The organism is Leucothrix arctica (assembly GCF_003172895.1).
GTDB classification, from domain to species: domain Bacteria; phylum Pseudomonadota; class Gammaproteobacteria; order Thiotrichales; family Thiotrichaceae; genus Leucothrix; species Leucothrix arctica.
The window spans coordinates 229,784-345,126 of sequence record NZ_QGKL01000042.1 but is presented as its reverse complement, the minus strand read 5'-3'; the positions used below and the strand labels follow the sequence as shown (position 1 = coordinate 345,126).

Below are 115,343 nucleotides of genomic sequence, written 5' to 3'. Positions count from 1 at the left end.
CTAACTTCCACTCTGGCTGGCCTCACCCAAGTTTTACGGGTGACATACCGCCGACTCAAACAGATGTTGCCGCTAACGGTTTTGATGCGACATGGCAAATTCCTAATATTGCGCGTAACCACCCTCAAACGTGGTTGCTGGGTAAAGAAAAGCATGACTTGTATGCGCTAAAATCTGGAGTGAAGTTATTCAGTCCAGTGTCGTTATACGCAAAGATTGAGCGAGCGGTTAAGTACGGCGCACTCTTTATTGGTCTGACTTTTTTAACGTTCTTCATATTTGAGATTACCCAGAAAACACGCTTCCATGTCATTCAATATGGTTTGATTGGTCTTGCGTTAAGTATGTTCTACATCATTCTGCTATCACTGGCTGAACAAATAGCCTTTCACATGGCGTACCTTTACGCTGCGACGGCGACCGTCAGTGTCATCACGCTCTATACCATATCCATACTCAAAAGCTTTGGTCGCGTCATGCTGATCTTATTTTTCTTGAGTGGTTTATATGCACTGCTGTATTTGATTTTGCAGATGGAAGATTATGCAATGCTTGCGGGCGCTGGGACGATGATGATTGTGGTTATGGTGTTGATGTTTGCTACTCGTAATTTGGAAAGTGACACATAAAAAGTAGCTGCAATTTAACTTTAGTTTTCTATAAGTACTTTCGCTGTATTGACTGACAATATTGAAGGCAACTAATGCTATAAAAAGGCGTGACTAGTAAGGAATTACTAATCACGCCTTTTTTATGATTCAGCGCGCTTAATCACTGCCGGTACGATGTTTTTATGCATGGGGTTAATAAATAACATATAGATCTTACCCAGCATGTTATGAACATCGACAACAGTCGTTATGGTGACACGTTGACTATCAGCTTGTTCTTTATAGATCGACACTTTTACATCTAGGTGTTTATCAGAGCCTTCCATCACTACTTCAGTATGGCTTACTGACAAGATGGAAAATATTCCTACCCTGTCGCCCACTCGATAAGTATTGGCAGGTTTTTCAAAGTCCACATCACCTAATCCACCTAAGTCTTTGATTCCAATGAAAGACATTATCTTATTTCTGACTGCCATGAGGCTGTTAATCCAAGCAGGTGTTGACGCCATATGTGATAGCCAAATATCGAGCGCAGACTTTTCTGTATTTTTAGTTTAGAAACTGTATGAGTGAAAGTAGTTAGCACCATTGAGTAAATTGGCGATATCACTACCGGAGGGCACGTCAGATCTAGTTATTTGAGGATTCATATTTGTCTTAGATACTTTAACTGTGTTGTTTGAAGTGTACTGCTTCAAATATATTTCAGGTATCGAATGCCGTTGTACTCTTCATAACCTAAAGATTCATAAAAACGGTGCGCTTCGCTAGATCGGTGTCCACCGCTAGTTAATTCAATCTTGTCACAGCTATTTTCCTTCGCTAAATCTACCGCTTTATCCATCAGTATCCGGCCCAACCCTTGTCGTTTGAATTTTGTATCCACAACAATAGAGGTGACTCTCATTAATGAGCCTTTACAGTGAAAATATTGCATTATGTGGTATGACGCGCAAGCAACGGGAGTGCCGTCGACTTCAACAACATAACACCAATAACTGTCGCTAGTTGTATAGGTGTTTATTGTTTCGAGAAGTTCTGACTCAACAGGGTCATAGCCTAGCTCAGCCATTAGTCTAACCAGTGTTTTTGAGTCTTTCGGACTTACTGTGCGTACTAACATTATATTTCATAACCATATTTTTTAAAATAACTGCGCATGAGACGTTTAATCTTTTTACTCATTCTCCAGATTGGGATTCCATATGTTTTTTCATCGTTATTGGTTGAAGTTGACTAAAGGGTTACTTCAAGCCATTAGTTTATACGGTTTAACTAACCCATATAAGTCATAACGCTAACTAAATTGGCCACACACTGCTGTTAATGACTATATTATTGGTGTTTATTAATAATTTAGGTGTTTGTAAAAGTACAATAAACCCTCGCTATCATAATTAATATCCAGCTTTACAGTGTTTAATCTCTGGTGCAAACTGCGATTTAATTCAGAGCAGCTACCTACTAATTAAAACCAACTAGCAGCCGCTTTTGTCACTTTAAAATACGGATAATTTAAAGGTTGAATACTAATGTCAGACAGCACTAATACCTCGGTAACACACCCACTGTTAACAGCCGCAGGTCAACAACAACTCGACGCATTAGTTCACACGCCAATGCACCACGGTAACCAAGTAAAACTATTAGCCAGTGGTGCGGAATCTTATAAGCACCGCTGGGATCTGCTTGAGAACGCAAAAACGACTATTCACATCGTTGCCTTTTCAATGATGAAAGACAAAACCAGTTATAAGCTGCGTGATATTTTATTAAAAAAATTAAAGCAAGGCGTCGAAGTAAAAATGATCTTTGACGATGCGGTCATGTGGTCTACGTTTAGTGGCGGGATTGTCACTGAGCTTGAACAGGCGGGTGCGCAGGCAATTCGTTATCACAAGCTGTTTTATAAAGTGCTACCTGACATGACTAAGGGTCACCCTTTCAAGCAAGCCATTAGTATCTTTAAGCATAAACTTAAGCGACGCTTCCACGAAAAGTACATGATTATAGATGGTGATAAAGTCATTCTTGGTGGAATTAACTGGGGCGATAAATACGCATTTGGTGGTATCGAGCCTAAAGCGTGGCGTGACTCAGATGCGTTGATTAGCGGCCCTGTAGTTGCTGATATACAGCAGCAATTCCATAAAGATTTTGAACGCTATAGTGTGATGAATAACTACATAGTTGATGACCTTGGTCACGCCTTGCCACAACAAGAAGCAACACCCACAGCAGTTGTTACTGCTGCTACTGGTACAGAGCAAGTCCGTTATGTCGCGCATAAGCCTTATGACGATAACGAACTGGTAATGACTAATGCTTACCTTCATGTGATCAAGCAAGCTCAGAATTACATCTATTGGGGTTGCCATGGTATTCGACCGCCTAATGTCATCGTAGATGCGCTCGCTGAAGCGGTTGAACGTGGTGTGGATGTTCGTTTATACACCAACTCTCAGACCTCTTCGCAAACATTAATGATGCGTGGTTTGATGGGTTGGATGTATAAGGAAAGTCACCGACATTTTCATGGTTTATTAGACAAAGGCATTCGCATTTTTGAGTGGCAAAAGCCCGGTGCATTTCATTCTAAAAACATGGCGGTAGATGATGTGTTCGCCTCTGTGGGTTCTTACAATATCGCTCGTGGTTCAGTGCTTCACCATACTGAAAGTAATATCTTCGTGACTGATGGCGAGTTCCCTGTTGAAGTGCGAAAGCAGTTTGATATTGACGAGCAAGACTGCAAAGAGATCTTACTTAAAGATACTAGCGCACCTACTGATAGTGAGAATCCGTATTTGCGAAAGCTCAACTACCGCAATAGCATGATAAATGAAGACCTACTGCCTGAAGTAGTTAAGAAAGATATTCAAGCCATCAATAAACAAGGATTGTAAAAATGGCCGCATCGAAAGTTACTGAGATTATCGATACTATTCAAAGTGGTTTTTTGCGTAGATTCGGTAATGTAAAATATTATCCATGGCCGCTATTCTTCGTCTATGACCCAAAGGGATATCAGGTTAAGGGCGATGAAGTACGTGAGATCATCGATATGATTCAACCGGGTGATATTCTGCTGAGAGGTTATGATAAATACCTCAGTGGCGTGTTTATCCCTGGGTACTTTAGTCATTCTGGTATCTATGTGGGTGAAGTTAAGCCTGAAGATAAGGAAATCTTTGACACGAGTGATGATGTCGAGCGTGAGGATTACTTTAAGCCCGGCAAGCAAATGGTGATTCATGCTATGGCGCAAGGTGTGTTTATGGAAGACATTATCAATTTCTGCCGCTGCGACCGTATGGCTATTTTGCGTTTCCCGAAAGAATTTAGAGCCTACGATGAAACTGATGATGCTGAGCCGATGGAGAAGCTATTTTCGGTTAAGGAATACAATTTATTTCGTGATCTAAAAGCAGGGAAAACTATTCGTTTTGAAGATATTTTCCCAATGATTTATGAAACTGCCTTGAAGCAAGTTGGGAAGCCGTACGACTACAAGTTTAACTTTGATAACTACAATGATTTGTCGTGTACTGAGTATGTGCAGTCATGTATCAAAGCAATGGCGCCGTATCATGGTATTGAAGCGATTGAAAAACACTATTTTGGCCTGTTGAAGAAGTCTATTATTGAGCCAGACGCTTTCTATAAAGACTGCTTTGATATGGTTTGGAAGAGTCGTTCGACTGACCTGACTAAAGTAAAAAGATAATAGCTTAGCTGGCGATCACAGGGACATGAACACTTACCATTGTCCCCACGCCTTCCTTGCTATTTATCGTCAACTGCCCTTTGTGAGCTTCTACTATTCGCTTGACCAAATACAGACCTAAACCCACACCACCCGTTTTACGTTGCCGCGATACATCCACTCGATAAAACGCTTCCGTCAAATGAGGGATATGCTGCTGAGCTATCCCCACACCATGATCCTGTACTTGTAACAACGTTGTCTCGCCGAGTGCTTGGGTAGATAGCTGAACCGCTTCGGCCTCTTCTGGCTGATGTTTTAGTGCATTTTCCAGAATATTACGTACGACTAAGCGCATTCGTATTGGGTCCATATTTTGATCAGGTAACTCCTCCGCCAAATCTATTTCCAAATCCGCTTCTGGGAAGTAATCATCAACTACCGACATCACAATTTCATTCAAACTCACACTGACTTTTTGTAACTGCTGATGCGGGCCATTAAGACGCTCGGCCTCAATCAACTCACTAATCAGATTTTCCATTTCACGCAAGTCACGGGCGATATTGGCTTGGTTTGGAGAGTTATCTAATAGTGCGGTGGACACCTTTGCACGAGTCAGTGGGCTACGTAGCTCATGACTGATTGCAAGTAATAACTCTCGCTTAGCTTCCAGCATTCGTTCAATATCATCCGCCATCAGATTGATGCTCCCTGATAACTCACCCAACTCATCATTTCGTAAGGTAGGAATACGGGCACTCAAATCCCCTGCTCCAATCTGTCGAACGCTTTTCTGTATGGTCTGTATCGGGCGAAATAGACGACGTATAAACCAATATAAGATAGCTAAAATTAAGAGTAGAAAAAATATACCTGCCAGAAACCCTTTACCGTGTTTTCCATTTTTTTCATGAGGGCTAGTCCAAAGGGTGGCTGTAGTGTCTCCCTCTGTTATTTGCACTTTAGTTTGGCCACGATCGAAGCCAAGTTTCACTTCTTGGTCGCTCACTTCATTCCCTTGGTAAACATACAAGTCATCCAACGTTGGCAACGTATCGCTTGATGACCATGATTCCGTCGCCGTTGTTATCTGGATATTAATAGGTAGCTCAGTAACCAGTTGTTTGGCATTTTCTATACTCGGTGGAGAGCCTAAGTTTTGTTGTAGATAATGAAGGTATTGATTTAGGTGGGGAGCGCCTTTTTCTTTCATGTGACTGGAAATCGCGTAGCCCATCATTACTTGAAAACCAACACACAATACAATCGCTGCGGCTACAAACAGCAGTAATAGGCGTAATGATAAGGAGTGGCGGATTTTATTCAGTAATTTCATTAGGCTTCTGCCTCTACAAAACGGTAGCCACTCCCCCAAACCGTTTGAATACATTTCAACGGCTTGAGTTTTTGGCGTAAACGACTGATCAGAATATCCACCGAGCGTGTATATAAGTCAGCCTCTATTCCGCGCAATTCATTAAGGATGTCATCCCGCGAAAATTCCTTTCCTGGTGACTTCGCCAGTAGATGCAACAAACGATATTCGCTGGTGGTGAGTTCTAATACTTTGCTATCTAATGTTGCGCGATGGCTTTCATCATTCAACCCTAGATGGCGATATTTTATGTCATCGCTAATGGGGGCTAGCTCGTGAGTTTTTGGCTGTGTGCGGCGAAAGATATTGTGAATTCTGGCCACCAACTCACGAGGCTCGAAAGGTTTAGCCAGATAATCATCGGCCCCTAGTTCTAGACCAATCACTCGGTCCATGACTTCACCGCGAGCGGTGAGAATCAGTACTGGTAAGTCTTTGAATTGCTCATCACGACGAATCGTTCGGCATACTTCAAAGCCATCCATGTCTGGCATCATGACATCCAGAATCACTAATGAGATAAGGTCTGCGCCGCCTTGCTTAAGACGTTGCAGGCCTTTCTCAGGGTGAGTTTCATTGATCAAGTTCAAATCATAGCGCGCAAAGTACTCACGTAGTGGCCCAGCTAGCTGCTCATCGTCATCGATCAATAAAACTGTTTGCATCAAAAAATCACCCTATGATTGCATTAGTGCTTATGCATTCTACCCGAAAAGCTTTCAATCATTTCTACTAGCTCCGAGCGTTGCTCTGTATCTAAGCTATCAGTAAAGCCTGCGATTTGACCGAGTAACTCAGGCGCACTGTCGCGCATGGTTTGCATTTTTTCGTCTAGCATCGATAAAACCTGTGCTTGATCTAATTGTGGCTCACTAAGCATTGCCACTAATTTTATTTTACAGTCGGCATGATCATGACTGTCATGCTTAGCTTTCATATAGCTGCGAATACCTTCTAGACGGTCAACCTGCTCACTACTAAGGTCCAATTCCTTTTCTAATTTATAGATCAAGAACTCACCCTTCATGCCACTTGCGAATTTCTTGCCTGCATAAGCACCTGCGCCAACAACAAGACTAGCGGTAGCAACAACGGTAATAGCAATCTTAGTAAACGTATTCATTCTGTATCTCCTAATAATAGTAAATGTCTTGTTTGCGACATGGGTGAATCATAGGAGCTAACACAGTTACAGAGGTCTCAAAGGTGTAACAGTTTGTAACAACCGCTACGTTATAATTTTATTTAGATCAAGAGTCCCAGCTTCTATGGCTTGCTGAGAGACGATAAGATAATTAGCTGCTTTGTTGTTTTTTATATCGCCCATGAAAAAGGCGCTTAACATTACGTTAGCGCCTTTGAAGTTTGGACAAGTAAACTCAGAAAATAAGCCACATCATTGTCATAGATACGATCAAAAATAAGATAGTCATCACACTACCCGCTTTAATGAAGTCAGGGACACGATACCCACCCGGTCCCATTATCAAAGCATTCACCTGATGTGTCGGTATCAAAAATGAGTTCGAAGTCGCAATCGCAACCGTCAGGGCATAGATTGCAGGGTCAGCACCTACACCATTCGCAATGTTAACCGCTAGTGGCACCAATAACACGGTTGCACCTACGTTAGACATTACCAATGTAAAGAACGTCGCTAGTATGGCGATAGACGTCTGAATCACGATAGGTGGCATATCACCGACCACTTGCAAGGTCAGTTGAGCAATCCAAGCGGCAGTTCCTGAGCTTTCGACCGCCATTCCTAGTGGAATCAGACTGGCTAATAAAAATACGGTCTTCCAAGAAACGGCTTGGTAAGCCTCATCCATCCGCAATACGCCACTAAGCACCATGCCTAGCGCACCCGTTAATAGTGCAATCGATAAACGAATATCTGAGAACAGCACCAAAGCCAGTGCAATAGAGAAAAAGATACCTGCCCAAATTATCTTTTGAGGACGAAACTCTTCGTGTGGGAACTCTGTTGAAACAACAACAAAGTTTGGATCTTTCTCTAAACGTGCCAGTGTTGACCATGTCGAATGAACAACCAGAGTGTCGCCAGACTGTAGCGGCATGCTTCGTATATCTTCGCCTTCACGCAATGTTTTTCCCGCTCGGTGTAAGCCAACCATAGCGATACCGTAGACTTTACGCATCCACACATCTCGAGCGCTCTTTCCAACGAGTGTAGAGCCCGGTGGAATAACAATCTCAGCCATTCCAGACTTAGCCGCAGACAAAGCCTCAGAGAAGACTTTGATCTCTTTATGCTTCCATAGGTTGTATTTTTCGGCGAAGGCGTCCAAATCTTCAGGTGCTGCAACAATACCTAACACCATATTGCCTTCAAAATCAGTCTCACGATCCAAAGCACCCGGGCCAATTTTAACTTGATTACCTACTTTAGAAGCAACGATACGAATACGATAGTCTGTTTCAACATCGTCGAGGTGTTGATTGACCAAGTTACAATCAGGCGGTAAAACGACTTCAAAGATGTTGTAGTTGATACCGTAGACATCTTCGAAATATTGCTGCGTACCATGACCGGAGTTATCAATCTTCTCTTGCTTAGTGACCGGAAGTACATAACGTCCTGCGATTACAAAGTATAAGATACCGGTAAGTACTAACGCCAAGCCAATAGGCGTCACATCAAATAAACCAAAGGCTTCCATCTGTTTATCAGGTGATAGTGTTTGGTTAGATGTTTCTAATAAGTCATTCAAGAGTATCAATGGTGAAGAGCCCACCATTGTCACCGTACCACCCAAGATGGCACAGAAGCCCATCGGCATAAGCAGACGAGATATTGGTAAGCCAGAACGAGCGGAGATGCGTGAGACAACGGGTAAGAATAGAGCTGCAGCGCCCACGTTTTGCATAAACGATGAAATAACACCGACAGTGCTGGAGATAATTGGAATAATACGTTTTTCGTTTGTGCCGCCCGCTTGTAATATAAGCGTAGCAACCTTCCCCATTACCCCTGTTTTATCAAGACCCGCACCAATAATCATGACAGCTATGATCGACATGACGGCGTTACTAGAGAAACCATTAAACAATTTTGAACTATCAACCAAGCCTTCCTCTAGACCCATCACAGGCGCGAGTAATGTCGACAAGCCGAGTAGCACCATAATTAAAATAGCGGCAACATCAACGTCAACGATTTCAAAGACAAAAAGGTAAATAGTGAAGAGGAGAATGATAACGACCCAACTGATGGCAATACTGGGTGTTTGAGTGGCAATATAAGCGCCCGCTATCATGAAGAGTAGCGCAGCAATAATGGTTTTCATCGAGAGCTTATCGGCAATATCTTGCCATACTTTTGCCATGAGAAAGTCCTATTCCAAATTTGTTTCTGCGGGTGCGAAAGAAATTCATACCCAGATGGTGCATCATGTTTTAGCAAGACTACCAGCAAAGGATGTCTTTTGAAATGACTGACAAGTAACTAGTTCCAGTAGTCAGATCTGATGCGACCTGACAGCTGGAATAATTTGGTTTAGTTTTGAGTGGTGTTATCTATTTCTAATTCGGTTTTAGTATTATCAGTATTCTCGGAATTATTAATGGCTGCTTCATCACGGATTCTGTCGTAAATCTCTTCGCGATGAACCGCTACATCTTTAGGTGCATCAATACCGATTCGTACTTGATTTCCCTTAACCCCCAATACCGTCACACTCACATCATCCCCTATCATGAGTGTTTCCCCGACCCTACGCGTTAGAATCAACATCCCTAATTCTCCGTTTAATTTTGTTTTACTGCCCTGTTGCCTTTCGGCTTCAATCCCGACTATTCACCCATGGTCTAAATTATTTTATATTGTTGTATAGATACAACATGGGCAAAGTCGTTATGAAGTTCTCATAATTTAGCTGAACTCACACTTAATTAATTCTTTTTATTAGCGAGATATTAAACAGCTTTACTTCCTAAACCAAACGCTTCATGAAGTGTTCTAACAGCTAATTCAAGGTACTTCTCATCCACAACAACAGAGATTTTGATTTCTGAGGTAGAGATCATACGTAAGTTGATGCCTTCTTTAGACAGTGCCTTAAACATTTCAGTCGCAACTCCCGCATGTGAACGCATACCAGCACCTACAATAGATACTTTAGCGATACGGTCATCACCTTTGCACTCAGATGCGCCTAAGGTCTTGCCAGTCGCCTTCAGGATAGACATCGCTTCAGAGTAATCTGCACGGTTGATTGTAAACGTGAAGTCAGTTGTGCCATCGGTCCCGATGTTTTGAAGAATCATATCCACTTCAATATTTGCGTCAGAAATTGGGCCTAATATTTCAAACGCGACACCCGGTGTGTCAGGTACACCTTTGATGGTGAGTTGAGCCTCATCACGGTTAAATGCCACACCACGAACCATTACCTGTTCCATTATATCTTCCTCACGCGTTACTAGCGTACTCTTACCATTGTCACCGTCGTCGAAGCTCGAAAGCACGCGAATCGGCATATCATATTTATAAGCAAACTCAACCGCGCGAATCTGCAAAACTTTAGAACCCTGACTTGCCATTTCTAGCATTTCTTCCAAGGCCAATTTTGGGATATGCGTTGCATCAGCAACCACACGAGGGTCTGTAGTATAGACACCGTCAACATCCGTATAAATTTGGCATTCGTCAGCTTTTAGTGCGACCGCTAGTGCAACTGCTGTCGTATCAGAACCACCACGACCTAGTGTCGTAATATTACCTTCGCCATCAACACCCTGGAAACCAGCCACGATAATGACTTTACCTTCAGACAAGTCTTTACGAATCGGTGCTTCATCAATACTTTCAATACGCGCTTTACTGTGCGCACTGTTAGTAATAATGCCTGCTTGACGACCCGTGTAAGACTTCGCTGGGCAGTCAATCGACTCAAGCGCCAGTGATAAAAGTCCCATCGTCACTTGCTCACCGGTCGACAACACAACGTCTTTCTCACGAGATGAGCCATTTGTGTTTAGGTCGTTAATCAACCCGACTAAGCGGTTAGTCTCACCTGACATCGCAGATACAACCACTACAATATCGTCACCGCGCTCGCGCCAGCGTTTTACACGCTTAGCCACTTCCTTGATGCGATCAGGACTTCCAACAGAAGTCCCTCCATATTTTTGAACTATAAGAGCCATTTACGTGCGTTCCTTAACCCAATTTACAACAGAATCCAGCGCCTCAGGCAATGCTGCTGGATTATTACCGCCACCTTGTGCCATGTCAGGACGACCGCCACCTTTACCATCGATTTGCTTAGCCACATGCGCTAGTAACTCGCCTGCTTTGATGGTGCCAGTTTCAGCCTTGGTTACACCTGCAACCAAACTCACTTTGTCGCCCTGAACCGTTGCAATAATGACGGCGGCTTTACCTAGTTTATTCTTTAACTGATCAACCGTATCGCGGAGTGACTTAGGATCAGCGCCTTCTAAATTGGCAGCAAGGACTTTAATACCATTGATCTCTATTGCGCTAGAAGCCAAATCGTTACCTGCTTGAGAAGCCAGTTTTGCTTTAAGCTGGTCCAGTTCTTTTTCTAGTTGCTTAGACTTATCAAATAACTGAGCCACTTTTTCAGAAGCATCTTGAGGGCTAGACTTAACCGTTGCAGCAACCCTTAACAGCTGTGCTTCCCGATCATCTAACCATGCCAGTGCGTTAGCACCTGTCACTGCTTCAATACGACGAACACCCGCTGCCACACCACCTTCACTAATAACTTTTAGCAAGCCGATATCACCAGAGCGTTGTACGTGTACACCACCGCAGAGTTCCGTTGAGAAACCGATAGTTAGCACGCGAACTTCATCACCATACTTCTCACCAAACAGGGCCATAGCACCCTTTTCTTTAGCGCGATCCATATTAGTGATTTCAGACTCTGTTGATGAGTTTTTACGAATCTCATCATTAACGAGTGTTTCGATCTGAGCGATTTGTCCAGCCGTTACTGCTTCGCCATGAGCAAAGTCAAAACGCAAACGATCTTCCGTTACCAGTGATCCTTTCTGCTGTACATGCTCACCCAACACTTCGCGTAATGCTTCGTGCAGTAAGTGAGTGCCCGAGTGATTCAAAACGATCGCTTGGCGACGCTCTTCGTTTACTTCAGTCTCAACGGTATCACCAATCGCTAAGGTGCCTTGTGCAAGCTCACCTTGGTGAATGAAAACATCACCTTGCTTTTGCGTGTCTTTTACAACAAACGCAATATCTGCTGCGAGGAGCTGACCGTTATCACCAATTTGACCACCTGACTCAGCGTAGAATGGCGTTGTATCTAGCACAACACTAGCTGTTTGGCCTTCAGTAATTGACTCAACCGCTTCGCCTTCAACGAATAATCCAATTACTTTACTGCCTTGGCCCGTTACGGAGTCATAGCCTGTAAAGTCAGTCTCACCGTCAACATCCAATTTAGCGGTGTAGTCTGTACCAAACTTACCTGCTGCACGGGCTGTTTCTTTCTGCTTTTCCATTGCTGCTTCAAAACCAGCATCATCAATGCTCAAGCCTTTTTCGCGAGCGATGTCTGCGGTTAGGTCGAATGGAAAACCAAAGGTGTCGTAAAGCTTAAAGATTACCTCACCTGATAAGACGCCGCCTTCAGCAACTTCATCCATCTCAGCGCTCAGTAGCTTCATGCCTTTATCAAGTGTCTCACCGAAGCGAATCTCTTCTTTCTTCAGGATTGTCTCAATGTTTTTCTGTTCTGCTGCTAGGTCTGGGTAAGCCTCACCCATTTGATCAACCAATGATTGAACCAACTTGTAGAAGAACGCACCTTCTAAACCAAGTTTATGCCCGTGACGTGCTGCACGACGAATAATACGACGTAGCACATAACCACGACCTTCATTCGAAGGTACAACACCATCCAAAATCAAGAATGAACAAGCACGTATATGATCTGCAATCACTTTTAGCGATGCATTCTCAAGATCAGTAACTCCAGTCATCTCAGCAACTTTTTTGATGATGTACTGGAACAAATCAATATCGTAGTTACTGTGACCGTTCTGCAAAATCGCGCACAAACGCTCTAAACCCATACCCGTATCAATCGACGGGTTAGGTAATGGCTTTATTTCGCCATCAGGGAAACGTTCGTATTGCATGAATACGATGTTCCAGATTTCAATGTAGCGATCGCCATCTTCTTCAGGAGAACCTGGAGGGCCGCCCCAAATGTGTTCTCCATGATCATAGAAGATTTCAGAACATGGGCCACAAGGGCCTGTGTCACCCATCGCCCAAAAGTTATCACTCTCGTAGCGCTTGCCCGGCTTATCACCGATGCGAATAATGCGGTCAGCTGGAACACCAATTTCTTCTGCCCAAATCTTAGCTGCTTCGTCATCTTCTGCGTAAACAGTCACAAGTAACTTTTCAGCAGGTAGCTTAAGCACTTGAGTCAAAAACTCCCAGCCGTAATGGATTGCTTCTGTTTTGAAGTAATCACCGAAGCTGAAGTTACCTAGCATTTCGAAGAAGGTGTGGTGACGTGCGGTATACCCTACATTCTCAAGGTCATTGTGCTTTCCACCTGCGCGCAAGCAGCGCTGTGAGCTTACGGCTCGCGTGTAGCTACGTTTTTCTTCACCAAGAAATAAATCTTTAAATTGCACCATACCCGCATTGGTAAACAACAACGTTTTGTCGTTACCCGGAATTAAGGAACTTGAAGGTACGATTTCATGCCCTTTTTGAGCATAAAAATCTAAAAACTGCTGCCGTACTTCGGCAGTGCTATTGCGTTGCATGTGGTGACCTCTAAGACGACGTTTATATACGAGAGAAAAATCGCACAATCGAACTTACCATTGTCGCTACTTAACAAAAAAGATTCAAGCATATAGCCCTTAAATAATTGATTAGTCAGTCAAAGAGTGACTAAATATCAGACATGCTAGCCTCTTGGTACATAATAATGTTATTTTTGAACGGTGCTTTTAACCGCTACCGCATCTGAATAAACAAAAACAGCGTATAGCCGTACGGCACCTTCACATTATTAATAGTGGTTATAATAAACCAATTTAAATAACGTCCTGAGTATGGAATCATTTATGAAAAAACGCTTAATAAGCGCTGCCGCACTGTTGGTAGTTAGTAATACTTTCTCTCCTGCCGCTTTTGCAGACGATGACTGGAAAGCTTTAACGGAAAAGGCCAAAGGCCAAACTGTCTACTTCAACGCATGGGGCGGCAGTGAAAACATCAACAGTTACATCGAATGGGCTGGTGACAAAGTTAAAGACCAGTATGGCGTCAATGTTGAACTCGTTAAAATCACAGATGCAGGCGCAGTCGTTAAGCGCATTAAAACTGAAAAAGAAGCAGGACGCACTGAAGGTGGCTCTGTTGACCTTATGTGGGTTAATGGTGAGAACTTTCGTGCACTAAAAGCGGGTGGTTTGTTACACGGCCCTTGGGCTGAATCTGTACCAAACTGGAGTTTTATTGATACCAACATGCCAGTACGTAAAGACTTCTCAGAAACAACTGATGGCTTAGAAGCTCCTTGGGGTCGCGCACAGCTAACTTTCATAGCAGATAAGAATGTAGTCGCCGAGCCACCACGCTCTGCTGTTGAACTGTTGGAGTTTGCGACTAAAAACCCTGGGCGTGTCAGCTATCCTAAGCCGCCAAACTTTCACGGGACAACATTCCTTAAGCAAGTCTTGAGCGAGTTGATCGAAGATAAAGCGGTACTTGCTGTACCTGTAGACAAAGATACCTTTGCAGTAGCTAGTCAGCCACTTTGGGACTACTTAGATAAATTACACCCGGTAGCATGGCGTAAAGGTAAAGCCTTCCCTGCTAGTAATACTGAGATGAATCAAAAGCTTGCTGATGGCGAATTAAAGCTATCACTAACGTTCAACCCGAACGAAGCGGCTAACCTAATTGTTAAAGAGCAGTTGCCACCAAGCGTGTACAGCTTTGGTTTTACTAAAGGCACAATCGGCAATATTCACTTTGTAGCAATACCGTTCAACGCGAATGCTAAAGAAGGTGCAACCGTGTTTGCTAACTTCCTTATGTCACCAGAAGCCCAGGTACGCAAAGCAGATATCACTAAATGGGGTGACCCTTCTGTGTTAGACGTGACAAAATTAAGTGTTGAGCAGCAAGCCGTATTTAAAAAGCGTGCGCCAGGCAGCTTGAATGAAGTTGTTCCGACACTACCTGAGCCAAATGCAACGTGGGTTGAAGCACTGGAAGCAGAATGGCTGACACGATACGGCAGTTAATCACTGCTATGCCAAGCTATAGTCGTTCAAACAAAGCAAGCGAGAGACCGTTTTCTCTCGCTTCTTTGTTGGCGCTTCTCGGTATTTGCTTAACGCTCGTACCCATTATTCCCGGTTTACTTTGGGTATTATGGCCTGCGCTTGATCTCGCGGTTTGGCAGTCGCTTCTGACTGATAACCAATTTACAAAAGCGACGGCAACGACGATTAGTTCAGCCGTTGGCTCGACGCTACTAGCGCTAATTGCTGCTAGTTTGGTCGCAATGAAGTTATACCCGAGTCGAAGCTGGTCTCTGGTACAACGACAATTACCCGTATTCTTAGCTTTTCCGCACATTGCCTTTGCGATTGGTATCGCGTTCTTAATTGCACCTTCGGGTTGGTTAGCACGTGGTTTAGCAAACGCTTTAGAATGGGGAAGCCCGCCTGCTTGGGTGAGTATTCGTGACCCATACGCGATTGCCCTAACACTAACCATGGCAATTAAAGAAACATGGTTTTTGCTCTGGATAATGGCGACATTGCTCGGTGAACAAGTCATCTCACGACAAATTACACTGGCAAACAGCTTAGGTTACTCACGACGACAAGTATGGCTAACCGTATTACTCCCACAGCTACTCCCTAGAATGGGTTGGCCATTAGTCGCAGTACTAGCGTACAGCTTGTCCGTAGTGGATATGGCAGTGATATTAGGGCCATCAACGCCACCTACGCTAGCGGTACTTAGCTGGGAGTGGTTAAGTGACCCAGACATGATGGCGCAAGCCAAAGGTAGCGCAGCAGCAATTTGTCTAATGCTCCTGCTGGGTATGCTAATCATGCTTGGACGCATGCTTTGGTGCGCCACTAAAATGTTATATCGAAACCCAAGTGGTATTCGTAAAGCTGGTAGAGCACACAGCACTTTTACTCTGTCAGGAATTGTTGCATTTATTCCCGGTTGGCTAGCCTTAGCAATTCTTGCTTTATGGTCTTTTGCGGGTGGTTGGTTTTTCCCAAAATTATGGCCAGCAAGCATTAGTTTAAAAAGCTGGATGGCTGCTGACTTTGAGCCAATGTTTACCGCACTTTGGATTGGCGGCTGTACCGTAATGATTGCTCTACCGCTGACGCTTGCATGGTTAGAATGGGGTTCGAGAAGACATCACGGATGGCTGTATGCCCCACTAATTTTGCCATCCTTACCCATCGCAGCCGCGCAGTATCATGTGCTGCTACAGCTCAACTTAGACAGTACTGCGGTTGGTGTGGTTTGGAGTCATTTAACGTGGACATTTCCGTACATGATTTTGGTGTTAGTAGGACCATACTACAGCTTCGATAATAGATACATGACCACCGCTAAAGCATTGGGGCATAACCATTTTTGTGCCTGTATGCAGGTCAAGTGGCCGATGCTAATACGCCCTATTTTGTCTGCGATGGCGATTGGCTTTGCGGTTAGTGTGGCACAGTATCTACCGACCTTATTTGCAGGTGGTGGACGTTTCGAAACAGTGACGACAGAAGCAGTAGCACTCAGTGCTGGCGGTAATCGCCGCGTGTTAGCTGTACAAAGCTTACTGCAAGCGGTGTTACCTCTTTGCGCATTTATGACTGCTACTTTACTCACCGCTTGGTATGCGAGAAGCCGCCGAGGGCTTAAATAATAATGAATACTCTTTCCGTTAAGAACCTTTCAATCAGTCACTTAAAGACTAAAGATGATGTTAACTCTAGGCTAGTTGGACCGCTTAATTTTGATATTAAGTCAGGTCAGATCCTAACATTGATGGGGGCATCAGGCGTTGGGAAGTCTACCGTTTTAAACTGGCTTATTGGTGCTGCACAACCGACATTTAACATCGAAGGCGAAGCCATTTTAGGTGATGTTCGTATTGATTTATTACCGACAGAAAAACGTCGCGTTGGTATCCTGTTTCAAGAAGATTTGTTATTTCCACACTTCAATGTTGGTGAAAATCTCGCTTATGCATTACCAGCCGAAGTGCGTGGTAAAAGCGCACGCAGAGCTGCCATAGAAACTATCTTAGATGAATCTGGATTAGGTGGGTTTTGTGATAGAGATCCAAGTACTTTGTCTGGTGGTCAACGAGCTCGTATTAGTCTTTTACGTACGCTGGTGGCTGAGCCTCAAGCGCTGCTAATGGATGAGCCGTTTTCAAAACTCGATACTGCACTTCGCCAACAATTTCGACAGTTCGTTTACGAGCGAGTCCAAGCACGAGAAATTCCGACATTACTCGTAACTCATGACGCAGAAGATATTCCTGACGGTGGCGAAGTTTTAGAATTATTAGGGTCGATTGAAAAACATGTTTGATAAACGTATTTTAGACAAGTCACGTAATTTACAAAATAAACTGGCGAAGAAATTACTCGCTAGAGGCGTCGGTGCAAACCAAGTAACCGTCGTAGGATTCGTCATTGGCATGCTGGCTCTGCCATTATTAGCGATAAATCAGCCTATTTCTGCATTATTTTGCATTTTATTAAACCGCCTACTCGACGGCTTAGATGGCACCCTCGCAAGACTCACAAAACCGACCGATAAAGGCGGTTTTTTGGACATCGTTTTGGACTTTTTATTCTACTCTTCGATCCCTTTAGGTTTCGCTTTTATGAATGTTGAAGAAAACGCCTTAGCAGCGGCTGTTTTGATCTACGCCTTTGTGGGGACTGGCTGTAGCTTCCTTGCGTTTGCAGTTATTGCCGCAAAACGAAAGATGGATAGTACGGATTATCCGAATAAAAGTTTCTATTATTTGGGCGGACTTACCGAAGCCAGCGAAACCATCTTTGTTTTTGCCCTAATGTGCATTTTTCCACTTTGGTTTACCTCTCTTGCTTATACGTTCGCTGTGCTTTGCATAATCACCACTGTGCTTCGGATACGCGCTGGCATGGAACTATTTTAGGATTGTTTAAACATCTTTGATCATCTACTATACCGCTCAGAACACTTCAAAAACCTAACAATTCTAATAAGATAATGCGCCTTAGCCAGCGCGATGGAGACATTTAAGACTAATGCCTTACCGTTATCTGTTGATTATCGGACTCACCCTTTTCTGGTTACTCCTGTCTGGATACTGGACCAACCCCCTCATACTCGCCCTTGGCGCAGCCTCCGTGGCTTTAGCGACTTGGATTGCGATGCGAATTGAGAGTAAATATGCATTCAAAGACAAAGGCGTTTCTATACTCCTTCGTCAGCATACATTTTGGCCGTGGTTATCACTTGAAATCGTCAAGTCTAATATTGCTGTCCTCAAGTGTATTTGGATGCCTAAGACCTACCCAATTTCGCCCATTATCCGTCAGCTCAAAATGGAGCCTGAATCGCGCATCGCTAGAACGTTATATGCAAACGCCATTACGCTAACACCGGGTACGGTGACTATCGAAGTTCGCGACACCGACATACTCATTTATGCGCTACTCGAAGATGCAATGGAAGATTTAGAGGAAGGCGAAATGGGCCGTCGAGTTCACAAGCTAGAGGGAAATAAATAATGTTTGCTGTTACGTGTTTAGCGATCTTAGTGGTTATGGGAATCGCCCTTGCGCGCGCCTTTATCGGCCCAACCGTCTACGACCGTATTTTAGCGGTGAATATGTTTGGCACGAAGACCGTACTGTTTATCGCAGTGTATGGCTTCATGACCGAACGACCAGAGTTCATGGATATCGCGTTGGTATATGCCTTAATCAACTTTGTTGGCGTTATTGCCGTACTCAAGTTTGTTGAGCGCTTTCCTCCACCTTCCGCCAGCAACGACGAGTAATCACTATGACTTTTATTATTGATGCACTTAGTTGGGTATGCCTGATGATGGGTTGCTTCTTGGGAATAAGTGGTGCTGTAGGTATCTTCAAGTTTGACGAGTTTTACAGCCGCGTTCACGCAGCCAGTGTTACTGACACCTTATGCGTCTTCTTCATTATGGCCGGGCTCGTGTTACAGTCAGGCTTTACGCTGGTGTCAGTAAAGTTGATCTTTGCAGTTGTGCTGTTATGGCTCACTAGCCCCGTTGCTAGCCACGCGTTAATTCGCTCTGCTTACCATACTGGTCTTAAACCAAAACTAAAAACTAGTCGTAAAGAGTCAGCTAAGCGAGGTCAGTCATGAGCAGTATAAATCTCCTGATCGATATCGTTTTACTCACTATGCTGGTGTTTACTACGATAGCAATCGTACGTTCACGAAGTTTGTTTGCGATTGTTATGCTTTCGGGTATTTACAGTCTTCTTTCTGCGAATATCTTCATCATCCTTGATGCGGTCGATGTAGCGTTTACCGAAGCAGCAGTGGGAGCAGGTATTTCAACTGTACTGATGCTCGCAACCATCGGTATAACGGGTTACGAACAAAAGAAGCGACGCACCATTAGTTGGATTGCACCGATGGTTGTAGTTGTGATTACGGGTGCTGTTTTGGTTTACGGCACGCTAGATATGCCCGCCTTTACTGATCCTAGTGCGCCTATTCATCAACATGTTGCACCTCGTTATATCAACGACTCACCGACTGAAGTTGGTATTCCAAACATGGTGACGTCGGTACTGGCGAGTTATCGTGGTTACGACACCATGGGTGAAGTGATTGTGGTCTTTGCCGCGATGATTGGTGTGTTTTCGCTCATTGGTATTCGTGAGAAAAAGTCTGAACCAATCCACGCTGAACCGCCTGCACGCCCTATTTTGCAGGTTATGGCGAAGTTTATGATTCCATTCATAATCTTGTTTGCACTTTACGTGCAATTTCATGGCGACTTTGGCCCCGGTGGAGGCTTCCAAGCGGGTGTTATTTTTTCTGTAGCCATCATTCTCTACACGCTAACCTTTAGCCAACAGGATGCAATGAAATTAGTACCACCGTGGGTCCTGAAACGACTGGCGTCAATAGGTGTTCTCATCTATGGCGGTACGGGAGTTGTTTCAATGCTGAAAGGCGGTAACTTCCTCGATTACAGCGTACTGGCTCATGACCCTATTCATGGACAGCATTACGGTATTTTGATCATTGAGTTTGGTGTTGGTTTAACCGTTGCCTGCGCAATGATGTTGATCTTCTTTGCCTTTATCAGCCGTGGAGATAAAAACCCATGATTTCATTAGAGCTTTATAACTATTGGGTCGTTATCTTTTTGATGATGGCAGGATTTTACACGCTAATCGTGAGTAACCACCTGATCAAAAAGATCGTTGGTTTAAACATATTCCAAACGTCAGTGTTCATGCTGTACATCTCGATGGGTAAAGTGGCCGGTGGTACTGCACCGATTGCTGCGGAAGGCATAGAAACCTACTCAAACCCATTGCCACATGTATTGATCCTGACAGCGATTGTTGTTGGTATCGCCACGACGTCACTGGCACTCGCATTAGTCATTCGCATTAAAGAGTCTTATGGCACCGTACAGGAAAATGAAATTCTTGAACTTGATCACATTTCTGACACAGGGCCGCAAGCATGATCTCTGAACACATACCTGCTCTCCAGGTCGTCGTTCCGCTACTCGCAGCACCGATTTGTTTCATGATTTTAAACAACCGCATGGCGTGGTTGTTTGCAACATTAGTCAGCTGGTTAAGTTTTGCCATGGCGATTATGTTGGTGATGGAAGTTAAAGACGGCACTGTTTTGCGTTACGAATTTGGCGGCTGGGCTCCACCTTGGGGTATTGAGTACAGCGTTGATATTCTCAATGCTTATGTACTGCTTATCGTCAGTGGTATTGCGGCTGTAGTATTTCCGTACAGCTGGAAAAGCATTCAGAAAGAAATTCCTGAAAGCCACTACCGCATCTACTTTACTGCGATGTTGTTATGCCTAGCGGGTTTGTTAGGAATGACGATCACAGGTGATGCGTTTAACCTATTCGTATTACTAGAAATCTCATCGTTATCAAGTTACACGCTTATCAGTTTAGGTCGTGACCGTCGTGCATTGACTGCATCATTCCAGTACCTAATCATGGGAACGATTGGAGCAACCTTTATCCTTATCGGTATAGGTTTACTGTATGCGCTAACGGGTACGTTGAATATGGCCGACTTAGCCGTACGTATTCCACCACTGGAAGGCTCACGAACTCTGGAAGCTGCATTCGCATTCCTGATCGTTGGTTTTGGTTTGAAACTAGCAATGTTCCCGCTGCATCTTTGGCTCCCGAATGCTTATGCGTTTGCACCATCGGCGGTATCAGCATTCATTGGTTCTACAGCGACTAAAGTGGCGATTTATGCGCTGCTACGTTTCTTGTTCACCATATTCGGTACTAAGTTTAGTTTCGACTATATGCAAGTCCACTGGTTACTGATGCCATTAGCTGTTGTTTCAATCATGTTTGCCTCAATCGTTGCGGTGTTCCAAGATGGTATCAAACGACTGCTGGCTTACTCGTCAGTGGCTCAGATTGGTTATATGCTGCTGGGTATTTCGTTAGTCAATGTGACTGGATTAACCGGTACGTTATTACACCTATTCAACCATGCCTTAATGAAAGGTGGACTGTTCCTAACCTTAGGCGCAGTGGCTTATCAAATTGGTAATACGCGCGTTAAGAGTGTTGCAGGTTTAGGTCAGGCTATGCCCTTTACCATGGGTGCGTTTGTGGTCGGTGCCTTGAGTTTGATCGGTGTTCCACTAACGGTTGGATTCATCTCTAAGTGGTATTTGATACTGGCAACGTTAGAGAAAGGCTATTGGCCGTTAACGGTATTGATCCTTATATCTTCACTAATCGCAGTGGTTTACACATGGCGCATTATTGAAACGGCTTACTTCCAAGATAGACCTGCAGATGCTCCACCTGTTAGTGAGGCACCTTTGAGCTTACTTATTCCTGCATGGACTCTGATTGCCGCTAACTTATACTTTGGTATCAACTCTAGTTTAAGTACTGAGCTAGCTAGCAGCGCTGCAACCATGTTATTTGGAGGAAACCTATAATGGGACTGATGCCAGATGATCTAATCTTACTTGCACTGTGCATACCGTTATTTACTGCTGCAGCTATTGGTCTTGCCTCACCTTGGCCAAACATCCGTGAAGGTGTGACGTTAGTGGGCTCGGTACTGTTATTTATAACGGTAGTGGCCTTAGTACCGCATATCCTTGCAGGTGAGCGCCCTATTTTAGCGCTTGCAGAAATATTACCCGGTCTAGAAATTAGCATGACTGTTGAGCCGCTGGGTATGTTGTTTGCACTGGTTGCTGCAACGCTTTGGCCAATTAATTCGCTGTACTCGATTGGTTACATGCGTACTAATAACGAGCGCAAGCAAACGCGTTTCTACATATTTTTTGCACTTGCGCTGTCTTCAGTCATGGGGATCGCATTTGCGGGTAACTTGTTAACGTTATTTGTGTTCTACGAAGTACTAACGCTATCTACCTACCCACTAGTAACTCATGCAGGTCACCAGAAGGCGCGTGACGCAGGTCGTGTATACCTTGGCATACTCATCAGTACGTCTATTGGTTTATTGCTGCCAGCTGTCATCTGGGTGTGGTATGTCGCGGGTACAACTGACTTTACCGCTGGTGGTATTTTGGCGGGTCATATTAGTGGCCCACTACTGACATTACTGGCTGCGCTGTTTATCTTCGGTATTGGTAAGGCGGCTGTTATGCCGACTCACCGTTGGTTGCCGGCAGCAATGGTCGCTCCGACACCTGTGAGTGCATTGCTTCATGCGGTAGCGGTTGTTAAAGCGGGTGTATTTAGTGTTGTTAAAGTCGTTGCTTACATCTTTGGATTAGAGTTACTTCAAACCGCTCCGGGGATTGAGTGGTTGCTGTATGTAGCTTGCTTTACCGTTGTTGTTGCCTCGACTATCGCGCTACAGCAAGACAACCTTAAAAAGCGATTGGCTTACTCGACGATTAGTCAGTTATCTTACGTAGTGATGGGGGCGTTGATTCTTGCGCCATTATCATTAGTCGGTGCTGCACTGCATATTGCGGTACACGCATTTGGTAAGATCACGTTATTCTTTGCTGCTGGATCTATTTATACCGCTAGCCACAAGACAAACATTAGTCAATTAGACGGTATCGGTCGACGTATGCCGTGGACAATGGGTGCCTTTGCAGTAGGTGCTATCTCAATGATTGCGCTACCACCTGCGGCAGGTTTCTTATCTAAGTGGTATTTACTGATGGGCGCTAGCCAGCAAGAGCAGTATATCGCGATGGGCGTGATTATCTTATCAACGCTGCTTAATGCCGCTTACTTTGTACCTATTATTTACTCAGCGTTCCTTAAGCCAGAAAACCCTGAGCATTTTGTTGAGCACAAAGAGTCTCCACTACCGATGGTTGTTGCACTAACGGTGACAGCTACCGCGACCATCTTGCTATTCTTATTCCCTGGCCTTGCTTTAGAGCTTGCCAAAGCCGTTGGAGTACCTGTGTCATGAGCCAAAAACCAAACGACAAAAAACATTGGTTATATCGTGAGGAGAACCGCCGCACGTTATGGCTAATCCAAATCGGTATTCTGTTTGTTGCGATATTGCCTGAGTTCTTTATGCATCATCACGCATATTTTGAAGCTCAAGGTATCAACTTAGATGCTAAACCGGGTTTCTACCCTTGGTATGGTTTCGCAACCTGTGCAGCGATGGTAATTGGAGCCAAGCTACTTGGCTTAGTGCTTAAACGTAAGGATGATTATTACGATGATGAGTAGTCTGGTACTCCCTCCGGGGCTTATTCTGATATTAGGTGGTTTATTACTGCCTTGGTTAGCACCGCGATTTCGTGCAGCAGTGGCCATTGGTTTTCCACTACTGACACTTATCATGGTGTGGATGGTAACGCCTGAGCACAGCATGACGCTGTCGTTCCTTGAGTATGAATTAGATATTTTGCACCTATCTTCTGAAGGCCGAGTGTTTGCGACAGTCTTCGCGATGATGGCGGGTATCGGTGCATTGTATGCACTGAAGCACGCTCGTACTTTAGAGCTTAGCGCAGCATTTGTTTATGCAGGTTCCGCTGTTGGTGTCACTTTCTGTGGCGATTTGATCAGTTTATTCGTATTCTGGGAAATCATGGCTATCGGTTCGACGTTAGTGCTTTGGGCAAACAGTCCTGCTAACAAACGAGCGTATGGCGCAAGTATGCGTTACCTACTTGTTCATTTACTGGGTGGTGTGGTTCTGATGATCGGAATCGCGGCACATGTTGCAGCGACCGGCAGTATCGAATTCACCGCAATGAAAGCGGACAGCTTTGGCACTATCCTGATTTTGATTGGCTTCCTGATCAATGCAGGTGCGCCACCATTCTCAGCATGGATAGCAGATGCTTATCCAGAGGCCAGCCCAAGTGGTACGGTGTTCTTATCGGCATTTACCACTAAGACAGCTGTATTCGCGCTGTTGATGGGTTTCCCTGGCGAAACTATCCTTATCTATGTTGGTTTGTACATGGTGTTCTACGGCATCATCTACGCGCTACTAGAGAACGATATGCGTCGTATATTGGCTTATAGTATCGTTAACCAAGTCGGCTTTATGGTGGTGGCTATCGGTATTGGTAGTGAGCTTGCGCTAAACGGCGCGACGGCACATGCCTTCGCTCACATCATCTATAAAGGTTTACTGCTGATGTCAGCGGGTAGCGTGCTACTCATGACCGGCAAACGTAAATGTACTGACCTTGGTGGACTGTTCCAGTCTATGCCTGTGACCGCCGTTAACGGCATCATTGGTGCATTGGCTATCTCAGCGGTGCCACTCACCTCAGGCTTCGTTACAAAGTCACTTGAGACGAGCGCGGCTGCTGAAGCGGGAATGCCTTGGGTGTGGTTTATGTTGGTCGCTGCGTCTGCGGGTGTATTCCTTCATGCAGGTATCAAGTTCCCATGGTTTGTATTCTTCCAGAAAGACTCTGGACTACGCCCACCTGATCCACCGTGGAATATGCGTTTAGCAATGACCATCATGTCAGCGCTTTGTATTTTGATTGGTGTTGTTCCTTCAATCATTTACGGCATCTTACCTTACGCGTTGGACTACGAGCCATATACGGTTGATCACGTTGTGACGCAAATGCAGCTATTGTTGTTTGCAGGTTTTGCCTTCTTCGCAATGTTAGCGCTGATGAAGCGTACACTGACCATCAGCCTTGATTTTGACTGGTTCTACCGCAAGCTTATGTTCGGCTTTATTGTCTGGATTAAAGAGCACAGCCCTAAGTTCATCGGCCCTGCAATATTAGGCATAAAAGCTTTCGGTCAGCGACGTTTTGATCACTTGGAAGAAGTTCACGGGCCACAAGGTATTTTGGCAAGAACTTGGCCTAGTGCTAGTATGGTACTTTGGGTGGCGGTATTACTTGCTGCGGCAATGATCCTTCACTTTTTTACGGTATAAACATTTAAAGAGACGATATTCGCTCTTAAAAACGACTAGGTAATAACAATGAATTTATTGATTATTGGTGTACTGCTTTGGAGCTGTGTACATCTTTACCCAAGCATTTTTTCTGCACGACGCGATGCAATTAGCGAGCGAATGGGTAAGTCTTATAAAGGCATTTACGCAGTGTGTATCGTCTTTAGTATTGTGTTAATCGTTATTGGTTGGAAGCACACTATTCCTGAGCAAGTTTACGTCAACCCTTCTTGGGGTCGTCATTTAAACATGCTGACTATGTTCTTTGCGATTATGCTACTTGGGGCGGGAAGCTCTAAAGGTATCTCTCGTATTAAGCAATACATCCGTCATCCAATGTTGATGGGTATTGTCGTTTGGTCTGTGGGTCACTTACTGGCTAATGGCGATATTCGTTCACTAATCTTGTTTGGTGGCATGTTGGTTTGGGCGATCGTTTCAATGATCACGATAAACCGTCGTGACGGTGCTTGGGTAAAACCTACTGAAATAGCAGGTGTAAAACGTGAAGGTATCTTGCTAGTCATCACGATTGTAGTGTATCTAGTACTATTTATGACGCATCGCTTCTTTGCTGGCATGCCTCTCGTATAAACACCTCAAAAGATATTTAAAAGAGTAAATGTAAAGATGGATGATCAACAGTTTCAAACCTATATCGACAAGTGTTTTGTCGACTTAGAAGATAAGCAAGAGTACCTAGAAGAGTCGTTTGGCTTTAGTGCGTTCGAAGAGTACAAGTTCGATTTTGATAAAGAAGAGCTTTACTTTATCAACGGTGGTGAGACTAAGAAAACAGCGACCATCGTGCCTATTGGTAGCTTTAACGATAAGACAAACGCTTGGGTATGGGCTTGGGCAAATGATGCATTTCCTGCAGACCTTAAAACAAAGGCTGAGCGTTTTAAAGAGTTGGAAGAGATTACTGGCTCTAACTTGTTCACCCATATTTCTGCTGAGATTGACGAGTCTATGAGCTGGGAGATTGCTGGAATGGCACTTAACCTACTTCGTGGTGATGGTGTTTACTGTAATGCTACAGAAGAAGATACGCGGTATTTTTATGTCGTGAGTAATCTTAAAAAGAGCTACTACAAGTAAGCGCTTAAAGCACTAGCATCAAAGTACATGCTCGCTAGAACTAAAAAAGCCCCAGCACTGTTAAGTGCCGAGGCTTTTTTTGTATGGAAGTTTCAATCAGAAAATTAATCTTTCTGAGTGCTTCCTAGCAGTAGACGGTAAGCCAAAGCACCAATGATCGCACCAGCGATCGGAGCAGCCCAGAATACCCACAGTTGAGACATTGCAACTGTATCCATCGATAACAGCGCAGGACCCGTACTACGTGCAGGGTTAACTGAGGTATTTGATACAGGGATAGATATCAAGTGAATTAGCGTTAAGCATAAACCAATTGCGATTGGCGCAAAACCTGCAGGAGCACGGCCTTTAATCGTACCGCCACCAGTCGTTGTATCACCCGTATCGGTAGCACCCATGATAACCATCAAGAAACCAGCCGTCATCACAACTTCCATAGCAATAACTGCCATCATGTTGTAACCACCTGGTGACGCTTCACCGAAACCGTTAGACGCCAAATTACCGACCGCTGCGGCCCCATCTGGCCCGTTGGTTAAAATGAACATCAAAACAGCAGATGCGGCACATGCACCAGCAACTTGAGAGATAATGTAAGGGATTAGTTCTGCAAAACCAAAACGTCCGCCAAACCATAAACCGATAGAGATAGCAGGGTTAAAATGTCCACCAGAGATATGACCAACCGCGTAAGCCATAGTCAAAACTGTTAGACCAAATGCTAATGAAACACCTAGAAGGCCAATACCAACTTCAGGGAAAGCAGCGGCTAACTTAGCACTACCAACACCCCCTAGAACCAACCAAAAGGTACCGAAGAACTCAGCAAAAAGTCTATTATGTAAATGCATAATTTAAAATTCCGTTTATTTGTTTTTAGTAATATAATCGGCGGCCAATTGTCAAATTAGTTGTTTTCGGCCACTTAAAAATGAGTATCTTTGGTCGTAAAAATAGTTCATCTTATTATTATATATAAAAATCTATACGGAATATAAAGACGTATTATAAAATAAGTCAATAAATTATAGTTAATTTTAACACCATATTTGACTTGTTGTTATTGGTTTCTAATGTGACGATCTTTATACTTAATTATGCTAATCAATAATAGATATTGTTTATGGACTTAAATAATAAAGTATCAATAAATTAAATCATGCAGCTCAATATTTTCTTACCCATTAGCTCATGTTTCACTAGTGCTGCTATATGAATAAAAACACATAAAGCCAGTAATTCCGTCGCATATTTATGGATCGTTTTAAACACGGTAATAACAGTTTGATTGTTAAATACCTGATCAAACGTCACCACATTGAATATTGAAATCGGCTTATCCATCATTAACACCCCTGTTACCAGCACCACCCCTACTACGACATAAAGCATCAGGTGCATCACACCAGATATCTTCTTTTCGAAGGTGGATATTTGGTCGGATGAAGCCGGTGATCTACTCTTTATGCGATGGAATACGCGATAACAAAAGAAAGGGATAAATAATGCTGTAAGCGAGACATTAAAGCCTGCGATAAGCTGTTTAACCTGTGTTTCAATATTTGGGAGTAACGTATAAAAACCAGAAATAGTGGCCCATAGGATTACTAGTGCCGAGGCCCAATGCAGGACTCGAGCGGTTAAATCGTATTTCATATTGTTATCTTATTTTGATTAATTTGAAGTTTTTTTTGATACAAAAAAGCACGCTTACTGCGTGCAATGTTGAACTTCATTATAACCTAACTTAATAAGAATTATTCGTATTACCATTACCAACATTGTAATACTCTTGCCACTCTTCAGTGGGCACCATACTACCACCCGTTACCCAAATGATATGTGTGGCGTTATTGCTTAGACCACCTTGTGCCGCCATTACACGAGCGATACCAGCGACTCCAGCCGCTGATGATGGTTCGATTCTAATCCCTTCGGCGTCATAAACCAGCGCTAGTAATTTATATAGTTCATTATCATCTATGGTAAATACGCCATCCAACAAACCAGACATCGCCTTACACACTAAACCTGATGGTCTACTCACAGCCAAGCCGTCTGCAGACGTTAACCCATCTAAACCAAGATCTTGAGCGCTAATGTCTTCGTTTAAGCCAGTACCCATACCTATAATGATCGCAGGCGCGTGAGTTGGCTCTACAAAGTAGCAGTGCACATGATCGCCAAACACCAGCTTCATCCCAAAGCAAATACCACCCGGACCTCCGCCCACCCCACACGGTAAATAGATATACAGCGGGTGCTCCGCATCAACCGTAATGCCCTGCTCTATGAGTTGTTTTTGCATGCGTTTAGCCGCTACCGCATAACCCAGAAATAGATCTCTAGATGACTCATCGTCAACAAAGTGGCTATTAGGATCTTGCGATGACTCCAAGCGACCCTGCTCCACCGCATGGCTATAGTCTGACTCATATTCGATAACGTTAACGCCTTTAGAACGTAGTAAGTCCTTCTTCCATTGCCTTGCGTCTGCAGACATATGTACTGTCGCCTTTAGACCCAAACTAGCACCCATAATACCGATACTAAGCCCCAAGTTACCTGTTGAACCGACAACGATAGAATAATCACTGAAGAACGCTCTGAATTCTTCTGAATCAAAGGATTTATAATCGTCACTTATCGTAATTAAGCCATTAGTTATGGCTAACGTCTCGGCATATTTAAGCACTTCATAAATGCCACCACGGGCTTTTATAGAACCAGCAATGGGTAAGTTGCAGTCGAGCTTAAGCATCAAACGACCAGACAAAACTTCGTCATAATAGTTTTCTAACTTAGTGAGTGTTGCTGGTGCGTCAACTAACTCAGACTCAATAATGCCCTCTGACGTAACTGTTTCTGGAAACGCGCTCGCAATGTAAGAAGCAAACCTATTTAATCTGTCAGCAGCATCTTGAACATCATGTTGGGTAAAATCGACGGTCTTTAATGACTCATCAACAGACTTAAGCTGCGGATTTTGCCAGAAGACTTCTTTGGCTGCTGCTATGTCTATTATTTCAGGGAAAACACGTTGGTATTTATTGATCAGTTCTGCTGTTTGCGACATGAGGAAATCCATTTGTTGAATAACAATCAGTTATCACAAACACTCTCATTATGAAAAGTTTAAGGCAAGCGTTTCTTGGTAAGTCAAGTAGGTCTTGATTAAGGCCTGCTTGACTCCGCCTCTTGCAAGCAGGTGTACTTTTCATTATAAACTGTGAATACTGATCGTAATTTTCCGATGCATCAAACTACTTTGTTTTGGTCAATGCCTCTTCATCCATTTCAATAAGCATTGAAACGAGTTCTTCAGCAGTTAAACCATCATTATTCCACGCCTCTTCCAAGACCTTTTGTAAAAAGGATGCACGTAGCGGGTTCCCTATGCCAGTGAAACTAATCGTCTTATTATCTTTAAGCACCCACTGCTGGTACATTTCTTTTGCACAGGTGTCTAGATGGTTAACATTTACACCATGCCTTACAGGAATGCCGCCTTTCTTATTGGTATATTTCGCCTGTACTTCTGGGTCTAGTGCCACATCAAATAGAATGCGCTGCCCCTCTTCAATCAAATGGTCATTCACATTAAACATAAGAAATGAGTCGATGCTATAGACCATATAGCCTTTTGAGTCAGGCGCTAAAGAACACAAAAAATCTTCACCAGCGACGTATCCTTTCGCCGTTAACTCACTTTTAGCAAAATCACCTAAAAAATGCATAGCAGCTTTATTATCGCCAATCATGCTGACTGATTCGGCCCAACTTCTATCTCGTGCTTCCCTATCTGTAAATTTTTTCAGACCCAAGAAAGTCTCAAAACTACGAACCAAAGGTTTTTTCCATGGTTTGATGGATTGCCCTTTAATAAAGAATTGTTTGTAATTAACGGAACCCAGTTCCCCAAGTAAAACAGATCCCATAACAACCTGTAATTGCCATGCTTCTTTACTTAACGCAATAGGAACGTAACCTGCCTCTTTGATTACCAATGATTGCGTTAATACCTCACTCCAGGTTTTAGGTGGGGTAAGATTTAGCTCATCATAAATACGCTTACTGAACAGCGCGGAGTTCATAATATGTATACCCATTGGTAAACCAACCAAGCCATTCTCAGATGAGAGCCCTTTATAGACCTCTTTAAAAAGCACCTCTTCAATAGGCTGATCTCGCCATTTAGATGGCATTGGGTAGATTGCACTCATTTGCTCAAATGAAAAAGTATAGTCATTAGCAAGCCATTGTGTAACAGCGGGTGCATATCCCATAGAAATACGCTTTAGAATATTGCTCCGTAAGCTATCCCATGAAGCAATACGTGTCTCAACAAACTTAGCACCACGTTGCTCAACTGCCTTCCTAATCTCATCCACCGCTTGCAACTCACCTGGTTGGTTCCACCAGTGGCTAAGCTCAACTTCGGGTTGCCCACCTTTCGCTTGGAGAGCCGAACTATATATAATGGTGCAGAAGCTAACGATCGTTATAATTTTTATTTTTTTAAACATTTTTAGTTCCCCTCTATCAGGACTAAGCAGTCTCGCTCTTCATTGAGTCATCCATGCTCTCAGAAATTGCATCATAAGTGAGTACAGTAGAAATATGTCGTGACTGCATGTAACGACAACCTAGCTCTATCAATGTCTGCCTACCCTTGGCACTTTGTACATCTTGGCAAATCAGGGTCTTACCAACGCCCTCAGTGAAAGCAACTAACGAGCTAATATACGTTTGTAATGATTTATCTTTATCAGCTTGTAGCGTTAGTTTCTTATCGACTTTAAGCGTATCGAATGGGATTTTACGTAACTGCAGTAGGCTGCTATGACCTCGACCGTAGTGATCAATAGTGACCGGTATTCCAGCTTGTATAAATCTAGCTAATTGCTCAGTAACTGCGTCAAATGAGCGCTCATTAAACATCAGCTCTGATACTTCAATACCAATATATGAAGATACAGGCAGATTTTCAGACAGGTTGGTGACTAAGGTATAGGCTTCACCGCTAAGTAGTATTGATTGGCCAATATCAACAGTCATAGGAAGTATTTTCATGTCTTGTTTGAGCCAGTATTTGAAGTGCTTCTCTATAGTCTGAATGACTTGCTTAGTGATTTTTGTATCAAGAGAAAGTCGTGAAGCATCATCAATCCAATTTTCCTGTTGCAGTTGACCAAGCGTAGGATGTTGCCAGTGAACACGCGCTTCATAAGCGACGATATTTTGAGTTGTTATATCAATAATAGGCTGATAGAAAACATTAAATTTCTTTAGATCAACAGACTTAGATAAGTCGTCATCCTGTCTATCTTTTTCGCTTTGATTTTGCTGTTGAGCTTTACTACATAGCTGAAAACCATTACGGCCACTCTTTTTAACGCTATATAGTGCTTTATCTGCTGCCGCAAACATCTCTTTCTGATCATAACCACAACTTATGCCAGCGATTGCAGCACCGATACTGCAACTCGTGTGAAGTTGTACTTGTTCTATTTCTATAGGTTCACGTATGACTTCCAATAATTGTACAAGCCTCGACTTAAGGTCTATTTCATCATCCAATCGGTCAATTAATAAAGCATATTCGTCCCCACCAATACGATAAGCACACTCACCGGCCAATGGGTTTTCAAGCATGTCAGCCGCAACTTTTTGCAATATTGAGTCGCCGATATTATGACCCATTGAGTCATTAGTAATTTTGAAGTTATCAAGATCAATGAGCACTAAGCAGTAAGGCAAGTTTGTATTTTTAGTGGCTTCTAAATGGGTAATTCTGCTATTGAAAGCTGCTCTGTTGTATAACCCAGTAAGTGCATCATGATTGGCTTGGTAATCTAAGCGAGTGTTCTTACAAACGATTTCTTGATAGCTACTTTCTAGGCGCTTAGCCAGCGGTTTGAGTGTACTAAACCAAATAGCCCAAACAATACCAATCGCAAGTATCAGCATCACAACATATAACACTGCAAGTCGCTGATTTTGTTCAATTGAAGACTGATAAACTAGATGGTTCAGTGCAGTAATGCTGGTTGCTAAAGAGCTATTATGGGCAACGGAGGCATCAAGTGGTTCCCACAGTTTATTACCTGCACGCAGTGTATTTATGTTGTAACTTTCAATCTCTTTAATACGTTGCTGGTACTCACTCCAAATATCATCGATATTATAGATTTCAGCACTAATTTTTTGGTATTTATCAGCAGGAACAAGCGACCCAAGCGTTTTGAACTGATCATCTAAAAGCGACTGCAATCGCTCTGTGAGCAATGTAAATTGTGCTGAAGTACTGACAAAATCATTACGAATATTTCGTAATATTCTGTCACTATAATTTAGCGCTCCTCCCGGTTCAAAAAGTAAACTTAATTGCTCATTACTTTGATCAAGCGCTATTCGTAATTCATAAGAGACACTTGAGGATTCAAGCATAGTGTTCTGGAGCTTTAGGTTGTCTGAAACTAAAATATAACAAGTCACAATCAACAGCGACACGGATAAAAAAGCAAGGATGCTTATCCGATGAACATTATATTGTGTAATATATGATTTCAAAATCAGTACGCTTTATGATCACAATGGCTCCATAGACCTATAGTGTAACAGTAAAACAATTAATTTCTGTTTAAACAGATTAATGGCAGTCGTAGATGGTTAAAAAGGCGCCTACTTCTATGTAGTACATACTACCCTTACCTACTGTATTTTTACCATTACGATAAGCGCTAATTTTGTTTATCAGACTAAAGCCTTAGAAGTCCTCTAGATAACTATTAACTTTATAGAAAGCAGTATCGATTACTACGTGGTTTATCGTCAGGCTAAGCAGGAACTGCGATTAGCTTCTCCACGATCTCACGTAGCAAAAACGTCTCACGATGAATTGAAAGCCCTGCTTTAGGGCTTTCATCAATTACGCGTTGGTTATGCGTAATTGCTTCATGGATATTCACCCAAACCGGCTCCATACCATTTTTGATTTCATACGCTTCATAGGCTGTATCACCTAGCTCTTCATCAATATCGCAAACATAGCAAAACGACACCATGTGAATAATATCGGCATTAGGCTTATGCCAAGGGCGGTATTCATCGTAACGTGCAAAGTCTTTAACATTTCTAACACCTTGCGCACCCGTCTCTTCTTTTAGCTCACGAGTTAGGCCTTGAACATTATCTTCACCCTCATCTATACCGCCGCCAGGTAGGCTGTAATCATCATAGCGCTTGGTGTATAGCAGCAGGATCTTCTCATCCCGAATGATAATACCTCGAGCTGCATGACGGGTTACAAGCGTAAGGTCGCTCTCCGGTTCAATATCTGCAAGTGATACATCAGGGTGAATGGTGGTTTTCAAAAGTTGCATTGATGGAGATCCTAAAGCTGAGGCTTTACTGAGTTTTGTAGAATGTTTTTGGGTGATTCCTGGCGGTTATTTTCTAAAGACTAGCTTATTCCAAAGTAGCCCGCGCTCTTCTTCAATATTTTGAGACTCGCTCAACAACGTTGCACCTAGGTGTTCGAATAACGTAATCAAGGCTTTTGGATTGATAGGTGTGTATAGCTTGCCATCTTCTCTGTTGTCTTCAGCGTTGGTGCCACGAAAGCTTAGCAGTATGACGCCACCTTCTTTTGTGATGCGGAACAGATTGTAAACGGCTTCGCCAATTTGCGCTTCTGGTAAGTGCATGAGCACAGCCGCGCACAGCACGTTGTCGGATTGTTCACTTTCAATAGTGTTTAGCCTCGGAAGTGAATCTTGAATGAAGGGAATATCTGGGTACGAGACCATGGCGGTTTCTAGCATGCCTTCGGAAGCATCAACGCCTGTAACTTTGTAGTTATTCTCGTCCAGCCAGCAGCTGTCTCGGCCGGTACCGCTGCCTATGTCTAGGACAGTTGAGTTTGGTTTGAAGTGTTCAGAGATTGACTCATACACCGGAAGTGGTACTAGGGAGTGATGTAAGTCTGCTATTTTTTGCTGGTTAGCGTTGTAGCTAGCTACCGTCGATTGATCCATAAGGTTTAACTCTGCCAGTTATGTGAGTATTATTCGTTTTCAAAGTATAAAACACTGACTAGCTAATTAGAATTGTTTACACCTAATCTCTAATATTTAACGTTCAAGGCTACAAATCGACACATCAAACAATAAGCGTTATTCTGTAGATAATTACAACAAGATATAACGGGTATGAACTCACAAGAATTTCTTGATAAAGTAGCCAAAATCAATGTATGCAAAAGCGGCGATAAAAGGTCGCCACACAAACCTCTATTAATTTTGTTATGTCTTGGGCGTGTTTATGCTGGAAAACCACGCTTGGTTGGCTTTGATGAAATAGAAGAAGAGCTAGTGAGCATGTTATCGTACTTTGGTCCGCTTAGTGCTCGCAGTACACCACAACTCCCTTTCTGGTACTTGCAATCAGATGGCTTTTGGGAGCTACCAAAAACCGATGGCGTCATGACGAAGTCAGGCAGTATCAGCAAAAAAGTACTGAGAGATGACAAAATCTCTGGTGGCTTTACTATAGATATTTACGAACTTCTAAAGAATGACTCTGAGCTTGTTCAGAAAGTCAGTGATCTAATTTTAGAGATCCACTTCCCACCGTCTTTGCGACAAGAAATACTTGATGAAGCAGGTTTAGACTTTGAAGCGAACCTTGGTAGCGGAAGTGCTAAGAAAGCAAAGAGAGACCCTGCTTTCCGTAAACGTGTATTGGAAGCATACGATTACCGATGTGCCATCTGTGACTTTAGTGTTCGCATGGAAAATACGCCTGTTGGTTTAGAAGCCGCGCATATAAAGTGGTTTCAAGCCGGTGGCCCTGATGTTGAAAATAACGGCTTAGCGTTATGTTGCTTGCATCATAAGCTACTCGATCGCGGTGCTATTGCTTTTGATAACGATTTGAAAATTATCATATCTGAAAAAGCTAATGGGCATGGCGGGTTTCAAGACTGGGTATTGGACTTTGATGGTAAGCCACTTCGTACGCCTCGAAATACAGAATACTTACCTAAACCAGAGTTTACTAAGTGGCATATTAATGAGGTGTTTCAGGGGAAGTATAAGTATTAAAAGCCACACTATTCTACTTCTGCCAATCTTGTAACCGTAGTCCAGTAACACGAGCGAATTCACGAGTATTGTTGGTGATAAGTACAGCGTCATAAGCACGTGCAATTGCTGCAATCATCAAGTCATTAGGGCCGATGAGTTCGCCTTGAGAAGCAAGTGCCGCTTTAATCTGTCCATATTCTTCTGCGCAACGGTCATCGAAAGGTAAACTTTTAAATGCTATGAAAAACCGCTCAAGCGTCAACAAATTTGACTCTGTACGTTGGCTTTTTCTAGCACCATAAAACAACTCTGCTTTGACCACGCTACAAAGCACAAGGTCACTAGCAGAGTGTTGTTTGAAGTTATTTTTAACCGCAACTGATGAGCCGTTGATAAATTGAATACAAGTATTGGTATCTAACAAATACATCAATCTAACTCTAAACGTTGTTCGTATTCGCCTTGCTCACCGCGAGACAAAGGTTCACCTTCCCAAGCACCGAAAAGCTCGAAAAAATTCTCTGGCCACTCAGTACCAACGTCTTTTTTGATAAGCTCAGCTAAGTACTTAGAAACACTGGTGTGAGACTGCTCAGCTTTGTGTTGTAACTGCTCTGCGATAGAGTCAGGAACGTAGCAATGTAGTTGTGGCATAGATACCTCCAAATATATGTGGACTATTTGGATAGTATAAACAATAAATTAATAAGGTCAAACTAATGAGAAAAAACTCGGGTTAAACTGACAGCCATTACTTGCGTAAAGGGAGCTCCTAAAACGAGGTCGCTATTATTTCTTGAAGACGAGTTTGTACCTCAGAAGCCCGCGCACTTCTTCGATATCTTCAGTACTACTTAACAAGCTAGCGCCTAAGAATTCGAATGCAACAATCAAAGCTTCTGGCTTGATTGGATGTATAGCTTGCCGTTTTCTTTTTGTTACAAGCATTAGGTTAAACACTACTTCGCCGATTTATCCATTTTTACCTGTCAAAATATGTCGCTTAGCGCTGGTATCAAGTAATAAGTGCAACACGCTTTCCTGTAAAGGCCTCGAGTGGTGTTAAACCATCTAATATCTTTCGAGGTGTAAAATTTAATTGGATAAGGCGCTCGTTAATTTCTTTATCCGTTAGTGTGCCAAGATCAAATTTCTTCGGCCAAAAACGACGTATTCTGCCGTTCGTATTTTCACTCGTACCATGCTGCCAACTGGCATAAGGTTTTGCAAAATAAATAGCGACATTAGCTTGTTTGCTAACACGAACCTGGTCAGCAAACTCACCGCCATTATCCAGTGTCACGGTCTTCTTTATCTCTACTTTACTGAGTAAATCAATCAGCGCATTGCCAACATCTTTCTTGTTTTTGCTCCAAACTCGTTTGAATAGAGTGAAGAGGCTTTTACGCTCAACGAGTGTTACTAAGTATGCTGATTGACCATGGATCGTATCGCCTTCTCAGTCACCGAGTCGCGTGCGTTTATCAAAAATAGCTGGGCGCTCTGATATATCTTTTCGATTAGGAATGAGCTTTACACCCGCTTTTCTATTGCGTTTTCCACCTTTCCAGCGTGTCTTTCCATAGCAAGGTAATGCTTGATAAAGCACGCCTCCTTGACGTTTGTCTTTCTTTATTCGATGGTAAATCGTGCTGTGACTTAAACGCTCTTTTTGTGGGATTCCCTCTCGCTTCATTCGCTGGCTGATCGACCCTGGAGACCAGTCTAAACAAAGTCCTTTCCTAATAAGGTCATCCGTTTTATTACTGACTTTATGATGCTTTGCAGCCTCTTTCTGTCGGCCAATACTCTGGAGATGAGCGGAAGCGGCTTCATAACCGTTGGCAGACTTATTCCGTCTCAACTCACGGCTAACTGTTGAATAGTGAACGCCTACTTTGCACCCTATTTGACGTAAATTATGTTTAGTTTCTCGCAAGCTCCAAATTTGGTATCGTTGTGCCTGAGTTAGCTGGCGATAATGTGTGCTCATAGCAGACCTGTTTTTTGTGTGAGAACTGAAACGGTAACGCCAGTTAACTCACTTTTCAATCAGGTGCGTGTTGCACTTATTCTATTACTCCAGCGCAAACTCGATCGATCAAGCTTTTTGATTTATTTTTAATACTGCTTCAGCAGTATTGGAGGCTGAAATATCATTTGTTTTCCTCCACGCTCCAAGCCCCTTACGTTTTTTTATAACAACTACCCCTTTAATAGTATCGACCCTATAAGAAGTTTTTGCGTTTAATGTTAATACGTTTTCGTGAATAACCCAATCGGGTATTTCTCCTTTAAGATTATTTAGTTGTACGTGAAATGCTGACGCTGTGGGAAATCTTTTATCTGGATTTAGATGCGTTGCTTTTCTAATAACTCGCTTAAGGGAATCAGGTACACATACTGGCAAGGATGTAAGGTCAAGTATTTTTCCTTTGGTAATTTTGGACATAATACATTGATCAACAAAAATAGACTGATCAGCGCCTTTATCTAATTTATTATATTCTTTAAGCTCATTGCCAGAAAGCCAAGACACTTCATCATACGGCAAAGTCCCCCCAAGTAATTGATATAAAACTATGCCTGATTGGTAAATATCACCCTGAAAGCCATAAGAATTAGTTTTAACAGACTCGGGGGGTCTGTATAGAACAGCATGACTAGACGCGGGTATAGACTCAAGACCTTCAGGTACTAATTTTATTGAACCAAAATCACCAATAATTGCTTGGTAATTCTCTCCAACATATATATTTGCTGGTTTTAAATCTCTATGTAGATATCTCTTCTCATGTAGTGAGCCAACGCCCATGAGCAATTCACATGTTAAGTTTACTGCCTTGATGTTCCCAAGGCTTGTCTTGTATAAAACATCATCCATATCACCATATTTCACAATATGGTGTTACAAAGTAAGCCCACTCACCGTCGATCAAACCTGCATTTTGAACATTCAGTACATGAGGTGAGTTAATTGTTGCCAAAGTACTTGGTTCAGCATGATACTTCTCTTCTCCACCCCAATAATAGAATTTTACTGCTACTTTTATTTTTAAAATACGATTTTCACCAAAAAACAAATAGCCATTACCACCTTTCGTGACTTCTCGATGAAATTTAATGTCTTGAGAAAGCGACTTTAGTTGCTCAATAATTTCATTTGGTGCGTCTATCTGTTCAATAAAAAACTTAGTCATTCTAATTTTTACGTAAATATAATTCAGCAGACATGAAGGCGGCTTCTTGATATTTTTTTATATTATTGGGGATGATAAATGGATCTCTTTTATTTGCAGCTGCTATCCCTTGTCCAGAAATAAAACTAACATCACACACACCATTTAGTTGAACAAGTGCTTCCATTTTGAATGAGACTGCACCGCCTGCCATAGTTCCTTTTTTAGCTCTTTTTTTTATTACGATCATTTCAATATGGTTGTCTTTAATAAAGTTGACAACTGAATTATAGAAAGACCGCACATACTCAATTGACTCATCATCTCCAAGCTTAATTTTTCTCGGCTCGATATCTATAAAATAAAAGCCATCAACACCATGCTCCAAGACAACCAAAATTGCTTCGGATGATTTAAACTCAATACCACAAATTCGATTCATTCTTATAGCCTATAAAAGTTAAAGTGTAATGCTAGTTATAAAAGAGTAGGCAATTTTACGAGCGGGTTTATTCTAGTCTTGCCTTACCTGAGTCCTGCTGCTCAACAATCGGCTCAGCTCTACGATAAAGAGCAAGTAGCATCTTTAATTGAACTAGTTCGTTTTCGTTAGATATTTGCTGAATTGCTGTAATATGCTCATGTTTCAAATTAAAACTTTCTGATAGGTTTTTTACTGAATTTCTTACAAATTCTATGTCATCTCTTGATAATTTTGAGGCTGCTTCTTGTACATTTATGCTACCAAGCTTTCTTTTATGGTAGCTGCTAACTACAGAGTCATAAGTTTTGTTTATAGCAAATACAGATCCACAAAGTGTTGATACTAAAGTAGCAACATCTGCAGCGACACCTATTACACCGGTTAGCTCTATAAACCCTGGTGAGGCGTACTGTAACTTAGAAACTTGTAACTTATGTTCTTCATTTGTTAAGCCGTATGACCTTTGAAAAAAATTAATTACACTATAACCTCCACGCCAAGGGTAAGTGGAAAAATCCAAGTCGACATGCTTGCCAGAAGCCACACAATTCACAACATAAAAAAACTATAAAGCTGCCCGTACTCTTTTGTGACAACTGATAAGTCTTTCAGCTCCCATCTTTTATCAAGTAATATTGTAATATTCCCTACATTCATTCTAAATAACTACCCCTGTTTTAGTGTTTTAGATTCCCCAGTATTTATTCTGTATAGAGGCTTAATTATACAAAAAAAACGACTATATCAGACTACAGGGACACTAGCCTCATCAATCACACTCCAGTAATCTTGTGGTAGCCTCAATATAGTTATAAAGACACCAAATACAAACAAAAAAGGCACGCCAATTGGCGTGCCCTTCCCTCTAGTATCAGAGGTCAAATACCACTCAATTTTTACTTCGAGCTAAAGTACTCAATACGATTTTCAGTCGGAGCAACAATACCCTTACGGATAACAAAGTCACCAAACTGCTCACCCTTCTTACGGTCTTTCGCGTAGTCACCAAACATCACGTCTAGCTCAGCAAGAATAGTCGCCTCATCTACGTTTTCTTTATATGCAGTATTCAGACGCTGACCTTCAGCATCGCCACCAAGGTACATGTTGTAACGGCCCATTGATTTACCGATCAAACCAATCTCACCCATCACAGAACGTCCACAACCATTAGGGCAACCTGTCATACGGATCTTGATCTCATCTTGCAACAAGCCGTGCTTCTCAAGAGAAGGCTCAAGCTTAGTGATCAATGTAGGCAAGTAACGCTCAGCTTCTGCCATTCCCAAAGGACAAGTGTTCATAGACACACAAGCCAATGAGTTACGACGCATGCCGGACAACTCACGACCGTCAGCAAACTGACCATGCTCTTCAAGAATCTTTTCAATCTTCTTCTTGTCAGCCGCCTTAACGCCGTGGAACAACATGTTCTGGTTACCACTCAAACGGAAACCACACACATCAGCTTGAGCAATCTTTAAGAATGCACTCTTCTGCTGTAGTTCAGCAGTGTCTCTAACACGACCATGCTCAACGTGTAGCAACAAGTTCCACTTACCCGTGTGGTCTTTGTGCCAGCCGTATTGGTCAGCAGTCGTCTTAAATACTGCTTTACGTAGTGGTGCAAGCTCAAAGCCGCAACGCTCTTCAAGCTCAGTCTTAAACCAATCAAGACCGTACTTATCAACTGTGTACTTGAAACGAGATAGCTTACGGTCTTTACGCTCACCGTAATCACGTTGAATCATCATCGTCTCAGCACATACTTTAAGTACTTGCTCAGGCGTACAGAAACCAACTTCACTCGCTAGACGTGGCAATGTATCGTCACGGCCATAAGTCTTCCCAAGTCCACCACCTACTGCGACGTTAAAGCCAAGTAGTTTGTCATCTTCAACAATAGCGATAAGACCAATGTCATTAATGTAAACGTCGATGTCGTTATATGGAGGTGTCGCAATACCAATCTTAAACTTACGTGGTAAGTAGTGCTTGCCGTAAAGTGGCTCTAGCTCTTCTTCACCACCAGCGACAAGCTTCTTGCCTTCGCCTTTACCTTCGTCTAACCAAATCTCGTGGTAAGCACGACTCTGTGGCAACAAGTGCTCAGAGATAGTCTTAGCGTAGCCGTAAATCTCTTCGTTAGCTTTTTGAAGTGCTGGGTCAGGTGTCACCATTACGTTACGGTTAACGTCACCACAACCTGCAATACTGTCTAGCGCAACTTCGTCCATCATCTTGATGCTTTTATCAAGATCAAACTTAATGATGCCGTGGAACTGAACTGCCTGACGAGTACTTAACTTAATCGTCTCGTTACCGTAGGTGTTGCTGATCTCGTCACATTTCAACCACTGCTTCGACGTGAGTGCACCACCCGGCATACGCATACGAATCATGAATGAGTAAGCTGGCTCTAGTTTCTTTTCTTGGCGACGTATACGCTGATCGCGGTCATCCTGAACATAAGCACCGTGGAACTTGATTAGCTGCGTTTCCGCAGGACCAATGTTTCCAGTGATAGGGTCAGCAAATGCTTCGATCAAGTTACCACGTAGGTAGTCACTTTCATCTTTAAACGTTTCAACGTCAACACTGCCCGGCTCTACAACGCCTGGGACTTTTTTTATTGGAGTATTCATGATCTTAAATTACATCTCAAATATGTTCTATATGCCTGATTAATTTACTGAAAGACAACTTGTGAAAACCAGTAAGTCAATTAAGTATGAAGCAGTTAACTAAGTATAAGCTTAGTAAACGTCACGCTGGTAACGCTTCTCAGCAACTAGCTGATCTAGCCATTCGCTTGCTTCGTCTGCGTTGCGACCTGACTGCTTGGTAACGACTTCAATCAATGCTTCATGAACGTCTTTAGCCATACGGTGCATATCACCACAGATATAGATGTGTGCGCCAGCTTCTAGCCATTCATAGAACTGCTCAGCTTGCTCAAGGATACGTGTTTGAACGTAGATCTTTTGCTCTTGGTCACGAGAGAAAGCAACTGTCATTTTCTCAAGTACACCTGACTTAAGGTGCTGCTGCCACTCAGTTTGGTACAAGAAGTCTGTCTGGAAGCGCTGCTCACCAAAGAATAACCAAGTGTTACCTTCGATGCCTTTCGCTTCACGATCAAACAAGAAGCTACGGAAAGGTGCAACACCAGTTCCAGCACCGATCATGATGACTTTCGTGTCGCCATTTTCTGGAAGCTTGAAGCTTGCATTGTCTTTAAAGCTAACCCCTAACATATCACCTGTTTCAGACTTAGCTAACTGTGAAGAACATACGCCGCCATGGTCACGACCACGGTAGTGATATTCAACATGCTTAACGAGTACATGAACTTCTTCAGGACTCGCTTCTTCACTTGACGCGATAGAGTACTGACGTGGGCCCATAGGACGCAACCAGTCAACAAGTGATTGTGCGTCTAGCTTTGCAGGCCACAACTCAAGTACGTCTAAGATGTCTGCCGAATACAGTTCGTATTCTAGTTGTGACTTCTCTTTTGCTTGTGCTAGTAGTTCAGTGTTGCTTGTCAGTTCCGCGTATGCTTGTAGCTGCTTACGTGTTACGTGAGTTAATTCACGCTTAGCTGATAGTGCTTCGCGTAGTGTGTAAGTACCCTTCTTGATAGTCACAGACGTATCTGGATCTAAACCAAGGTTACTGATTACACCGCTTACCAAGTCTTCTGCGTTATTCGTTTGAATAGCAACAATGTCACCTGGTAGGTATTTGATACCACTGTCTTCTAAAGACAACTCAAGGTGAAGTACTGACTTATCCGAACCGTCATCTGTAAGAACAATGTTCTCAATGATTTCAGCTTGGAATGGATTTTGCTCTGTGTACTCAGTGCTGCCTGCTGCTGGAGGTGTAGCGCCCAATGCAATGCTTGACGTTACGCCACTTGCTTTCTCAAGTTGACTAAGTACAGCGTTGTGCCATTCTTCTGCTTCTTCAGCAAAGTCGACATCACTCAAAATCACATCGTTAAGACGAGTTGCACCTAACGCTGCAAATTTTGTATCTAGCTCAACACCAGTCTGGCAGAACTCATCGTAACTTGAATCACCTAGTGCAAGTACTGAGAACTTCATGTTATCAAGCTTAGGTGCTTTAGCGCCGTTGATGAACTTGAAGAAACCCAATGCTTCATCTGGCGGCTCGCCGTTACCATGCGTACTGATTACTGTGAAGAGGTACTCTTCTTTTTTCAGCGAGTTACCACGGTAATTTGCCATATTACTCAAAGTCACATCTTTACCTTGTGCTTCAAGTGCAGCGTGTAACTTCTCGGCAATCTTACGGCTATTTCCCGTCTGACTTCCGTACAAAACAGTCACTTTTTGAGCGACAGCCGGTGCAGCTGCTGCGCTTACTGATAAACCAGTCGCGCCAATGTCTACCTGCTGTGAAGATAGGCCATGTAAGTAACCGCTTACCCAAACCTGTTGAGCGGGCGAGAGACCGTTAACAACTGCTGAAGCTTGCTCAATTTGTTGTGGTGTCAAAAGTTGCATAATTTAATGAATCCCTTATCTGCGTTTTGTCTAAGACGCAGACTCTTATATTTTCGATGTCTGTGAAGTATATATAGAAGATTTGCTTCTAATAAAGTGATAACATTTGATATTTAAATCACTTTAAAAGATAACAAAGATGAAGATATTCCAACTCCAACTCCTAAAAACAGTACTCAATAATGGACTGAATATTTCGCGAGCAGCCGAACAGCACTTTGTTGTGCAAAGCGCTGTAAGTCGACAGCTGAGCTTACTCGAAGAGGAGCTAGGCCTACCGTTGTTTGAACGTAAAGGTAAGCGGCTCGTCAAGTCCACTGCGTTAAGCGACGCGATTGTACAGGAAGTTGACAACATTGAGCTATCTTTAGAAAATATTAGAGGGATTGCTGACGAGTTTCGTGACGGCGAAAAAGGCGAGATTCGCATTGCGACGACTCATATGCAGGCTAAGTACTTCTTACCGCCCGTCTTAAATGAGTTTAGACAGCGTTACCCGAAGGTAAAAGTTAACTTTTTACAGGGTAATCCCGCACAATTAGTGCAGATGTTACATGACCGTGAAGCAGATATTGCGATCTGTACTGAAGAGATTGCTGACGATAATGCTTTGGCGACTCATCATTGTTATGATTGGAACCATGCACTGATCATCCCTAGAGACCATGAATTAGCTAAGGGAAAGCTGAGCCTTGAGCGTATTGCTGAGTACCCTATTCTTACTTACGTATTAGGTTTTACAGGTCGCTCCAAAATAGAGAAAGCTTTTTTAGATCAAAACCTACACATAGATACGAGTTTTTCTGCGACTGACAGCGACGTGATAAAGAGCTATGTAAAGTTAGGTTTTGGTGTCGGGATTATCGCAAGTCTTGCGCATACCTTAGATGAGAACCAAGAGCTATTAATGCGCGATATGTCAGAGTTCTTCCCTGTGTCAGTAACCCGAATTGCCTATATGAAAGACAAACACCTCAAGAGCTATATGACTGATATTGTGGACATCTTAGAGTCGCACGGTGGTACGTTAAATAAACAGCTACAAAAGTCCTAATTACTTAGGTCTTCGTCTTATAATTAGACCTTAGTATAATACTATTGGCCTACGTCATCACGTAATCTAGCCTAAGCAACCTGATATAAGCACAAGTGGCCGTGTTCAGGTTGGTAAGTGACCTCGCATTAGCGTGGTTTATTTGAAAAAAGGAGGAATCGGATGAAAGCTGATAATAGCGAGTACTGGAAAGCGAATCTACGCTTGGTGTACTTTTGCCTAACGGTGTGGTTTATCGTGTCATTTGGTTGTGGACTACTGCTAGTCGACGTACTAAATAACTTCAGTCTTGGTGGCTACAAACTTGGTTTTTGGTTTGCACAGCAAGGCTCAATTTACGTTTTCTTATTCCTAGTTTTCTTTTATGCGTTCCGCATGAATCAACTAGATAAGAAGTTCGGCGTACAGGAGTAGGACGATAATCATGGAATTAAAAACATTAACGTACATTGTTGTCTTTGCAAGTTTCGCCCTTTACTTCGGTATTGCTTGGTGGGCTCGTGCGGCAACGACTAAAGAATTTTACGTCGCTGGCGCAGGTATTCACCCTGTACTAAATGGTATGGCTACTGCTGCTGATTGGATGAGTGCTGCATCTTTCATCTCAATGGCGGGTCTAATTGCTTTCTTGGGTTACGGTGGTTCTGTATTCCTAATGGGTTGGACAGGTGGTTACGTTCTACTAGCAATGCTTCTTGCTCCTTACTTACGTAAGCATGGTAAGTTCACGGTTCCTGAGTTCATCGGTGATCGTTACTACTCTAAGACAGCTCGTATCGTAGCGGTAGCATGTCTAATCATCGCTTCTTTGACTTATGTAATCGGTCAGATGAAAGGTGTTGGTGTTGCTTTCTCTCGTTTCTTAGAAGTTGATTATGACTTAGGTCTTTACATCGGAATGTTCGTTGTATGGGTTTATGCTGTTCTAGGTGGCATGAAAGGTATCACTTACACACAGATCGCTCAGTACTGTGTATTGATCTTTGCTTACACTGTTCCTGCTGTGTTTATCTCACTACAGTTAACAGGTAACCCTATTCCACAGATTGGTCTAGGTAGTAAGATGATTGGCGAAGAAGATATTTATCTTCTAGACAAGCTTGACCAAGTTCTAACGGACACTGGTTTTAAAGAGTACACAACTCAATCTTTGGGTAGTGGCTTGAATATGTTCGCTTACACACTATCTCTTATGATCGGTACTGCTGGTCTACCACACGTTATCATGCGTTTCTTCACAGTTCCGACTGTTAAAGATGCACGTTCTTCTGCTGGTTGGGCGCTAGTATTTATCGCTGCTCTATACACTGTTGCTCCTGCTGTTGGCGCGATGGCTCGTATGAACTTGATGACTACTTTGGTACCTGACACTGGTGCGCTTGAGTATGAAGCACGTCCACAGTGGTTCAAGAACTGGGAACAGACGGGTCTTCTTAAGTTTGAAGATAAGAATGGCGACGGTAAGATTCAGTACACTGCAGACAAAGAAACTAATGAAATGGTTAAGATTGACCGTGACATTATGGTATTGGCTAACCCTGAGATCGCACAACTACCTAACTGGGTAATTGCATTGATCGCAGCGGGTGGACTTGCAGCGGCACTATCTACGGCAGCTGGTTTGCTGTTGGCTATATCCTCATCTATCTCCCATGACTTAATGAAGGGAGTTCTCACGCCGAATCTGAGTGAGAAAAATGAGCTATTTGCCAGTCGACTGGTGATGACGGGTGCGATATTTGTGGCAGGTTATCTCGGGCTTAATCCCCCAGGATTCGCCGCAGGTACAGTTGCACTTGCATTCGGTCTAGCTGCTTCATCTATATTCCCTGCGCTTATGATGGGTATATTCTCGAAGCGCATCAGTAGCACAGCTGCTATCGCAGGTATGTTGTCTGGTATTGGTATTACATTGTTCTACGTATTCCAACACAAGGGAATTATGTTTATCCCGGGTACTTCGTTCCTAGGCGGAATGGAGCCAGATTGGTTCTTAGGTATCTCACCTAATGCCTTTGGTGCTGTTGGCGCAATCGTTAACTTCGCTGTTGCATTTGCAGTAACGAAGATGACTGGTCCAGCTCCTGCACACATTCAGGACATGGTTGATAACTTCCGTGTTCCGTCTGGTTCAGGTGCGGCAGACACATCTCACTAAGCTCTTTTAGTTTGATGACATAAAGAAAGGCTCCCTTATGGAGCCTTTCTTTTTTGTAGCTTTTATTCTCAAATCGTTACTACCTGCTATAATAAAGATTACTTAAAGAATTCAGGTATAAACGATGTCCGTTTTTATAGCCGCATTTATTGTATTTACATTGGTTGCCCTTGGCATGTCTGTTGGTGTGATCTTCAATAACCGCGAACTAAAAGGCAGTTGTGGTGGTTTGGGGAATATCCCAGGCCTCAGTAACGACTGCTCATGCTCTAACCCTTGCGACAAGAAAAAAGCGCGCATGGCTAAAGAACAATCTTCAGACGAAATTAAGGAGTCACCAATAGAGTTTCGTAAGCTATAAGTAGAACGCCTATTACCTATTATGGAGAGTCATCTATGCAGCAAGCACTTCACGTTAAAAACTATTTAAATCCTAAGTTCATCACGATTAAACCGGATCAATATATTACGGACGTCATTTTTGTCTTTAATAAACAAAAGATCTTCGCAGCTCCTGTGCTTGATGATCTCGGTAACTTGGTGGGCGTGCTCTCTGGTTCTGATTGCATTCGTGCGTCTATCGAAGGTAACTTTGACCTTAATAGTCACCTAACAGTCGCCGACATCATGTCTCGTGAAGTAAAGACGGTTGATTCTAACTACAGCATTCTTTTTATCGCTAAAGAGTTCATGAATACCCCTTATCGCTTCTTCCCAGTGATGGAAGATAACCGTGTGGTAGGTGTTATTTATCGTGGTGATATTTTGCGCGCCATTTCTGACGCAGCACTTAAGTAGACACATCTTATGACAATACGTACATTTGATGGCAAAACGCCAAAACTTAATGACTCCGCTTATGTAGATGAGTCTGCGGTAGTCATAGGTGATGTTGAAATTGGTGCTGACTCGTCAGTATGGCCGTGTACGGTCATCCGGGGTGATGTTAACTACATTCGTATTGGCGAGCGCACTAACGTTCAAGATGGTTCTGTGTTACATGTAGTACATGCTAGCCCTGAGTACACTCGTGAAGGTGGTGCAGCGCTTGTGATTGGCGATGACGTGACGGTGGGTCATAAAGCCATTCTCCACGCTTGTACGATTGGTAACCGCTGCCTGATCGGTATGGGTGCGATTGTTATGGATTATTCTGTGGTTGAAGATGACGTTATCATCGCTGCTGGTAGCATTGTACCTCCCGGCAAGACCTTAGAGTCGGGCCACTTATATCTTGGCAATCCAGCTAAGAAAAAACGCCCCTTAACTGACAAAGAACGTGAATTTCTTCCGTACTCTGCTCAGAATTACGTAAAACTATCTAAAAAGTTTTAATGATCTAGTCGTCAAATATCCGTACGTTTGGCGACTATTTGAACAAATAAGTCTATATATCATTCCATGTGTATTACTATGCTTTTAGCGCAGACTTGTATAAATTTTAGTAATCAAATCAATCACCAAAAATGATAAGACAAACGGTATTGGAAACTCTACTATTGCTAAGCTGTCGTTCAGTTTTACACGCTATTTGACAGAAATATCAAAGCCATGCCCCTTAATTTGAAAGTATTTGTTAAAAGTATAGGCAAAACTTCTAACAACACTCTACTTTCTCACAGTCACCTAGGCATGATTATTTTGATGTAACCATGCCTTAGCAAGGCCTGGATTTATCGTTAACACTTAACATTTAAGGTCCACCCCCACCATGAATGCTGTAGATAACATACCTGTACAAAATGATAACTTCATTAAGATCCTAATTGCTGATGACTCAAAGACTGAAAGAGCTCATCTTAGACAAGTATTACTTTCAGGTGGCTATGAAGTCATTACAGCTGACTCGGGCCAAGCAGCTCTTGAGTTGATGGATGCAGAAACACCAGACTTAGTGTTACTTGATATCATCATGGAAAATGGTGACGGCTATCAGACTTGCCGCAAGCTAAAAAGAAACCCTATGACCAAAGACATTCCTGTCGTGATGGTTACCAGCAAATCAAACGAAGTGGATCGTAAGTGGGCAATGAAGTTAGGTGCATCTGACTATATTACCAAACCTTACAATGACGATGAACTATTGCTACGCCTGAGTGCTCTTTAAATCTTATGAGTAATGAAGTTGAGTTACCGAGCGAAACCGCTCAAGAAAATGCTGCGTTCTACTACACGACTGCTGGCAATAATGTTTTATTAGAAAGCGACATAAAAACAGAAATAGTTGAGCAGCCTACTATCTTCCCTATGCCACATGCTTCAGCTTGGTGTAGCGGTTTGATTAGTCTACGTGGAAAGATTATTCCTTTGTTGGATATGGCGTTTATGCTTGAGTCTGAGCAGACGAATAAAACGCGTTGGCTGCTTATTTTAGAAGCGACACCGCTACCACCCATAGCCATCAAAATTGACTGCTTACCTTCACGTTTTAGTTACACAGGAGATGATGTAGTACCAATCGAGAATGAGCAACATCCGCACTGGCTGTTAGAAAAAGTAGAGACAGATGAATTGGCACTTTTTAAGGCTAATCACAGCGCTTTGTTTAATCAGCTGATTGCCGAAAATACGGCACGCACTATTGCACAAAATATTGAAAATACAATCCAGCAAGACACTTTAGAGGATGAGGCATGAGTACCAAGCTTAACCAAGACGTTAAAAGTGGCGCTTCGTCGATAGGAACACGTGTCGCATTGTTTGTGACTGCACCGCTATTAGTATTGCTAGTAATTAGCGCAATTGGCTTCTATGTAATCAACGACACAACTACGTCATTGGCGAAGTTCAATACCGAGACTCACAAAATTGAAAAAACGACAACGGTGATTAAGTCGCTAGAGTCTAATATCATCAACTCACTATCTAGCCTTGAAGATACGGATATTTTATATAGCAAAGTGCTAAGCACTGTTTCGGCTAATGTTGAACTATTTAACAATGACTGGAATAGCTACCTATTGTCTGGAAGCTTAGATAATGAAGCTAGAACCAAGCAAATAAAGGATGATAAGTCTTCGCTCGACTATAACTTAGCGAACTTTCAGCAGACGCTAGGTAAGCAGCAAGGCAAAATAGTCGACATTGATGAGCTAAAAAACACACTTACTGAGCTTGCAATACAGCTAAGAAATGCACTTGATAAAGAGATTGTTAACAGCATTAAAGAAACAACCAACACATACACTCAATCAAAGGATGAAATAGGTCTTTGGACAAAGGCTATTGGCGCTATTATTGTGATTGGTTTGATCTTAATCCTTCTTGCAGGGATGCTGTTTAACAAGTCTATTTCTCGCCCTGTTAGACACTTAACTAGCGTTATCGATGAGCTATCTAAAGGCAATACTCAAGCTCGCTCACGCTTGACAGGTAACGATGAGCTTACCCGACTTGGTAAGACGTTTAACCTAATGATGAATGACCGCGAGGCACTGCAAAGCCAAGTAGATAAAGATAACGAAGCGATTAACCATTCGGTATTTTCACTACTTGACGCCGTATCTGACTTAAGTGAGCGTGACTTGACGGTACGTGCACGGGTTACTGAAGATGCGACAGGGCCACTGGCTGATGCGATTAATCAGCTTGCTGAAGACACGACTGAAGTACTTGAAGAAGTAAAGTTGATCGCTATGTCGGTAGAACAAACGTCTGCTTCAGTAAATGACCGATCTCAAGCGGTCAACAAGCTCGCGACAGCCGAGCAGGAAGAAGCCAAAGAAACGGCAAAGCAGATTGAAAGTATCCGTTTACGTCTTGCTACTATTGCTCAGTCTGCAATAGAGACTAACGATATTGCAGGAAAAACGTCTGGCGCTACTCAGGAAGCTTATCAATCGGTATCTCGCTCTAGAAATAGTATTGGTGAGATCAGAAATACTGTTCAAGATACGGGTAAGCGTATTAAACGACTGGGTGAGCGTTCTCAAGAGATCAGTTACATCACCGACATCATTAACGGTATCGCAGAGCGTACGACAGTGCTGGCACTTAATGCGAACATGCAGGCAATGGCCGCTGGGGACGCGGGTAAAGGGTTTTCTGTTATCGCCGATGAGATTCAACGACTGGCAGAATCGTCACGTGAGTCTACAGAGCAGATCACGCAGCTCGTTAAAAATATTCAGCAAGAAACAACCTCTACTATTGCCACCATGGATCACACCATCGAACAAGTTGTTCAAGGTGCTGCGCTAGCCGATGAAGCCACTAACCAGATGCAACAAACACTAGATGCAACCAACAAGCTGACGTTATCGGTTAACGACATCGCGAATGCGTCAAAAGAGCAGATGGAAATGAGTGACACCTTGCAGGCCCGTGCTTCACGCATCATGGAAACAACTAATGCAACAGGTCAAGAGATGAGCTTGCTAGCACAGCTAACGGAAGACATGTCTCAGTATGCAAAACAGCTGGTTAAGTCGGTTAACGTATTCAAATTGAAACCTTAATGGCTATCACATTTAACGAGAGAGATAACCATGTTGGATAATAGACAGGAAGTCGCAGACGAGTTGGAAGATGTTGCACTACAATTGGCAGATCGCAGCATGCAAGCTGAAGTGGTTGACGCCTTGGAAAGCCAAGCGCTAGCAAATGATATGATTGCTGAGTTTGAACGGATTCAACTGGTTGGCGAGATGATGGAATTTGCGTCTTTGAATGCGATTGGTGGGTGGTTAACAACTAACGCTCAACAAGCATCTGATAAACCAAAAGTCATGGCGCAATTGCAAAATGAAGGTCACTTTTTTCAATGGGCTGAATTTTTGGCGTCTAACATTCGTCAACAAGACTCTTCTTTACTGCCTCTGCTCAGTGAAGCGCTACAACATGAAGATTGGCCGGTAGCGATGCCCGTTGATACGTTAGAAAGCGTGTTGCTATCGCTTATGCCTAGCAAGACAGACGAAGCAACAGAAACGACCCTATCTTTTGATGATACAGAAAATGAGGTTATTGCAACGCCTATTCCTGAGATTGAGGTTGAGCCTGCAAATACTAGTCAATATACGATCCAATGGGATGATGATGTCCACCCTGAAATATTAACTGCATTTCTTTCTGACACACCCGACCAAATTACAGAGTCTACCGCCCTCATCCACAAGATTGCGGCTGGTAATGCGACTCAAGACGAACATAAGCTTGCAGCCCGTTTAACACATACCATTAAAGGTGCTAGTGGTGTGGTAGGTGTTACCTCACTGATTGCTTTCACTCATCAGTTAGAAGAGATTTTAGAGTATTCGGTTGATCGTAGCTTATCGCCAGATAATCAAGAGCTGCTGTCATTATCGGCTGACTGCCTTGATGACATGGGCCAAGCTATGCTTAACCAGAAGCCGCTGCCTGCACAGTTTGAATCGCTATTGAGTCAGCTTGAAACCACTGCTATTCAACTTAATAGCGGTGTAGAGCCAAGTCACTTCGGTAACGATGATGAGCTAGACGATACGGATGAAGAAATCACCTTTGATGCACCGCCGGTAAAAGCACCCGTAGTAAAGAAAGTGATAAAGGGCCCTGACCCACTCGCCCTTACTTCTGAGTTGCTGACATCCCAAGAGCTATTTTCAGCGGGTGCGATACAAGCACAGAGACCTGCACGTAGCCTTGGGAATGAGCCGACCATGCGTGTACCGATCAGTTTGATCGATGACCTACTTAACCTTGCTGAAGAACTTGTTACTTCAACCAGCCAAGTAAGCGACAACATCAAAGACATGTTAGCTCAAAGCCAAAACTTGAAAAAAGATGGCGACCGTACTGATGATAATATGGCAGAGCTTGAAAAAGCGATCGACTTACAATTTAAACAAGTTCAAAAACAAAGTGAAGATAACCCTGAGTATGATGAGCTAGAGCTTGAGGTTTATAACGAACTACACAGCACCTACGGAATACTCGGTGAGACACTCGGTGACTCGCGTGAGCTACAGCGCTCGTTACAGCAGAGCTTGCGCCAGCTAAATGACAAACTTCACTCGCATCAGCGCATTAACCGTGAGCTAAATGCGACCATAATAAATACACGGATGGAGTCACTAGAGTCGTTGACGCCACGCCTTGAACGTATCGTCCGTGAAACGTGTAGGAGCACCGGTAAAAAGGCCACACTAAATATTGTCGGCAGTAATCTTGCGGTAGATACCGATATATTGAAAGGTCTGACTGACCCGCTACTTCACCTGCTAAGGAACTCGGTTGATCACGGTATCGAAACGATTGAAGAGCGTAAAAAACAGTCTAAAGATGACACGGGTAAAATTGAGGTAAGCTTTAAGCAGGAAGGTCGGTACGTCATTATGACACTGACTGATGATGGCTCAGGTATTGACGCTGACTCAGTCTATAAACGTGCACTTGCGCAAAACTTAGTAACTAAAGAGCAAGTACTCACTGATACTGAGAAGCTTGAGCTGATTTTATTAGCAGGCTTATCGACACGTGACGTTGTTAGTAATATTTCTGGACGTGGTGTTGGATTGGACGTCGTCCAAGATGCTGTATCACGCCTACGTGGATCATTATCAATTGAATCTACTCCCGCCAAAGGAACGACCATTAGTATTCGCCTACCCTTAACCTTGGTAGCAGCAAATACTATTATGGTAAAAATTACTGAAAATACGGTGGCGATTCCTGTCGATAGTATTGATCGCTTACACACTATTAACTCAGGCGACCTGCTTTCTGATAATGATCACTTTTCAGTACTTATCAGTAACCGCTCCTATGAAGTGATTCAGCTATCAGACCTGTTAGGCTGGGGTAACCCTAGACCAGAGCTCACTGAGAGCTACCCTGTTATATTGGTTACAGATAGACAGAAGTACTATGCACTCATTGTCGATAGCGTACTTCAACCAAGAGAAGTGGTTGTAAAATCACTCGCACCTTGGCTAAGTAATGTAGATGGTTTAAATGGAGCCTGCTTGTTGAGTGATGGTGCGGTGGCTGCGGTACTTGATTTACCACGTCTGTTGCAAAACTTATCTGACTCAACACGCTCGGCTTATGAAGACATTCAGCAGAAGGTTTCTGATGAATCTGTCGTAATGGTGGTTGATGACTCCTTAAGTAACCGTAAGGCATTGAGTATTACCGCACAGCAATTGGGGTATACAACGGTAACCGCAGTTGATGGGCAAGATGCACTAGAGCAAATGCAGGACAACATACCTGATTTGATCTTGAGTGATTTGGAAATGCCCCGTGTAAATGGCTTGGAGCTGGCTAAGGCTATACGCGCTGATGAATCACTCGCACACATCCCATTTGTAATGATTACCTCCCGCGCAACTAATAAACACCGTAAGCAGGCACAAATCGCAGGTGCAAATGACTATCTAATTAAGCCTGTCGATCGTGAAACACTTCAAAACCATATAGAAAAGTGGTTAAAATAGGTCCATGACTAAAATTAGAGAAACACACTCAATAAAAATCTGTTTCGTCGGGCTACCGCTCGCCGATCAGGCTACCTTTGAACGTGTCATAAGTTTTTGTAAAGCGCGTGGGCAGAATTTTGAAATCACGCTTAATCCAAGTCAATCCAATGTTTTGATTACGGATGATGATGAAAGCAATTTAAAAACAGCTCGCCAACTACAAAGCAAAAACTTACTGCTTGTTGTTAGTAATAATAAGACCTGTACTGAAGGTGATGTGCAAGTGCAGCGCCCATTACTAGTGACGCGTGTCATGCGTACGATGGAGTCTCTACCTGCTGGTCAATTAGTGACAACTAAGGTGAATGACACAGCAGTGCAAGCACCCTCACCTGCTACGAGTGCTCATGCGGAGTTATCTAGCGAGACGTCAGCGATTGATGCTTCAAATGAAGTACAAACTGCTGCTGAAGCTGTTCTAGAAAAAGCGGCGATAACGGCAGTAAAGCCTTTCGTTGAGCCAAACCCAACAAGCACAGAAGCAAGCAAAAGCTATCTCGCTTTAGTCATTGATGATAGCGCTGCTATACGAAAGCAGCTGGAACTTGAACTTAGAAGTGCTGGTTTACGCTGTGACTTTGCTGAAAGTGGTGAGCAAGCCTTAGAGAAGATTGGTGGTACGACCTACGACCTAGTATTTCTAGACATAATGATGCCTGGTATTGATGGTTATGAAACCTGTGGCAAAATTCGCAAAGACCCTCGCTACAAAAAAACCCCAGTCGTTATGCTCAGTGGAAAAACATCGCCGCTAGATGAAGTTAAAGGTGTAATTGCAGGTGCCTCTACATATCTAACAAAACCTGTTAAGCCAGATCAGTTCCAACGAGTGACAGGACGTATTATCAATTGGTTAAATGAGTTCCGTTAATCAAAAAACAGTATGAACTTTCACATAGCACTTTCGTGCTTGTGTACTTATATATAATTTATACTAAGTATCTATTAATACGGTTTTCATTAGTTTAACGGCTCTTTATGCTTAAAAATTCACTATAAACCTAAAAATAGACTAAAGTCTAGTAACGGAGAGTCCTGCAAATCCATACTATGTTCTTATTTGAATTTCACTTAAATTTGTAATTAAAATGTATGTTAGACAGTAGTGGCTACTCGTGTACATAACTTCCAATTACAAGTCTTTACAAGGAGGATCATATTAATGTCTGATAAAACATTCCCAGTTTCTAAGGAATTTGCAGATCAAGCTCACATCAACCATGCAAAGTATGAAGAAATGTATGCACGGTCTATCAACGACCCTGATGCATTCTGGGCTGAGCAAGCAAATGAATACGTTACTTGGTTTAAACCTTGGAAAAAAACTGTCGACTGGAGCTTTGCTCAAGCAGACTTACACATCAACTGGTTTACTGAAGCTAAGCTAAATGTTTCATACAACTGTATTGATCGTCATCTAGAAAAACGCGGCGACCAGACTGCCATCATTTGGGAAGGCGACTCTCCAGAAGATACACGTCTAATCAGCTACCGCGAACTACACAAAGAAGTATGTCAGCTTGCTAACGTCCTGAAAGAAAGAGGCGTTAAAAAAGGCGATCGTGTTTCTCTTTACATGCCAATGATTCCTGAAGCAACGTTTGCAATGCTTGCTTGTACACGTATTGGTGCTGTGCACTCAATCGTGTTTGGTGGATTCTCACCTGAAGCACTGTCTAGTCGTATTCAAGATTCTGATTGCTCTGTTGTCATTACAGCTGACCAATCGATGCGTGGTGGCAAGCGTGTTCCGCTTAAAGCTAATGCAGATGTTGCACTTAAAACCTGCCCTTCGGTACATACATGTATCGTGGTTAAGCGTGGTGGCGACCCTATCGAATGGACTGAAGGCCGTGACGTTTGGTACCACGACGAAGTCGCTAAGGCGAGTGTTGACTGTGAGCCTGAGCAAATGGACTCAGAAGATCCGTTATTCATTCTTTATACCTCTGGCTCGACAGGTACTCCAAAAGGCGTGCTACACACCACTGGTGGTTACCTAGTACAAGCGGCAATGTCGCACAAGACTGTATTTGATTATAAAGACGGCGATGTGTACTGGTGTACAGCTGACGTTGGTTGGGTAACAGGACATACTTATATCGTTTATGGGCCACTGACTAACGGTGCGACTACTGTTATGTTTGAAGGTATCCCAAGCTACCCTGATATGTCTCGTTTCTGGCAGATCATTGATAAGCATCAAGTAAATATCTTTTACACAGCACCGACAGCGATTCGTTCATTAATGGCTGCGGGTAATGAGCCTGTTGAAAAGACATCTCGTGCAAGCTTACGTGTACTAGGTACCGTAGGTGAGCCGATCAATCCTGAAGCATGGGATTGGTACCACAATGTGATTGGTGGCGGCCGTTGCCCTATCGTTGATACATGGTGGCAGACAGAAACAGGTGGTCACATGATGACGCCACTACCGGGTGTTAACGACCTTAAGCCAGGTTCTGCTATGCAGCCGTTCTTTGGTGTTAGCCCAGTACTACTAGATGATGAAGGTAATGTAATCGAAGGTAACCCTGCTGCGGGTAACTTGGCGATTGATCGCCCTTGGCCTGGTGCTATCCGTGGTGTTTATGGTGACCCTAAGCGTTTTTACGAGACATACTTTGCTATGTTCCCGGGTTACTACTTTACGGGTGACGGCGCACGTCGTGACGAAGATGGCCATTACTGGATCACTGGTCGTGTAGATGACGTACTAAACATCTCTGGTCACCGCCTAGGTACTGCTGAAATTGAAGCGGCACTTGGCTTGCACCCTAAAGTTGCTGAAGCTGCGGTTGTTGGCTACCCGCACGATCTAACAGGACAAGGTATTTATGCTTATGTCACTCCTATGAACGGAGAAGTTGGAACGGATGAGCTTAAAGCTGAGTTAATCGCGACAGTACGTAAAGAGATTGGTCCGATCGCTAAGGTTAATATCATTCAGTGGTCACCAGGCCTACCAAAAACTCGCTCTGGTAAAATCATGCGTCGTATTTTGCGTAAGATTGCGACGAATGAAATTGATAGCATGGGTGATACATCAACACTCGCTGAGCCATCAGTGGTTGATGACCTTGTGGCGCATCGCGAAAACACTTAAACCGTTACACTAGTTTAATTAGTTCTATCAAAGCCAGCAGGGTTTCTCTGCTGGCTTTTTTATTGCGTCAAAAATGCTAAAAACTGCTGATAGTTACTTAGTAAATAGCGAACTAACAATCGTTGTATTTACATTATGACGTTAGATTTATAGCAGATCATGTAACTTAATGATCGGTATACTAAATAAACTCGGCATTTTTAGTCATCTAGTTTATTCTAAGATTACTAATCCCCTGAAATTTAGCATTACGAGATCATGTTGAAAAAACTCTTTAACCTCACCATTTGGGCCATCGTCGTCTTAGTTGTTCTATTTATTACTAAGCCATACCTTAAAGGCTGGTTACTAGAAGGCCAGACTGAACCTAGAGCGGTGACTGACCGTGGACAGTTACTTAGCGATGAAGAAAACACCATTAAGATTTTTGAGGATACGAGCCCCTCAGTAGTATTTATTAACACGCAAGATACACAGCTAAATGCATGGACTCGTACGGTAAGCGAAACACCACTTGGTTCTGGCTCAGGTTTTATTTGGGATAAACGCGGTCACGTGGTCACTAACTACCATGTCATACAAAACTCATCATCAGCCACGGTGCGACTATCGGACCACAGAACCTATAAAGCGATTTTAGTCGGTGCTAGCCCACGACATGATATTGCGGTACTCAAAATCAATGTTCCGATCGACAGCCCTAAGCCCGTTCCTATTGGCACGAGTAATGACTTGAAAGTGGGCCAAAGTATTTATGCGATTGGTAACCCTTTTGGTCTAGACCACACGCTGACAACAGGGATTATTTCAGCCCTAGGTCGTTCCATTGACAGTGAAGCGGGTGGACAGATTGAAAACTTGATTCAAGTCGATGCCGCGATAAACCCCGGTAACTCCGGTGGGCCGTTAATTGATAGTGCAGGACGATTGATCGGGATTAATACCGCTATTTATAGTCCTTCTGGCTCTTCATCAGGCATTGGATTCTCTATCCCCGTTGATAATGTCAATCGTGTCGTGCCACAACTGATTGCGAAAGGCCGTTATATTCGCCCAGTACTTGGGTTAAATATTGACGAGCACTCCAACCGAATTATTAGTAAAGAGTATGGCGTGGAAGGTGTCGCTATTTTGGGCGTCGCAGAAGGCAGTGGTGCTGATTCTGCTGGCTTAATCGGCATCTCGTATGTGAACGATGAATACGTCCTTGGTGATGTGATTCAAGAGTTTGATGATCGAACAGTGACAACGGTTGCCGACTTATTAGATATCTTAGACGAGTATGAAGCTGGCCAGTCGGTGAACTTAACCATTCTTAGAGGTAACCGGCAGATTAATGTAAGCGTGTTGTTAACATCACCCAAATCCTAAAAGACAAAGAAGTTACTCATAAAAAAGGCTGCAACCAATGTTATTGGTGCAGCCTTTTTCTTAAGCGTTAAAGCTTACTTACCATCATCTGTAGTCGTTGTTGTAGTTGTTGTACCACTATCGTCATTATTATCATCTGCAACCTTATAGATAAGACCACCAACTAATAACGCACCAGCAACCTTAGCTGCTGTAGCACCGATACCACCACCTGTACGTGCATAACCAGCACCACGAACAGATGTGTTAGCGTAACCGTTGTTTGCAGCATAAGCGCCATTACGGCCAGCTGTAGATGTTACATAAGAGTGACTACCTGACATGCCATTGTGAGCGTGACCAGAGTTACCAGCATGACGGTGAGTTACCGTCTGGCCAGTTGTGCTACGACTATGTCCATGATCGTGAGCAACTGCATGAGAGCCTTGACCACAATTAGCACAAGAAGCTTGCTGGTACTGACCACCCTGAACGTTGTAGCTTGAGTTGCCTTGGTATGCACGATTAGCTTGGTTAGCATAAGCACCGTTGTGAGCAGCCATACCGTTGTATGAATTACCTTTAACGCCTGAACTGGTGCAACCTGCTGTGAATAAAATTGCAGAAATCGCCATTATTGAAGGAACTGTCTTAATCATTGTATCTCCTTGGAGCATTAGACTTATTATTTACTTGTTTATAGGAACCAACCAGATTCGGCTGGAGCCGATTAGTATCTCGGTATAAAGCTGATCTATAGGTGATTCTGATTTAAGCAAGATTAGGTCACAATGCTATGGCGGATTAACGGTAGACTTTAAGAGATAGTATCCCTGAAAATAATATGTCAGATACAAAAAAGCCCGACAAGTCGGGCTTTTTTGATCAACAATCAAACAGATTTAGATACGCGCAACGCCTGAATCTCTAGCCGCTTGAGCTACTGCTGCTGGGATACGCTCGCCTAGACGTGGATCTAGTGGTGTAGGAATGATGTACTCCTTACCAAATGACATTTCAGTCTTACCGTAAGCATCCATAACAGACTGTGGAACAGGTTCCATTGTTAGTTCTGTCAGTGCCTTAACTACCGCAATCTTCATTTCCATGTTGATGTCGCTTGCACGAACATCTAGTGCACCACGGAAGATGAATGGGAAACAAAGTACATTGTTAACCTGATTTGGGTAATCACTACGGCCAGTCGCCATGATTAGGTCATCACGTGTCGCATTAGCCAACTCTGGAGCAATCTCAGGGTTAGGGTTAGACAATGCAAAGACAACTGGATTTGGAGCCATAGACTTCAACATATCAACAGTCATTAGGTCAGGACCAGACAAACCAATGAATACATCAGCGCCGTCACAAGCATCCGCTAGTGTACGCTTATCAGTTGTTACTGCTGCTGCTTGCTTCTCTTTAGTCAGACCTTCACGACCCGTGTGAATCACACCCTTACGATCGATCATGTAGATGTTTTCGCTATTAGCGCCCATACCTACAAGTAGGTTTACAGATGCAATACCTGCTGCACCAGCACCTAGACAAACGATTTTAGCATCTTCAAGTTTCTTACCTTGAAGCTTAAGTGCATTCATCATGCCCGCTGCAATAATGATAGCAGTACCGTGCTGGTCATCATGGAATACAGGGATATCTAGTGTCTCTTTCAAGCGCTGCTCAATCTCGAAACAACGTGGTGCTGCGATATCTTCTAAGTTGATTCCACCAAACGTGTCAGCAATGTTTGTAACCGTTTTAATGAACTCTTCAGTATCTGTAGTGCTTACTTCGATATCAAATACATCAATGTCAGCAAAGCGCTTGAACAATACGCCTTTACCTTCCATTACAGGCTTACCCGCTAGTGCGCCGATATTACCTAAACCCAGCACAGCCGTTCCATCAGTAATAACAGCAACTAAGTTGCCCTTACCTGTGTACTTGTAAGCATCATCTGGATTTTTTTCAATTTCTTTACACGGCTCTGCAACACCCGGAGAATAAGCAAGCGATAGATCGTATTGTGTCGCAGTTGGCTTAGTAATATTTACTTCCAACTTCCCTGGCTTAGGCTCAGCATGATACTGCAGTGCAGCATCTCTCAATTCTGACATAGTAATTCTCTCTAGTGTTTTCCAACAGACTTTTAAGTAGTTATATGTACAACTACGGATACAGCGATACAATTTAACACGGTGGAAACCACATTTGCTAGTTTCTCCGTGTCTAATAAAGAATATTAACTTACATACTAGAAAAGATATGGTCAACCTAAACCTACGTTTTATCAGCTATTTTTCTTTGCACTGCCGCTAATGACCCTCTCAATATGTTCAATTCTGACTCATCCATTTCCGCCCTTGAGAAGAACCTACGTAGTTTCAACATTAACTGACCGGGGTGCTGTTTATTCACAAACTCTACTTCATTTAGCACCTGCTCTAACGTCACATAGAAGTTTTCTTTTTGCTCAACACTTGGGAATGTTCTGTCTAAGCTTGGTTCGACGGGGTTATCCATCTGCTTTCGTAACTCATAGCAGAGTATCTGAACTGCTGAGGCAAGATTTAGAGAACTGTAGTCAGGATTCGCAGGAATGGTGACTCGGTAGTGTGCGAGCTGAATATCATCATTATGTAAGCCCATTCTTTCAGGGCCAAATACTAATGCTACCGGCTTTTTTGAGGCCACTTTCATCAACTGAATTGCCGACTGCTCAGGGTCTAAAACAGGTAAATCAAAAGTGCGCGGACGCGCCGTGCATGCAATGACTAATTCGCAGTCATTAACCGCTTCGTACAGAGAACCAACAACTTTAGCGTTTTCGAGTAAATCTTCGGCACTGCTGGCCATTTTATTTGCTTCTTCGGACGGATAATCTCTAGGATTAACAAGCACTAACTCACTCAAACCCATTGTTTTCATGGCACGAATAGTTGAGCCAATATTACCCGCATGATAAGTGCGGACTAATACAATACGAATATTTTCTAACATGCTATTCATCACCCTAAGACAGCAAAACGGGTGATTGTAGAGACTATTAATATAGAAACCAAGATTGAAGATTGCTGCTAGTCATAATAACTAGGCTGATATTTTTACTTATCTAGGCTTAAATAGTTCTCAATACCCTTAATCTTATCTTCGGGGTGATGATTGACATATAAGACCGACGTCTCACTCCCCGCACAAATCTTCTCAATAAGTGCTAATACCAACTGGCGATTCATATCATCCAGACCCAAGCACGGCTCATCTAATATCAACAACGGTGGATGCTTAACCATCGCTCGTGCAATCAACAATAAACGCTGATCACCATAAGACAGTTTATTAAACGGCTGGTCAGCGCGATCACTCATACCTAGTAACGCTAACCACTCATTAGCAATCTGCTTCTGACGGTCACTGCTATTACTGTACAAACCGATACTGTCGTAAAAGCCGGAGATAATGACGTTACGCAAGTTAGTGCTAACGCGGTATTCCCATTGCAGTGCCGTTGATACATAACCAATGAACTGCTTAATTTGCCAAATGCTTTCGCCACTACCGCGTTTAAAACCAAACACGAAAATATCATTCACATAACACTGCGGGTGATCACCTGTAATCAGAGCTAACAAACCTGTTTTACCACTGCCGTTTGGTCCACTGAGTTGCCAGTGTTCGTTTGGCTTTATTGTCCAATTCAAATCACTAAAAATCACCGTTTCATCATACTTGATCGAGGTATCAGTCAAGCGCACTAAAGGCTGCTCAGGGTCTAGCGCAGGTAACGCTGACTCCTTATCTACCGGCGGTATCTCAAGCTCTGTGGTCTTTAGGTGTAGTAATTGATACAAGGCTTCATAAGCAGCCTTATCACTCACTTGAATTTGATGAGATAGCGAGCCATCTTCAACATAAGCAATGTCAGTAATAAACGATGGACGCTCATCAAAGCGGTTAAGCACTACTAACATTTGGGTAGTATTACTCAGTGCTTCGAGATGAGCTTGTAGCAGGCTGTGCATTTCAGCATCTAACCCATCAAACGGCTCGTCAAGAATCAATAAATCAGGCTTGCTCGATAACGCACGAATCAACATCACCTTGCGTGACTCACCCGTTGATAGCTTTCTAAAGGCTCGATCTAGCAACTCTGTGAGACCGAATTTTTCAACCAAGCTTTCAGCTAAGGACTTATCAGCACAGTCGTTATAAATCATCTCATGAACAGGTGTTCCTTCTGAGATGACGTCCATAATGTCCGCATCATCTTTTTTCAGCTCTTGTGCAATGAGTTCTGCTTGCGCTTCAAATGACACCAAGCCGACGCGCTTAGGTGTGCCATTTAAGTTGCCAGAGATAATGTCACCGTAACCTGCTAACACAGCCACTAGTGCTGACTTCCCTGCTCCGTTTGTACCAGTAATCATCCAATGCTGATTTGGAGTAATTACCCAGTCGATGTTATCGAGCTGGAAACGCTCGTCGAAGTTGACGGTAAGGTTATTAAGGTGGATTTTTGAGCCGAACGAAGTCGTGTTATTCATTAAAGTCTAGGAGGTATTTATCAAATTTGAATATTATAGCCTTCATCTAGTTTAGGCGCTGCATAATTACCAAGATTGAACAACAGAGAAACTAACTGTTTAAATTTCCCAATGTGATAGAGCCCTTATCAATCAGTTAAAAAGCTCACAGGAGAATACGAATTCTCCGCCCATAAGGTAAAATCTAAATCACTTTATTAGCCTTTGATTGCCCATTACGCAAGCCTGTTTCAGTTAGTGGAATTGCTTTATTACATTTTTTTCTTAACACTTTTATCGCTTGATTAGCTAATGCATTAATTAAATCATTGTTAGCTGCTTTCACATAAGCTATGTCTGGGGATTCATCGTGAGTTGAGTATAAAGTAGTATTTTTATGCATACTCCATAACTCAAGACCATCCACAACTCCTTTATTGGGTAAAACGCAACGGCAGCATCTTCCGCTAGTAGATGAAAAAGAAATCACTTTAACCTCACAACCATATATATTTTTGGTTAATTTTTCCTCAACACAAAAACTTGAAGCAAGCAATCCATCTGCCATAAAAGAAAGATCATCATTGCTATACGATGAATTTGAAATATGATTGTATTGAAATGTATCTACTGATTGGTTGTAAGACTTTCCTGTAATGAAATCGTAGCAATAAGAAATAATGTTTATGTTTTCTTCTCTAAAAAATAGATTCTGGATATACCATAAACGGTAGAAAGGTGTACCGTCTTTTAACTTTCTAAAAGTTGCTATATTGCTCCCTATCTCATTACCAGCAGCTCTCAGACCAGTGGCTTGAGTTGTATCATCTAAAGACCTACTCGTAGATTGCAAAAAACCCCAACTAGGAATCACAGGGTAAAATGGAGAGGAATCCATGATTCTTTTGCTCGGCTTAAGTTTTGAGTCAACACAGGGATAAAACTCGTCAACTTCCTCTATCTCATCTAACCTTTCTGCTTCGTCATTAAAGTGCTCCTCAAGAATCTTGCCCTCTAACGCCCTCATGTCATACCAGAACATATCTAAAATATCGTCACTAGATATTCTATTATTTAATATATTCTCCTGCTCATAGTAAAGGTGATCAATTTCCGACTGATAAGTTTCCTTCTCTAGCACCTCACTCCTCAAATTTTCGGAAACACCCTGTTCTTTTGCATTGAAAAAAATACCAATAAGCAAAGGTAGAACAAAAGCAGCCCACAACTGTGCGTAAAGAGATAAAATTAAAGTCGGGATAACCAAAACAAAGAAGAGTTTCTTTAAGAAATTAAAAGAATTGACTTCTTCCTGCAGGAAGTTAATTTTTGGCTCTTTTAGCTTTATCATATCTCGTTGATAAGAACCTAACTTGCTCCCCCTTTTGTATGGGCGATAAAAGAAGTACCACTTTTCCCTTTCTCTTTCGCCCCATTCAGGGTTGTTTTTTAGTTCATCACAAAAAATTAGCTTACTTTTAGATTCATCATCAAAGCATTTATAGTCATGTATATCACTAGGTTGACCACTTAGAATAAACAGACCATCACTACCTATCAAATCACTCATAAGTCGAAACATAGCTTATTGATTTAATTAAAGCTTTAGAGTTTTTCGAGAAAAATCTCAGCTTACTGATAAGTTCAGCATGTTCGTTAGGTATATCCAAACTCATTGAGCTTTGAACTTCCCTCATTTTTTGCCTCAACTTTCTTGTTGGTATATGTTTTTCTGAGTTTTCGTAGAAAATTATCAACCATAAAACTTTAGCTATACCGTTATGTTCGGTACTTTCTAAAGTATTTAGGTGATCATAAAAGTTTTTGACATCAAGCTCCGAAAGTCCTCTTAAATTCTCTTCTTCTAAGATTGCTGCTGAAATTCTTGCCAGTTGATTATCTGGAGTATCTTGCTTGTAAGCTAGCAGCTCATACTCACCATTAGCTTGCAAAGTTGGTGCATTAGCTGCCGTAGAAACAGCGTCATCAATGGTTAAATGACGGTTATCTGGAGAGAATGAAAATTGATTTCCATCAATTTTAACATCTCCCGATGTACCTGAAATATTGAATACTGGGGCGTTGTAATTTACTGTTTCTGGGGCTTTATCAACCTTTTCTGCCTCCCCAACTGTCATTACTTGCAAATACTCAAGAACCTGTCGATAGTTGTCACCATTAATTAGCTTTAGTAAACGGGTGTTATCAAGATAGCAGTGTTCTTCGTTATAATAAGTGAAGTCATTAACTTTAAATTCTTCTACTTTAGTACGACAAGATGACCCTGTGAGTAAAATAACCAAGTCATACTTTTCTTTTCTAAACCAATCTGTTTTTTCAAATTTAGCTACACATTCACGAATCTCAGCACGTGTCAAACTAGACTTGACTTGTACACAAAGTCTTTGAGATGTATCAAATAAATCAATTGCTGGTTCATTCACTTTGCTAGCACTTTGATAGTTATTATTTGAACTCAATCGGTTTAACAATCCTCGGTAGACCTCTTCTGAGGATTTCGCATGATTTAACCTAGCAAGCTTATTCGTTGTTTTTATTTTTTCTGAGTAAGTTATCAAAAGGTCAATACATAGCTCATAACAGCTATCATAATTTAGCTTATCCACAGTTACTGCTCCTGATAGGAGCTGAGACGAAAAAAGCTACCTCTTTTACAAATTTCATGCATTTATTCCTTGATTCCATTGTACTGAATATACACATTACTACGGAGAAGAATCAATCATTAACAAATGTACTTTGGGCTGGAGTAATAGAATAAGCGCAACAAGCACTGATCGAGAATTGAGTTACGGAGAAATAATTCATTTGATGGTTATGAGGCAAGTTCATCTTACCAGCAGAGCATTAGCAGCAAAAAAGGCCGCTGCAAAACACTATAAATTCTGTGACCCACCCGACAAACCATAGACACTCTCAATTAGTTTCCACTACTAATATAATAGCTAATGGAGTCTCATAGATTTCATCAAAAAAAAGGCCGAGAGCAAGTCTCGGCCTTCTTAATATCTAGTAGTCAGCAAACAACTACCAAGACTGCAAACTACACAATCTTCTTCATGTCAGCCATGTGGCCACGAAGAGTCGCACCAATTGCTTCTACTGGGTGGCTGCGTAGCGCTTCGTTAACTTCGATCAAACGAGCGTTATCAACACCAGTATCGTCAAGGCTTAGGCCTTTACCGATAACATCAGTCTTGATGCCTTTCATGAAGTCTTCTAGTAATGGTACGCAAGCGTGGTTGTATAGGTAGCAACCGTACTCAGCCGTATCAGAAATAGTCGCGTTCATTTCGTAAAGCTTCTTACGAGCAATAGTGTTAGCGATCAATGGTGTCTCGTGTAGTGACTCGTAGTATGCAGAATCAGCGATGATGCCAGCAGCAGTCATCGTCTCAAACGCAAGCTCAACACCCGCTTTAACCATAGCAACCATCAAGATACCGTTGTCAAAGTACTCTTGCTCAGAGATCTCAACATCACCAGCAGGCATCTTTTCGAAGTTAGTATGAGCAGTCTCTTCTCTCCAGCCTAGTAAGTTAACGTCGTCGTTAGCCCAATCTTCCATCATCACACGTGAGAAAGTACCATCGATAATGTCATCTTGGTGCTTGTTGTAAAGTGGACGCATGATCAACTTCAACTCTTCAGAAAGGTCGAATGCTTTGATCTTTGCAGGGTTAGACAAACGATCCAACATGTTTGTAACACCACCGTACTTAAGTGCTTCAGTGATTGTTTCCCAACCGTACTGAATCAACTTAGACGCGTAACCTGCATCCATACCTTCTTCAACCATCTTGTCGAAGCAAAGGATAGAGCCTGTCTGTAGCATACCGCAAAGAATCGTCTGCTCACCCATAAGGTCAGACTTAACTTCAGCGATGAATGAAGACATTAGAACGCCGGCTTTGTGTCCACCAGTACCAACGGCATAAGCCTTAGCTAGTGCAAGACCTTCACCCTTAGGATCATTATCTTCGTGTACAGCGATCAGTGTTGGAACACCAAAACCACGAACATACTCAGCACGTACTTCAGAACCTGGGCACTTAGGTGCAACCATGATTACTGTTAGATCTTCACGAATCTTCATGCCTTCTTCAACTATGTTGAAACCGTGAGAGTAAGCAAGACATGCGTCTTTCTTCATCAACGGCATAACCGCATTAACTACTGGCGTGTGCTGCTTGTCTGGCGTCAAGTTTAGTACAACATCAGCTGTAGGGATTAGCTCTTCATACGTACCAACAGTGAAACCGTTCTCAGAAGCATTCTTCCAAGACTGACGCTTCTCAGCGATAGCTGCTGCACGTAGTGTGTAAGATACATCTAGACCACTATCACGTAAGTTAAGACCTTGGTTAAGGCCCTGTGCGCCACAACCAATAATGACAAGCTTCTTGCCTTTAAGTGCTTCTACGCCTTCTGAAAACTCAGAAGAATCCATGAAGCGGCATTTCGCCAATTGCTCAAGTTGCTCACGTAGTGGCAAAGTGTTGAAGTAGTTGTTAGACATAAAAATTTCCGTGTGTGGGATGTATCAAAAATGTAGAGCGCAGTTTATCGGATGCTTAGCATTTCGTAAATTGATATAAATGAAATACTACGTTTCAATAAATGCAAAACTATTATTATTCTAGTGCTGGTCGACTATCGGCCATGATTCTATCTAACCGTATCTGCGCTTGCTTGGTATTTACTAAGTCGTGGGATTCGATCATCTCGCACTCGTCCATTACCATTTCAGCAATGGTGGATGGGTAATAGCGACAGTCATCAGGCCGATCGTAGTATATAGCACACGTGTAAACAGGTGAATCAGGTGCTTTCTCTAACCACGGACATCGTTCTATGAGCTTGCCTGTTTCAGGGCTGACCCAAAGTTCGTGGTTTCTCACGTACTCTGCTATCTCTGGCTTGAACACTTCCCAGTACTTTACTTCTTCTTCGGAGGCAGACAGTTGCCCGTTACTGTATTTAATGCAGCACTTGCCACACGAATTACACTCTTTCATAGTCTCGACCTATTGATCAGCCATCACCTCATTAATCGAGTGAATAAAACTGACCCTCTCTTGTTCTCAAAAATTATGTGTTATGGGGTTCTAGGTGCAAACATAATGATGGCCATGCCAATCAATGCAACTGAGCCACCGACAACATCCCACATTGTTGGCTTTATACCGTCAACCACCCAAAGCCAGAGTAGCGCTACAAAAATATAGACACCACCGTATGCTGCATAAATGCGGCCGCTAGCGTCAGGGTGAAGTGTTAATAACCATGCAAATAGTGCAAGGCTTAACGCAGCTGGGATAAGCAGCATCATGCTCTTGTCATGCTTAAGCCATAAGTAAGGCAAGTAACACCCAACAATCTCTGCGATAGCTGTCACTGCAAAAAGAGCGATGGTCTTAAGTTCAAACATAAAACTCCTTACCGCTACGCGATTGCACAACAGGCTAATTTAATTAGCGATACATTATACACATCACATAAAGAGAATACTCAGTTACTATTACAGTATGAATACACGCTACCTAAAACACTTTTTAGCTCTCTCAGAAAGCCTTCACTTTGGCCAAGCAAGTGAGGCTTGTCATATTAGTATCTCCGCCCTGTCTCGTAATATTAGACACTTAGAAAAAGAACTAGGTGTGGTGTTATTTAACAGAGATAACCGAACTGTTGCGCTAACCGATGCGGGGTTGAAGTTTGTTCAATATGCCCGCGAAGCAAGTTCGCAGTGGCAAATGATACAAACGGAGTTAACCGATGATAGCAACGAGTTACATGGGGAGATTAGCCTGTATTGCTCCGTCACCGCGTCTTACAGTGTTTTGTTTAAGCTATTAAACCGTTTTCGTCCCAACTTCCCCGGAATTGAAATCAAGCTTCACACTGGGTCGCCAGATTTGGCGGTTAAACGTATTGCTGCGGCTAATGAAGATATTTGTATTGCAGCACGTCCAAATACTTTACCGAAAAGTGTAATTTTCAAACCGTTGATGGTGACACCTTTGGTTTTTATTATTCCAGTAGAGTTGCCTGAAAACACCCATGATATCCCCATGAACGAACCTACTTCCGCTGAAGCATGGTCAAACGTGCCAATGGTACTATCAGAAACGGGGATCGCTAGAAACCGTGTGGACGACTGGTTTAGAGATATGGGCGTCAAACCACGAATTTATGCGCAAGTTGAAGGCTACGAGGCTATCGTAAGCATGGTGAGTCTGGGGCTGGGTGTCGGTGTTGTGCCGAAGATCGTGTTGGATAATAGCCCACTACTGAAACGTATCAGGGTATTGGAAGTCGCTTCTGAACTTGAAGCATTTGATGTTGGGCTATTCACGCTTAAACGAAACTTGAATAACCCATTAGTTGAGGCGTTTTGGAGTACGGTTGATTGAAGTAATACTTAGTCACTTAACCCTAGAATAGGATCACTAAGAAAACTGGAAAGTCTTATATAGGTAAGATTGATATACTACCTCTGAGCTTTATCTTCGGACGTTAAAACAGCGCTTTCTAGTTCATTTGATTGCTTAGACTGTGCGATTAGAGTGTCAGCCTCAAAACGTGAAAAATGGATACAATGTCCACCAGACTGCTTTGCTTGATACATAAGTTTATCAGCCTCTATGATCATATCTTCAAGATTACAATGTGGCAGCCCATAGCAACAGCCACCAACACTCGCACTCACCTTATAATTATGATCACCATCAACGATTGGTTGCTCAATAAGATTTAAAATTCGCTGGGCTGCCGCTAAACCGTTTTTTCGACTAAAGTTAGCTCTCAGTCTAGTTAATACAATTAACTCGTCACCACCTACTCTGATTGCATCGCCTTTAGCACCTAACCATTTACTCATGCGTTTAGACACAGTCGTCAGAATAAGATCACCCGCTGGATGACCATAAGTATCATTTACATACTTGAAGCCATCAAGATCAAAATAAAGCAGAATGAAAGGACGTTGGATTAGTTCCGCTTCTTCGGCGTATTCTTCAAACAATCGGTCTAAATAAGAGCGATTATAAAGTCCTGTCAATGGGTCATGTATGGCTGCGTGAATCGCCTTTTTTTCAGACTCTTCTGTATTAAATTTAAACTGATGCAGCGCTAAAACTGACAGTGATAAATAGATCGCAACAGCGATCACCATACCGATCATGAAACCTATTGGGGCAAACCACTCAATACGACTTAAGAAAGGAAAATCAAACCAGTGCAAGCTAGCTATAAAAAAAAGCACCATTGATGTTTTTATCTTTAAATTTTGTTCTTCAGACTTATAGAAACGAAGGCCCACTTCTAAGTGAGCAGCGCTAAGGTAACAAGCGAAGACTAAACTCGCTAGAAATTGTGAATCATTTGATGCTAATACAGAAATAACAACGATCATCCCTGTTGCGATAGCCAAACGAAAATCACGATTTATCGGTTTACCAATGAACTTTAGTGTTCCGATAGTTAACGATAAGGTCACCATAATTTCCATGCAATAAAAAGCTACCGTTGCAGCAACGGTCATTGGTGCTGGGTAACTTATAAAGGCAATGACATAAATAACGGCCTGCAAGAAAGCAGCAAACAACCAACAATTAATACCATCCCTGGAAGGCATTTTTCTTATAATAAGTAACAACGCTGTGATAAGCAGCATGGCCGTAGAACTCATTATTAATATGACTTGAAGTGGATGCATAAATATCAATCATTGTTGGTTGTGTGAGCTATTAAAAAGATAACATTAATTCTAGTTAGTGTAAAAACTATCCGATATAGGGTAACAACACTAACTAGATATAAGTATCACTTTATGTGATATCTAACTATTTTTTCTGTAACTTCGGTATTGAGGAGCCTTTGCGTAAGCCAATCTAACGACTAAAACTGGATATTCATCATTTTTGATATCGAATATATTTGAGAACATATTTTGTAGCGATTGGACTTCCGACAAATACACATTATTCATAAGGTTTATTGTGTCGTCAACTGTATTTGAATACAAAAATATGGGTGAAATAGGTTGTAATGACAAACCATGGGTTTCGGCAGCTAGCCACATTTTTTGCAGAACACGGCCTCCTTGTACATAGTCAAAATCCGACTGTCCTTTGATCGTTAAAGCAACCATTGCTGATGCGCAATGGATCCTGTCTCGGTTATATTCTCCTAAAGATAATCCAGCACTTTTCCATTTTGCCAACTCATCCATCACATCTCGACGCTCAAGTATTGGCAATACATTCAGGTCTTTATGAGGCATAGCTAAGGTTCTAATATCTATACCGTCCTCTAAAGAATCAATGTCTGGCCACGAAAGCTCAGAGATCATTTCGGCATGAAGATGTTCAGATAAATATCTTAATCGGTCAGAGCCTATAGATATTTTGGCGTAATCTTTGAGTTTATTTTCACTCGATAAGACATGAAGCTCAGCTTTTCCTTTGTCACAAATTTCAATTAATTCGTTAATGATTTCTGGATTTATTACTTGTCGCTCACACAACTCACGGTTAGTCATTCGTGTTAATAAATGTGGATATAGTTTTTCAGCCTGCTCAATATCACAACTTTTTTGCCCTTGAACGAACTTTGCAACCAAGTCAGGCATTGAAGAATCAGGAAAGTATTCCATTGCACCATTTAGACCTTCAACGCATGCGACTACCTCAGCATTAAAACAAGCAGCCCCTATTGATGTCATCGCTCCACGCCAGTTAACATCCATGCTAACGGAGCGATTTCTGTCTATTTCAAAATACAGTACTTCATCTTTCCAATAAATATTCCACGGCTGAATATTTCCAGGTGACGGTGCATAGCGCGCGGCTAATAGCATATTCTCTTTAACATTATCCCCAAATACAGGATCGGCTATTAGCTGTTCAGTCGTAATTTGAACAGGCGTCGGCGGCACCCCATCCACAAACATCTGATCCATATCCATGCGAGTTCGACTAGATGGCGTCGGCTTACCTGTTCCAATACGACGTACAGCCGTTGTTACCATTGCAGCACCTTGTGTTACATCCGAAGCAAGTTGTGACCATGTCTTAACTGTGTAATCAATTTCTACCATGGAGGCTGCCAAACGAGCCGTAATTTTATCTCCTTCAAATATCGCTAATGCGTACCCTGACTTATCCCGACGAGATAAATCCTTTAGCTCTGACGCATCAACGTCTGTAAGACCATGGAAAGGCTTTAAATCTTCATCAGTGTCAAAACGCTCAACATCCATTATCCCACCGTCACTAGTCGCCATTAGTACAGGGATTCGACGCTTCTTAGCGGCTTCGCGCACTAACACTTTCACATTAAGTTCGTCACACTCTTCTATAACAATATCAAGCCCTTCCATGAAACTATCAATGTTTGACTCTAATAAGCCTTTGTCAAAAACATCAACCGTCAGGTAGGGGTCTAGTTCTGCGATACGACGTGCAGTTATCACTGCTTTATTTTCATTAATATCTAGAAGAGACGCTGGAATACGGTTTAGATTAGACACTTCTAATAAGTCAAAATCTGCTAACTTGATGTGTCCACACACGCCCTCCATCACCATCGTATGGGCAATAACATGACCAGTACTCAATCCAACAACACCCACATTTAATCCTAATAAATGGGATTGTTCTTCATCTGTTATTTTATTTCTATTTCGATCACAGCGTAGTTTTTTGAAAGACTTCGGGCCTAATAACTCAATCGCAACTTTACGCCACGGGTAAGCTACCCAGCGATGACTTTCGTCTTTAAGCGACTGACTCACCGGAGGCAGTAGTTCAGCCATTTCATCATCCATCGATTTCATTGCAGAGCGGTGCTCATAATCAGGGTCTAATAGGAGTGACTCTAATGCCTTAGTATGAAAAGGGTTTGCTTCATCCAGCACTAGAGGCGTCCATGAGTTAGGACAACTTTTCTGGCTACGACTGTTCACCCGAGCTAACTGGATAAGCTGCCAATCACGTCTTAAGCGAATGCGATTATCATCGTTACATTGCTTAAGTACTTTATGCAGATCAAAGCAACCTAATGTTGTTTTGAAATCTTTATTTGGATAATAAACAGTACCTGCTTCAGGTAATGCGTCCATACCAGAACTGGTATAAACCATATTCATTTTCTTAGCACTAGTGCAAATGGAGTAACGGCAATCCAACAGTGCAGCACTGTAAATCATGCAGCGTGACATAAGCTGCGTAAGACGCTCTCTTGCCGAACTATTAAGGTCTACCCAAAGCCCTTTAGGTTCAGCTATATTTTCAGCCATACGCTCTTCTAGGTACTCACTAACAAAAGCTTGATTTCCATCAGCCATTTCCTCGTAAGCTGCGGCATGACTGACCTTTCGTATAGGCCCACTACAACGCAGGCCTGCGACGACTTCTCCGCCCATAATCGCAATCATAGCAATACGGAAAAACTTGGGGTCTTTTAAGATCTTCAGGTCTAAAATGTGACTAACTCCCATCCGGTTATATTCTCGCTGTAGTCCTTCGACGTATTTCAACCATAAATATGGGTAGTCAGAAGGCTTAAATATGAATAACCGAATGTCAGAGTCTGCACCTGCTAATTTAACATCTATATGTCCTGCCATGAATGGCTGATACTCATGCGCACTGACGGTGGAGTCACTGTGTGTAAATAGATCACTTGTGCTGGTATTTCTCATTTTATTCACTCTTCTATATTTGATCTTGATGACAAAAATAGGCAAATTGAATATAGAAAAACTAAAATAAATATCTTTAAATCACTGTTATTAATGAAATTAATTTATTTAAATCGTTTTTACTACAAAATATTGCGTATGTGGGTTAAAAATTAATAATAACAACTAAGTGGTTGATTGATAATCAATATGCCGTTAATCCGACAAGAGACTAACTTTCACAGATAAGCGGACACTAAGTTCAATAATTAACAACTTGTTACATCAAATGTATTACTTTACATGTCAGATAAATTATAGTAATCAAGACGAATTTGATTTAAAAAACACTTAATAAGTCACCTAATAACACTTTAAAGGCGCATCTTTATGACTGTAGACTAAGGTCGTAATTTAGCTAAAAACCAACTAAAAATGTCTCAACTCGCTAGCTAAAATGACAACAAACATCAATTATTCAAAGCGCTTTTAGGCTATAGTTACAGATCATTTATTTGCATACCGGTGTACCGGTTTATCAAACTAAGGAAAGTAGCTATCAATACTTTAAAGTCTGATTTACACAAGCGTATGCAGACACGCTATAAGAACTTATTTAATACCATCATAATTCCCGTTATGGTGATTACGGATATCTTCTTAATTGCTTCTTATTGGGACCAAAATAACCAGCAAACTCGTTATGGTGTGCTCGCTGTGTTATTTCTTATTGGTTTTAATCTTATTCAATGCGTATTTAAGTCGATTCCTACACCATGGGGACCACTAGAGACACGCTCCGAAACACTGGATGTGATTCGCTGGTGCGTTAACCTTTCAACATCTATGTACATCATTTGGTGTCTCAACATTGATGAGCCTGCTGTTGCAGCCTTTTTTCTATTACTTTTAACGTTTGGCGCAATGACAGAGGTTTACCGTCAAAAACATAAGTTGGTAACAGTAGGAATGGCTTTTGTTTGTTTTTGTATTTTGTTTTATGGAATCTATCCCTTAGCAATCGAAGATAGAATTTACATGACAGCTTGTTACCTTGGGCTAGTCTTTTTTATCTGGAAGCTAGAGCGCCTAATGATAGGTGAGATCACCCAGTTTATTCTGGAGCAAAAGGAACGAAGAAGTGTTGAAAAAGAGTCAGAAGGCCTTCAACGGGATGCCGCAATTGGCCACTCTACTAAAGCAATTAACCATGAATTAAACACACTCATTGGCGTAGCTAATCTTAGTGCGTTCCAAATTGAAACTAACCACAACGCTCATAACGACATAGAACAAGAAATGAAGCGCTTAGATCGTACGCTTAGTCATATGAACCGAGTCTCTTCCCTCGTTCTAGATGGGCTTGGTAATAAGAAAGCAAAGGTCCACACTATCTCGCTCCAAGAACTAGAGTCCGACTTACGCTTACTTATTTCTACGAATAATCGTGTTTGTAAAACACAATTGACCATAAACTTCCCTGAAAAAAGTGAAGATTATTTCTTTGAAGAGCGCTCAGGGTCTACTTTTCTTATTATCCATAATTTGGTAAAAAATGCGTTTGAAGCAGTTGATGAAGTCCACATGGGTCGATGTACCGGAAAAGTTGACGTAGATGTCACAGTTTTAGATGATAAGTTTGTTATTAGCGTTGAGGATAATGGTATCGGCATGTCTGAGCTTAAAATTGTTAATATTAAGCAACAACTTGCTACAACCACTAAACTTGAAGGTCATGGCCTAGGACTAAAGTTTGTTCAGTCAGAGTGTATTAAAAATAATATGATACTCGATATTAGCTCGAAAATTGATACGTTCAGTGTGTTTAAAATTACTGTACCGCTCATTCAGCGTTAAGGTAAACAGAGTTATAAATGACCTTAAATTATTGTTTGATAGTCTCAGGGTAAATTATCAAATGAACATAAAGCGATACTAGTGTCACTCACTTCCAAACTATAATAAATTTACATATCGCCAAAAATTAAAATAATAAGGCATCACTATGTTGAACGCTGTACCTAAGTTGTTGGTATGCGCAGTGCTATTAAGTACTGCTAGTATTTGCTCCGCTACACCTACTATTACCTTTGGACCACTCGGCTCTGGCCTGTCTGACGGAACCGCGCCTTTTGGAACGGCTCAAACAGATGCGTCTGGTGATCTTATTCCGTGTGCTTCAGAAACAGATGCATCGATTGCAGGGTCTGATTGTGGAGATGGTAACCGAGTTATAAGAAACCAAGATATTGCTTCTCACCTTTGGTCAATTTCAGTCAACGGTGGTGATGCAACGATTGCACCCGGTGACCCCGTATTAAGTGATGTAGTGATTGAACAGACAATTCATCCATCAACCAATGCTGACGTTTCTTTTCCGTCAATACCTGCGGCTTGTACGGTTGCAGCAGGTGCAGGGACTAACCCACCATCAGCCATTGTTGTTAATGCAGACGGTAGTAGCACCCTAACCTGTAATCTTGGTGGGTTTAGTGAAGGTCAAGCTCGGATATTTACGGTACCAGTAAAACCATCAGGCTCATCATGGAACGGCTCAACCTACACTACGACACAACGAGTGTATTCTGTAGACGCTACAACCGGTAATTCAAATGCGAATGTCACCACTCATGTCGACTCAACACCAATCACTATTTCTTCCGCTCCAGCTTACGATATTGTTCACTCTATTAGCACAACTGAAGCAATTAGAAATAATAGTGTAACTAATAGAGACGTTGGCTTAGGTTCAGAGCCTGGCTTTATTGGTTACATGCATATTCGTATGACTGCTGACCGCAAGACAGGTATTGAGTCAATAGCACAGCCTATTACCTTAAACGATACTTTTACTGCGACAACAGGAAGTGCCGGGGGCGCAACCTTTCCATTAGAGTTCTATGTCACGCAATGCATAACCAACCCTACTGCATGGTCAACAGAAACAATTGGTTCTGAAAATATTCGTCTAGATCGCACAGAAGATGAGCATATAGTTGACTCAGGAACTTGCGCATATACACGAGATGACCCATTAGATCCCACATCGACGTCCTTCACTGTTGACCTTCAAGGGGCTGACTTAACAGGTAGTCGTTACCCGACAAGAACCATAGGGGGGACCGACTTAACCGCGGGCCCTTACTATGTGATGAATCACCGAGTACAAATATTCATTCCATTCCGCTCCATTGACTTAGCGGATGGAATAGAAGGAAATGATACCGGTACTGTCTACCTATCTAGCTTGATCAGTGACTTTGATCCAAACAGTCCATCAGGCACGAGTAACTATGGGGCAGAAACTGAGCCCGGCTATAACGGTGAGCTCATTGATGGTTTACGGAGTAATAATCAAATTGGTGCGGGTGAGTTTAAGCTGACGGTAAATGGTAGTTTCAGTAAACGTAACCTAAAATATACCGACGACCGTGTCCTTAGCTATAGTTATTCAGGTACTTCAAGTTACCACTCTGGTGATGGTGAGTTAGAAAGTGGTCAGTCTACAGCAGGTTGGATTCTTGTTTATAACAACGGAACCATTAACCTCAACAACCCAGTCGCTTGTGATGTGTTTGACAACTCTGTCCAACAACTAACAGACCGTGGTGATGTTGGCGCTACACCGGGCACTTATGCGTTCATGGGAACCTACGCACCATCTGGTCATGATTACACAGATTACCAAGTCGAATATGCCTACATTGATACAGTGGGTGATGACCCACTCGATGGGAACCATGATGGTACTAACGATTACAACGCAACCTCTGGTCGCTATGACGGTGACTGGACAAAACACCGCAGTGCTCGATGTGATGACACGAGCGCGACTAACGGATGGCACACCGACCCAGCTAATGTAACAGGTGGGATTGATGGTGTGAATGCTGCTAGAGCGGTACTAAGCCCAACGGCTATCGCTGCTGGTAAATCTTTTGAACCTGGACACCAAGTTAGATTCATTGTGCCTCTTAAAGCCCGTGACAAATTTAACGGCGGTCCACACGATGGGCAATCTATTCCTGTCGGTACTGTTTTACCAAACTTTGGTGGCTTTAAGTCAGATGAATGGTCCGCAAACTGGACAGCTAGAAACTATACACCGGCACCGGAAAGTGGCAACGTAGATGGTGACCGTGTCACACTAAGTCGTATGAACATAGTGCTGGACTCAAACAGTATTACGCCTTATGCAGCTTCCGGTGACACTGCGTCAACCATTGCAGGTAACCAAATTATTTGGCAAGTAGATACTGCCCTACAGTCGACCATCCCTGACCCAGGTAATGCAGAAAATCTAAGAATCATTAACGAGCTACCGCCAGAAGTTAGCTATAACGCATCCTGTACAGCAACGACAACAGGTGGAACTCCCGCAGGTCTTATCCAATACAATACCGATAGAAATGGCGACCCTGCTCCCGGTTATACGCTGCTCACGTGGAATTTCGGTAACTTACAAGCGAACACAACTATTGCCCCGCGCATTATCTGTACTGACAGTGATCCATTAGTTGAAGACGGTACTTCAGTCATTAACTACTCAGAGATTAGAGCAGATAATACCATCTCTTCGTTAGCTGCTCGCTCAGACACTCATACAATATTACTTGAGCAGCTCGGTGAGATTCAGGTATCAAAGACAGTCGACGTGCCTTTAGATGATCGTAACGATAGTCAAGTGTACAATCTAGCATGGTCAAACTACTCCGCAGCATTGAAAATTGCAGCGCCTGTTGCGATCGATATATTCCCTTACAACGGTGATAACAACGTTCCTCAGTCCTCTTTTAGCGGAATACTAGAGCTAGAGGCTGCACCGGTAACGACTTGGTTAGATGGCAGTACACCAGATACTAACGAACAGGATCTTGGTACTTGGTACTACACAGCCGACACAGCATCAGGAATCATTCTAGATCCAGATAGTAACGTTTCTAACTGGTGCACTGAGGCAGAATTTAATACAGGCCTGACTGGGTGTCCTACGAATTTTGCGGGTTCAACGGCCATCAAATTTGTTTCTAATTATGACTTAGAAAAAGATGGTGACCCACGTCAAGGTATCAGAGCCTCCATCACTTTAAATGCAGGTACCACTGCTGATAACGGTAGTGCCTCATCCAATGATCCGGGTGATATTTATACCAACCGTTTTGCAGTTGACTCAAGCACCCTACCTACGGCTCAATTCCTTATTTCACCGAATGTATCGGTACAAGTTGCCTCATACGCGGTTGGTGACTTTGTCTTTGCCGATATAGATGGCAATGGTAAATATGACTCATCAGTCGATTATACGGCTCCAGATGGTGTTGTTGTTAACTTGCATCGCCCAGATGGCACATTAGTGAAAACTACCACTATTGGAATCGAGGAACCTGGTCGCTTTATCTTTCATACACTAGATTTCGGCGACTACTATGTTGAAATCCCTGCTAGTCAGTTCCAAAATGATCAGTCATTAGAACACTGGATGCCTTCAATCCTTATTAATGGAGATGGTTCAAATAACGATGATAATGGTGAAGATGATGACAACAATGAAACGGATGACCAACACGCTTACACAGTCGGTGACCCACTAACAAACGGTATTCGAACAGGTATTATTACGGTGACAGCTAACCCGGCCCCTCCAGGCGGTATTCCAACGGGTAATGAGCCGATTGGTGAGAATGTTGCCAATATTACTGATCCTACATCTGGTGATGACTTTAGTAATTTGACACTCGATATCGGCCTAATTCCTGATATGTATGAAGTCACAGGCACGGTTTGGGACGATGCCAATAACAATGGCATTCGTGAGAACAATGAATCAGGAATTGCAGGTGTAACTGTTGTAATGGCGGGTTCGCCTTATACGGGTGTTCCTGTTCGATGCTTGAGTGTTGACACGGACGCTAACGGTTTCTATAAGTTTGACTCTGTTATGTCCGGTGAATATCAGATTATTGAATCAGACGCTTCAGATGCGCCATTTACAGGGTCAACTTGTCCTCCCGCTGGAAGTGACCCTGCAACCTATGTTTCAACAACGGCTAACATTCGTAATATTGTTGTTCATGAAACGGATGTGACTCGTCAGGACTTTGGTGATTACAACGGTATTATTATTAAAGGTACTGTATTTGATGATAATGGTGCTGGCTCTGGAACGTCTGCGAATGAAGACCAAGAAGGTACTGAGCCCGGTATTAGCGGCATAGTAGTGAGTGCAACTGACGCTACAGGAACAATTGTTTACGACACGACTCGTACGGCTACCGATGGAAGTTATACCCTACACGTTCCCGGTACTATCACTGGGAGTGTGGTAAAGGTTACCGAAGTAAACGGTAATGGCTATGTAACAACAGGCGCTCAAGTTGGAAACACTAGCGGAAGCTATAGTGCTAACGATGACACGATAACGTTCACCGTAGCCTCTGCTACTAGTTACACAGGGCTGGACTTTGGCGATGTTAAAAAACCAACCTTCGAGCCTAATCATACTGGCGAAATACTACCCGGTAATGTTGTGTTTTATAGTCATACATTTACTGCAACAGCAGGTGGTGACGTTACTTTTTCTCGTACCAGTGATCTAAATACTAGTTCAGGTTGGGCAAGCTTACTTTATCGTGATACTAACTGTGACGGCATACTTAATGGGAGTGAAGGCAGCGCAGCGTTATCTCCTACTGCCAGTGTTTCTGTTGATGCTGAAGAGCGTGTGTGCATCATTGATAAGGTCTATGCGCCTTCAAATGTAGCACCACGGGATCAGTACCGTGTCACAACGACTGCCAGCTTTAATTATGGCGGTAGCGGTGTTGGAACGGTTAATTTGACGGTAACTGATACAACCACCGCGGGACAGCTTGCTGCACCGACAACACCTGCAACGCCCGTCGTTGACCCAACACCTGAGGTACCTGCACAACCAGCTGTAGAAGCGACACCGACTACTCCGGCAATACCCGAGATTGAAGCTGTGCCAGCACAACCTACCGTCGCTGCGACACCCGTTACACCGAGTGTTGGGCCATCACGCTTAGAGTTGCGGAAAAGTGTTCAGAACATTACGCAAAGCAGTGCTGAGACAGAAACAGTGAATCAGGCCGATCCGGGCGATACCTTGAAGTATACGATTTACTACTCCAATACTGGCACAGGCCCTATTACCGACTTGCAGGTTAATGATACTGCGCCCGCTTATACGATGTTTAAGTTAGGCTCAGGTAACTGTGACAGCACACCATCGGGGGTGACATGTAACCCAATGATGGGCTTTGATGCTATTGAATGGCAATTCACGGGTACGCTAGAAGGTGGGACCGATGGAAGTGTGAGCTACTCAGTGGTTATTGATGACTAAACGTAAGTAACTCATAAAAACAGAACTTAATCGCCACCCGCTTTTTCAGGGGTGGCATTGATTTGTGTGACTTCATAGCCTGCATCCTGCATTCGTTGCAAAGCAAGTTCTGTGTCATTTTCCCAAGACATATCTTGTTCTAATTGTCGGTTAGAATAATAAGCCCAAGCCAGCATACAGATGGCAACTATAATAAATCGTTTCATTATCCCCTCCTAAAACGATGTGCTGAATTATTTATTTGTATAAATAATGTACAGAGTACACCAACTTCAAGCGGGATAAAACACTACAATAACAATCATAATGTGTTTTTAACTAACATATTAGTAGCAATAGTTAATGGTATGCCCAATGATTATAAGATTATGGCGGCAACGAGCATCAAAACTCATTAATAAGTACTTTCAGTTTCTCGTCCTTGGCCAAGTCAGCAGCTAGTTGGCCTTTTTTGTTTTTAAGGCTTTTATCTGCACCATTTTCTAATAAGAATTTAACCTTTCCAGTGTTACCAAAACCTGCTGCAGACATCAAAGCAGTTTCGCCAAAATTATCCATCACATTGATATTAGCTTTGTTTGTTAGCAGTATCTTTAGTACTTGAAGGTCTCGCGCATGCATCAATGACGTACTACCATGCTTATCCGTCGTATTCACATCAGCACCTTTATCAATGAGATTTTTTAGCCCGACACGATCATTTTTAACCGCTGCTAGCATCAAAGCTGTCCAACCATCATTGTCTCGCTTTTGTATATCCAGTACTTTAAGTCTGTCTATATCTAACTTCCATTGCTTGGCAAGTGATGTACCTGTATCCCCTTTATCATTAGCAATCGTCGGGTCGGCACCTTCTTGAAGAAGTAAGGTAATGATGTAAGTATTCAATCGTGCAAAAGCAACATGCAGAGAAGTATTACCTTCTTTCGCTGGCTTATTGATGTCTTGGCCTTTGCCTATTAGATAACGAATAAGGCTAAGGTTTTCACCCATGACCGCCGCTAATAGAAGATTACTATTGTCATTAGCAAGTATCGAAATCTTGGCGCCTTTGCTAATAAGCTCATGAAAGAAAACGTCATCGCCTTTAACGGCTGCAATAAAGAGTGGCGTAATACCATCTTTATTGCGCGTATTAACATCATAGCCAGCGTCTAAATACCATTTTATACGTGAAATATTGCCTTTGAGAATGGCGTATTTGAAGTCTGCTTCACTTTTTTCACTCCCAAAGTCATTCACCGTCATGACTATTTGATTACCTTCCGCAAAGATCAGGCACTTGCTCTTAGGTACCCTGTTACCACGCGTAGCTTTATTATCCTAGCAGCCTTTAATAGCGCCGGTCGCTGCAACTTGAGGCGTTTGATTACTATAGGTACGACCACAGACATAGTGACCTTTACCACTTAGCGCATAACTAAAGGCTTTATGACCTTCTGCTTCTAAGTGCTGCTTGAAGAATGTTAGGCAGTTACCTTTTATGGTTTCTTTAGCAAGCTTCATTTGCTTTTCAATTTGGGATGGATCAAGTGCTGATGTTCGCTTTTCTAATACAGCGAAATCGCCAGCTTTAGCTGTCCACTTTCCGTCATTATCGACAACATGACATTTAGCATTTAACACTTTTTTTGAACATGTTTTCAGTGCTTCACTACTCGCTTCAGTTACTGATGATTTGCTGTAAGACCATGAGCAGCTATCGTTTCCTTTAGCGTCATCTATAGCGTAAGCAAACGCTTTATGTGCTTTAAGACTGGTGTAAGAGCCGTGGTAATAGGACAGACAATTCTTGTAAATTGTTTCTTCGGGTGTTTGCTCAGCTAGAGTCAATGGCGATAACAACGCTCCAATCAACAGCGCTAAAATACTTAAGTGTATTTTCATTGGACTCTTCGAGTTATGTTAGTTATTCAACTTTGTACTAAAAACAAACTAAATCATATGAACTGAGTGATCAGCCTTAGATATTTTAAGTCAGAAGGTATCACTATGAGCCAACAATTTGGCCGCTACGTATACAAGCTACATTTTCATACAGGCTGTCAGCATTAAAACCTAACTAAATAAACGTTTATCTGTATCAAGTTTATTCACATACTTGACACAAAGGCATATTTAATAAATAGTTAATTAACTAATAAGTTAAATGGTTAATTAAAATGAATATTGATATCCAACGCGTCACCAGCCAAGATAAACAGAATACCGCCCTACTGGGTCACGTTCAGTACGTCTCAGTAAAATCAATCTGGATATCCTCCATGTATACACTCGCCATAATCGGTGGCTTCTTGACCTTTAGTTGGGAAGCGTTAGCTGTGTTCTTAGTGACGTCAGCTTTCACACTTTGCTTAGGTCACTCACTGGGCATGCACCGTCGACTCATTCATAACAGCTATGAGTGCCCACTGTGGTTAGAATATATCTTTGTATACTTAGGTGTATTAGTCGGTTTAGCAGGCCCTATCGGCATGATGCGAACCCATGATTTACGTGATTGGGCACAACGTCAAACTCAATGCCATGACTACTTTGCTCACCGTCAGAACATGCTGCGCGACTGGTATTGGCAGCTGCATTGTGATGTTAAACTAGATCATCCACCCACATTCATCGCTGAAACTAGAGTCGCCAATGATAAATTTTACCGTTTCATAGAGACTTATTGGATGTGGCAACAGCTTCCTTTAGTGGTCGTACTAGGCCTTATGGGTGGCGTTAGCTGGATTATTTGGGGAGTCTGCGTGCGAGTAATGGTGAGTGTCACAGGCCATTGGTTAGTTGGATATTTTGCTCATAATGATGGCGATAAGCATTGGCACGTCGAAGGTGCCGCGGTACAAGGTTATAATATAAAAAACCTCGGGCTACTGACTATGGGAGAATGCTGGCACAATAATCACCATGCTTTTCCTGGTTCGGCTAAACTAGGCATCAATGACAATGAAGTCGATCCTGGCTGGTGGGTATTGAAAACACTAGAAAAGATTGGGCTAGTTTGGGATATTAAACTGCCAGAAGACTTAGCAAAGCGACCTGAGCTAAAGCCTGAAAAAACACAGCCAACTGCTTCAACGACAACGCATACGCAAGACAGTACTCTAATCACTAACTCAGCGAACAACCAACATGGATAATATCAATTTAGTGTTTGAAGCACTTTCCTCAACGCCACGACGGAAGATACTTAACTATCTATCTGCTACATCCCTCACTGCGGGCGAGATAGCAGAGCGTTTTGAAATGAGCAAACCCGCCATGTCAAAGCACCTCAAAATTTTACAAACGGCGAATCTTATTAATGGTGAGAAAAAAGGCCAGTTTATGCATTACAGTCTAAACCGCGACAACCTCGTGACTAGCTTGCATGACTTTACTGCGAACTTATGTCCTGTCGGGTCTGTTCTCAAAAAAGAAAGCAAGAAAATGGCTGACGATAATGAAGGAAGCTAACTCAGGCGATTACTCCGTTAGTTTAAAGGTAAATAAGAGCCAGTTTAACTCGACATAAAACTGGCCCTTGTAATCAACTATTTCTTACCTGTAAACAAGCTACCGATAAATCCTAAGAATCTTATAATTACGTTGGGTCCATTATCACCCGATGAATCTTCTGGTAGGTTCCAACGGTCATCTTCTCTGCGGCTATCACTACGACTTGCGCCCGGAAAACCTCCGCGTCTAGAACGTTGACGGTCTTGCTGTTCTTTCTCAATCTTTTTAGCCTCACGACGCTCAGCTAGTACCTGGTTCCTTTCTTCTTGAAGCTCATCAACCGTTTTCTCTCTCACAGGTGCTATTTTAACAGGTGCTTCTTTCCAGCTTTCCCAAGGTGCTTGTCCCGCAGCGGCTCGTTTTCTGAACTCAGCTTTGCGTAACTGACCAATCGTTTTAGTGCCCACCTTATTGCTATGTTTTTCATAAAGCGCTTTAGCTTGCTGTTTAAAAGCTTCGCCCTTTTCAGGCAGTACCATCGCTACAAAGTTAGAAAAACCTAACATCGAACGTAATAAATGCTCAGGCTCTGACACACCATTCCATGACTTACCTTGAATACCTGTTTGCTCAACTTGATGCAGTAAAGCGCGGAAACGACGCAGTGTTTTACGATCTATTGACGGGTAATCATTAACAACAATCCCCGTCACTTCCTGCTGCTGACCTTTATTCATAATGCGGGTTTTATCGGGGTGCAGAATAAAACCTTCGTCAGCCACAATCGCTTGTACACCCCACAATAATTTTCGCAATGACTCACGAGCAGTCTTATCACCCGAGAAGGTCATATCATCCGCATAACGACTGTAGTTGAAGCCATGCTTCTTCGCCAAACCTTGTAAGCGAACGTCCAATGAGCGACAAATGATATTCGATATTGTTGGGCTCGTTGGTGCGCCTTGGGGTAAATGCTGCTCACCCTGCTGAACAAACCATTGCTCGCCATCCAACTCCATTTTTTGTGTATCTGCTTCTGAGCACAGGAGCGCGAGTACTGTTGCTATCGACTCGTCATAACCCATTTTATGAAACAAGCCCTTAATACGACGGTAACTGATGGTTGGGAAGAAGTTCTGCAAGTCTAGATTAACCACGACCGCTTGGCCTACATGAGGTTTAGCGTTGGTCAAAATAGAGCGCCCAGCAACAAAGCCATGTGCGGCTTCATGCAAAGGAACATGACAGAGAATATTATCTAACACCCAATATTGCGCTCGCTTTAAACGAGGCATTGGGGCAGATATTTCGCGAAAACCACCCGTCTTTTTGGCTATTTGAAAGTGTTGGTAATGGCTCACTTTTGACGTTGATCGTTGAAACGACAGAAAGCGTAATTCATTCAGTGTAATACCGATGGATTCAGCGAGAGCTTTATGATTATCAAACGTCGGCAAGTCTTGATGCTTCATGCCAGAAGCATTATTCACAGCTTCGTTTTGAGTATTTGCACCATGGGCTGAAACTGCTTGATCGCTGCTCAATGACGTAGTCGAACCTTGATGCGATGCATTTGAATCAGCGGTCGGTGCAGTCAAACCTAATGAAACCGCTTCACCTAACCAACTAATCGTGTGCTGTTGTTTCTCATGCCAAGTTAGCGCGCGCTCATGACGCTCATCCGCCTTCTTTTTACGAGTTTCAACACGCTTTTGAAGTGCCGCTTGCATCCGCTCTTTGCGTAATGCTTTTAGTGCTTCTTCAGGATCAGAATACAGGCGTTGCTGCTTCAACAAATCATTTAACTGGCGTTGTAATTCACCCCGTCGTTTAATGATTGTTTCAGGCACTTCAGGCTTGTCGTCGTCAGATTCCCAGAAACCAAGACGCTTCATTTCAGCAAGAATATATTCATCCTTACTGGTTTCACGAATCTTATCGTAGAGTTCTTGGCGGGTCAGTTGACCGGGAGCAGAATTAAACATGTGAACCTCCTGCTAGTAGATTTAGCGCAGGAGAAAAAGAAGATGTGATGTGGGCATCCTTCGTTCGATACACGGGACTGGGGCATTCAACTCGAAGCACCCCCACTACCCATACGCAGATTAAGGTCAACGACCTTATACCGTAATTGCGTATGGGTAGTGAGGGGTGCCCAGTTAAGAATGCACCAGTGAAGCATGGCAAAGCTATAAGCGTGGATGGCGATACGCCACCCGGATTGCAAGGTTCTTTGCCCACATCACATTGTTTTGAAGTTTCACACAAATTATTAGTAAATAATAGACTTGATAGACAGAGAGTCATTATTACTTCCCTCCCAGTCGGTTAGTATGCGCTTTGCGAACGGCCAGCATATGCTCGCACGGTCCCTTAAATAGCTTGTTACGAATGTAAAAATCACACGTGCACTGAGCATCAAACAAGCGCTCGTCTTTATCTATCAATACCTCAGTCCGCTGCTGTTTGGCGTTTTCAGTCACAATACCTTTTAGTTTGATATGCTTTTCTTGGACATCAGCAGCTTCCAATTTAACCAAATTAGCCTTTACAAAGTTTTCAGCCAACGCCTCTCGTGGGTTACTAAAGCGCAAGGCATCCATCGGTAATGGCTCACCACTTAACTCACGAAGTCGGTAGACCTTCGCTTCTGTGTCATAAAGCACACGACCTTGCTGTGCATAAAGCGCCAAGGCACTTTTAATAATCGTTTCATCCAACACTAGCTCTTTTGATAAGTCAGCGGATGACGCCTGCCAGTGTTTATGCAAAGCAGTGATTACTCGCTCTGCTGTTTGACTATCAACCTCGCCACGTGGGGCCATCAAGTCGAAATTACCCATGCGCGACCAATCATTAGCCGTCCAGCCAGATAAGCCCAAAGTGAACTTCATATCGCCCATATCAGCCACCCAAAAACTGGGAAGCCCTGTACCTAATAAGTTAACCGTGAATTTCTTGGCAATAGGAATCAATCGCTCCAAAATAAACAAACGACGACGCCCCCAAATACGCACTTCCCGTGCCTCTTTACCGCGATAAATAGAACGTGGGCATTTTAAAACCTGTCCCCACGGTTCAATAACAATCTCAACCGGATGATCAGGTTTAAGCTGAAAACGTAATGACCTAGGGCCTACACGCTCCTTACGTCGTCGCAATAAGAAACACAGGTTATGAACATCCATCGGGTGCAAATCGACGCTAGCCATGGGTAGTGTCAGCGCAGAGTTAACCTGCAAGAAACCTCTTACCCAGCTATCAGGAAGGTCTATTTTTTGCTCAGTAAACTCATCGGAGCGTTCGGTTTCGACTTTAAAACCACTCGGGTCAATTTTTAACTGGGTATTACGATAATTACGTATCTTTTGAAACTCTTGGTAAAGCTCATCTGAGTAATCAATATTGGTCGTGCCATAACTGCAATCACTAATATTTTTGAATACATTATGGCTGCAACTCAGACGGCCATAACTAGACTCATCTTGAGAAAAACATTCAAAAAACACCTGATCAGGATGCACCGTAATCACAGGATCAAGTACAAACCACGCGTTGTAATCGTACTTATACAGGTAGTCAAAATACTTCTGCTGGGACTTATAATATGGTGCTAACAGCTTTGAAGAAGTCGCATTTAGCTCTGAAAGCTCTTCTTGAAGCGGCTTAATGACGGCTTCCGCTTGTTTCTTTTGCATCATAAAGTCGGCTAACTGGACACCTTCTTCCTGCTCCAACCAAGCGAAATACTCTGTTCGGTCTTTCGGCTTAAAACGGCCATCAGACACTACCACAGCATTCAACGCAGATATCGCCTCACGAAATGGTAAATGCTGACCAAGGTCTGCCACAAAATACGTTGGCTCACGTAAGGTGTCAGGTGAAAATGATATCCCAGTTTGAGACGCGTCACTGCTAACCTTAGACTGCCCAAAATACTTATGAATGAACTCCATTACATCACCTCCTGTTGAGTGCCACGTATCGGCAATGGTGTGGCTGTAAGAGGTAATTTGATATCAGGGTATTGCTGCTTTAGCGATAACATTGCTTGAATTAATCCCGCTTTATCTTGAATCGCGACGGTCACGGATTGTCTATCGAGTAATTCAGACACTTGCTCTGCGACAGCCTTGTCTTTACGTGCTTCGGCCAATAAAAAGCTCAATACTCGATCTTTTGCGACACGTGCTTGGTTAACGCTAGATAACACGGTAATGAAATATTGGTTCAATTCACGAATAACCACAGGTTTACCCGCAGCATGATTTTGTAAGAACTCGCTGGCAAATAGCTGAACATTTCGCGTTGGATGCTGACTGAGTTTTAACAAGTAACTTTCGCCCTGCTCCTCTTTGAAAAACTCACGTAACAAGTCACGCCCTAATCGCTGCACATCATCGCGAGTGCTATCACAGAGAAATACAAAATGGTCTTCCGTCCAGTCTCGCTCAGTCATATTTTCGCGGAAATATTCCAATGCGAAGCTGCGAGTATCTAACCAACCAGTATCAAGTAGGCGTAAACCAGACGTTAGATCATCCCGTACTTTTGACACATTATTGGTATATGCATCTCGTGCCCATTGACGGGTTGTTTGTGAGAGATGTTTACCGAGTCTTGCCCATTGCTTCACCGTATATTCACGGTAAGGTCGAGGCTGTAGTATCACTGCACCGACACGCTGAGCCGTTCTACTTTGTGCCATTAACAAGCGCCACAGCTGATCTTTATCAACCGTTTTCCAAGCTGACTCTAGGTCGTGCGTAATGCACTCAACCATCTGATCATGAACACCTTCATCAGGCTCTGCTTTAAACGCCTCATCAATAAGCAAAGGTAATACCTCTGCGTTGAAGCTGTTATTGCTTTTAGCGATACGCTGAATAATCTGCTGTGCCTGAATGCGTACAGGCTTATCGGTAGACACTAACAGTGACGCCAACAACTCAGTCATTTCAGCAAGTTCTGAGTCCTTCATATTACCCAATAAATTAACACCAGCCGCTCTAATCTCAGGGTCTTCTGACTCAATGAGCGCTAGAAATACATCTTCAGGAATATCGCTAGGTTTGTCCTTACGAGCCACCAAAATAGCAGCACCTAAACGCTGTACTTCTATGACAGGGTGTTTAATCAAATCTCTAATCACCGAGAAACTCAGTGTCTTAGTGGTATCTGCCAGAGGCGTCGTAATATTCCATCTTAGGCTCTGTAAAATATCGTCTTCTGGAATATTATCGTTGCCAATGTGTTGCGCATAACTCACTAACTTACCGAGAAGTAACTGCTGCTTTTCACCCGCATGTGGATATCGATTGTGATAACCCTTAGCTTGCTCTCGGTTATCAGCGTACACCGAGGTAATTAAATCAACATGCCAATCTACATTATTAAGTAACTGATTATCTGGAACCCTTGCTAGTAATTCGTGCGCGTAAGTTCGTGCTTCCAGTGTCTGCGCGCGAGTAATTTTTCGCAGCACATCCATATTTGTCAAAGCAGCCGAGTGATACTTTTCTAACTGTGTCCTAGCGAATACCACGCTGGCACTAAACGCAGAGCAAAGCACTCTAACCCAGTCATTAACACTTACCATTGGTAACACGGCAGGATGATCAGCTAATCCACGTAACGCAAAGTGATGTACTTCAGCACTACGGCTCCGGGCTAAACAGTCAATAAATGCAGCAGGTTGTTGATCCCATAAATGGGGGAAAGCTTCTACCCGTTTCGTCTCTTCGGTGTCAGTTTTCTTATACCAATACTTGCCTGAAGGCATCGGGCGACAGTTTTCACTATTAAGATTTAACGCATGTTGGAATGCAATATGACCGCTAAAACGTGGCAACTTAAACGTCTCAGTACGGTATCCACCATCCCAGGAGTACTTTTTAATCGACCTAATTTGACTATTATCATCGTCATATTGCTGCAATAGCGCAGCTGCAACAGGCACATAATTCGGATTGTTTAACTCACCTAATCGTCGCAATAAACGCCAACTACGAAGCCTAAAGTACTCACGACCAGAGTGCTGCCAAGTTTGGTTTTCGTAACGACTAGTATTCCAATCGTAATAGCGCTTAGAGCTCGTTTCTATACGCATTGTTAGAACCGCTAAAAGCTCGGCATCCAACTCAAACTCTGCAACTTTGAAAAACAGACGAATCAACCACGTAGAACCAAACTCTAATGGCGCGATGCGGCAAAGCTCTAGCAATGACTGCCGTAAGCTTGGGTCAGACTTAGCTTTCAGATATAGACAAACAAACCAAAAGTCACTTTGATCCTTTGTTCTATATTTCTTAGACTTATGTTCTTGCGCCCAAGCTAATAATGCTGATGCATCCGAGAGCGTTTGTAGTGACGTTGGGACTTGCTTAAAGCACTCTTCTAAGAAACCAGCTTGTTCAGTGGGTGGTGATAAGTGCCATGCAGCTTGTAATGCCATGCGTCGAATGTGTAGCGCGTATTCATTTGATTGAGCAATATTATTAACTGTTTCAAACGCTGCACTATCCTTACATCGCCCTAATGACCAGATTAGCGAGTAAGTCCGTATTACTTCTTTTAGCTTTGTTTTGTGTAATGTATCAAGCAGTGCGGGCACAGCACTTGCCATTTCTAACTCACCAAGTCGCCAGATGAGTCGATTACAACGACCCTCCTCGCTCTTATTATCACGGCTTTCTAAAAAGCGCTGGTAAACAGTTTGTTGATGCTTGCTGATGTCAGCGGGATCTATAGCAATACTGTCGGTAACCTCAGACTGCGCATCTTCTAAAGGATTATCGCCAGAGGTGACGACATACCCTTTATTCATCTTTGAAACTACAACGCTAGCAAACAGTTGCTCTGCTTGCTCTAAAGAAACGGGCTGGGTAGTTTTAGTCCCTTCTCGCAAGTTAGCGCCTCTGTGACCATAACGAAAGTTGACGAAATAGCGCTCTGACTCTCTCGACATTTGCTCGATGAGGTCTACTTCATAAACCTTATCGCTTTTTCCTTCCTGAAAACTTAGATTAGAAAAGTTAATTTTCTTCATTATGATCCCGCAGCTGATTTTACTTATTATTCATGAACACCATGCACTGTCGCTGTAAATGATGTTTTTACCTGAGATGAAATAGGTTTTCTTATTTTTATAATTAACAAAAACCATGATAACACTTGTCTTCTACTAGTGGTGCTCATTGAATAAACAATCGGATAATATGGGCGATTATAATTAATGTGTAAAACTTACACTTCCTTTACATACCCCTAACACACACTTACAACTCCTTCATGCAAACTACACAAATCAACTAAACAACTTGGTTGATCAAAACTTAAATATCGAAAAATAATCTCCCTAACGGGTAAATAAAGGAATATAGATATGAAAACTCTAAACATAGCGATCATTACAGCAATTTTAGCACTAGGCTTTGCAGGTACTTCAATGGCAGCACCTGGCCACTCTGACAACTACAAGCTAAAGCAATACTCACATCAAAAGCAAAAAGTTGTGAAGCATTCAGGCAAACGTGCTGTCGTTCAGAAGCATGTCAAAAGAGCACCTGCTAAACGTGTTGTTAAGCGTATCGCGAAGCAAGTTATTTACAAAAAAGTAAAGCAAATGGCAAAGCCTTCTAAGAGTAGATCTTATCGCGTAAAGCCAGGTGACACACTAGCGCGTATCGCTAAGCGTAACCATGTTTCACTAAACCACTTGATTAGAGTAAATAAGCTTTGGGGGCACAAAGCAAACCACCTACGTGTAGGCATGATTATTCGTCTTCGTTAATTAGGATCCGAATAACTAAGGCTCGATAGTTACAAAAAAGGCAGCGACCGTTTAATAATGGCGCTGCCTTTTTCATAAGCTTAATACTACTGACAACCTTTAGTACTTAGAGGGAGAGAAAATGGTTTTCAACACCCTCCACTTGCCTACCCTTAAGTAGGGTCAACTTTAATCCAATTATCACTGGCACGAATAACGTCGATAATCTTCTGATAATGATAGCCTTCCTTAAACGTCTGATAAGGCTCAAACGGCTCACCACTAATATCCTTCACAAACTTCTCGGCAAGATATGCCCAGTTACGCAAGGTATCATCTTCGATATCAGGCACCATTTCATTGATATCAGCAGGTGTTGGAATTTCTTCCCAGTCACCATTACGCTTCTTCAAAAACAGTGGTCCTTTACCGTAATGACCTTTGATGTAAATAGCCCCTTCACTACCATAAAATGCCAAATGATCATCACCAAACTTAGGCTGAAGACCACCATGTTTAAACAGTACAGACACAGGACGCGCAGCTTTATAACTACTCTCAACCTTAGCCATGACCGTGTAAGACCACTCAACGTCGGTCTCTCTCCACTCTAGATCAGGTGAATCTAAGTCTTTAGGAATGTAGTTACGACGCTCCATAAAGTTATGAACGCCCTCAACAACTGGCGCTTTGACCATGTCATTACGTACATCAGAGCTAATCGCTAAAACCTTTTCGCCTACGACATGCGTCACAATTGACAGCAAATGAGTGAAGTTATTATTCAAACGACCGCCACCCTGACTTGCTTGATGTGACCAACCAAATGGGATGTAAGGATCTAGATTAAAGTGAGAGATACACTCAACTTCTTGAGGCTCACCAATGGCGCCATTTTCAACAAGGCGCTTAGCATGTAGCACTTCCTGCATGTAACGGTAACAAGAAGCGAACGCAGTTTTCAGACCTTTTTCTTCGGCCTTCTCATACATTAAACGTGCGTTTTCTGAGCTTTCAGCCATCGGCTTATCACAGTAAACATGACACCCTGCTTCTAGTGCTGACATCGTCGGCTCGAAATGTGCGCCACCTGGTGTTGCTAAGCTGACAATATCGGGTTTGCAATCAATGAGCGCCTGCTCCCAATCTGTACCGGCATAAGGAATACCAATCTTAAGCGCAACGGCTTCAACGACATCTTTGGTGCGACTAACCATACCAACAACTTCAGCACCGGCATGACGAAAAGCCGCGACGTGACCTTCCCCTGCAAAACCTGACCCTAGTATTAATACTTTTAACTTCTTACTCATTTTAATTCCTCTCTCATCTGCGCAACTAAGGCTTAGTCTAAGTCGGAGTTATTCAACTCACTGACCCAAACTAAGCGCTGCTATTTTCTAATAACCACCCAACAAAAGCGGCTAACTTACCAATGCCACAACGTGCCATCTTCCAATCGGCTCACAGGCAAGTAAGAACGATTGTAAGGATAGTCAGCAGCAGCCTCTTCATTAAAATCAACTCCTAAACCAGGCGTATCGCTGACTTGAATCATGCCTTTTTTAATAGAGTGGTCATAACTAAACACCTCGTCAGACGTCTCCGTACCAAAGCCAACAAACTCTTGAATACCAAAGTTAGGTGCCCAAATATCAACATGTGCCTGAGCAGCAAAACAGATCGGTGATAAGTCAGGTGCACCATGCGGTGCTGTACGGACATTATAAATCGCAGCAAAGTCAGAAATACGGCGCAGACCCGTGATACCACCCGCATGAGTCGCAGCAGTACGTATGTAATCAATCCATTGGTTCTGAATCAGATCCTTGCAGTCCCAAATCGTGTTGTAAGTTTCACCGAGTGCTAGAGGAATCGTTGTGTGCTGACGGATCAATTTGTAGTTTTCCTGATTTTCAGCGATTGACGCATCTTCAAGAAAGAACAAATTATAAGGCTCAAGCATCTTGCCTAAACGAGCTGCTTCAATAGGTGTTAAGCGGCTATGTACATCGTGCATTAGTTCAATTTCATCACCAAAGCGCTCTCTGGCTGCACGAAATAAACCTTCAATATTATTTAGGTATTTGGTTGTAGACCAAGGCTGCTCCGGAGGTAACGGACGACTATTTTGCATTTCAAAATAATCTTTTTTCTCACCCAAAATACCGTATGTACCATCCATTCCTGGAACGGCACATTGCAATCGAATAGCTTTAAAACCTTGCTTAACAAAGCCTTCCATCATATCTAAGGTGTTTTCGATGGTATCGCCATTGGCATGCGCATAAGTCATGACTGATTGACGGCTTTTACCACCTAGGAGTTGGTAAACAGGCATTCCTGCTACCTTTCCTTTAATGTCCCAAAGCGCCATATCAACCGCAGCCACTGCAGCCATATTGATTGGGCCTCTGCGCCAGTAAACACCACGATATAGGTACTGCCAAATATCTTCAATATCGTGTGCGTTACGACCAATTAAGCAAGGTGCTACATGTTCTCTTAGGTAAGTTTCAACGGCTAGCTCACGGCCATTTACCGTTGCATCACCTATGCCATAGGTTCCATCTTCAGTAATAATTTTTAACGTCACAAAATTACGACCTGGGCAACACGTAATGACCCTTACATCTTTAATAATCAATTAATTTCCTCCTATAGATTGTCTAGCTTTGAGGGAGCTTAAGACAGGTATACCGATATACTAACATTGTATTCTACACCACGCTTTGAAAGTGTCAATAATTGTCTTTAATTACCAACAAAAGTAAAAATAAGGTAAAGTACGCGGATGAAAAAAATTCGTATTCTAGATGTTGCCAATCAAGCAGGTGTGTCCAAAAGCACTATATCGCACTACTTAAATGGGCGCTTCGCTCGTATGTCCGTTGAGACACGAGAACGGATTAAGAAAACCATAGAAGATTTGAACTATACCCCCAGTCATATCGCGCGTAGCCTTAAAAGTAACAGCACCAATACGATTGGTGTCATCGTCCGTGATATCACCGGACATTTTACGAGCAAGGTTATTCGCGGTATCGACGACTATTGTAAAAAATCTAAGTACGACGTACTCATTTACAATACAGACTATGACCCAGAGACAGAAAAGCAGTCATTAACCAAGCTACGACAAATGCGTGTTGATGGTATTATCATCGCTTCATCTGGCAAAAACAGCGATGTAATCAGCAAAGAAATCAAAGCGGGCTTTCCTGTGGTGATGATGCACCTAGAATATGAAGACCTTGACGCAAGTATTGTTGTAGCCGACAACAGACAAGGCGCATTTGATGCAACTGAGCACTTAATAAAACTGGGCCATAAAAGAATTGCCTTATACACTCTAGACTTTGAATCATCCCTCTCTCGACAAAATCGCATAAAAGGATACAAAGAGGCTTTAGAAAAATACGGCCTGCCTTTTGATCAAAACCTGATTCAAGTATGGTATCGAGATAAAGGCTTAAGTGTCCCTGTCGAAGACGTCTTGAATATGGATAACCCTCCAACGGCATTCGTTTCTTTATACCTTGCTATGACTAGACTGCTACTAAAAAAGTTTAAGCAGCTTGATGTTAATATACCGACAGATGTATCCCTCGTCGGTTTTGATGAAATACCGATGGTTGAGCACTTCAAAGTACCTATCACTGTTATTACTCAGAACCCTCATGAAATGGGAGTCGTGGCAGCAAAAATGGTAATAGAAAGCATTGTAAAAGAAGACACTACAGTCAAACGATCTGTACAACCTTGTCGCTTAATCGAAAGAGAATCTTGTTCGGCACCTAGCAAATAGCTTTACATAAGTGAAATGACTCGTACACTGACAGCCCAATCAGGGGCCATCAGTATCGAGTAGATACTCACTGGTTATATAACGCTAACTTCAATTGCATTGCGCAAAGCATTTAGCGTGACTTAGTGAGTCCATCTTATTATTTACTTCTGTGTTGCTCTCAACATCCAGGCTGTCTTCTCGTGAATACGCATACGATCAGAAACTAGTGACGCGGTTGACTCATCATCAGCTGCTTGTGCAACTTTCAACACATCACGAGACGTCTTGATGACTTGCTCGTGACCTTTCGTGAGAAGCTTAACCATGTCCGTTGAAGATGGAACACCTTCTACTTCTTCAATAGAGCTCAGCTTAGCGAACTCTTTGTAAGTACCCGGAGCTGCAACATCTAGTGTACGAATACGCTCAGCAATATCATCAACCGCAATCGCCATTTCAGTGTAATGCTCTTCAAACATTAGGTGCAATTCACGGAACTGCATACCAGTAACATTCCAGTGGAAGTTATGTGTTTGTAGGTACAGCGTGTAAGAATCAGCTAGTAACCGCTTCAAACCTTCAGCAATTTCTAATCTGTTTTCTTTGCTAATACCAATATCCACGTCAGTCATTTTATTGCCTCGTATTTTTTTAGTGTATGTAATTAAGTTTAAATCAAATAATCGTCTATTAAGACTCGTTAAGACTTGTTAACAGCTGGTCACAACCTTTTTTAACCGCTGCCAACTCCTCATAACCCATCCCTGTTTGACACTGCATTTTCTCTGGTACGGTGAGAGCTAACTCTCTAAGCTTCAGCCCTTCTGCAGTCAAACAAATGTTTCGTACTCGCTCGTCATTAGTGCAACGAGTTCGAGATATTAATCCTTTAGCGTCAAGTCGCTTTAACAAGGGTGTCAATGTGCCGGAGTCTAGGGTCAGCTTTTCACCAATCTCCTTAACCGTAACTTGCTCATGCTCCCACAGCACCATCATCACAATGTATTGTAAATACGTCAGATCTAACGTCTTTAACAACGGACGATAAGAACGAATAATCGCGTTGGATAGCTTGTATATAGAGAAACATAATTGCTTATCTACTTTCAAGCATTCGTTAGTAATCGCAGTCATAGATAAAACCTTCCAAAAAAATACATTGCGCACAATTCACTTGACGATACTGTCAATCACGCGTTAACATTTTCCACAATTAGATTGTGTACAACTTAATAATACCATCAAGGAGCATTATGAACAACTTCGATTTTTGTAACCCAACACGTATCATTTTTGGAAGAGAAACAGTCTCACAGCTAAACGACGTCGTTCCAGCTGATGCTAAAGTGATGATTCTTTTCGGTGGAAGTAGCGCTGAAAAAACAGGCACATTAGACGAAGTAAGAGCAAGCTTAGGTGATCGTGCAGTGTCTGAGTTTGGCGGTATCGAGCCAAATCCTACTTATGAAACACTGATGAAAGCAGTAGAACTAATCCGATCAAAAGACATTGATTACCTACTAGCAGTGGGCGGTGGTTCAGTCATTGACGGCACTAAATTTGTTGCAGCAGCAGTACCTTATGAAGGCGAGCCTTGGGATATTCTACTAACAGGTGGTCAGCACATTAAGAGCGCCCTGCCTTTTGGTACGGTACTTACGCTTCCTGCTACTGGTTCTGAAATGAACAGTGGCTCAGTAGTGACGCGCAGAGCAACAAACGACAAACTTCCGTTTATGCACCCTTTGGTATTTCCAAAGTTCTCTATCTTAGACCCGACTAAGGTTTACACCTTGCCTGAGCGTCAAGTAGCGAATGGTGTTGCAGATGCGTTTGTTCACGTGATTGAGCAGTACCTAACGTTCCCACAAAATGCAATGGTGCAAGATCGTTTGGCTGAAGGTTTATTGCAAACGTTAGTCGGGATTGGCCCTAAAATACTAGCTGACCAGAAAAACTATGACCTTAGCGCAAACCTAATGTGGTCTGCGTCAGTCGCACTAGGCGGTATGGTGGGTACTGGTGTTAGACATGACTGGGCAACACACATGATTGGTCATGAGCTAACCGCGCTATATAACATTGATCACGCTAGAACATTGGCTATCGTGTTGCCATCATTACTTAACGTGCAGCGTAAAGACAAAGCAGAAAAATTACTGCAATTTGGTGAGCGAGTATGGAATATCACTGAAGGAACTGAAGAAGCGCGCATAGACCAAACGATTGACGCGACCCGCAACTTCTTTGAAAGCCTTGGCATTTCGACGCGTTTGAGTGGTTATGACCTTGGTGAAGAAGTGATTGATGCAGTCGTGAAGCAATTAGAAAAGCACGGAATGGTAACGCTAGGTGAGCATGGAAACATTACTCCAGACGTTAGCCGTCGTATCTTAGTTGATGCACTTTAAACCCAGCCTGTAAACACATTGTATCGAGAATAATTATGTCACAGACAAATGCTACAAACCGTCAAATTCAATTGGCTGCTCGCCCACATGGCGCACCTGTTGATAGTGATTTCAAACTCGCTGAAAGCGCTATTCCTAAGATAAAAGATGGTGAGGTTTTACTCCGTACCATCTACCTATCCCTTGACCCTTACATGCGTGGTCGCATGAGTGCATCTGAGTCATATGCTGTACCACTAGAAATCGGTGAACCAATGCTAGGTGGAACTGTTTCGCGTGTTGAAGCATCACAAAATAATGAGTTTAAAGTGGGAGAGTGGGTACTGTCTTTTGCTGGATGGCAGGACTATGTCGTGTCTACGGGTGAAGGCCTAACTAAGTTAGGTGATAACCCAGTAAAACCATCTTACGCGCTTGGCATTATGGGTATGCCTGGCTTTACTGCTTACATGGGTCTACTAGATATCGGTAAGCCAAAAGCAGGCGACACACTCGTGGTAGCAGCAGCGACTGGCCCAGTGGGATCAACTGTAGGACAAATTGGTAAAATCAAAGGCTGTCACGTGGTTGGTGTTGCCGGTGGTGCTGAGAAGTGCCAATACGCAGTAGACGTTTTAGGCTTTGATGCGTGTATCGATCATAAAGCAGATGACTTCGCTGAGCAGTTAGCAGCAGCATGCCCTAAAGGTATCGACATCTACTTTGAAAACGTCGGTGGTAAAGTGTTTGATGGTGTTATGCCGTTACTAAACACAGGCGCGCGTATTCCGTTATGTGGTTTGGTGTCTCAGTATAACCTGACAGAAGCTAACGCTGGCCCTGATCGTTTGTCTCAACTAATGGGTCTTATATTAGTTAAGCGTATTACTGTGCGTGGTTTCATTATCTTTGATGATTACGCCAGTGAGTACCCAACCTTTGCTAAAGATATGACGACTTGGTTAGCGCAAGGAAAAATCAAATACCGTGAGCAATTGGTAGATGGTTTGGAGAACGCACCACAAGCATTCATGGGTCTTCTTGAAGGTGAAAACTTCGGTAAACTAGTGATTCGTATCGGTGACGACGAGCAAGCTTAATAAAGAGTGGATTCAGCTATGATTATTTTACATCATCTAAACAAATCTAGATCTAAGCGGATTATTTGGCTTTTAGAGGAACTAGGTCTTAAGTATGAACTCCGTGCTTACCAGCGCGATGCAAAGACCTCTCTGTCGCCTCCAGAGTTGCGTGCGGTGCATGCTTTAGGCAAAGCACCTGTACTTGAAGATAATGGTAAGTCAATTATCGAGTCTGGGGCGATAACTGAGTATTTGATTGCACGTTATGGTGCTGGACGATTAACACCTGCGGTAGATAGTGATGATTACATCGACTATTTACAGTGGCTTCATTATGCGGAAAGCTCGTGTATTTTGCCATTATTAATGCGCATGTATATTAAAATGGACGGTTGCGAAACAAACTTCTTGGCAGGCTATGTCGATCAAGAGGTGAAGGATGTAGTCAGTTATTTTAATGATCAGCTGGAAGGTAAAACATATCTGGTTGGTGAGCAGTTAAGCGGCGCAGATATCATGATGTCATTCATTGTGGAGATCGTTGCACGTGGTGACGAACTAGCGGCTTACCCTAATATCGAACGCTATGGCAAAACGTTGGCAACACATGAAGCGTTTAAGATAGCTGAGCAGAAAGAAAAGGCGTTGGACGAATAAGTTGAGTAACCGATTGTTTAATTCTTGCTTGTAACACAAGAGCCAGTGATTAGCGTAAATATGCTAGTCACTGGTTTTTTTATTTATGATGAATTAATCACTTTGGTACTGGGTAAAGCTAAAGCGCTTTGATCTGTTTATCATGAAGTTTTGCCAGAAACAGCACTGCACAATACGCCCCGATTAAAGCAGCAAACATATCCGACTGTGTATCCCAGATATAACCTTGTGTACCTAAGAAGGCAACCGCCCCCTCTCCTGTCGATAGCGCAACCCACCACTCGATCATTTCATAGAAAGCACTGAACGCTAGACAGATAGAAATAACAATAAACGTTAACCAACGCTTACCGTTAACAATCGACTTACGAATCAGTATTTCTCTTGCTAGTAACGCGGGTACAAAACCCTGAGCAAAGTGTCCAAGCTTGTCGTAGTTGTTACGCTCAAAACCAAACAAGCCGTCAAATAATGGCACCTCAGCGTAGGTGTAGTGTCCACCGACCATCAGTATGATGCAATGGATTAGAATAAAGCTGTATAGCACTGGCGTTAACCTAAACGAGTTGTAGGTAAACGCCATGACCACTAACCCGATGATCGCTGGAATTACTTCAAGCAACCAAGTCGGGTAATCTTTAGGGGCGATACCCGACCAAATTAACGCGGCAAAAAATAGGACTATCCAAAGATATTTAATAGTTAATACTCCTGATGTTGGTCTTTTATTCTACGCCTATTATTTTGCTTCTTCATCTGCCTTCCATGACTCTTCTGCATCTAATGCAACCGCTTCAAGTGCAATAGCCGTCACACGAGAAGACATAAGTTGATGATCCACTTGGAACTCGTCTGGCACTGCTTTTCGTTGTGATATTTGATACAAAACAGCTGCACCTAAAATGAAGTGAATCCCGCCCAGATACACAAGAAACATACTGTTCCCATAGGCGTTCAATAAGTAACCTACGGTGATCGGTCCTGCTGCTGCGCCGATACCAGAAAACAACACCATAGTACTACTAGCGCTGGTCATTTGCTGAGGCTTCAAACGGTCATTAGTGTGCGCAACACTTAAAGAATAGATAGGTAAAGCAGCAGCTCCAAATAATCCAAACAGCATCACAAAGTATGTCGACTTCGGATCCATTTGATAAAGTATGACGCTTAAACATGATGCTACGACGCATAGTCCAAATATCACTAAACGACGATCAAAGTTATCTGACACCCAACCTACAGGCCACTGAGCCAACGCACCCATCGCGATAAACACACTCATGAATACCGCAGTTTGTGAAATACTCATCCCCGAGTTTGCGGCATATACCGCACCCATTCCTAACACAACTCCCGTTGCCATAGAGGTCAGTGTCATGCTCATTACACCTGTTGGGGATATTTTGATTAATTGGATAACACTCATATTCTCGCTTTCTTCTTCTATCGGTGCAGTTACACGACTTATTAATAGTGGAATAAGAGCGATAGATAGCAAAATAGATGAGAGTAAGAATAGGCTTACAGAGGTAGGGTCAGCGACTTTAAACAGTAACTGTCCGCCCGCCAAACCGGCATACGAAACAATCATGTAAATAGATAGAATTCTACCTCGTGATTCATTATCAGAGCGTGCATTTAGCCAGCTTTCAACAACGACGTAAACACCCGCAAAACAAAAGCCCGTTACCAATCGCATGACTAACCAAGCAAATGGGTCGATAAACAATATTTGTACTAGTACCGCTGTAGATGCCAACGATGCTAATGCAGCAAAAACCCGTATATGCCCTACTTCTCTAATCAGCTTACCGGTGTACATAGACCCAGCCAAAAAGCCGATATAAAACGCGGTCATGATCCAACCGGTTGTGCTTGAGCTAAAGCCTTCAAAGTTAGCACGCCAACTGACTAAGGTACCTTGCAGACCATTTCCTAACATAAGAAATGCGAGACCTAAAAACAAAGGCCATGTTGTTTTTAATACGTTGCTTAACATAGAGATAAACCTGATGTCGCTAGGAAAAAAGGCGCATTCTCGCACCGAATATGATTAAAACCAATAAAAATAATCACTAAAAATGGTGCGTGATTTAAAGGCTGAAACAGCCTCTCATAGTGCCTTAAAATTGCTTAGGAAAGCTTTGTTTATTTATACAATTTTATAACCATAGAAAAGCTTATAGATGCTCCTAAATAGTCGAACAAACTGATTAATATAATGAGTAGGACATTATTTTTTGGTTTACATAAAACACTGAAATTTAACGATTAGGCTAACTAATAAAATGGCCCAATACTGCTCGGCAGTTATAATGTTCTTAAGAGGTTTCATTATAATTACTAGCTAGTATCAGGCCATGCTACCCCCCTTTGATATGGGATATTTTACACTTAAGGTTATTTCTTTGTAGCACCTTCAACTGCTTCTGTTTTTGCCTGTAAATCTTCTTTCAAGTTCCACTTACTAAAGTCTGGATCTTCTGGCATCAGTACCTTCCAAGCCTGAAGCTTGTTAACCTTGATTTTAATATTGTTACCAGCAACCTTTAGAATATGACCACCTTTTTTAAGATCTCTCGATAAGAAATGAATGTGCCATCCAGGAAGATTCATACCTTCAACGTAGTTTGGTGAAAAGATACCAACTACAGCACCTTCAATCTCATTATATTCAAACTCTCTTTGATCAGTTGCTACCTTATATAGTGGCTCATAAGGTTCTTTTTGTTTGAAGCAGCTTCTTATTCTAACGTTGAACTGGCCTTCCATTTTAATCATAAAGAAGTAGTTATGTGAGTCGAGATATGTCTCAAGTTTAGCTTTTAAATCCTCAATTGAATCAAAGGAAATTTCCCCTTCATCAACACTTTCGTCAAACCTTGTCGTACACGAAAATGCGAATGTTTCTTCTGGGCCCATTTCAGTCACTTCACCGGTCGCTCTACCCACGTAAGCATGACCCTTATAAATGATTGCTTCACCATCAAGCCCATTGTATGTACCAACACCTGTATCAGTATCTTTTAAAATCTCTTTAACCGTTTTACTTCCTCTGTAATCACCCTCCATTAGGGCATTCAACGTTGAAACTTGTACTAAGGTATCGCCCTCATTATGCGATCTTTTACGGAATATTTTTCTGAATATGTCATGATTATGATGATGGTTTCTATAATTCCCATTTTCATCATAGACGGCTGATAACAATTCTGGATGAGTGACAGAAAAGACGCGTTGTGCATCAGCCTTATGATGCTTGAAATACGAGTTCATCGTCCATTTAGTGAAGAATGGTGATAAAATGTTAGTAATCAATAAGACAAAAGCCAGAATTGAAACTGTATTTGCTGAAATGTCTGACCCAAGCTGGCCATCAAATGTGAATGACGCAACCATCGCTGGAAGTATTAATGAAACACCTGCTAATGCTGTAGATCCCATTGAGGCATAACCTGGCCGCTTTAGGATATACCGACCAACAATAAACGGGATAATAATAGTTACTGCCCAGTAAATACCTGTAAGTAGAACAGCCACAAGGATGATTTCTCCCTGAAATGCCTTAACTAAATCGATCGTTGATCCAAATTGGAACCCAAGAAATGGTAGTAGAATGGTGTTCCCACCTTTGAATACTTGTTTGATTTTTGGGTCAAGATTACCCAACAAAATACCTAGCAAAAATGGAATCAATAATGAGAATACTTGCATTATCTGACTAGTTGCATCTCCACCGCCGCTACCGTAGTAAGATAGAAATATGAAAGGCAATAGAGGCATTGAAAAAATCAGCATAATGGGAAATGTTCCCCTATCTGCATCATCTGCATAAGGCTGAATGATTCCCATGTATAAAGCAGCATTGGCTGAGGTTAAGCAACAAGCTAAAGTAATAGCATCGATTCCTGCAAAACCATTAGGGCCAAAGTAAACAAATACAAAAGCACTGATCGCATAAGCGGGTATCAATCTAGCGAGAATAATCCAAATACCTCGCTCACCTATTTCAATAAAATCATGACCAGTGATCATTGTTCCTGTGCAGAACAACATAAGTCCAATAACAAGCATCTGGCCAGAAGGGCCAAACAAACTCTTCATCGGATCACCTAAGTAATCCCACAAAGACATTCCTAGACCACTATGTATGCTCATTGTTACGATGATGGCACTTATGACCAATGGAATGAACATTGTGCCGGCGGGGATTTCGTTTAAGAACTTCCAAATCCCTATTTCGGGAAATTTTTTCTTTTCTATTGCCTCACTCATAACATTCACCTCATATCTAAATAAAATTTCAGTATTGAAGATCAATTATAATAATGTTTGAAGAGCGAAAGACATTAGGACATGTACCTAATCAAACTGTGAAAACTACGTAGCAGTCTTAACGTCCAGCAACTACTTAAGCTTAGGCTTTACTATTGGTACTAGCACTTCATTACGTCTCATGAACCACGGTTTAAATGGAGGATCATAACGAGCCCAGGTTGGCTCTCCCTCTACTATTAAGTTATTTACTTTAATCCAAGCATCTAATTTTCCCTTAAAGTAAAGGTAACGCTCTTCACTCCATCGTCCTGAGTAACGCACAGTCGCAATGTATCGCTCAGGTACTTGTTTCAATATAACTAAGGGATCTTTTGGCTCCGGCAAAGTTGCCATTGTAAAAGAGGCCGGCATCATAAAACTTACCGCCCAACGGCCATCAGCTTCTTTCTGCTGGCCTACTGGCGACGTCATACTAATCTTTTCGCTTTCTGCTGCTTGACTCACTGGCGAAGTCATACTGATTTTTTGACGGGAGTTGTTACTACCAGAAATATACTTAAACAGTCGATTGAATGACTTACTACCGGCACCAGAAAAATCACCCTCAACTATCGTTTCAGCAACAATATGAGGCTCATACAAGCGCACCTCAAAACCTTTATCTTTTAGCACTGTTCTATACATCGCTTCTTCAGTCGCCATTGCTTTACTTGCTCCTATCGTTACTATAAGCATTGCTAACAAAAACTGCTTAACATGCGTCATTAATGCTATCCCTAAATTTTTATAATTATTTTTCTTAACTGTATTAAAAATTTAGTCATTAGCCAATGTCCGAAGTTCACAAGTTTTGTCTAATTACACTAGTTAAAGTTATAGTTACTTAACGTGAATATACGATAATTCTTATTTGTCACTTATGTTAAGTATTTTGCTCAGCCTAAATAATTACATCTAAACAAAGCAATAACGCGTAATTACTTATAATTCACACAGACTACAAAATACACCTATGAAAAATTCACTTTACATATCAAGCGTATTAGCAGTAACAATTTGTGTACTCAGCGCTCCGCTACTAGCAGCTGACGCATTACCTAAAACTGATTTTCCAAGCTCAGTCATTAGCGCTAAAGCCGCCAAAAGTGGCATTAAAACTGCTTGGTATGACGATGCAACGACACGTTATGCACATGGTGTATTGGGTGATGCGATTGAACCCAGCTCGCTCCACGCAAAAACAGCGAATGGTAAGGTTGTATCCATCACTCTTGAAGCAGTACAGGTGTTTGAAGACATTCAACCGCGCTTGGCTGACATCGATGGTGATGGGCAAAATGAAATCATTACTATACGTAGTCATAATCAAAAAGGTGCTCAAATAGCTGTTTATGGAATCACCAAAGCAGCTCCAAATACACTATCACTTATAACTAGCACACCTTATATTGGACAAGCTTATCGTTGGCTATCTCCGGTAGGTATTGCTGACTTTAATAATGATGGTGCGATGGACATTGCTTATATTGACCGTCCACACCTAGCAAAAATATTGAGAGTATGGAGCTACAATAACGGAAGTTTAAAGCAAGTAGGACAGAAACAAGGCTTAACCAATCACAGTATTGGTCACAATTACATTACGGGTGGCGTTCAACGCTGTGGTAATAAATCATTCATGATAACGGTAGATTCTAATTGGCAAAGACTCATAAAAACTAACTTTGAAAGCGGTAAGTTAAACAGTCAGGATATTGGTCCTTACACTGGAAAAGCCAGTGCCGCCGCTGCGTTAAATTGCCAGTAACCGCTATATTTTACGTCTAAACAGACGCTCGGCTAAGCTAGATTTCTTGGTAAGAATGATTGCAAGTAGTCTTTCTAAGAAAGTCATCACTGCTGAAAGTAATAGTGCTTAGAAAATAAGGTCTTGAAAGTAGCGTTCGTTATACCTTGGGACAAGGAGCAACGCTTAATTTACTTTGAGGGTCTATTTTTGAAATTTGCAGCCATAGTAAAGGGATTACTAATAGCGTGAGGATGTAACAAAAGGCTTAATCTATAATCAGTGGGAGCTACCGGAGTAAGCTCCCACTGAAAATACATTCTTAGCCGCCGTAAATTGAAAAAACGGCTTTAAATGATGTAATTATACAGCAACTACTTTATTTGCACATGGACCTTTCTGACCTTGTCCAACTTCAAACTCTACCTTCTGACCATCTGCAAGAGTAGCATAGTCGCCACCACTTTGGATTTCAGAGTGATGAACGAAAAGATCTTTGCTTCCGTCATCAGGAGTAATAAAACCAAAACCTTTAGCTGCATCAAACCACTTAACTGTACCAGTACTCATTTTTTCTTTCCTAATTAAATATAATTGAACAAAACTTTTTGTTCAGGGACATTTTACCAGATTTTTGCGTGTTATACATATATGAATAATGAGAATGTCCACTAAATGAAAGACAAAATCTTAAATTAGTCTAGAAAAACTAGGTAAACCCACAGTCAGCCTCATACTTACAAGTAAAATAAGATTTGGAACCCCGAGGATTTTCTTAGTGAAACCTCATTACTTGGCCTTATTTTCAAACTATTAGACAGAATAACGAGTCTGATTGACCATTCCGCTCTTTATTTTTTGGACTAAATCCGTCGCGACAGACTCAGCGGTTCGCAGATTTCCACTCTCTTTCAACTCAATGAAACGTGCCTTTGCAGGAAAATTTCTCACATCTGAGCGACGTATTTCAGCTTGCATCGATGTATCTATAACACCGGGCTCATAATTCACCGCTATAAAAGGGAAGTCTTGAAAGACTTCTTCAACGGCTGCTGCATTGATAAAATTATCAACCGCTGCCTTTGACGCACAATAGAGAGACCAACCTGCATAACCTTTTAGCGCTGCTCCCGACGAAATATTCACAATTGTCTTACGACCTTCATAAGCTCTAAAGCCAGACATAAAGGCAGAAAGTAAAATAAAAGGTGACACTTGGTTTATTGCAATGCTTCTTTCTATTTGGGACACATCAAGGCCAGCTATTAAAGAGATCGGTTTTAAGTCACCCGCATTATTAATATAGATAACCTCATCCCACTCGTCTCGAATTAACTCAGTAAACAACGACTGGCTGAGTCGCTCAATGGATTTCACATCAGAAAAGTCACATTGAATACTGTGTTTTGATGAACCAGAACGTGACAGTTCAACTACATGCCATTCCTTCTCAGATGCATACTCTTTAACAAGAGCTTCACCTAAGCCCTTAGAACCTCCAGTAATTATGACTAACTTCATTTTTGTTTTCCTCATTAAGTAATTAGGTGCTCCCTTAGTATAAGAACTCATCATATTAAAATGAAGCATGACCTTCTATGCTGTATAGATAGCGAATACAGCGTAATTTTTAGAGTCATTCAGATGACATATAAGCAGCAGTAAGTACTCCAATCACGGGTCCAGCGCTGACAAATGGTAAAATGTGATTCGCACTTTTCATTATCTGTCATCAACCGACGTCATAAATATTTTGACAAACCTGGGTCAATGGCTAAAAAAAACTAATTTTTAGCAGTATATTAGATATAATTGAATAAATAATATCCATTAATACATTAAGTTATTCAAAAACAAATGTCGGGCACAGGTGTTATTTATTAAGCATATGATTCTAAATGTATTTTTCAGATAAAAGGATTTGATGAGCGTGTTTAATTTTAGTACAGTTATGTCAAATAAAGTGCGTTTTCGCATGTAACTCTAGGCACCAAATGTTTATTTTGCTGCTCTAGACTGGCCAAAAAATAAAAAAATTATGCCATTACTCTTCACGTCAATATTACTGGTAGGGACAACCTGCCACATTATATCAGCCATTTTTTTTGCGCTGACTCAAACTATGCCTAGAGTTCAAAAAGGCATTAGTTGGTGGGGACTGTCTTCTATGGCGGGCACTGTTGGCTATTGCTCACTACTGGTTTATGGGCATCTTGGAAATCCGTCCCAAGGAGAAGCTCTATATAATATTAGCCTCATTTCGTGGTCTTCATTTTTATTTATAGGAAGTTGTCTTTGGCTTAGAAAAAAAGTCTACCAAAAGATCATTTTACTAATCAATGTAGTCGCCACTGCCCTAGTCATTTATTACAGCTTTATTCAACCTGACTTTCTGCCAGCCGCCCTTACAACTGCGGTAACCGTAGGTACATTTTTACTTTCAACGGCTTGGTTGTTTTATAAGTCAAAGACGACTAAAGATAAGGCTGATTGGTTAGTTATTTCTGTGCTGTTTATCTGCGGCATTCATGCACTAGACTACCCCATTCTGCGCCCTATTGAATCACTAGCAATGGCTGGGATCATTCTTTGTATTGTTTCAACGCTATTCATTAATCTTGCACTCGCAAGCATCGTTATTATTCAATTTAAACGTCGTATGTTTAGATCTGAAAAGACAGCGATCAGAAAAGCGATGCAAGACCCATTAACTGGCTTAAATAACAGGCTGAGTCTCTTTGAAGAGTTTGAAAAAAGAGTCAATTCAAACACTAATGAAGCGATTGCGTTGATCTATGCTGACCTAGATGATTTTAAGCAAATTAATGATATCTTCGGCCACGACGATGGTGATCAAGTGCTATGTACCATCGCATCTCGCATTCAAAACAACATTCACAATAGGGATCTCGCGGTCCGTATGGGAGGTGATGAGTTTGTTATTCTTTTGATAGGAAAAAATATTCATGATCTGTCACAGATACACCAGTTAATAGAGCGTCTAACTGAGAATATCTGCAAGCCAATTCAAATCAATCAGACCAGCCACCAGGTCGGTGTGAGCTGTGGAATTGCTATCTACCCTGATGATGGTAACAACTTGCAGAGCTTACTAAATACTGCAGACAGCTCAATGTATTTGAATAAAAAAATGAAGAAAGCCATAAAACGAGAGAATGAATCACTCAATGGGCCCATACCCTTCGAATCAAAGCGTGCATAGCTAGATAGATAAACAGTAATGCATAATGTAAATCATTTTAGGTAGGGTCGGCTTTGGCGCTAACCCTACCACGCTAGTTAGTCACACATAGTTCAGGGTCACCCACAGGAAAGAACATCCTGTTAACGCTAACATTGGCCCATCATTAGTATGTGGGCTGAATGCTTCGGCTACAGTCATAATGATCGGCAAGAATACCAATGAAACGATTAGCTGAGTACTTGTGAATAGGTCATGATAAAGCAGTAAAACTGCAATAGATATGATGTAAACCATTGCACTTCCTTCTAAGCTTCGCTGGAAGTCACCATTCCAGAATTTGCCGTCATACCATAGGGAACGAGTACGGTATTTGTGGCGTCCAAAGCGCAGACCAACAGGCTCTGCCAAACCATCACCAAACTCATTGATAAGGTTAGGAATCATTATGATGATTGAAGCTTTACCGAATATAATGATAAACGGAAGATAAACGACGAATCTTAGAATATCCTCAAGCATGTCATAACGCAGCGTGTAAGGCCTATCTTCTATACGGTCCCAAGCCACAAAAGCGTATGCCAAAATAGGCAGCTTTCGTCTAATGACATTCCACTCCGTAAAAATGGTTTTAAGCTGATCTAGAAAGAACAACATGCAGATGATATGGACCGCATCTTTGCCACCAACCACAAAGAATAATGTAATCACGTAAATCTTTAGCTTTCGCCAAGGTCGTAAGGCGAGTTTTCTAACGTAATTAATCTTAATTTTAAATCGGTGGATACACCATGAGAAAACGACTTTTCCTAATAACTCAATGAATACCGCGAAGAGAAAAGCCAAGTATATAAGCGGGTTTATGGTTGGAATAATACCCTTCGCTTCAAGTGTTAACAGCGTTGCAACACCCAAGCTGTAAACCACCAAAGCAAAATAGATAAAGGTGTTCTCGCCTCCCCAGTCGTATGTTTTATTCTTAAACCCATATGGGTCAGCAAATAAAGTTTTGAAATAAATATCTCGTGACTCGTGCGCAGACATTGTCGCCGACTTAAGACTACGCATTTTGGCTAGCATCGTGCTAATTTTTTCCATTTACCCTCCTTGATTAGTATTCATTTTAAGCATATCAACATTGATTAACATCAATACGTCTTAAACAATTAATCTCAAGGCTAAAGTTTTAATTATATTGTAAATAAGCTTTATTATTTACCACTTACTCCATACATGTTTCCTTTTATTATGCTTCAATGACATATATTGTTTAAACAACAATGCTGACTCTCAACGTCATAAATCCCCTGCTCGCTTTAATAGCACACGTCTTTTTCATAGTAGCCATACCAATATTCGCTTGTTCCCGTTAGAATCCTGCCCTAAGTACTAAGTGAGCATAGACATGACTAGAAAGATTGAATTATTAGCGCCCGGTGGCGACGTTGAAGCAATAAAAGCGGCTGTAATTGCAGGAGCCAATGCGGTTTACTGCGGCCTAGATAAATTCAACGCTAGAAACCGTGCCTCCAATCTGACTTTTGATGAGTTAACAGGCGTCATCCAGTTAGCGCACAAGTACGACTGCGAAGTCTTTCTAACAATTAATGTCGTGATACTCGAACAAGAGCTACCGACACTCTTCAAGCTACTCAATAAGCTAGTTAATACCGGTCTTGATGGCATCATCGTTCAAGATCTTGGTTTGTTTAATCTCGTCAAAAAGCATTTCCCGACCTTAGATATACATGCCTCGACTCAACTGACAACTCATAACGAAGGCCAAATTAAGTTCTTGGCGCAAGTCGGAGCATCACGCTTAAACTTATCGCGTGAATTAAATATCCACGAGGTCAAATCCTTAACCGCCCTAGCCCACGAACATGACGTACTAACGGAAGTGTTTGTACACGGTGCATTGTGTATCGCATTTTCTGGCCAGTGTTACTCTAGCTCAGTCAGTGTTGGTAATTCGGGTAACCGTGGTAGTTGCAGCCAAGCATGCCGTGATGAATACGAGCCTACTGCTACGGGTAATAAATTCCCGCTTAACTTGAAAGACAACTCCGCTTATTTTGACTTGCCTGCGCTAGTCGACGCGCAAGTTGACTCACTGAAGATTGAAGGTCGAATCAAGAACGCTCACTACGTGTATACCGTGACAGACACGTGGCGTAAGTCGATCGACACGTTTGTTGAGTCTGGCAAATTAGCTGCAGATGATTCAAATTTACATCGTGTGTTTAATCGTGACTTTACGAACTCCTTCTTAACGGGAGATCTCACAAAGGATATGTTCATAGACAATCCTCGTGATCACAGCCTGACTCATGCCGTCGAAGAAAGTGGTGCTAAGACAGTCATTCACATTCAAGAAGTGAAAGCGGGCTTATACAGTAAGAAGAATGAGTTAGGTGATGAGCTGGCAGACAAAATTAAGTACCTGAGCATTGCGAAGCAACCGTTACGAATGAAGTTTTCTGGCCAGTTGAACGAGCCTTTGACGCTAACCATGACGGTTGGTGATGACAAGGTGCTATCGCTACAGACTGAGTCAACATTCCGTGCGACTGAAGACTTATCTATCCGTCAAAGTACACTTGAAAAGTGCTTCAAAAACTTCGCTAGTAATGATTACACCACTGAAGACGTTGACTACAGTGACTTAGGTGCGGACTTGAGTATTCCGTTTAAAGAGCTAACAACGTTAAAAAATGAAGCGGCTTACTTGCTCAATAATGAAGTAAAACCAATCCCATACGTCGAAGTGCCTAAGCTAGAAAAGCACAACAAGCTAGCGCCGGCTAGCGGCAAGAAACACAGCATGTCGATACTGATTGCTGCTGAAAAAGACGTTGAGTTGTGTGAACTGACTGACGCTGACGTGTATTTCAAACTACCTGAAAGCTGGAAGAAAGACTGCGACAAGCACATTGAGATATTCGAGCGTAATCCACAACTGATTCCTTGGTTCCCTGCTGTTTTGATTGGTAAAGATTACGATGAGTCTATCCGCCTACTAGAGCGTATACGCCCTACTCGCATAGTCAGCAATAATACAGGTGTTGCGTATGTGGCGAATCAAATGGGTATCGAGTGGATTGCTGGGCCTTTCCTAAACACCACAAACTCTTATGCGCTGTTAACGCTAAAAGAAGACTTGAACTGTGCAGGTGCGTTTATTTCTAATGAGATAAACCGTAACCAAATCAAAAATATTGCACGTCCTGAAAATTTCAAAATGCTTTACAGCATTTATCACCCGATTTTGATGATGACAAGTCGTCAGTGTTTCTTCCAGCAAACGGTTGGTTGTAACAAGCCAAGTATCGAAGACGGTTGCATGTTGAAGTGCCAAAAGGCCACAACGATTACTAATGTAAAAGGCGTGTCATTTGCGGTTGATAAGCAGAAAGGCGGCTACCCAAGTATTTACAATCATGAGCAGTTCTTAAACTCAGAGATCGTTGATGACTTGGGACATACCTTTGATGAGTTCTTTATTGACCTGACAAATATCGGAGCGGGTTCTAAACAAGAACATGATAAAGCTCAGTTGATTGAATACTTTGAGAACCTGCTTAGCAGTGATCGTGGTAATGAGCATACTCATGCGGCACAACAGCTTAGTGAGCTTGTAACGTTGTCTACGAACGCACAGTACAGTCAGGGTTTATAAAGGGACACTTTATGTCACTCACAACCTCTGAAGTATCGGGAAAGTCGCCCTCCACTTTGCCACTACTCTACTCACTTCAAAACTGCCCGTATGCAATGCGGGCTCGTTTAGCGATATTGCTCGCAAAGCAGACTGTACAGATTCGCGCAGTGACAATGAAGGAGAAACCTACGGAGATGTTGCTGTTATCGCCCAAGGCTACAGTACCTGTTTTGGTTATTGAAAATACCGAAGCCACGGCGGATGATGATGTTCAGCAACTTACAATCGTCGATGAAAGTTTAGATATTATGTTATGGGCGCTAAACCAAAATGACCCTGACAACTTACTCTACTCAGATGATCCTAAAGCGCTGCCAGAGATGCTTAAGATCATTCAAGAAAATGATGATGAATTTAAACCCAGCTTAGAAAAGTACAAGCGTGCAAAGCGTTTTCATGGGGATGATTTGGAAGAATGCCGTGTTGAGTGTGAACCGTTTGTTCAGGCTTTAGAGCAACGCTTGGCGAAGCATGAGTTCTTTATGGGTGCTACACCTAGCTTACTGGATTATGCGCTATTACCTTTCATTCGACAGTTTTCTAGGGTGAATAAGCCGGTGTTTACGAGCGGGAATTACACGCATCTGCAGCACTGGTTGGCGAATCACTTGCAGGGTCGGTTATTTCAACGGTCTATGGTCCCGTATCCGTTGTGGTTGGATGAGCGTGAAGTTTGCTTGTTTGGGGAGTAACAAACTTCATTAGCTATTGATAAAAAATAGAATACTCATAATCAAACCCATGATAACAATACACATCCGAAATACCGTTGCAGGAATCCGTCTTGCCACTCGCGCACCAAGATAGCCACCTATCGTTGCAGCCACCATCATGATTAATGCTTGTGACCAAGCAATCACATCGCCCCAAGCGTAAATAAGCACAGCGATTGCTGTCAGTAACGCAGAGACTACATTTTTAACCCCATTCATGGCATTCAAATTGGTTTGCCCTAACAAGCCAAGCAATGCCAACAGTAAAATACCTAAGCCTCCGTTAAAGTACCCACCATAGATAGCAACGCTGAACATACCCAAACCTGCTTTAACGAAGGACGTTGTCACTTCGGAGTCTTGCTTAAACTTGTTTAGAATCATTGGACCGAAGGCAAATAGCCCCGTCGCGAGCAATAGCAACCAAGGGATAATTTGACGGAATACTTGGTCATTGGTGAAGATCAACAACACTGCACCAATAGCTCCGCCAACAATACTTATGATTGCAAGGCTGACTAATGACAAGCCCGGAGGTGCTTTAAGGTCTTCGCGAAAGCCAAATGCGCCAGAAATATAACCAGGCAATAAAGCCACCGTACCTGTAGCGTTTGCAACAACAGGTGGTATGCCGGTGAAAACCAGCGCTGGAAGCGTTAGAAAACTTCCGCCACCGGCTACTGCATTCAGTGCGCCCGCAATGAAAGCTGCTGTCAGTAAAAGAATCACATCAGAAAAATCGGTTAACATATCGTCAGTTTCCTGACCTTTACAGTCGTCTGTAGCATTGGATAATTCGCTCCTTTTAACTAAGCATAGCAATTAACCAACCTATTCCATACGACGATTAGTGAATGATCGTATCTTTTATCAAAGACTGTACTAGACTCAATTATTAATCACTAATAATGAAGTCACTATGAAGCCGCTCTATAAAATTACTGCCATGTTATCCCTGCTGGTGCTATCAACGAATAGCTTTGCCACGACT

At 42.4% G+C, this 115,343-nt stretch carries 99 protein-coding genes and 2 pseudogenes (2 of these 101 running past the window's edge); 47 read left to right on the top strand and 54 right to left on the bottom strand.

What is annotated here, in order from left to right; genetic code table 11:
* Positions 1-629, top strand: the 3' end of a protein-coding gene (gene creD / locus DKT75_RS18670) for a cell envelope integrity protein CreD (protein ID WP_109825642.1). 742 nt of this gene lie to the left of the window's left edge; 629 of the gene's 1,371 nt are visible here — the last part of the coding sequence; its start codon lies off the left edge, out of view; its stop codon occupies positions 627-629.
* Positions 630-751: 122 nt separating this feature from the next.
* On the opposite strand, the pseudogene DKT75_RS18665 reads toward creD, so the two are convergent.
* Positions 752-1,147, bottom strand: a pseudogene (locus DKT75_RS18665) (DUF2867 domain-containing protein); the annotation flags it as partial.
* 161 nt (positions 1,148-1,308) lie between these two features.
* Entirely contained in the window at positions 1,309-1,737 is a 429-nt protein-coding gene (locus DKT75_RS18660; RefSeq protein WP_109825640.1) for a GNAT family N-acetyltransferase, read from the bottom strand.
* A gap of 409 nt (positions 1,738-2,146) precedes the next feature.
* Between DKT75_RS18660 and DKT75_RS18655 the strand changes: the two genes are divergently transcribed.
* Positions 2,147-3,520: a phospholipase D-like domain-containing protein gene (locus tag DKT75_RS18655; RefSeq protein WP_109825638.1), complete on the top strand. Its 1,374-nt coding sequence runs from the start codon at positions 2,147-2,149 to the stop codon at positions 3,518-3,520.
* Between the two features lie 2 nt (positions 3,521-3,522).
* Complete coding sequence (locus DKT75_RS18650) at positions 3,523-4,341, top strand: YiiX/YebB-like N1pC/P60 family cysteine hydrolase (protein WP_109825636.1); 819 nt, start codon at positions 3,523-3,525, stop codon at positions 4,339-4,341.
* A gap of 4 nt (positions 4,342-4,345) precedes the next feature.
* Here the strand turns inward: DKT75_RS18650 and DKT75_RS18645 are convergent, their stop codons facing one another.
* The 7 genes from DKT75_RS18645 to alaS all read right to left on the bottom strand — a co-directional run bounded on the left by DKT75_RS18645 (position 4,346) and on the right by alaS (position 13,498).
* Positions 4,346-5,659: a HAMP domain-containing sensor histidine kinase gene (locus DKT75_RS18645; protein ID WP_158278917.1), complete on the bottom strand. Its 1,314-nt coding sequence runs from the start codon at positions 5,657-5,659 to the stop codon at positions 4,346-4,348.
* Positions 5,659-6,363 (bottom strand): response regulator transcription factor, encoded by a 705-nt coding sequence (locus DKT75_RS18640; RefSeq protein ID WP_109825632.1) that lies wholly within the window; start codon positions 6,361-6,363, stop codon positions 5,659-5,661. The genes DKT75_RS18645 and DKT75_RS18640 overlap by 1 nt, the downstream gene beginning before the upstream one ends.
* Positions 6,364-6,386: 23 nt before the next feature.
* Positions 6,387-6,821, bottom strand: a complete 435-nt coding sequence (locus tag DKT75_RS18635; RefSeq protein ID WP_109825630.1) for a hypothetical protein — start codon at positions 6,819-6,821, stop codon at positions 6,387-6,389.
* Between the two features lie 256 nt (positions 6,822-7,077).
* Positions 7,078-9,048, bottom strand: coding sequence for an SLC13 family permease (locus DKT75_RS18630; protein ID WP_109825628.1), 1,971 nt, complete (start codon positions 9,046-9,048; stop codon positions 7,078-7,080).
* Positions 9,049-9,218: 170 nt separating this feature from the next.
* Positions 9,219-9,455, bottom strand: a complete 237-nt coding sequence (gene csrA / locus DKT75_RS18625; protein ID WP_109825626.1) for a carbon storage regulator CsrA — start codon at positions 9,453-9,455, stop codon at positions 9,219-9,221.
* A 182-nt stretch (positions 9,456-9,637) separates the two neighbouring features.
* A complete protein-coding gene (locus tag DKT75_RS18620; protein ID WP_109825624.1) occupies positions 9,638-10,870 on the bottom strand; it encodes an aspartate kinase in 1,233 nt (410 codons plus the stop codon).
* Entirely contained in the window at positions 10,871-13,498 is a 2,628-nt protein-coding gene (alaS, locus tag DKT75_RS18615; protein ID WP_109825622.1) for an alanine--tRNA ligase, read from the bottom strand.
* 306 nt (positions 13,499-13,804) lie between these two features.
* On the opposite strand from alaS, the gene DKT75_RS18610 reads away from it, so the two are divergent.
* The 15 genes from DKT75_RS18610 (at position 13,805) to DKT75_RS18540 (ending at position 26,509) form a co-directional block, all read left to right on the top strand.
* Positions 13,805-14,992, top strand: a complete 1,188-nt coding sequence (locus tag DKT75_RS18610) for an ABC transporter substrate-binding protein (protein WP_211665494.1) — start codon at positions 13,805-13,807, stop codon at positions 14,990-14,992.
* Positions 14,968-16,644 carry an ABC transporter permease gene (locus DKT75_RS18605; protein ID WP_109825618.1) on the top strand — a complete coding sequence of 559 codons (1,677 nt, stop codon included), beginning with the start codon at positions 14,968-14,970 and terminating at the stop codon, positions 16,642-16,644. Before DKT75_RS18610 ends, DKT75_RS18605 begins: the two co-directional genes overlap by 25 nt.
* A 2-nt stretch (positions 16,645-16,646) precedes the next feature.
* The gene (locus DKT75_RS18600; RefSeq protein WP_109825616.1) at positions 16,647-17,318 is read left to right on the top strand and encodes an ATP-binding cassette domain-containing protein; all 672 of its coding nucleotides are present in this window, start codon (positions 16,647-16,649) and stop codon (positions 17,316-17,318) included.
* A complete protein-coding gene (locus DKT75_RS18595; protein WP_109825614.1) occupies positions 17,311-17,913 on the top strand; it encodes a CDP-alcohol phosphatidyltransferase family protein in 603 nt (200 codons plus the stop codon). The genes DKT75_RS18600 and DKT75_RS18595 overlap by 8 nt, the downstream gene beginning before the upstream one ends.
* A gap of 112 nt (positions 17,914-18,025) precedes the next feature.
* The gene (locus DKT75_RS18590; RefSeq protein ID WP_109825612.1) at positions 18,026-18,511 is read left to right on the top strand and encodes a Na+/H+ antiporter subunit E; all 486 of its coding nucleotides are present in this window, start codon (positions 18,026-18,028) and stop codon (positions 18,509-18,511) included.
* The gene (locus DKT75_RS18585) at positions 18,511-18,783 is read left to right on the top strand and encodes an MrpF/PhaF family protein (protein WP_109825610.1); all 273 of its coding nucleotides are present in this window, start codon (positions 18,511-18,513) and stop codon (positions 18,781-18,783) included. Before DKT75_RS18590 ends, DKT75_RS18585 begins: the two co-directional genes overlap by 1 nt.
* A gap of 5 nt (positions 18,784-18,788) precedes the next feature.
* Complete coding sequence (mnhG, locus tag DKT75_RS18580) at positions 18,789-19,127, top strand: monovalent cation/H(+) antiporter subunit G (RefSeq protein ID WP_109825606.1); 339 nt, start codon at positions 18,789-18,791, stop codon at positions 19,125-19,127.
* Complete coding sequence (locus DKT75_RS18575) at positions 19,124-20,107, top strand: DUF4040 domain-containing protein (protein ID WP_109825604.1); 984 nt, start codon at positions 19,124-19,126, stop codon at positions 20,105-20,107. Before mnhG ends, DKT75_RS18575 begins: the two co-directional genes overlap by 4 nt.
* Positions 20,104-20,475 carry a cation:proton antiporter subunit C gene (locus DKT75_RS18570; RefSeq protein WP_109825602.1) on the top strand — a complete coding sequence of 124 codons (372 nt, stop codon included), beginning with the start codon at positions 20,104-20,106 and terminating at the stop codon, positions 20,473-20,475. Before DKT75_RS18575 ends, DKT75_RS18570 begins: the two co-directional genes overlap by 4 nt.
* Entirely contained in the window at positions 20,472-21,953 is a 1,482-nt protein-coding gene (locus tag DKT75_RS18565; RefSeq protein ID WP_170310685.1) for a monovalent cation/H+ antiporter subunit D family protein, read from the top strand. The genes DKT75_RS18570 and DKT75_RS18565 overlap by 4 nt, the downstream gene beginning before the upstream one ends.
* Positions 21,953-23,425 (top strand): monovalent cation/H+ antiporter subunit D family protein, encoded by a 1,473-nt coding sequence (locus DKT75_RS18560; RefSeq protein ID WP_245923263.1) that lies wholly within the window; start codon positions 21,953-21,955, stop codon positions 23,423-23,425. Before DKT75_RS18565 ends, DKT75_RS18560 begins: the two co-directional genes overlap by 1 nt.
* A complete protein-coding gene (locus tag DKT75_RS18555; RefSeq protein WP_109825600.1) occupies positions 23,422-23,697 on the top strand; it encodes a hypothetical protein in 276 nt (91 codons plus the stop codon). The genes DKT75_RS18560 and DKT75_RS18555 overlap by 4 nt, the downstream gene beginning before the upstream one ends.
* Positions 23,687-25,387, top strand: coding sequence for a Na(+)/H(+) antiporter subunit D (locus tag DKT75_RS18550; protein ID WP_211665493.1), 1,701 nt, complete (start codon positions 23,687-23,689; stop codon positions 25,385-25,387). The genes DKT75_RS18555 and DKT75_RS18550 overlap by 11 nt, the downstream gene beginning before the upstream one ends.
* Positions 25,388-25,435: 48 nt before the next feature.
* Positions 25,436-26,002 (top strand): NnrU family protein, encoded by a 567-nt coding sequence (locus DKT75_RS18545; RefSeq protein WP_109825598.1) that lies wholly within the window; start codon positions 25,436-25,438, stop codon positions 26,000-26,002.
* A gap of 36 nt (positions 26,003-26,038) precedes the next feature.
* Positions 26,039-26,509, top strand: a complete 471-nt coding sequence (locus tag DKT75_RS18540; RefSeq protein WP_109825596.1) for a DUF6882 domain-containing protein — start codon at positions 26,039-26,041, stop codon at positions 26,507-26,509.
* Positions 26,510-26,613: 104 nt separating this feature from the next.
* Here DKT75_RS18540 and aqpZ read toward each other — a convergent pair whose 3' ends face one another.
* The 7 genes from aqpZ to DKT75_RS18505 form a co-directional block, all read right to left on the bottom strand.
* Complete coding sequence (aqpZ, locus tag DKT75_RS18535; RefSeq protein WP_109825594.1) at positions 26,614-27,360, bottom strand: aquaporin Z; 747 nt, start codon at positions 27,358-27,360, stop codon at positions 26,614-26,616.
* 301 nt (positions 27,361-27,661) lie between these two features.
* A complete protein-coding gene (locus DKT75_RS18530; protein ID WP_109825592.1) occupies positions 27,662-28,165 on the bottom strand; it encodes a cytochrome b in 504 nt (167 codons plus the stop codon).
* Between the two features lie 91 nt (positions 28,166-28,256).
* Positions 28,257-29,585, bottom strand: coding sequence for a D-serine ammonia-lyase (locus DKT75_RS18525; RefSeq protein ID WP_109825590.1), 1,329 nt, complete (start codon positions 29,583-29,585; stop codon positions 28,257-28,259).
* Positions 29,586-29,772: 187 nt separating this feature from the next.
* Positions 29,773-31,035, bottom strand: a complete 1,263-nt coding sequence (locus DKT75_RS18520; protein WP_109825587.1) for an ABC transporter substrate-binding protein — start codon at positions 31,033-31,035, stop codon at positions 29,773-29,775.
* Positions 31,036-31,057: 22 nt separating this feature from the next.
* The gene (locus DKT75_RS18515; RefSeq protein ID WP_109825585.1) at positions 31,058-32,959 is read right to left on the bottom strand and encodes an EAL domain-containing protein; all 1,902 of its coding nucleotides are present in this window, start codon (positions 32,957-32,959) and stop codon (positions 31,058-31,060) included.
* 389 nt (positions 32,960-33,348) lie between these two features.
* A complete protein-coding gene (locus DKT75_RS18510) occupies positions 33,349-33,894 on the bottom strand; it encodes an NUDIX hydrolase (protein WP_109825583.1) in 546 nt (181 codons plus the stop codon).
* Positions 33,895-33,960: 66 nt separating this feature from the next.
* On the bottom strand, positions 33,961-34,548 hold the full coding sequence (locus DKT75_RS18505; RefSeq protein ID WP_109825581.1) for a class I SAM-dependent methyltransferase: 588 nt from the start codon (positions 34,546-34,548) through the stop codon (positions 33,961-33,963).
* 174 nt (positions 34,549-34,722) lie between these two features.
* Here DKT75_RS18505 and DKT75_RS18500 point away from each other — a divergent pair, with 174 nt between their 5' ends.
* Complete coding sequence (locus DKT75_RS18500; RefSeq protein WP_109825579.1) at positions 34,723-35,616, top strand: phosphorothioated DNA-binding restriction endonuclease; 894 nt, start codon at positions 34,723-34,725, stop codon at positions 35,614-35,616.
* 13 nt (positions 35,617-35,629) lie between these two features.
* Here DKT75_RS18500 and vapC read toward each other — a convergent pair whose 3' ends face one another.
* From vapC to DKT75_RS18455, 9 genes and pseudogenes are all read right to left on the bottom strand, one after another.
* Entirely contained in the window at positions 35,630-36,028 is a 399-nt protein-coding gene (gene vapC / locus DKT75_RS18495) for a type II toxin-antitoxin system tRNA(fMet)-specific endonuclease VapC (RefSeq protein ID WP_109825577.1), read from the bottom strand.
* Positions 36,028-36,252 (bottom strand): hypothetical protein, encoded by a 225-nt coding sequence (locus DKT75_RS18490; protein ID WP_109825575.1) that lies wholly within the window; start codon positions 36,250-36,252, stop codon positions 36,028-36,030. Before DKT75_RS18490 ends, vapC begins: the two co-directional genes overlap by 1 nt.
* A gap of 361 nt (positions 36,253-36,613) precedes the next feature.
* A pseudogene (locus tag DKT75_RS22325) lies at positions 36,614-37,591 on the bottom strand (IS30 family transposase).
* A gap of 108 nt (positions 37,592-37,699) precedes the next feature.
* Positions 37,700-38,482, bottom strand: a complete 783-nt coding sequence (locus DKT75_RS18480) for a protein kinase domain-containing protein (protein ID WP_109825573.1) — start codon at positions 38,480-38,482, stop codon at positions 37,700-37,702.
* Between the two features lies 1 nt (position 38,483).
* Entirely contained in the window at positions 38,484-38,798 is a 315-nt protein-coding gene (locus DKT75_RS18475; protein ID WP_109825571.1) for a hypothetical protein, read from the bottom strand.
* Position 38,799: 1 nt separating this feature from the next.
* Entirely contained in the window at positions 38,800-39,219 is a 420-nt protein-coding gene (locus DKT75_RS18470) for a DUF3010 family protein (RefSeq protein WP_109825569.1), read from the bottom strand.
* 67 nt (positions 39,220-39,286) lie between these two features.
* Positions 39,287-39,805: a hypothetical protein gene (locus DKT75_RS18465; protein WP_211665491.1), complete on the bottom strand. Its 519-nt coding sequence runs from the start codon at positions 39,803-39,805 to the stop codon at positions 39,287-39,289.
* A 352-nt stretch (positions 39,806-40,157) separates the two neighbouring features.
* Positions 40,158-41,906, bottom strand: coding sequence for an NADPH-dependent assimilatory sulfite reductase hemoprotein subunit (locus DKT75_RS18460; RefSeq protein ID WP_109825565.1), 1,749 nt, complete (start codon positions 41,904-41,906; stop codon positions 40,158-40,160).
* A gap of 111 nt (positions 41,907-42,017) precedes the next feature.
* Positions 42,018-43,796: an assimilatory sulfite reductase (NADPH) flavoprotein subunit gene (locus tag DKT75_RS18455; RefSeq protein ID WP_109825563.1), complete on the bottom strand. Its 1,779-nt coding sequence runs from the start codon at positions 43,794-43,796 to the stop codon at positions 42,018-42,020.
* Positions 43,797-43,935: 139 nt separating this feature from the next.
* On the opposite strand from DKT75_RS18455, the gene DKT75_RS18450 reads away from it, so the two are divergent.
* The 13 genes from DKT75_RS18450 to DKT75_RS18390 all read left to right on the top strand — a co-directional run bounded on the left by DKT75_RS18450 (position 43,936) and on the right by DKT75_RS18390 (position 58,945).
* Positions 43,936-44,850, top strand: coding sequence for a LysR substrate-binding domain-containing protein (locus DKT75_RS18450; RefSeq protein ID WP_109825561.1), 915 nt, complete (start codon positions 43,936-43,938; stop codon positions 44,848-44,850).
* A 162-nt stretch (positions 44,851-45,012) separates the two neighbouring features.
* Complete coding sequence (locus DKT75_RS18445) at positions 45,013-45,264, top strand: DUF4212 domain-containing protein (RefSeq protein ID WP_109825559.1); 252 nt, start codon at positions 45,013-45,015, stop codon at positions 45,262-45,264.
* A 10-nt stretch (positions 45,265-45,274) separates the two neighbouring features.
* Entirely contained in the window at positions 45,275-47,008 is a 1,734-nt protein-coding gene (locus DKT75_RS18440) for a sodium:solute symporter family protein (RefSeq protein WP_211665490.1), read from the top strand.
* 124 nt (positions 47,009-47,132) lie between these two features.
* Complete coding sequence (nqrM, locus tag DKT75_RS18435) at positions 47,133-47,369, top strand: (Na+)-NQR maturation NqrM (protein WP_109825555.1); 237 nt, start codon at positions 47,133-47,135, stop codon at positions 47,367-47,369.
* Between the two features lie 35 nt (positions 47,370-47,404).
* A complete protein-coding gene (locus DKT75_RS18430; RefSeq protein ID WP_109825553.1) occupies positions 47,405-47,806 on the top strand; it encodes a CBS domain-containing protein in 402 nt (133 codons plus the stop codon).
* Between the two features lie 9 nt (positions 47,807-47,815).
* Positions 47,816-48,343, top strand: a complete 528-nt coding sequence (locus tag DKT75_RS18425; RefSeq protein ID WP_109825551.1) for a gamma carbonic anhydrase family protein — start codon at positions 47,816-47,818, stop codon at positions 48,341-48,343.
* A gap of 376 nt (positions 48,344-48,719) precedes the next feature.
* On the top strand, positions 48,720-49,115 hold the full coding sequence (locus DKT75_RS18420) for a response regulator (protein WP_109825549.1): 396 nt from the start codon (positions 48,720-48,722) through the stop codon (positions 49,113-49,115).
* 5 nt (positions 49,116-49,120) lie between these two features.
* Positions 49,121-49,645 (top strand): chemotaxis protein CheW, encoded by a 525-nt coding sequence (locus DKT75_RS18415; protein ID WP_109825547.1) that lies wholly within the window; start codon positions 49,121-49,123, stop codon positions 49,643-49,645.
* Positions 49,642-51,465, top strand: a complete 1,824-nt coding sequence (locus DKT75_RS18410; RefSeq protein WP_109825545.1) for a methyl-accepting chemotaxis protein — start codon at positions 49,642-49,644, stop codon at positions 51,463-51,465. Before DKT75_RS18415 ends, DKT75_RS18410 begins: the two co-directional genes overlap by 4 nt.
* A 30-nt stretch (positions 51,466-51,495) precedes the next feature.
* Positions 51,496-54,426, top strand: coding sequence for a hybrid sensor histidine kinase/response regulator (locus DKT75_RS18405; protein WP_109825543.1), 2,931 nt, complete (start codon positions 51,496-51,498; stop codon positions 54,424-54,426).
* A gap of 4 nt (positions 54,427-54,430) precedes the next feature.
* The gene (locus DKT75_RS18400; protein WP_211665489.1) at positions 54,431-55,339 is read left to right on the top strand and encodes a response regulator; all 909 of its coding nucleotides are present in this window, start codon (positions 54,431-54,433) and stop codon (positions 55,337-55,339) included.
* A 291-nt stretch (positions 55,340-55,630) separates the two neighbouring features.
* On the top strand, positions 55,631-57,574 hold the full coding sequence (gene acs / locus DKT75_RS18395; RefSeq protein WP_109825541.1) for an acetate--CoA ligase: 1,944 nt from the start codon (positions 55,631-55,633) through the stop codon (positions 57,572-57,574).
* A gap of 258 nt (positions 57,575-57,832) precedes the next feature.
* On the top strand, positions 57,833-58,945 hold the full coding sequence (locus tag DKT75_RS18390; protein WP_109825539.1) for a S1C family serine protease: 1,113 nt from the start codon (positions 57,833-57,835) through the stop codon (positions 58,943-58,945).
* A 74-nt stretch (positions 58,946-59,019) separates the two neighbouring features.
* On the opposite strand, the gene DKT75_RS18385 is transcribed toward DKT75_RS18390, so the two are convergent.
* The 9 genes from DKT75_RS18385 to DKT75_RS18345 form a co-directional block, all read right to left on the bottom strand.
* Entirely contained in the window at positions 59,020-59,583 is a 564-nt protein-coding gene (locus DKT75_RS18385) for a hypothetical protein (protein WP_109825537.1), read from the bottom strand.
* A gap of 243 nt (positions 59,584-59,826) precedes the next feature.
* On the bottom strand, positions 59,827-61,044 hold the full coding sequence (locus tag DKT75_RS18380; RefSeq protein WP_109825535.1) for a malic enzyme-like NAD(P)-binding protein: 1,218 nt from the start codon (positions 61,042-61,044) through the stop codon (positions 59,827-59,829).
* 163 nt (positions 61,045-61,207) lie between these two features.
* A complete protein-coding gene (locus tag DKT75_RS18375; protein WP_109825533.1) occupies positions 61,208-61,927 on the bottom strand; it encodes an RNA methyltransferase in 720 nt (239 codons plus the stop codon).
* 104 nt (positions 61,928-62,031) lie between these two features.
* Positions 62,032-63,471, bottom strand: a complete 1,440-nt coding sequence (gene modF / locus DKT75_RS18370; RefSeq protein WP_109825531.1) for a molybdate ABC transporter ATP-binding protein ModF — start codon at positions 63,469-63,471, stop codon at positions 62,032-62,034.
* Positions 63,472-63,655: 184 nt separating this feature from the next.
* Positions 63,656-65,020, bottom strand: coding sequence for a hypothetical protein (locus DKT75_RS18365; RefSeq protein WP_109825529.1), 1,365 nt, complete (start codon positions 65,018-65,020; stop codon positions 63,656-63,658).
* Positions 65,013-66,077 carry an SMEK domain-containing protein gene (locus DKT75_RS18360; protein WP_109825526.1) on the bottom strand — a complete coding sequence of 355 codons (1,065 nt, stop codon included), beginning with the start codon at positions 66,075-66,077 and terminating at the stop codon, positions 65,013-65,015. Before DKT75_RS18360 ends, DKT75_RS18365 begins: the two co-directional genes overlap by 8 nt.
* Before the next feature lie 437 nt (positions 66,078-66,514).
* Positions 66,515-67,990, bottom strand: a complete 1,476-nt coding sequence (gene ilvC / locus DKT75_RS18355; protein WP_109825524.1) for a ketol-acid reductoisomerase — start codon at positions 67,988-67,990, stop codon at positions 66,515-66,517.
* A 115-nt stretch (positions 67,991-68,105) separates the two neighbouring features.
* Positions 68,106-68,489, bottom strand: coding sequence for a YkgJ family cysteine cluster protein (locus DKT75_RS18350; RefSeq protein WP_109825522.1), 384 nt, complete (start codon positions 68,487-68,489; stop codon positions 68,106-68,108).
* Between the two features lie 80 nt (positions 68,490-68,569).
* Positions 68,570-68,902, bottom strand: a complete 333-nt coding sequence (locus DKT75_RS18345; RefSeq protein WP_109825520.1) for a YnfA family protein — start codon at positions 68,900-68,902, stop codon at positions 68,570-68,572.
* A 97-nt stretch (positions 68,903-68,999) separates the two neighbouring features.
* Between DKT75_RS18345 and ilvY the strand changes: the two genes are divergently transcribed.
* On the top strand, positions 69,000-69,887 hold the full coding sequence (ilvY, locus tag DKT75_RS18340) for an HTH-type transcriptional activator IlvY (RefSeq protein ID WP_109825518.1): 888 nt from the start codon (positions 69,000-69,002) through the stop codon (positions 69,885-69,887).
* 77 nt (positions 69,888-69,964) lie between these two features.
* On the opposite strand, the gene DKT75_RS18335 is transcribed toward ilvY, so the two are convergent.
* The gene (locus tag DKT75_RS18335) at positions 69,965-71,164 is read right to left on the bottom strand and encodes a GGDEF domain-containing protein (RefSeq protein ID WP_158278916.1); all 1,200 of its coding nucleotides are present in this window, start codon (positions 71,162-71,164) and stop codon (positions 69,965-69,967) included.
* Positions 71,165-71,314: 150 nt separating this feature from the next.
* Positions 71,315-74,179, bottom strand: a complete 2,865-nt coding sequence (locus tag DKT75_RS18330) for an Rv1355c family protein (RefSeq protein ID WP_109825514.1) — start codon at positions 74,177-74,179, stop codon at positions 71,315-71,317.
* A 570-nt stretch (positions 74,180-74,749) separates the two neighbouring features.
* On the opposite strand from DKT75_RS18330, the gene DKT75_RS18325 reads away from it, so the two are divergent.
* A complete protein-coding gene (locus DKT75_RS18325) occupies positions 74,750-76,015 on the top strand; it encodes an ATP-binding protein (RefSeq protein WP_109825512.1) in 1,266 nt (421 codons plus the stop codon).
* A 148-nt stretch (positions 76,016-76,163) separates the two neighbouring features.
* Positions 76,164-81,524 carry an SdrD B-like domain-containing protein gene (locus tag DKT75_RS18320; RefSeq protein WP_109825510.1) on the top strand — a complete coding sequence of 1,787 codons (5,361 nt, stop codon included), beginning with the start codon at positions 76,164-76,166 and terminating at the stop codon, positions 81,522-81,524.
* A 26-nt stretch (positions 81,525-81,550) separates the two neighbouring features.
* On the opposite strand, the gene DKT75_RS18315 is transcribed toward DKT75_RS18320, so the two are convergent.
* The 3 genes from DKT75_RS18315 to DKT75_RS18305 all read right to left on the bottom strand — a co-directional run bounded on the left by DKT75_RS18315 (position 81,551) and on the right by DKT75_RS18305 (position 83,411).
* On the bottom strand, positions 81,551-81,730 hold the full coding sequence (locus DKT75_RS18315; RefSeq protein ID WP_109825508.1) for a hypothetical protein: 180 nt from the start codon (positions 81,728-81,730) through the stop codon (positions 81,551-81,553).
* Between the two features lie 178 nt (positions 81,731-81,908).
* Entirely contained in the window at positions 81,909-82,772 is an 864-nt protein-coding gene (locus DKT75_RS18310; RefSeq protein ID WP_109825506.1) for an ankyrin repeat domain-containing protein, read from the bottom strand.
* Positions 82,773-82,847: 75 nt separating this feature from the next.
* The gene (locus DKT75_RS18305; RefSeq protein ID WP_109825504.1) at positions 82,848-83,411 is read right to left on the bottom strand and encodes a hypothetical protein; all 564 of its coding nucleotides are present in this window, start codon (positions 83,409-83,411) and stop codon (positions 82,848-82,850) included.
* Positions 83,412-83,686: 275 nt separating this feature from the next.
* Between DKT75_RS18305 and DKT75_RS18300 the strand changes: the two genes are divergently transcribed.
* Both DKT75_RS18300 and DKT75_RS18295 read left to right on the top strand, forming a co-directional pair.
* Positions 83,687-84,664, top strand: a complete 978-nt coding sequence (locus DKT75_RS18300) for an acyl-CoA desaturase (RefSeq protein WP_109825501.1) — start codon at positions 83,687-83,689, stop codon at positions 84,662-84,664.
* Positions 84,657-84,980: a metalloregulator ArsR/SmtB family transcription factor gene (locus tag DKT75_RS18295; protein ID WP_109825498.1), complete on the top strand. Its 324-nt coding sequence runs from the start codon at positions 84,657-84,659 to the stop codon at positions 84,978-84,980. Before DKT75_RS18300 ends, DKT75_RS18295 begins: the two co-directional genes overlap by 8 nt.
* Before the next feature lie 77 nt (positions 84,981-85,057).
* Here the strand turns inward: DKT75_RS18295 and DKT75_RS18290 are convergent, their stop codons facing one another.
* The 3 genes from DKT75_RS18290 to DKT75_RS18280 form a co-directional block, all read right to left on the bottom strand.
* Positions 85,058-86,947, bottom strand: a complete 1,890-nt coding sequence (locus DKT75_RS18290) for a reverse transcriptase family protein (RefSeq protein ID WP_109825496.1) — start codon at positions 86,945-86,947, stop codon at positions 85,058-85,060.
* Positions 86,948-87,271: 324 nt separating this feature from the next.
* Positions 87,272-88,918 (bottom strand): SWIM zinc finger family protein, encoded by a 1,647-nt coding sequence (locus DKT75_RS18285; RefSeq protein WP_109825494.1) that lies wholly within the window; start codon positions 88,916-88,918, stop codon positions 87,272-87,274.
* Positions 88,918-92,010 carry a hypothetical protein gene (locus DKT75_RS18280; protein ID WP_109825491.1) on the bottom strand — a complete coding sequence of 1,031 codons (3,093 nt, stop codon included), beginning with the start codon at positions 92,008-92,010 and terminating at the stop codon, positions 88,918-88,920. The genes DKT75_RS18285 and DKT75_RS18280 overlap by 1 nt, the downstream gene beginning before the upstream one ends.
* A 336-nt stretch (positions 92,011-92,346) precedes the next feature.
* Here DKT75_RS18280 and DKT75_RS18275 point away from each other — a divergent pair, with 336 nt between their 5' ends.
* Positions 92,347-92,754 carry a LysM peptidoglycan-binding domain-containing protein gene (locus tag DKT75_RS18275; RefSeq protein WP_109825489.1) on the top strand — a complete coding sequence of 136 codons (408 nt, stop codon included), beginning with the start codon at positions 92,347-92,349 and terminating at the stop codon, positions 92,752-92,754.
* Positions 92,755-92,906: 152 nt separating this feature from the next.
* On the opposite strand, the gene DKT75_RS18270 is transcribed toward DKT75_RS18275, so the two are convergent.
* Complete coding sequence (locus DKT75_RS18270) at positions 92,907-94,046, bottom strand: Gfo/Idh/MocA family protein (protein ID WP_109825486.1); 1,140 nt, start codon at positions 94,044-94,046, stop codon at positions 92,907-92,909.
* Between the two features lie 116 nt (positions 94,047-94,162).
* On the bottom strand, positions 94,163-95,380 hold the full coding sequence (manD, locus tag DKT75_RS18265; protein WP_109825484.1) for a D-mannonate dehydratase ManD: 1,218 nt from the start codon (positions 95,378-95,380) through the stop codon (positions 94,163-94,165).
* A gap of 147 nt (positions 95,381-95,527) precedes the next feature.
* On the opposite strand from manD, the gene DKT75_RS18260 reads away from it, so the two are divergent.
* On the top strand, positions 95,528-96,541 hold the full coding sequence (locus tag DKT75_RS18260) for a LacI family DNA-binding transcriptional regulator (protein ID WP_109825482.1): 1,014 nt from the start codon (positions 95,528-95,530) through the stop codon (positions 96,539-96,541).
* A 143-nt stretch (positions 96,542-96,684) separates the two neighbouring features.
* Here DKT75_RS18260 and DKT75_RS18255 read toward each other — a convergent pair whose 3' ends face one another.
* Together DKT75_RS18255 and ohrR are read right to left on the bottom strand one after the other, a co-directional pair.
* Complete coding sequence (locus DKT75_RS18255; RefSeq protein WP_109825480.1) at positions 96,685-97,155, bottom strand: Dps family protein; 471 nt, start codon at positions 97,153-97,155, stop codon at positions 96,685-96,687.
* Positions 97,156-97,213: 58 nt separating this feature from the next.
* Complete coding sequence (gene ohrR, locus DKT75_RS18250) at positions 97,214-97,657, bottom strand: transcriptional regulator OhrR (RefSeq protein ID WP_109825478.1); 444 nt, start codon at positions 97,655-97,657, stop codon at positions 97,214-97,216.
* A gap of 119 nt (positions 97,658-97,776) precedes the next feature.
* On the opposite strand from ohrR, the gene DKT75_RS18245 reads away from it, so the two are divergent.
* The 3 genes from DKT75_RS18245 to DKT75_RS18235 are packed head-to-tail and all read left to right on the top strand — an operon-like array spanning position 97,777 to position 100,652.
* Positions 97,777-98,934: an iron-containing alcohol dehydrogenase gene (locus tag DKT75_RS18245; RefSeq protein ID WP_109825476.1), complete on the top strand. Its 1,158-nt coding sequence runs from the start codon at positions 97,777-97,779 to the stop codon at positions 98,932-98,934.
* Between the two features lie 35 nt (positions 98,935-98,969).
* Positions 98,970-100,013, top strand: coding sequence for an NADP-dependent oxidoreductase (locus DKT75_RS18240; RefSeq protein ID WP_109825473.1), 1,044 nt, complete (start codon positions 98,970-98,972; stop codon positions 100,011-100,013).
* An 18-nt stretch (positions 100,014-100,031) separates the two neighbouring features.
* Positions 100,032-100,652: a glutathione S-transferase family protein gene (locus tag DKT75_RS18235; RefSeq protein WP_109825471.1), complete on the top strand. Its 621-nt coding sequence runs from the start codon at positions 100,032-100,034 to the stop codon at positions 100,650-100,652.
* A 118-nt stretch (positions 100,653-100,770) separates the two neighbouring features.
* Here DKT75_RS18235 and DKT75_RS18230 read toward each other — a convergent pair whose 3' ends face one another.
* From DKT75_RS18230 to DKT75_RS18215, 4 genes are all read right to left on the bottom strand, one after another.
* Positions 100,771-101,337, bottom strand: coding sequence for a DUF2238 domain-containing protein (locus DKT75_RS18230; protein WP_484167264.1), 567 nt, complete (start codon positions 101,335-101,337; stop codon positions 100,771-100,773).
* A 54-nt stretch (positions 101,338-101,391) separates the two neighbouring features.
* The gene (locus DKT75_RS18225; protein WP_109825467.1) at positions 101,392-102,651 is read right to left on the bottom strand and encodes an MFS transporter; all 1,260 of its coding nucleotides are present in this window, start codon (positions 102,649-102,651) and stop codon (positions 101,392-101,394) included.
* 401 nt (positions 102,652-103,052) lie between these two features.
* The gene (budA, locus tag DKT75_RS18220) at positions 103,053-104,927 is read right to left on the bottom strand and encodes an acetolactate decarboxylase (RefSeq protein WP_109825465.1); all 1,875 of its coding nucleotides are present in this window, start codon (positions 104,925-104,927) and stop codon (positions 103,053-103,055) included.
* A gap of 132 nt (positions 104,928-105,059) precedes the next feature.
* Positions 105,060-105,695 (bottom strand): SOUL family heme-binding protein, encoded by a 636-nt coding sequence (locus DKT75_RS18215; protein ID WP_109825463.1) that lies wholly within the window; start codon positions 105,693-105,695, stop codon positions 105,060-105,062.
* A 247-nt stretch (positions 105,696-105,942) separates the two neighbouring features.
* Between DKT75_RS18215 and DKT75_RS18210 the strand changes: the two genes are divergently transcribed.
* Positions 105,943-106,737: an FG-GAP repeat domain-containing protein gene (locus tag DKT75_RS18210; protein ID WP_109825460.1), complete on the top strand. Its 795-nt coding sequence runs from the start codon at positions 105,943-105,945 to the stop codon at positions 106,735-106,737.
* A gap of 342 nt (positions 106,738-107,079) precedes the next feature.
* On the opposite strand, the gene DKT75_RS18205 is transcribed toward DKT75_RS18210, so the two are convergent.
* Together DKT75_RS18205 and DKT75_RS18200 are read right to left on the bottom strand one after the other, a co-directional pair.
* On the bottom strand, positions 107,080-107,286 hold the full coding sequence (locus tag DKT75_RS18205) for a cold-shock protein (protein ID WP_109825458.1): 207 nt from the start codon (positions 107,284-107,286) through the stop codon (positions 107,080-107,082).
* 243 nt (positions 107,287-107,529) lie between these two features.
* On the bottom strand, positions 107,530-108,237 hold the full coding sequence (locus tag DKT75_RS18200; RefSeq protein ID WP_158278915.1) for an SDR family NAD(P)-dependent oxidoreductase: 708 nt from the start codon (positions 108,235-108,237) through the stop codon (positions 107,530-107,532).
* 601 nt (positions 108,238-108,838) lie between these two features.
* Here DKT75_RS18200 and DKT75_RS18195 point away from each other — a divergent pair.
* The gene (locus DKT75_RS18195) at positions 108,839-109,939 is read left to right on the top strand and encodes a GGDEF domain-containing protein (protein ID WP_158278914.1); all 1,101 of its coding nucleotides are present in this window, start codon (positions 108,839-108,841) and stop codon (positions 109,937-109,939) included.
* 81 nt (positions 109,940-110,020) lie between these two features.
* Here DKT75_RS18195 and DKT75_RS18190 read toward each other — a convergent pair whose 3' ends face one another.
* A complete protein-coding gene (locus tag DKT75_RS18190; protein ID WP_109825452.1) occupies positions 110,021-111,016 on the bottom strand; it encodes a hypothetical protein in 996 nt (331 codons plus the stop codon).
* 307 nt (positions 111,017-111,323) lie between these two features.
* On the opposite strand from DKT75_RS18190, the gene DKT75_RS18185 reads away from it, so the two are divergent.
* Entirely contained in the window at positions 111,324-113,597 is a 2,274-nt protein-coding gene (locus tag DKT75_RS18185; protein ID WP_109825450.1) for a peptidase U32 family protein, read from the top strand.
* A gap of 11 nt (positions 113,598-113,608) precedes the next feature.
* Complete coding sequence (locus tag DKT75_RS18180; RefSeq protein WP_109825447.1) at positions 113,609-114,331, top strand: glutathione S-transferase; 723 nt, start codon at positions 113,609-113,611, stop codon at positions 114,329-114,331.
* 9 nt (positions 114,332-114,340) lie between these two features.
* Here DKT75_RS18180 and DKT75_RS18175 read toward each other — a convergent pair whose 3' ends face one another.
* Positions 114,341-115,102: a sulfite exporter TauE/SafE family protein gene (locus tag DKT75_RS18175; protein ID WP_109825445.1), complete on the bottom strand. Its 762-nt coding sequence runs from the start codon at positions 115,100-115,102 to the stop codon at positions 114,341-114,343.
* Positions 115,103-115,271: 169 nt separating this feature from the next.
* Here DKT75_RS18175 and DKT75_RS18170 point away from each other — a divergent pair, with 169 nt between their 5' ends.
* A protein-coding gene (locus DKT75_RS18170) for a hypothetical protein (RefSeq protein ID WP_109825443.1) crosses the window boundary here: on the top strand, positions 115,272-115,343 show its beginning. The gene runs 519 nt beyond the window's last position; 72 of the gene's 591 nt are visible here — the first part of the coding sequence; its start codon is at positions 115,272-115,274; its stop codon lies beyond the right edge, outside the window.

Coding starts and splice junctions, on each gene's coding strand:
- DKT75_RS18215 (WP_109825463.1), bottom strand. CDS start 105,695: ATGACGCATGTTAAGCAGTTTTTGTTAGCAATGCTTATAGTAACGATA.
- DKT75_RS18260 (WP_109825482.1), top strand. CDS start 95,528: ATGAAAAAAATTCGTATTCTAGATGTTGCCAATCAAGCAGGTGTGTCC.
- vapC (WP_109825577.1), bottom strand. CDS start 36,028: ATGTATTTGTTAGATACCAATACTTGTATTCAATTTATCAACGGCTCA.
- DKT75_RS18235 (WP_109825471.1), top strand. CDS start 100,032: ATGATTATTTTACATCATCTAAACAAATCTAGATCTAAGCGGATTATT.
- DKT75_RS18195 (WP_158278914.1), top strand. CDS start 108,839: ATGCCTAGAGTTCAAAAAGGCATTAGTTGGTGGGGACTGTCTTCTATG.
- DKT75_RS18300 (WP_109825501.1), top strand. CDS start 83,687: ATGAATATTGATATCCAACGCGTCACCAGCCAAGATAAACAGAATACC.
- DKT75_RS18515 (WP_109825585.1), bottom strand. CDS start 32,959: ATGCTTGAATCCTCAAGTGTCTCTTATGAATTACGAATAGCGCTTGAT.
- DKT75_RS18605 (WP_109825618.1), top strand. CDS start 14,968: ATGGCTGACACGATACGGCAGTTAATCACTGCTATGCCAAGCTATAGT.
- csrA (WP_109825626.1), bottom strand. CDS start 9,455: ATGTTGATTCTAACGCGTAGGGTCGGGGAAACACTCATGATAGGGGAT.
- DKT75_RS18350 (WP_109825522.1), bottom strand. CDS start 68,489: ATGAAAGAGTGTAATTCGTGTGGCAAGTGCTGCATTAAATACAGTAAC.
- modF (WP_109825531.1), bottom strand. CDS start 63,471: ATGAATAACACGACTTCGTTCGGCTCAAAAATCCACCTTAATAACCTT.
- budA (WP_109825465.1), bottom strand. CDS start 104,927: ATGAGTGAGGCAATAGAAAAGAAAAAATTTCCCGAAATAGGGATTTGG.
- DKT75_RS18365 (WP_109825529.1), bottom strand. CDS start 65,020: ATGAGTGATTTGATAGGTAGTGATGGTCTGTTTATTCTAAGTGGTCAA.
- DKT75_RS18415 (WP_109825547.1), top strand. CDS start 49,121: ATGAGTAATGAAGTTGAGTTACCGAGCGAAACCGCTCAAGAAAATGCT.
- DKT75_RS18390 (WP_109825539.1), top strand. CDS start 57,833: ATGTTGAAAAAACTCTTTAACCTCACCATTTGGGCCATCGTCGTCTTA.
- ohrR (WP_109825478.1), bottom strand. CDS start 97,657: ATGACTGCGATTACTAACGAATGCTTGAAAGTAGATAAGCAATTATGT.
- DKT75_RS18430 (WP_109825553.1), top strand. CDS start 47,405: ATGCAGCAAGCACTTCACGTTAAAAACTATTTAAATCCTAAGTTCATC.
- DKT75_RS18610 (WP_211665494.1), top strand. CDS start 13,805: ATGAAAAAACGCTTAATAAGCGCTGCCGCACTGTTGGTAGTTAGTAAT.
- DKT75_RS18335 (WP_158278916.1), bottom strand. CDS start 71,164: ATGAGTTCTACGGCCATGCTGCTTATCACAGCGTTGTTACTTATTATA.
- DKT75_RS18270 (WP_109825486.1), bottom strand. CDS start 94,046: ATGAGTAAGAAGTTAAAAGTATTAATACTAGGGTCAGGTTTTGCAGGG.
- DKT75_RS18505 (WP_109825581.1), bottom strand. CDS start 34,548: ATGGATCAATCGACGGTAGCTAGCTACAACGCTAACCAGCAAAAAATA.
- DKT75_RS18455 (WP_109825563.1), bottom strand. CDS start 43,796: ATGCAACTTTTGACACCACAACAAATTGAGCAAGCTTCAGCAGTTGTT.
- DKT75_RS18520 (WP_109825587.1), bottom strand. CDS start 31,035: ATGTTTAAAAAAATAAAAATTATAACGATCGTTAGCTTCTGCACCATT.
- DKT75_RS18225 (WP_109825467.1), bottom strand. CDS start 102,651: ATGTTAAGCAACGTATTAAAAACAACATGGCCTTTGTTTTTAGGTCTC.
- DKT75_RS18420 (WP_109825549.1), top strand. CDS start 48,720: ATGAATGCTGTAGATAACATACCTGTACAAAATGATAACTTCATTAAG.
- DKT75_RS18640 (WP_109825632.1), bottom strand. CDS start 6,363: ATGCAAACAGTTTTATTGATCGATGACGATGAGCAGCTAGCTGGGCCA.
- DKT75_RS18280 (WP_109825491.1), bottom strand. CDS start 92,010: ATGAAGAAAATTAACTTTTCTAATCTAAGTTTTCAGGAAGGAAAAAGC.
- DKT75_RS18480 (WP_109825573.1), bottom strand. CDS start 38,482: ATGGATGATGTTTTATACAAGACAAGCCTTGGGAACATCAAGGCAGTA.
- DKT75_RS18470 (WP_109825569.1), bottom strand. CDS start 39,219: ATGAATCGAATTTGTGGTATTGAGTTTAAATCATCCGAAGCAATTTTG.
- DKT75_RS18530 (WP_109825592.1), bottom strand. CDS start 28,165: ATGAAATACGATTTAACCGCTCGAGTCCTGCATTGGGCCTCGGCACTA.
- DKT75_RS18475 (WP_109825571.1), bottom strand. CDS start 38,798: ATGACTAAGTTTTTTATTGAACAGATAGACGCACCAAATGAAATTATT.
- DKT75_RS18600 (WP_109825616.1), top strand. CDS start 16,647: ATGAATACTCTTTCCGTTAAGAACCTTTCAATCAGTCACTTAAAGACT.
- DKT75_RS18650 (WP_109825636.1), top strand. CDS start 3,523: ATGGCCGCATCGAAAGTTACTGAGATTATCGATACTATTCAAAGTGGT.
- DKT75_RS18510 (WP_109825583.1), bottom strand. CDS start 33,894: ATGCAACTTTTGAAAACCACCATTCACCCTGATGTATCACTTGCAGAT.
- DKT75_RS18240 (WP_109825473.1), top strand. CDS start 98,970: ATGTCACAGACAAATGCTACAAACCGTCAAATTCAATTGGCTGCTCGC.
- DKT75_RS18405 (WP_109825543.1), top strand. CDS start 51,496: ATGTTGGATAATAGACAGGAAGTCGCAGACGAGTTGGAAGATGTTGCA.
- DKT75_RS18205 (WP_109825458.1), bottom strand. CDS start 107,286: ATGAGTACTGGTACAGTTAAGTGGTTTGATGCAGCTAAAGGTTTTGGT.
- DKT75_RS18460 (WP_109825565.1), bottom strand. CDS start 41,906: ATGAATACTCCAATAAAAAAAGTCCCAGGCGTTGTAGAGCCGGGCAGT.
- DKT75_RS18410 (WP_109825545.1), top strand. CDS start 49,642: ATGAGTACCAAGCTTAACCAAGACGTTAAAAGTGGCGCTTCGTCGATA.
- DKT75_RS18385 (WP_109825537.1), bottom strand. CDS start 59,583: ATGATTAAGACAGTTCCTTCAATAATGGCGATTTCTGCAATTTTATTC.
- DKT75_RS18275 (WP_109825489.1), top strand. CDS start 92,347: ATGAAAACTCTAAACATAGCGATCATTACAGCAATTTTAGCACTAGGC.
- DKT75_RS18380 (WP_109825535.1), bottom strand. CDS start 61,044: ATGTCAGAATTGAGAGATGCTGCACTGCAGTATCATGCTGAGCCTAAG.
- nqrM (WP_109825555.1), top strand. CDS start 47,133: ATGTCCGTTTTTATAGCCGCATTTATTGTATTTACATTGGTTGCCCTT.
- DKT75_RS18645 (WP_158278917.1), bottom strand. CDS start 5,659: ATGAAATTACTGAATAAAATCCGCCACTCCTTATCATTACGCCTATTA.
- DKT75_RS18330 (WP_109825514.1), bottom strand. CDS start 74,179: ATGAGAAATACCAGCACAAGTGATCTATTTACACACAGTGACTCCACC.
- DKT75_RS18595 (WP_109825614.1), top strand. CDS start 17,311: ATGTTTGATAAACGTATTTTAGACAAGTCACGTAATTTACAAAATAAA.
- DKT75_RS18620 (WP_109825624.1), bottom strand. CDS start 10,870: ATGGCTCTTATAGTTCAAAAATATGGAGGGACTTCTGTTGGAAGTCCT.
- DKT75_RS18630 (WP_109825628.1), bottom strand. CDS start 9,048: ATGGCAAAAGTATGGCAAGATATTGCCGATAAGCTCTCGATGAAAACC.
- DKT75_RS18180 (WP_109825447.1), top strand. CDS start 113,609: ATGTCACTCACAACCTCTGAAGTATCGGGAAAGTCGCCCTCCACTTTG.
- acs (WP_109825541.1), top strand. CDS start 55,631: ATGTCTGATAAAACATTCCCAGTTTCTAAGGAATTTGCAGATCAAGCT.
- DKT75_RS18315 (WP_109825508.1), bottom strand. CDS start 81,730: ATGAAACGATTTATTATAGTTGCCATCTGTATGCTGGCTTGGGCTTAT.
- DKT75_RS18635 (WP_109825630.1), bottom strand. CDS start 6,821: ATGAATACGTTTACTAAGATTGCTATTACCGTTGTTGCTACCGCTAGT.
- DKT75_RS18285 (WP_109825494.1), bottom strand. CDS start 88,918: ATGGAGTTCATTCATAAGTATTTTGGGCAGTCTAAGGTTAGCAGTGAC.
- ilvY (WP_109825518.1), top strand. CDS start 69,000: ATGAATACACGCTACCTAAAACACTTTTTAGCTCTCTCAGAAAGCCTT.
- DKT75_RS18175 (WP_109825445.1), bottom strand. CDS start 115,102: ATGTTAACCGATTTTTCTGATGTGATTCTTTTACTGACAGCAGCTTTC.
- aqpZ (WP_109825594.1), bottom strand. CDS start 27,360: ATGCATTTACATAATAGACTTTTTGCTGAGTTCTTCGGTACCTTTTGG.
- DKT75_RS18325 (WP_109825512.1), top strand. CDS start 74,750: ATGCAGACACGCTATAAGAACTTATTTAATACCATCATAATTCCCGTT.
- DKT75_RS18565 (WP_170310685.1), top strand. CDS start 20,472: ATGATCTCTGAACACATACCTGCTCTCCAGGTCGTCGTTCCGCTACTC.
- DKT75_RS18320 (WP_109825510.1), top strand. CDS start 76,164: ATGTTGAACGCTGTACCTAAGTTGTTGGTATGCGCAGTGCTATTAAGT.
- DKT75_RS18290 (WP_109825496.1), bottom strand. CDS start 86,947: ATGTTTAATTCTGCTCCCGGTCAACTGACCCGCCAAGAACTCTACGAT.
- DKT75_RS18245 (WP_109825476.1), top strand. CDS start 97,777: ATGAACAACTTCGATTTTTGTAACCCAACACGTATCATTTTTGGAAGA.
- DKT75_RS18200 (WP_158278915.1), bottom strand. CDS start 108,237: ATGAAGTTAGTCATAATTACTGGAGGTTCTAAGGGCTTAGGTGAAGCT.
- DKT75_RS18575 (WP_109825604.1), top strand. CDS start 19,124: ATGAGCAGTATAAATCTCCTGATCGATATCGTTTTACTCACTATGCTG.
- mnhG (WP_109825606.1), top strand. CDS start 18,789: ATGACTTTTATTATTGATGCACTTAGTTGGGTATGCCTGATGATGGGT.
- DKT75_RS18310 (WP_109825506.1), bottom strand. CDS start 82,772: ATGACGGTGAATGACTTTGGGAGTGAAAAAAGTGAAGCAGACTTCAAA.
- DKT75_RS18560 (WP_245923263.1), top strand. CDS start 21,953: ATGGGACTGATGCCAGATGATCTAATCTTACTTGCACTGTGCATACCG.
- DKT75_RS18545 (WP_109825598.1), top strand. CDS start 25,436: ATGAATTTATTGATTATTGGTGTACTGCTTTGGAGCTGTGTACATCTT.
- DKT75_RS18345 (WP_109825520.1), bottom strand. CDS start 68,902: ATGTTTGAACTTAAGACCATCGCTCTTTTTGCAGTGACAGCTATCGCA.
- DKT75_RS18655 (WP_109825638.1), top strand. CDS start 2,147: ATGTCAGACAGCACTAATACCTCGGTAACACACCCACTGTTAACAGCC.
- DKT75_RS18550 (WP_211665493.1), top strand. CDS start 23,687: ATGATGAGTAGTCTGGTACTCCCTCCGGGGCTTATTCTGATATTAGGT.
- DKT75_RS18295 (WP_109825498.1), top strand. CDS start 84,657: ATGGATAATATCAATTTAGTGTTTGAAGCACTTTCCTCAACGCCACGA.
- alaS (WP_109825622.1), bottom strand. CDS start 13,498: ATGCAACGCAATAGCACTGCCGAAGTACGGCAGCAGTTTTTAGATTTT.
- DKT75_RS18190 (WP_109825452.1), bottom strand. CDS start 111,016: ATGGAAAAAATTAGCACGATGCTAGCCAAAATGCGTAGTCTTAAGTCG.
- DKT75_RS18210 (WP_109825460.1), top strand. CDS start 105,943: ATGAAAAATTCACTTTACATATCAAGCGTATTAGCAGTAACAATTTGT.
- DKT75_RS18440 (WP_211665490.1), top strand. CDS start 45,275: ATGGAATTAAAAACATTAACGTACATTGTTGTCTTTGCAAGTTTCGCC.
- DKT75_RS18450 (WP_109825561.1), top strand. CDS start 43,936: ATGAAGATATTCCAACTCCAACTCCTAAAAACAGTACTCAATAATGGA.
- DKT75_RS18660 (WP_109825640.1), bottom strand. CDS start 1,737: ATGTTAGTACGCACAGTAAGTCCGAAAGACTCAAAAACACTGGTTAGA.
- DKT75_RS18590 (WP_109825612.1), top strand. CDS start 18,026: ATGCCTTACCGTTATCTGTTGATTATCGGACTCACCCTTTTCTGGTTA.
- DKT75_RS18425 (WP_109825551.1), top strand. CDS start 47,816: ATGACAATACGTACATTTGATGGCAAAACGCCAAAACTTAATGACTCC.
- DKT75_RS18305 (WP_109825504.1), bottom strand. CDS start 83,411: ATGAAAATACACTTAAGTATTTTAGCGCTGTTGATTGGAGCGTTGTTA.
- DKT75_RS18555 (WP_109825600.1), top strand. CDS start 23,422: ATGAGCCAAAAACCAAACGACAAAAAACATTGGTTATATCGTGAGGAG.
- DKT75_RS18525 (WP_109825590.1), bottom strand. CDS start 29,585: ATGTCGCAAACAGCAGAACTGATCAATAAATACCAACGTGTTTTCCCT.
- DKT75_RS18445 (WP_109825559.1), top strand. CDS start 45,013: ATGAAAGCTGATAATAGCGAGTACTGGAAAGCGAATCTACGCTTGGTG.
- DKT75_RS18585 (WP_109825610.1), top strand. CDS start 18,511: ATGTTTGCTGTTACGTGTTTAGCGATCTTAGTGGTTATGGGAATCGCC.
- DKT75_RS18400 (WP_211665489.1), top strand. CDS start 54,431: ATGACTAAAATTAGAGAAACACACTCAATAAAAATCTGTTTCGTCGGG.
- DKT75_RS18375 (WP_109825533.1), bottom strand. CDS start 61,927: ATGTTAGAAAATATTCGTATTGTATTAGTCCGCACTTATCATGCGGGT.
- DKT75_RS18500 (WP_109825579.1), top strand. CDS start 34,723: ATGAACTCACAAGAATTTCTTGATAAAGTAGCCAAAATCAATGTATGC.
- ilvC (WP_109825524.1), bottom strand. CDS start 67,990: ATGTCTAACAACTACTTCAACACTTTGCCACTACGTGAGCAACTTGAG.
- DKT75_RS18185 (WP_109825450.1), top strand. CDS start 111,324: ATGACTAGAAAGATTGAATTATTAGCGCCCGGTGGCGACGTTGAAGCA.
- DKT75_RS18540 (WP_109825596.1), top strand. CDS start 26,039: ATGGATGATCAACAGTTTCAAACCTATATCGACAAGTGTTTTGTCGAC.
- DKT75_RS18255 (WP_109825480.1), bottom strand. CDS start 97,155: ATGACTGACGTGGATATTGGTATTAGCAAAGAAAACAGATTAGAAATT.
- DKT75_RS18570 (WP_109825602.1), top strand. CDS start 20,104: ATGATTTCATTAGAGCTTTATAACTATTGGGTCGTTATCTTTTTGATG.
- DKT75_RS18490 (WP_109825575.1), bottom strand. CDS start 36,252: ATGCCACAACTACATTGCTACGTTCCTGACTCTATCGCAGAGCAGTTA.